Annotated in this window: 103 protein-coding genes and 3 pseudogenes; 47 read left to right on the top strand and 59 right to left on the bottom strand. The window is 46.4% G+C overall.

From position 1 onward, the window contains the following. Window positions 1-84: 84 nt before the first annotated feature. Complete coding sequence (locus NL644_RS21120) at window positions 85-633, top strand: gamma carbonic anhydrase family protein (RefSeq protein ID WP_005394003.1); 549 nt, start codon at window positions 85-87, stop codon at window positions 631-633. A 7-nt stretch (window positions 634-640) separates the two neighbouring features. Here NL644_RS21120 and NL644_RS21125 read toward each other — a convergent pair whose 3' ends face one another. The 4 genes from NL644_RS21125 to NL644_RS21140 all read right to left on the bottom strand — a co-directional run bounded on the left by NL644_RS21125 (window position 641) and on the right by NL644_RS21140 (window position 3,365). Next, complete coding sequence (locus tag NL644_RS21125) at window positions 641-904, bottom strand: DUF1488 domain-containing protein (RefSeq protein ID WP_012841273.1); 264 nt, start codon at window positions 902-904, stop codon at window positions 641-643. Between the two features lie 3 nt (window positions 905-907). Next, window positions 908-1,741: a shikimate dehydrogenase gene (gene aroE / locus NL644_RS21130; protein WP_182034678.1), complete on the bottom strand. Its 834-nt coding sequence runs from the start codon at window positions 1,739-1,741 to the stop codon at window positions 908-910. A gap of 101 nt (window positions 1,742-1,842) precedes the next feature. Further along, entirely contained in the window at window positions 1,843-2,760 is a 918-nt protein-coding gene (hemF, locus tag NL644_RS21135; protein ID WP_065645011.1) for an oxygen-dependent coproporphyrinogen oxidase, read from the bottom strand. Window positions 2,761-2,807: 47 nt separating this feature from the next. Beyond that, window positions 2,808-3,365: an L-threonylcarbamoyladenylate synthase gene (locus NL644_RS21140; protein WP_025611836.1), complete on the bottom strand. Its 558-nt coding sequence runs from the start codon at window positions 3,363-3,365 to the stop codon at window positions 2,808-2,810. A gap of 199 nt (window positions 3,366-3,564) precedes the next feature. Between NL644_RS21140 and purE the strand changes: the two genes are divergently transcribed. Both purE and NL644_RS21150 read left to right on the top strand, forming a co-directional pair. Beyond that, window positions 3,565-4,050: a 5-(carboxyamino)imidazole ribonucleotide mutase gene (purE, locus tag NL644_RS21145; RefSeq protein WP_005497410.1), complete on the top strand. Its 486-nt coding sequence runs from the start codon at window positions 3,565-3,567 to the stop codon at window positions 4,048-4,050. 4 nt (window positions 4,051-4,054) lie between these two features. Continuing rightward, window positions 4,055-5,188, top strand: coding sequence for a 5-(carboxyamino)imidazole ribonucleotide synthase (locus tag NL644_RS21150; RefSeq protein WP_078231004.1), 1,134 nt, complete (start codon window positions 4,055-4,057; stop codon window positions 5,186-5,188). A gap of 63 nt (window positions 5,189-5,251) precedes the next feature. On the opposite strand, the gene NL644_RS21155 is transcribed toward NL644_RS21150, so the two are convergent. The 4 genes from NL644_RS21155 to NL644_RS21170 all read right to left on the bottom strand — a co-directional run bounded on the left by NL644_RS21155 (window position 5,252) and on the right by NL644_RS21170 (window position 8,569). Then, window positions 5,252-5,821 carry a type I DNA topoisomerase gene (locus NL644_RS21155; RefSeq protein ID WP_063517813.1) on the bottom strand — a complete coding sequence of 190 codons (570 nt, stop codon included), beginning with the start codon at window positions 5,819-5,821 and terminating at the stop codon, window positions 5,252-5,254. A 78-nt stretch (window positions 5,822-5,899) separates the two neighbouring features. Then, window positions 5,900-6,379, bottom strand: coding sequence for a DUF494 family protein (locus NL644_RS21160; RefSeq protein WP_031823674.1), 480 nt, complete (start codon window positions 6,377-6,379; stop codon window positions 5,900-5,902). 2 nt (window positions 6,380-6,381) lie between these two features. Continuing rightward, window positions 6,382-7,491 carry a DNA-processing protein DprA gene (dprA, locus tag NL644_RS21165; RefSeq protein ID WP_253658760.1) on the bottom strand — a complete coding sequence of 370 codons (1,110 nt, stop codon included), beginning with the start codon at window positions 7,489-7,491 and terminating at the stop codon, window positions 6,382-6,384. Beyond that, the gene (locus tag NL644_RS21170; RefSeq protein ID WP_017635610.1) at window positions 7,475-8,569 is read right to left on the bottom strand and encodes a LysM peptidoglycan-binding domain-containing protein; all 1,095 of its coding nucleotides are present in this window, start codon (window positions 8,567-8,569) and stop codon (window positions 7,475-7,477) included. The genes dprA and NL644_RS21170 overlap by 17 nt, the downstream gene beginning before the upstream one ends. A 138-nt stretch (window positions 8,570-8,707) precedes the next feature. On the opposite strand from NL644_RS21170, the gene def reads away from it, so the two are divergent. The 6 genes from def to NL644_RS21200 all read left to right on the top strand — a co-directional run bounded on the left by def (window position 8,708) and on the right by NL644_RS21200 (window position 15,077). After that, complete coding sequence (gene def / locus NL644_RS21175; RefSeq protein ID WP_005379068.1) at window positions 8,708-9,226, top strand: peptide deformylase; 519 nt, start codon at window positions 8,708-8,710, stop codon at window positions 9,224-9,226. 33 nt (window positions 9,227-9,259) lie between these two features. After that, complete coding sequence (fmt, locus tag NL644_RS21180) at window positions 9,260-10,207, top strand: methionyl-tRNA formyltransferase (protein WP_253658761.1); 948 nt, start codon at window positions 9,260-9,262, stop codon at window positions 10,205-10,207. Window positions 10,208-10,287: 80 nt separating this feature from the next. Beyond that, entirely contained in the window at window positions 10,288-11,571 is a 1,284-nt protein-coding gene (gene rsmB, locus NL644_RS21185) for a 16S rRNA (cytosine(967)-C(5))-methyltransferase RsmB (RefSeq protein ID WP_253658762.1), read from the top strand. A 64-nt stretch (window positions 11,572-11,635) separates the two neighbouring features. Continuing rightward, entirely contained in the window at window positions 11,636-13,012 is a 1,377-nt protein-coding gene (gene trkA / locus NL644_RS21190; protein WP_005394041.1) for a Trk system potassium transporter TrkA, read from the top strand. 9 nt (window positions 13,013-13,021) lie between these two features. Further along, complete coding sequence (locus NL644_RS21195) at window positions 13,022-14,467, top strand: TrkH family potassium uptake protein (protein ID WP_006742925.1); 1,446 nt, start codon at window positions 13,022-13,024, stop codon at window positions 14,465-14,467. 25 nt (window positions 14,468-14,492) lie between these two features. After that, on the top strand, window positions 14,493-15,077 hold the full coding sequence (locus NL644_RS21200) for a DUF3157 family protein (RefSeq protein WP_248382021.1): 585 nt from the start codon (window positions 14,493-14,495) through the stop codon (window positions 15,075-15,077). Window positions 15,078-15,115: 38 nt separating this feature from the next. Here the strand turns inward: NL644_RS21200 and NL644_RS21205 are convergent, their stop codons facing one another. Continuing rightward, the gene (locus tag NL644_RS21205) at window positions 15,116-15,769 is read right to left on the bottom strand and encodes a hemolysin III family protein (protein ID WP_005394044.1); all 654 of its coding nucleotides are present in this window, start codon (window positions 15,767-15,769) and stop codon (window positions 15,116-15,118) included. 70 nt (window positions 15,770-15,839) lie between these two features. After that, entirely contained in the window at window positions 15,840-16,646 is an 807-nt protein-coding gene (locus NL644_RS21210) for a sporulation protein (RefSeq protein ID WP_253658763.1), read from the bottom strand. 296 nt (window positions 16,647-16,942) lie between these two features. Here NL644_RS21210 and NL644_RS21215 point away from each other — a divergent pair, with 296 nt between their 5' ends. The 5 genes from NL644_RS21215 to NL644_RS21235 all read left to right on the top strand — a co-directional run bounded on the left by NL644_RS21215 (window position 16,943) and on the right by NL644_RS21235 (window position 20,955). Then, a complete protein-coding gene (locus tag NL644_RS21215) occupies window positions 16,943-17,110 on the top strand; it encodes a hypothetical protein (RefSeq protein ID WP_005379043.1) in 168 nt (55 codons plus the stop codon). Window positions 17,111-17,276: 166 nt separating this feature from the next. After that, entirely contained in the window at window positions 17,277-17,543 is a 267-nt protein-coding gene (locus NL644_RS21220; protein ID WP_048625604.1) for a YihD family protein, read from the top strand. Between the two features lie 313 nt (window positions 17,544-17,856). Further along, entirely contained in the window at window positions 17,857-19,278 is a 1,422-nt protein-coding gene (gene ccoG / locus NL644_RS21225; RefSeq protein WP_085344705.1) for a cytochrome c oxidase accessory protein CcoG, read from the top strand. A gap of 53 nt (window positions 19,279-19,331) precedes the next feature. Next, a complete protein-coding gene (locus NL644_RS21230) occupies window positions 19,332-20,318 on the top strand; it encodes a serine/threonine protein kinase (protein ID WP_176319963.1) in 987 nt (328 codons plus the stop codon). Window positions 20,319-20,352: 34 nt separating this feature from the next. Next, the gene (locus tag NL644_RS21235) at window positions 20,353-20,955 is read left to right on the top strand and encodes a thiol:disulfide interchange protein DsbA/DsbL (protein WP_005379036.1); all 603 of its coding nucleotides are present in this window, start codon (window positions 20,353-20,355) and stop codon (window positions 20,953-20,955) included. A gap of 46 nt (window positions 20,956-21,001) precedes the next feature. Here NL644_RS21235 and NL644_RS21240 read toward each other — a convergent pair whose 3' ends face one another. Continuing rightward, on the bottom strand, window positions 21,002-21,880 hold the full coding sequence (locus NL644_RS21240; RefSeq protein ID WP_253658764.1) for an acyltransferase: 879 nt from the start codon (window positions 21,878-21,880) through the stop codon (window positions 21,002-21,004). 149 nt (window positions 21,881-22,029) lie between these two features. On the opposite strand from NL644_RS21240, the gene NL644_RS21245 reads away from it, so the two are divergent. Next, window positions 22,030-22,986: a DUF2860 domain-containing protein gene (locus NL644_RS21245; RefSeq protein WP_253658765.1), complete on the top strand. Its 957-nt coding sequence runs from the start codon at window positions 22,030-22,032 to the stop codon at window positions 22,984-22,986. A 55-nt stretch (window positions 22,987-23,041) separates the two neighbouring features. Here the strand turns inward: NL644_RS21245 and NL644_RS21250 are convergent, their stop codons facing one another. Next, entirely contained in the window at window positions 23,042-24,565 is a 1,524-nt protein-coding gene (locus NL644_RS21250; protein WP_238778195.1) for a YifB family Mg chelatase-like AAA ATPase, read from the bottom strand. Between the two features lie 465 nt (window positions 24,566-25,030). On the opposite strand from NL644_RS21250, the gene ilvG reads away from it, so the two are divergent. Genes ilvG through ilvA form a run of 5 tightly spaced genes read left to right on the top strand, consistent with a single transcriptional unit; the run spans window position 25,031 to window position 31,329 of the window. After that, window positions 25,031-26,677: an acetolactate synthase 2 catalytic subunit gene (gene ilvG / locus NL644_RS21255; protein WP_005378960.1), complete on the top strand. Its 1,647-nt coding sequence runs from the start codon at window positions 25,031-25,033 to the stop codon at window positions 26,675-26,677. Window positions 26,678-26,688: 11 nt separating this feature from the next. Further along, complete coding sequence (gene ilvM, locus NL644_RS21260; RefSeq protein ID WP_005378958.1) at window positions 26,689-26,973, top strand: acetolactate synthase 2 small subunit; 285 nt, start codon at window positions 26,689-26,691, stop codon at window positions 26,971-26,973. 12 nt (window positions 26,974-26,985) lie between these two features. Then, complete coding sequence (gene ilvE / locus NL644_RS21265) at window positions 26,986-27,924, top strand: branched-chain-amino-acid transaminase (protein WP_213874944.1); 939 nt, start codon at window positions 26,986-26,988, stop codon at window positions 27,922-27,924. Between the two features lie 13 nt (window positions 27,925-27,937). Continuing rightward, window positions 27,938-29,779: a dihydroxy-acid dehydratase gene (gene ilvD, locus NL644_RS21270; protein ID WP_005394064.1), complete on the top strand. Its 1,842-nt coding sequence runs from the start codon at window positions 27,938-27,940 to the stop codon at window positions 29,777-29,779. A gap of 2 nt (window positions 29,780-29,781) precedes the next feature. Continuing rightward, the gene (ilvA, locus tag NL644_RS21275) at window positions 29,782-31,329 is read left to right on the top strand and encodes a threonine ammonia-lyase, biosynthetic (RefSeq protein ID WP_253658766.1); all 1,548 of its coding nucleotides are present in this window, start codon (window positions 29,782-29,784) and stop codon (window positions 31,327-31,329) included. Window positions 31,330-31,384: 55 nt separating this feature from the next. Here ilvA and punR read toward each other — a convergent pair whose 3' ends face one another. Further along, the gene (gene punR / locus NL644_RS21280; RefSeq protein ID WP_005394068.1) at window positions 31,385-32,287 is read right to left on the bottom strand and encodes a DNA-binding transcriptional activator PunR; all 903 of its coding nucleotides are present in this window, start codon (window positions 32,285-32,287) and stop codon (window positions 31,385-31,387) included. A gap of 152 nt (window positions 32,288-32,439) precedes the next feature. On the opposite strand from punR, the gene punC reads away from it, so the two are divergent. Next, window positions 32,440-33,645: a purine nucleoside transporter PunC gene (punC, locus tag NL644_RS21285; RefSeq protein ID WP_031780373.1), complete on the top strand. Its 1,206-nt coding sequence runs from the start codon at window positions 32,440-32,442 to the stop codon at window positions 33,643-33,645. Window positions 33,646-33,690: 45 nt separating this feature from the next. Here punC and NL644_RS21290 read toward each other — a convergent pair whose 3' ends face one another. After that, the gene (locus NL644_RS21290; protein ID WP_005394073.1) at window positions 33,691-34,467 is read right to left on the bottom strand and encodes a transporter substrate-binding domain-containing protein; all 777 of its coding nucleotides are present in this window, start codon (window positions 34,465-34,467) and stop codon (window positions 33,691-33,693) included. Window positions 34,468-34,582: 115 nt separating this feature from the next. Here NL644_RS21290 and NL644_RS21295 point away from each other — a divergent pair, with 115 nt between their 5' ends. Beyond that, entirely contained in the window at window positions 34,583-35,323 is a 741-nt protein-coding gene (locus NL644_RS21295) for an amino acid ABC transporter permease (RefSeq protein ID WP_253658767.1), read from the top strand. An 81-nt stretch (window positions 35,324-35,404) separates the two neighbouring features. On the opposite strand, the gene glmU is transcribed toward NL644_RS21295, so the two are convergent. From glmU to NL644_RS21380, 17 genes are all read right to left on the bottom strand, one after another. Next, window positions 35,405-36,766, bottom strand: a complete 1,362-nt coding sequence (gene glmU / locus NL644_RS21300) for a bifunctional UDP-N-acetylglucosamine diphosphorylase/glucosamine-1-phosphate N-acetyltransferase GlmU (RefSeq protein WP_005394079.1) — start codon at window positions 36,764-36,766, stop codon at window positions 35,405-35,407. 149 nt (window positions 36,767-36,915) lie between these two features. Next, window positions 36,916-37,338 carry a F0F1 ATP synthase subunit epsilon gene (locus NL644_RS21305; RefSeq protein ID WP_005378937.1) on the bottom strand — a complete coding sequence of 141 codons (423 nt, stop codon included), beginning with the start codon at window positions 37,336-37,338 and terminating at the stop codon, window positions 36,916-36,918. A gap of 18 nt (window positions 37,339-37,356) precedes the next feature. Further along, entirely contained in the window at window positions 37,357-38,760 is a 1,404-nt protein-coding gene (gene atpD / locus NL644_RS21310) for a F0F1 ATP synthase subunit beta (protein WP_005383849.1), read from the bottom strand. A gap of 35 nt (window positions 38,761-38,795) precedes the next feature. Continuing rightward, window positions 38,796-39,662: a F0F1 ATP synthase subunit gamma gene (gene atpG / locus NL644_RS21315; RefSeq protein ID WP_005394082.1), complete on the bottom strand. Its 867-nt coding sequence runs from the start codon at window positions 39,660-39,662 to the stop codon at window positions 38,796-38,798. A 44-nt stretch (window positions 39,663-39,706) separates the two neighbouring features. Next, window positions 39,707-41,248, bottom strand: a complete 1,542-nt coding sequence (gene atpA / locus NL644_RS21320; RefSeq protein WP_005394084.1) for a F0F1 ATP synthase subunit alpha — start codon at window positions 41,246-41,248, stop codon at window positions 39,707-39,709. A gap of 13 nt (window positions 41,249-41,261) precedes the next feature. Continuing rightward, the gene (gene atpH / locus NL644_RS21325) at window positions 41,262-41,795 is read right to left on the bottom strand and encodes a F0F1 ATP synthase subunit delta (RefSeq protein WP_005394085.1); all 534 of its coding nucleotides are present in this window, start codon (window positions 41,793-41,795) and stop codon (window positions 41,262-41,264) included. Between the two features lie 14 nt (window positions 41,796-41,809). Further along, window positions 41,810-42,280, bottom strand: coding sequence for a F0F1 ATP synthase subunit B (gene atpF / locus NL644_RS21330; protein ID WP_031780375.1), 471 nt, complete (start codon window positions 42,278-42,280; stop codon window positions 41,810-41,812). Window positions 42,281-42,354: 74 nt separating this feature from the next. Next, complete coding sequence (gene atpE, locus NL644_RS21335) at window positions 42,355-42,609, bottom strand: F0F1 ATP synthase subunit C (protein ID WP_002540812.1); 255 nt, start codon at window positions 42,607-42,609, stop codon at window positions 42,355-42,357. A gap of 57 nt (window positions 42,610-42,666) precedes the next feature. Then, complete coding sequence (gene atpB / locus NL644_RS21340) at window positions 42,667-43,479, bottom strand: F0F1 ATP synthase subunit A (RefSeq protein WP_005378922.1); 813 nt, start codon at window positions 43,477-43,479, stop codon at window positions 42,667-42,669. 8 nt (window positions 43,480-43,487) lie between these two features. Then, entirely contained in the window at window positions 43,488-43,877 is a 390-nt protein-coding gene (locus tag NL644_RS21345; protein WP_005378921.1) for a F0F1 ATP synthase subunit I, read from the bottom strand. A gap of 189 nt (window positions 43,878-44,066) precedes the next feature. Further along, entirely contained in the window at window positions 44,067-44,948 is an 882-nt protein-coding gene (locus NL644_RS21350) for a ParB/RepB/Spo0J family partition protein (protein ID WP_164667034.1), read from the bottom strand. A gap of 24 nt (window positions 44,949-44,972) precedes the next feature. Then, the gene (locus NL644_RS21355) at window positions 44,973-45,746 is read right to left on the bottom strand and encodes a ParA family protein (RefSeq protein ID WP_005383838.1); all 774 of its coding nucleotides are present in this window, start codon (window positions 45,744-45,746) and stop codon (window positions 44,973-44,975) included. A gap of 10 nt (window positions 45,747-45,756) precedes the next feature. Continuing rightward, on the bottom strand, window positions 45,757-46,392 hold the full coding sequence (rsmG, locus tag NL644_RS21360) for a 16S rRNA (guanine(527)-N(7))-methyltransferase RsmG (protein WP_005378902.1): 636 nt from the start codon (window positions 46,390-46,392) through the stop codon (window positions 45,757-45,759). Between the two features lies 1 nt (window position 46,393). Continuing rightward, window positions 46,394-48,289: a tRNA uridine-5-carboxymethylaminomethyl(34) synthesis enzyme MnmG gene (gene mnmG, locus NL644_RS21365; protein ID WP_253658768.1), complete on the bottom strand. Its 1,896-nt coding sequence runs from the start codon at window positions 48,287-48,289 to the stop codon at window positions 46,394-46,396. A gap of 477 nt (window positions 48,290-48,766) precedes the next feature. After that, the gene (mioC, locus tag NL644_RS21370) at window positions 48,767-49,201 is read right to left on the bottom strand and encodes an FMN-binding protein MioC (protein ID WP_114324059.1); all 435 of its coding nucleotides are present in this window, start codon (window positions 49,199-49,201) and stop codon (window positions 48,767-48,769) included. 265 nt (window positions 49,202-49,466) lie between these two features. Further along, window positions 49,467-50,324 (bottom strand): hypothetical protein, encoded by an 858-nt coding sequence (locus tag NL644_RS21375; protein WP_213906211.1) that lies wholly within the window; start codon window positions 50,322-50,324, stop codon window positions 49,467-49,469. Window positions 50,325-50,526: 202 nt separating this feature from the next. Then, entirely contained in the window at window positions 50,527-50,910 is a 384-nt protein-coding gene (locus NL644_RS21380) for a hypothetical protein (protein WP_025533981.1), read from the bottom strand. A gap of 93 nt (window positions 50,911-51,003) precedes the next feature. On the opposite strand from NL644_RS21380, the gene NL644_RS21385 reads away from it, so the two are divergent. Continuing rightward, window positions 51,004-51,330, top strand: coding sequence for a helix-turn-helix domain-containing protein (locus NL644_RS21385; RefSeq protein ID WP_079852334.1), 327 nt, complete (start codon window positions 51,004-51,006; stop codon window positions 51,328-51,330). Between the two features lie 224 nt (window positions 51,331-51,554). Here NL644_RS21385 and NL644_RS21390 read toward each other — a convergent pair whose 3' ends face one another. Both NL644_RS21390 and mobI read right to left on the bottom strand, forming a co-directional pair. After that, window positions 51,555-52,058, bottom strand: a complete 504-nt coding sequence (locus NL644_RS21390) for a hypothetical protein (RefSeq protein WP_005491616.1) — start codon at window positions 52,056-52,058, stop codon at window positions 51,555-51,557. Continuing rightward, entirely contained in the window at window positions 52,051-52,584 is a 534-nt protein-coding gene (mobI, locus tag NL644_RS21395; protein WP_100069985.1) for a conjugative transfer protein MobI(A/C), read from the bottom strand. The genes NL644_RS21390 and mobI overlap by 8 nt, the downstream gene beginning before the upstream one ends. A gap of 649 nt (window positions 52,585-53,233) precedes the next feature. Between mobI and dptF the strand changes: the two genes are divergently transcribed. The 4 genes from dptF to NL644_RS21415 are packed head-to-tail and all read left to right on the top strand — an operon-like array spanning window position 53,234 to window position 62,094. Next, window positions 53,234-54,832 carry a DNA phosphorothioation-dependent restriction protein DptF gene (gene dptF, locus NL644_RS21400; protein WP_253658769.1) on the top strand — a complete coding sequence of 533 codons (1,599 nt, stop codon included), beginning with the start codon at window positions 53,234-53,236 and terminating at the stop codon, window positions 54,830-54,832. Further along, complete coding sequence (dptG, locus tag NL644_RS21405) at window positions 54,832-56,181, top strand: DNA phosphorothioation-dependent restriction protein DptG (RefSeq protein ID WP_021454597.1); 1,350 nt, start codon at window positions 54,832-54,834, stop codon at window positions 56,179-56,181. Before dptF ends, dptG begins: the two co-directional genes overlap by 1 nt. Then, complete coding sequence (gene dptH / locus NL644_RS21410; RefSeq protein ID WP_213906215.1) at window positions 56,162-61,210, top strand: DNA phosphorothioation-dependent restriction protein DptH; 5,049 nt, start codon at window positions 56,162-56,164, stop codon at window positions 61,208-61,210. The genes dptG and dptH overlap by 20 nt, the downstream gene beginning before the upstream one ends. A 14-nt stretch (window positions 61,211-61,224) precedes the next feature. Then, window positions 61,225-62,094, top strand: coding sequence for a phosphorothioated DNA-binding restriction endonuclease (locus NL644_RS21415; protein ID WP_005491618.1), 870 nt, complete (start codon window positions 61,225-61,227; stop codon window positions 62,092-62,094). A 48-nt stretch (window positions 62,095-62,142) separates the two neighbouring features. Here the strand turns inward: NL644_RS21415 and NL644_RS21420 are convergent. Beyond that, window positions 62,143-63,072 (bottom strand): annotated as a pseudogene (locus tag NL644_RS21420) (IS1634 family transposase); the annotation flags it as partial. A gap of 58 nt (window positions 63,073-63,130) precedes the next feature. On the opposite strand from NL644_RS21420, the pseudogene NL644_RS21425 reads away from it, so the two are divergent. Both NL644_RS21425 and NL644_RS21430 read left to right on the top strand, forming a co-directional pair. After that, window positions 63,131-63,604, top strand: a pseudogene (locus NL644_RS21425) (sodium:calcium antiporter); the annotation flags it as partial. Window positions 63,605-63,681: 77 nt separating this feature from the next. Continuing rightward, window positions 63,682-64,539 carry a mechanosensitive ion channel family protein gene (locus NL644_RS21430; RefSeq protein ID WP_004729635.1) on the top strand — a complete coding sequence of 286 codons (858 nt, stop codon included), beginning with the start codon at window positions 63,682-63,684 and terminating at the stop codon, window positions 64,537-64,539. A 195-nt stretch (window positions 64,540-64,734) separates the two neighbouring features. Here the strand turns inward: NL644_RS21430 and NL644_RS21435 are convergent, their stop codons facing one another. Continuing rightward, entirely contained in the window at window positions 64,735-66,378 is a 1,644-nt protein-coding gene (locus NL644_RS21435) for a BCCT family transporter (RefSeq protein ID WP_005491666.1), read from the bottom strand. Window positions 66,379-66,831: 453 nt separating this feature from the next. Between NL644_RS21435 and NL644_RS21440 the strand changes: the two are divergent. Both NL644_RS21440 and NL644_RS21445 read left to right on the top strand, forming a co-directional pair. Beyond that, a pseudogene (locus tag NL644_RS21440) lies at window positions 66,832-67,751 on the top strand (IS5 family transposase). A gap of 56 nt (window positions 67,752-67,807) precedes the next feature. Further along, window positions 67,808-68,047: a hypothetical protein gene (locus NL644_RS21445; protein WP_025533780.1), complete on the top strand. Its 240-nt coding sequence runs from the start codon at window positions 67,808-67,810 to the stop codon at window positions 68,045-68,047. A 72-nt stretch (window positions 68,048-68,119) separates the two neighbouring features. Here the strand turns inward: NL644_RS21445 and dndE are convergent, their stop codons facing one another. From dndE to NL644_RS21470, 5 genes are all read right to left on the bottom strand, one after another. Further along, complete coding sequence (dndE, locus tag NL644_RS21450) at window positions 68,120-68,467, bottom strand: DNA sulfur modification protein DndE (RefSeq protein ID WP_005491668.1); 348 nt, start codon at window positions 68,465-68,467, stop codon at window positions 68,120-68,122. Beyond that, window positions 68,467-70,476: a DNA sulfur modification protein DndD gene (gene dndD, locus NL644_RS21455; protein ID WP_213906216.1), complete on the bottom strand. Its 2,010-nt coding sequence runs from the start codon at window positions 70,474-70,476 to the stop codon at window positions 68,467-68,469. The genes dndE and dndD overlap by 1 nt, the downstream gene beginning before the upstream one ends. A gap of 8 nt (window positions 70,477-70,484) precedes the next feature. Then, a complete protein-coding gene (locus NL644_RS21460) occupies window positions 70,485-72,116 on the bottom strand; it encodes a DNA phosphorothioation system sulfurtransferase DndC (RefSeq protein ID WP_253658770.1) in 1,632 nt (543 codons plus the stop codon). Then, the gene (gene dndB / locus NL644_RS21465) at window positions 72,113-73,192 is read right to left on the bottom strand and encodes a DNA sulfur modification protein DndB (protein ID WP_022591085.1); all 1,080 of its coding nucleotides are present in this window, start codon (window positions 73,190-73,192) and stop codon (window positions 72,113-72,115) included. The genes NL644_RS21460 and dndB overlap by 4 nt, the downstream gene beginning before the upstream one ends. A gap of 197 nt (window positions 73,193-73,389) precedes the next feature. After that, window positions 73,390-75,426, bottom strand: coding sequence for a DNA phosphorothioation-associated putative methyltransferase (locus NL644_RS21470; RefSeq protein ID WP_253658771.1), 2,037 nt, complete (start codon window positions 75,424-75,426; stop codon window positions 73,390-73,392). Window positions 75,427-75,822: 396 nt separating this feature from the next. Here NL644_RS21470 and NL644_RS21475 point away from each other — a divergent pair, with 396 nt between their 5' ends. Genes NL644_RS21475 through NL644_RS21485 form a run of 3 tightly spaced genes read left to right on the top strand, consistent with a single transcriptional unit; the run spans window position 75,823 to window position 78,075 of the window. Then, window positions 75,823-76,014: an AlpA family transcriptional regulator gene (locus tag NL644_RS21475; protein WP_005491636.1), complete on the top strand. Its 192-nt coding sequence runs from the start codon at window positions 75,823-75,825 to the stop codon at window positions 76,012-76,014. A gap of 13 nt (window positions 76,015-76,027) precedes the next feature. Then, complete coding sequence (locus NL644_RS21480; protein WP_005491634.1) at window positions 76,028-77,686, top strand: DUF927 domain-containing protein; 1,659 nt, start codon at window positions 76,028-76,030, stop codon at window positions 77,684-77,686. Between the two features lie 53 nt (window positions 77,687-77,739). Beyond that, window positions 77,740-78,075: a helix-turn-helix domain-containing protein gene (locus NL644_RS21485; RefSeq protein WP_005491665.1), complete on the top strand. Its 336-nt coding sequence runs from the start codon at window positions 77,740-77,742 to the stop codon at window positions 78,073-78,075. Between the two features lie 19 nt (window positions 78,076-78,094). On the opposite strand, the gene NL644_RS21490 is transcribed toward NL644_RS21485, so the two are convergent. From NL644_RS21490 to NL644_RS21530, 9 genes are all read right to left on the bottom strand, one after another. Then, window positions 78,095-79,279, bottom strand: coding sequence for a site-specific integrase (locus tag NL644_RS21490; RefSeq protein ID WP_005491669.1), 1,185 nt, complete (start codon window positions 79,277-79,279; stop codon window positions 78,095-78,097). 171 nt (window positions 79,280-79,450) lie between these two features. After that, window positions 79,451-80,812, bottom strand: a complete 1,362-nt coding sequence (gene mnmE, locus NL644_RS21495) for a tRNA uridine-5-carboxymethylaminomethyl(34) synthesis GTPase MnmE (RefSeq protein ID WP_012841264.1) — start codon at window positions 80,810-80,812, stop codon at window positions 79,451-79,453. A 117-nt stretch (window positions 80,813-80,929) separates the two neighbouring features. Further along, window positions 80,930-82,552, bottom strand: a complete 1,623-nt coding sequence (gene yidC, locus NL644_RS21500; protein WP_005394100.1) for a membrane protein insertase YidC — start codon at window positions 82,550-82,552, stop codon at window positions 80,930-80,932. Between the two features lie 2 nt (window positions 82,553-82,554). Continuing rightward, window positions 82,555-82,812 carry a membrane protein insertion efficiency factor YidD gene (gene yidD / locus NL644_RS21505; protein WP_005378822.1) on the bottom strand — a complete coding sequence of 86 codons (258 nt, stop codon included), beginning with the start codon at window positions 82,810-82,812 and terminating at the stop codon, window positions 82,555-82,557. After that, a complete protein-coding gene (rnpA, locus tag NL644_RS21510; RefSeq protein ID WP_005394102.1) occupies window positions 82,779-83,102 on the bottom strand; it encodes a ribonuclease P protein component in 324 nt (107 codons plus the stop codon). Before rnpA ends, yidD begins: the two co-directional genes overlap by 34 nt. 46 nt (window positions 83,103-83,148) lie before the next feature. Further along, window positions 83,149-83,283, bottom strand: a complete 135-nt coding sequence (rpmH, locus tag NL644_RS21515) for a 50S ribosomal protein L34 (RefSeq protein ID WP_005378825.1) — start codon at window positions 83,281-83,283, stop codon at window positions 83,149-83,151. A 242-nt stretch (window positions 83,284-83,525) separates the two neighbouring features. Continuing rightward, window positions 83,526-84,263, bottom strand: coding sequence for an amino acid ABC transporter ATP-binding protein (locus NL644_RS21520; protein WP_114324060.1), 738 nt, complete (start codon window positions 84,261-84,263; stop codon window positions 83,526-83,528). Next, window positions 84,260-84,931, bottom strand: a complete 672-nt coding sequence (locus NL644_RS21525; protein WP_005378829.1) for an amino acid ABC transporter permease — start codon at window positions 84,929-84,931, stop codon at window positions 84,260-84,262. The genes NL644_RS21520 and NL644_RS21525 overlap by 4 nt, the downstream gene beginning before the upstream one ends. 114 nt (window positions 84,932-85,045) lie before the next feature. Then, entirely contained in the window at window positions 85,046-85,792 is a 747-nt protein-coding gene (locus NL644_RS21530) for an amino acid ABC transporter substrate-binding protein (protein WP_114324062.1), read from the bottom strand. Between the two features lie 412 nt (window positions 85,793-86,204). Between NL644_RS21530 and dnaA the strand changes: the two genes are divergently transcribed. The 4 genes from dnaA (at window position 86,205) to gyrB (ending at window position 92,295) form a co-directional block, all read left to right on the top strand. Continuing rightward, the gene (gene dnaA / locus NL644_RS21535) at window positions 86,205-87,611 is read left to right on the top strand and encodes a chromosomal replication initiator protein DnaA (protein WP_005378835.1); all 1,407 of its coding nucleotides are present in this window, start codon (window positions 86,205-86,207) and stop codon (window positions 87,609-87,611) included. Window positions 87,612-87,674: 63 nt separating this feature from the next. Continuing rightward, window positions 87,675-88,775: a DNA polymerase III subunit beta gene (gene dnaN, locus NL644_RS21540; protein ID WP_005394106.1), complete on the top strand. Its 1,101-nt coding sequence runs from the start codon at window positions 87,675-87,677 to the stop codon at window positions 88,773-88,775. A 9-nt stretch (window positions 88,776-88,784) separates the two neighbouring features. Then, window positions 88,785-89,864: a DNA replication/repair protein RecF gene (gene recF / locus NL644_RS21545; protein WP_005394107.1), complete on the top strand. Its 1,080-nt coding sequence runs from the start codon at window positions 88,785-88,787 to the stop codon at window positions 89,862-89,864. A gap of 13 nt (window positions 89,865-89,877) precedes the next feature. Beyond that, the gene (gyrB, locus tag NL644_RS21550) at window positions 89,878-92,295 is read left to right on the top strand and encodes a DNA topoisomerase (ATP-hydrolyzing) subunit B (protein WP_005394109.1); all 2,418 of its coding nucleotides are present in this window, start codon (window positions 89,878-89,880) and stop codon (window positions 92,293-92,295) included. Between the two features lie 12 nt (window positions 92,296-92,307). On the opposite strand, the gene NL644_RS21555 is transcribed toward gyrB, so the two are convergent. Further along, window positions 92,308-92,583, bottom strand: a complete 276-nt coding sequence (locus tag NL644_RS21555) for a hypothetical protein (RefSeq protein ID WP_253658772.1) — start codon at window positions 92,581-92,583, stop codon at window positions 92,308-92,310. 57 nt (window positions 92,584-92,640) lie between these two features. Here NL644_RS21555 and NL644_RS21560 point away from each other — a divergent pair, with 57 nt between their 5' ends. Continuing rightward, window positions 92,641-93,057 (top strand): GreA/GreB family elongation factor, encoded by a 417-nt coding sequence (locus NL644_RS21560; RefSeq protein WP_253658773.1) that lies wholly within the window; start codon window positions 92,641-92,643, stop codon window positions 93,055-93,057. Window positions 93,058-93,589: 532 nt separating this feature from the next. After that, a complete protein-coding gene (locus NL644_RS21565) occupies window positions 93,590-94,027 on the top strand; it encodes an Hsp20 family protein (protein ID WP_005458680.1) in 438 nt (145 codons plus the stop codon). 84 nt (window positions 94,028-94,111) lie between these two features. Here NL644_RS21565 and NL644_RS21570 read toward each other — a convergent pair whose 3' ends face one another. The 5 genes from NL644_RS21570 to NL644_RS21590 all read right to left on the bottom strand — a co-directional run bounded on the left by NL644_RS21570 (window position 94,112) and on the right by NL644_RS21590 (window position 101,208). Beyond that, window positions 94,112-95,365: a valine--pyruvate transaminase gene (locus NL644_RS21570; RefSeq protein ID WP_253658774.1), complete on the bottom strand. Its 1,254-nt coding sequence runs from the start codon at window positions 95,363-95,365 to the stop codon at window positions 94,112-94,114. 221 nt (window positions 95,366-95,586) lie between these two features. Further along, window positions 95,587-97,671 carry an alpha-amylase gene (locus NL644_RS21575; RefSeq protein ID WP_253658775.1) on the bottom strand — a complete coding sequence of 695 codons (2,085 nt, stop codon included), beginning with the start codon at window positions 97,669-97,671 and terminating at the stop codon, window positions 95,587-95,589. A gap of 218 nt (window positions 97,672-97,889) precedes the next feature. Then, window positions 97,890-99,956, bottom strand: coding sequence for a glycine--tRNA ligase subunit beta (glyS, locus tag NL644_RS21580; protein ID WP_114324066.1), 2,067 nt, complete (start codon window positions 99,954-99,956; stop codon window positions 97,890-97,892). A 12-nt stretch (window positions 99,957-99,968) separates the two neighbouring features. After that, window positions 99,969-100,886 (bottom strand): glycine--tRNA ligase subunit alpha, encoded by a 918-nt coding sequence (gene glyQ, locus NL644_RS21585; RefSeq protein WP_048625586.1) that lies wholly within the window; start codon window positions 100,884-100,886, stop codon window positions 99,969-99,971. Between the two features lie 178 nt (window positions 100,887-101,064). After that, window positions 101,065-101,208, bottom strand: a complete 144-nt coding sequence (locus tag NL644_RS21590) for a hypothetical protein (protein WP_012841258.1) — start codon at window positions 101,206-101,208, stop codon at window positions 101,065-101,067. Window positions 101,209-101,370: 162 nt separating this feature from the next. On the opposite strand from NL644_RS21590, the gene NL644_RS21595 reads away from it, so the two are divergent. Together NL644_RS21595 and NL644_RS21600 are read left to right on the top strand one after the other, a co-directional pair. Next, window positions 101,371-101,925: a TMEM165/GDT1 family protein gene (locus tag NL644_RS21595; protein ID WP_012841256.1), complete on the top strand. Its 555-nt coding sequence runs from the start codon at window positions 101,371-101,373 to the stop codon at window positions 101,923-101,925. Between the two features lie 206 nt (window positions 101,926-102,131). Next, window positions 102,132-102,392, top strand: coding sequence for a hypothetical protein (locus NL644_RS21600; protein WP_031780377.1), 261 nt, complete (start codon window positions 102,132-102,134; stop codon window positions 102,390-102,392). Window positions 102,393-102,434: 42 nt separating this feature from the next. Here the strand turns inward: NL644_RS21600 and tusA are convergent, their stop codons facing one another. Then, window positions 102,435-102,683, bottom strand: a complete 249-nt coding sequence (gene tusA, locus NL644_RS21605; RefSeq protein WP_005394130.1) for a sulfurtransferase TusA — start codon at window positions 102,681-102,683, stop codon at window positions 102,435-102,437. Window positions 102,684-102,816: 133 nt separating this feature from the next. Here tusA and NL644_RS21610 point away from each other — a divergent pair, with 133 nt between their 5' ends. Continuing rightward, complete coding sequence (locus tag NL644_RS21610; protein WP_114324067.1) at window positions 102,817-102,999, top strand: hypothetical protein; 183 nt, start codon at window positions 102,817-102,819, stop codon at window positions 102,997-102,999. Between the two features lie 166 nt (window positions 103,000-103,165). Next, window positions 103,166-104,110, top strand: a complete 945-nt coding sequence (locus NL644_RS21615) for a LysR family transcriptional regulator (protein ID WP_114324068.1) — start codon at window positions 103,166-103,168, stop codon at window positions 104,108-104,110. Between the two features lie 51 nt (window positions 104,111-104,161). On the opposite strand, the gene NL644_RS21620 is transcribed toward NL644_RS21615, so the two are convergent. The 3 genes from NL644_RS21620 to fadB form a co-directional block, all read right to left on the bottom strand. Next, on the bottom strand, window positions 104,162-105,142 hold the full coding sequence (locus NL644_RS21620) for an MDR family oxidoreductase (protein WP_114324069.1): 981 nt from the start codon (window positions 105,140-105,142) through the stop codon (window positions 104,162-104,164). Window positions 105,143-105,423: 281 nt separating this feature from the next. Further along, complete coding sequence (gene fadA, locus NL644_RS21625; protein ID WP_114324070.1) at window positions 105,424-106,599, bottom strand: acetyl-CoA C-acyltransferase FadA; 1,176 nt, start codon at window positions 106,597-106,599, stop codon at window positions 105,424-105,426. Between the two features lie 14 nt (window positions 106,600-106,613). Beyond that, complete coding sequence (gene fadB, locus NL644_RS21630) at window positions 106,614-108,785, bottom strand: fatty acid oxidation complex subunit alpha FadB (RefSeq protein WP_114324071.1); 2,172 nt, start codon at window positions 108,783-108,785, stop codon at window positions 106,614-106,616. Window positions 108,786-109,046: 261 nt separating this feature from the next. On the opposite strand from fadB, the gene NL644_RS21635 reads away from it, so the two are divergent. The 3 genes from NL644_RS21635 to hemG are packed head-to-tail and all read left to right on the top strand — an operon-like array spanning window position 109,047 to window position 111,711. Next, complete coding sequence (locus tag NL644_RS21635; protein WP_005378891.1) at window positions 109,047-109,670, top strand: YigZ family protein; 624 nt, start codon at window positions 109,047-109,049, stop codon at window positions 109,668-109,670. Between the two features lie 46 nt (window positions 109,671-109,716). Then, a complete protein-coding gene (locus NL644_RS21640; RefSeq protein ID WP_006743175.1) occupies window positions 109,717-111,174 on the top strand; it encodes a TrkH family potassium uptake protein in 1,458 nt (485 codons plus the stop codon). 9 nt (window positions 111,175-111,183) lie between these two features. Next, a complete protein-coding gene (hemG, locus tag NL644_RS21645; protein WP_085344395.1) occupies window positions 111,184-111,711 on the top strand; it encodes a menaquinone-dependent protoporphyrinogen IX dehydrogenase in 528 nt (175 codons plus the stop codon). The last annotated feature ends 43 nt before the right edge of the window (window positions 111,712-111,754 follow it).

Below are 111,754 nucleotides of genomic sequence, written 5' to 3' on the forward strand. Positions count from 1 at the left end.
TGGGTGTTTTTTATTCTAAAAGGCGAGTTTTCACTACTATTCTACCTCCATGTCCCCAGTAATCGCCCCTAATAAGGAGAAAAGATGAGCTCAATTAGAAGCTACAAAGGTATAAAGCCTCAACTTGGTGAGCGTGTTTACGTTGACTCAACCTCAGTGTTAGTCGGAGATATCCGTATTGGGGACGATTCTAGCATTTGGCCATTAGTAGCGGCACGAGGCGATGTGAACCACATTCACATTGGTGATCGAACTAATATTCAAGATGGCAGTGTTTTGCATGTCACCCATAAGAACGCCGAAAACCCAAACGGCTACCCACTTATCATTGGCAATGACGTTACGATTGGCCACAAAGTGATGCTGCACGGTTGTGAGATCCACGATCGTGTTTTGGTTGGTATGGGGGCGATTGTTTTAGATGCAGTCGTTATTGAATCAGAGGTGATGATTGGAGCGGGCAGTTTAGTGCCGCCAGGAAAGAGATTAGAAAGCGGCTATCTTTATGTCGGTAGCCCAGTAAAACAAGCTCGCCCTCTATCAGAGACAGAACGAGCTTTTTTGCAAAAGTCTGCCAATAACTATGTTCAAAACAAAAACGACTACTTACATGAAGTAGAGGACTTGAACTAAAGGTCTGTTAACCAATGATGATATGGCCTTCTTCATTGAAGGCTTCATCTTCTATTAACTCTTCTGCTATTTCTTCCAGATCAAATCGGTAGTCAATAAAAGCAGAGAGCACGGCCTGCTCCGTATCTAACTCTGAGCCAGATAACTTTTCTAACTTTTGTTTCGTCACAAAGCATTCTATTAGCGCGCCTGATTGTTGCGCCGCAAAGTTTACTGATTGTGATACTTCATCCCATGATTGCATGTCTGGGAATAAAATGGATTGATTCATCGCTTATTGACCTTCAAGGTTCTTTCTTAATTCACGCAAAATCTGTTTGGCGCCTGGACGAAGACCGCGCCATAACATAAAACTCTCAGCAGCTTGGCCAACTAACATACCTAAACCATCATAAGCATGTGCCGCACCGTGTTGCTTAGCCCATTGGTTAAATGTGGTATCACCTTTGCCATACATCATGTCGTAGCTTGTACTATTGGCGGCGAACACCGAGGAAGAGATCGCAGGTAACTCACCACTCAATGATGCAGACGTAGAGTTGATTATGACATCGAACTCTTCAGCAATGGTATTCATCTCTTTTGCTGTAACAGGGCCATACGCAGAAAACAATTCTGCCAATTCTTCGGCTTTGGAAAATGTACGATTAGTTATCGTTAGAGATGTTGGTTTTTGATCGAGCAATGGTTTAATCACTCCTCGAGCGGCACCACCAGCTCCTATGATCAGGATGCGTGCGCCTTCTAAAATGACTTGATGTTGCAACAAGTCCTGCACTAAGCCTGCACCATCAGTGTTATCACCAATGATTTCACCATCATCAAGCTTCTTAAGTGTATTCACTGCTCCAGCAAGCTGAGCACGCTCGGTCAAACGGCTGGCAAATTGATAGGCATCTTCTTTAAAAGGCAAGGTCACGTTACAGCCTTTGCCGCCGTCAGCAAAAAATGCTTTCGCCGCCTCGATAAATCCACCCACAGGCGCACATTCTGCGGTGTATGTTAGGGACTGATTAGTTTGGCGAGCAAAGAGTGTATGGATAAATGGCGACTTGCTGTGCCCGATAGGGTTACCAAACACGGCGTAACGATCGATTTGCAGGGTCATTTCCTTACCTTTATTCCTTACTTAGATATAGAGAAAACAGGGCCATCTGATTACAGATGACCCTATCACTATCTATCTATATAGAAAAGGAGATTCCGTGCTTACCATTCGCGTGGTTTCAGGTATCGATCGTAAAGTTCGGCTTCAGGCGTTCCTGCTTCTGGTTCGTAGCGGTACTCCCATCGCGCTAACGGCGGCATCGACATCAGAATCGACTCGGTACGCCCACCACTTTGTAAACCGAATAAAGTGCCACGGTCGTACACTAAGTTGAACTCAACATAACGACCACGACGGTAAAGTTGGAATTCACGCTCGCGCTCGCCATATTCGATGTCTTTACGACGAGACACGATCGGCAAGTAAGCTTGGCAATAGCCTTCACCCACCGCTTTGATGTAATCGAAACACTTATCAAACTCCCAGTGGTTCAAATCATCAAAGAACAAACCACCGACACCACGAGTTTCGTTTCGATGTGGCAAGAAGAAGTACTTATCACACCACGCTTTGTGTTCTGCATATACTTCTTCACCAAATGGGGCACAGATTGCCTTAGCTGTATCGTGCCATGACTGACAATCTTCTTCGAAAGGATAGAAAGGAGTCAGGTCAAAGCCGCCACCAAACCACCAAATTGGCTCTTCGCCCTCTTTCTCGGCGATAAAGAAACGCACATTCGCATGAGAAGTTGGGACGTAAGGGTTTTTGGGATGGATAACCAAAGAGACCCCCATCGCCTCAAAGCGGCGACCCGCTAGCTCCGGACGATGTGCCGTCGCAGATGCTGGCATTTCTTTCCCTTCCACATGCGAGAAGTTCACCCCACCTTGCTCGAAAACAAGGCCATCACGCATAACACGTGAGCGCCCACCGCCACCAAGACGTTCGCCCGGTTCACGATGCCATGCATCCTCGACAAAGACGGCCTCTCCATCTTCTTGTTCTAACTGCTGACAAATGGAGTCCTGAAGTGACATCAGGAACTGCTTTACGGCGTGCTTATCGATTGCTGACATACGTTATTACCTATTACGTGATACCGGTTGATGACTGGCAAGCAGGGTTAGCCCTGTCTTAATATTTGTGAAGTCTTGGCGTCACGAATCTCGCTGGGTTTATCACGACCGCTGGTTTCACCACGAAGAATGGCCACCAGCTTGTCACCCAATTGCTGCTCTACCTCTTCAGTGGTCATACACGGTGGCAAGCCGGAAAGATTCGCGCTGGTAGAGGTTAACGGCTTTCCGAATGCATTACACATCTTTTGAACCAAAGGATGATCAGTCACACGAACTGCAATTGAATCAAATTGTCCTGAAACCCAGTTGGAGACTTTATCGCTCGCTGGCATGATCCAAGTGTATGGACCTGGCCAAGTTGCATGAACGGTCGCTAGTTGTTCTGGAGTCAGTTGAGATTCATCTATATACGGCAAGAGCTGCTCATAACTTGCGGCGATCAGAATCAGCCCTTTTTCCACCGGACGCTGCTTGAGATCCAGTAGTTTTTGAATTGCTTTTGGGTTATCTGGATCGCATCCGACACCAAAAACCCCTTCTGTTGGGTAGGCAATCACTTCGCCTTGTTGTAGTGCGTTGAGCACTTGTTCAAAGTTATCCACCGATTACTTCCTGATTGTCTGACTGTATTATTTTCACTAAGTGTACAAATATTCATTCTCAGACACTAAAGCAATTTTTTTATAAAATGTATCAATAGCGTCAACAACAAGACGCAAACGTTTGCTTGAGATAAAAATCCCCGTATAATGCGCACAAATTTATCAGCTCACCTAATTTTGCAGCTTGAAGGAGTTTGAGATGAAAGTCGGTATCATCATGGGTTCTAAATCCGATTGGCCAACCATGAAACTAGCAGCAGACATGCTGGATCAATTTGGCGTGTCTTACGAAACAAAGGTGGTGTCAGCTCACCGTACTCCTCAACTATTAGCCGATTACGCTAGCAGCGCGAAAGAACGCGGCATCAAAGTGATCATCGCAGGTGCCGGTGGTGCAGCTCACCTACCGGGAATGGCGGCAGCCTTCACCAGTTTGCCTGTACTTGGCGTTCCGGTTCAATCTCGCGCTCTAAAAGGCATGGACTCTTTGCTATCTATTGTACAAATGCCAAAAGGCATTGCAGTCGGCACGTTAGCGATTGGCGAAGCGGGCGCTGCAAACGCGGGCATCTTAGCGGCACAAATCCTAGGCACTCATGACGAGAGCATCATGACTAAGGTAGAAGCGTTCCGCAATGAACAGACGGAAACCGTACTGGCTAACCCAAATCCAGCTGAGGATTAATCAGATGCATGTACTGGTTCTCGGATCAGGTCAGTTGGCTCGCATGATGTCTCTGGCTGGTGCACCACTGAATATCCAAATCTCGGCTTACGATGTCGGCAGCGGTAACGTTGTCCATCCTCTTACCCAACAGGTGCTTGGTCATGGTTTGGAAAATGCCATTGAACAAGTGGATGCGATCACCGCAGAATTCGAACATATTCCTCACGATGTACTCGACATCTGTGAATTAAGTGGCAAGTTCCTCCCTAGTACCGAAGCCATCAAAGCAGGCGGTGACCGCCGTGTTGAAAAAGCGCTACTCGATAATGCTGGTGTGCGTAATGCAAAGTACTACGTGATTGAGACACGTGAAGATTTTGAACGCGCAATTGAACATGTTGGCATGCCTATGGTGCTGAAAAGTGCATTGGGTGGTTACGATGGTAAAGGCCAGTGGCGCTTGAAAGAAGCGGCTCAGATAGAGACGATCTGGACAGAAATGGCGGAGTGCATTGCAGCAACACCTACACAAGCGATTGTGGCTGAAGAGTTTGTACCATTTAACCGTGAAGTATCGTTAGTCGGTGCCCGCGGCAAAGACGGCAGTGTTGAAGTTTACCCTCTAGCAGAAAACGTTCATACCAATGGTGTATTGAGCCTTTCTACTGCTATTGATGCACCAGAGTTGCAAGAGCAAGCAAAACAGATGTTCACTGCCGTTGCCAACAGCTTGAATTACGTTGGCGTGTTAGCGCTGGAGTTCTTTGATGTCGAGGGCACACTGTTAGTGAATGAGATTGCCCCACGCGTACACAACTCTGGCCACTGGACACAGCAAGGTGCAGAAACTTGTCAGTTTGAGAACCATCTGCGCGCCGTGTGCGGCTTGCCGTTAGGCAGCACCAAACTGATTCGCGAAACCTCAATGGTGAATATTCTTGGTGAAGATACGTTGCCAGAAACGCTGCTCGCCATGGATGGTTGTCACATCCATTGGTACGGCAAAGAGAAGCGCGAAGGGCGCAAAATGGGTCACATCAACGTATGCGGTGACTACCCAGGAGAATTGCACCGTAGGTTGTGCGCTCTCGCGAAGGTCTTAGATCCAATGACATTCCCAGCCGTGCACGAGTTTGCGAAACAAGCACAACGCTAAAATCTAGCCCCAAAAACCACAAAGGGTCGCACGATGCGACCCTTTTTAATTCCTTTGATGTATTTACCCTTGTTGAGTGTGCTGGCACTTACGGTTGGCACATTGCAATTTCACACCACTGGCGAGTTTCTTCTCCACCAACAACGTAAAACCACATTCTTCGCACCTCCCCTTTACCGGAGGGAGATTCACTGCAAATTTGCATTTAGGGTAGTTATCACATGCGTAGAAAGTTTTACCAAAACGCGTCTTACGTTCAACTAAATAACCTTTACCGCATTCAGGACACGCGTGGTGCTCTTGCGACTGCTTTTCTGGCTCAGGTTGATTAATCGACTCAATATGATGGCACTCCGGATAGTTACTGCAACCAACAAACATCCCATAACGCCCTTGGCGTAATACCAACTCGTTACCACAATCTGGACAAGGAACGCCAAGCTCTTTGACAATGTGGCCATCATTGTTATGCAGGGCTTTGATGTAATCACAGCTTGGGTAGTGGCTACAGCCAAGAAAGGGACCGTGTTTGCCATGTTTGAGGGTCAACTCGCTGCCACATTTAGGACACGGCTCGTGTTCCAATGCGTGTTCATGGGCAGAGAAAAGGGTGTTGTCGATTTTACTACTCATACTTACCGTTTCGTGAAAAACACACCAAAAGACAAGCTCGCGTTCTTGCTAGCTAAACTCGAACTTGCCTAGATTGGGTTAGTGAAGAATCCCTTGTTCCTTGGTGTACAACAGCTCTTCCATTAGCGTATAAGCGTTTTCATTACCAGGCACATTAAACAGCACCATCAAAATGATCCATTTGAGGTCTTCAAGCTCAAACTCGCTCGTTTCTAGCCCCATCACTCGGTCAATCACCATTTCACGAGTTTCTGTCGTCAATACATTGATTTGCTCAAGGAACAATAAAAAACCTCGGCACTCCAAATCCAAACGCTGTATCTCTTTCGCAGTGTAGATACGAGTCGATGATGACGCGATACAAGCCGAAATCGCAGAAGATGTATCACTTTGCTGCAGCGCTGCGAGCTCTTCTAACCAGACAAGGGCTTTATAGATATCTTTTTGTTGGAAGCCTGCACGGAGCAGCTCTTCTTCCAACTCGTCTTGTTCGACCTGTAACTCTGCATCGCTATGGATGTAGGTTTCGAATAGATACATCAGTATATCCATCATCATAGCTAGCCCCTCCCCTTTCGAATATAGCCACCTGAAACCGCAACAACATGCCCAGAGAGCTCAAGCTCTAAGAGCTGCATCATGACTTCTTGGACAGGTATATTGGTCCTGTTTGCAAGAATATCAACCGGTGTAGCTTCACTTCCTACGTTAGCTAACAGCTGAGGAAATGGCAATTCTTCTTCATCATTTAACGTAGAAAATAAATCAGTACTCTGATTAATAGACCAATCAAGCAAAGACTGTATTTCATCTAAGACATCTTTCGTCTTTTCTACGAGGCAAGCACCATGACGTATCAACTGGTTGCCACCGCTGGCATTAGGGGCATTTATCGAAGCTGGCAGCGCAAATACTTCTCGACCTTGCTCAAGCGCGTAACGAGCAGTAATTAACGAGCCACTCCTTTCCGCCGCTTCCACAACTAACACACCTAGCGATAATCCGCTAATAATGCGGTTTCGACGCGGGAAGTTTTCCGGGCGCGGCTTGGCATTGGGGCGAAACTCAGACACCAAAGCCCCGTGTTCAATAACACGTTGCGCTAAACTACGATGACGTGCTGGATAAATATTTGCTAAACCAGATCCTAGCACCGCAATCGTCTTACCACCCGCTTGCAACGCACCATCATGCGCATGACCATCAATGCCTAAAGCGAGACCACTGGTGACAATAAAATCGTGCTGAACAAACTCTGCAGCAAACTGACGTGCATGCTGTAATCCATCAATACTCGCATTTCGACTGCCAACCATCGCGATTTGTGGCTGAGAGAGACAAGTAGGGTTTCCTTGAACAAAAAGTAGAGGTGGCGGTGCAACGATTTGTTTGAGTTGAGGTGGATAACGCGGGTCAGTCAGTGTCAGGATATGATGATTTGTAGAAGCCTCAAGCCAGCTTAAACAAGCATCGACTTCTTTATCTGTTGAAGCCCAAGCTTGAATTTGCTTAGTTGTTAACCCAAGTTGTTGTAGCTGTTCAGGAGAGAAGTTTACGATGTTACGTGGCGTGTCTCTTGCCAGTAGCTTATTCATTTTGACGCCGCCAATGCCTGGTAAACAACTCAGTTTTAACCAGGCAGCGAGATCATCGTTATTTCGTCGATTCATCGATGGTTAATTCGTCCGCCAACGGTGACACCACCGAAATATCTTGGTTAATGGGTTTAGTACTGTTAGTGATCAGTGCCAAGCTAAAGTACTCATAAGGACGAATGACCAGCAACTCACCAACTTTGCTTTGAGGCAAAGTAATTTTCTTATCAAGCACGCCAAACTCTTTCTTGAACTCATCGCCGTCTTTGTAAACTGGGTGCGCGTCTTCTTTTAAATCAAACACACTGCCTTGCTTCAGATTGTCTGACGTGCCTTTATCAATCACCACGACTTGGTTAGTTGAACTAAAGCGAATACCTTCGATATTACCTAGCAACTTTGCCGAACTGCCTTGTGGCGACGGCAGCGGGTAGAACGTAGTCGTGAAGTCAGTATTCTCAACCGATTGATTTGGCAACGCGATATCGTTACGTAGAATTTCTTGCATCTGCGATGTAAGCTTCAAACCTGAATAATCACTCGAAGCTTCAACGAGCTCGCCTTTGGCAATCAAACGCAGCGCGGTAATCTCTTCGGACACATCGTCACGCGAAAAGGTAGCTACTGGTCGGTAAATAGCCCAACCTGTCGCGGTCTGATTACCATTGATATACAGCACATCTTCTGCAGTCAGATACTTACTGCCTTTGCTGCTACCCATCACTTTTGCTGCACTGTTCAACGCATCTTGATCCAGCAACCGATCCGATTTGAGGTACGGCATCACCAAACCTTCCGCGACCGTTGGTACCGCTTTCTTTTCCGTGATACGTGCTTTCGGGCTCAGCTTCTTAACCGGTTTTAGGCTCAATACGGGCTGACCGTTGATCCACACCAAAGACAGCTTGTCACCGGGATAAATTAAATGAGGGTTGTCGATTTCCGGGTTTACTTGCCATAAACGAGGCCACAACCACGGGCTATCCAAGTACATGGCCGAAATATCCCATAGCGTATCGCCCTTCACGACTACATATGTTTGTGGCGCATCATCTTTAACAGTCAGTGGGTTTGCATCCACATTTGCTACAGCGTTGAAAGAGAAAAGTAACGGCAACGTAACACTGGCAACGTTGCGGAAAATTCGATTCATGACCCTCGTCCTTGGTCTATTAAGCAGGAACCAGAATGGAAATTGGTGCAAGGATGCTGTCATTTAGGCTATAAAATGTCTAGAATTGAGCCAACAAGGTTTGTGCTGTTTCGGCACAGTTCAATATTTCGAGTGAATATGTCTGTATTACAAGTATTAACATTCCCGGATGATCGCCTGCGCACAGTCGCAAAGCCTGTTGAAGCGGTGACGCCTGAGATTCAAAAAATCGTCGATGACATGATTGAAACCATGTACGACGAAGAAGGTATTGGCCTTGCTGCAACGCAGGTTGATATCCACAAACGTATCGTAGTGATTGATATTTCAGAAACTCGCGATGAGCCGATGGTGCTAATCAACCCTGAGATTCTGGAAAAGCGTGGCGAAGATGGCATCGAAGAAGGCTGTCTGTCGGTACCAGGTGCACGCGCACTTGTGCCTCGCGCTGCAGAAGTTACCGTTAAAGCACTGGATCGTGATGGCAAAGAGTTCACCTTTGAAGCCGACGACCTGCTAGCGATTTGTGTTCAACACGAGCTTGATCACCTACAAGGTAAGCTATTCGTGGATTACCTATCGCCACTGAAACGCAAACGCATTCAGGACAAGCTAGCGAAAATCAAACGCTTTAACGAGAAGCAGCAAAACGCTTAATCTCGAACCATACCAATTAGAAGGAAGTCTACCTTGAGTCAGTCTTTACGTATTGTCTTTGCAGGTACTCCGGATTTCGCCGCCCGTCACTTGGCGGCGTTGTTGTCTTCGGAGCATGAAGTCATCGCGGTTTACACAAACCCAGATCGTCCAGCGGGTCGTGGCAAGAAATTGGCTGCGCCACCGGTAAAACAACTGGCGCTAGAACACAACATCCCGGTTTACCAACCTGAAAGCTTTAAGTCCGACGAAGCGAAACAAGAACTTACCGATCTGAACGCCGATCTCATGGTTGTCGTGGCATACGGTATGCTACTGCCACAAGCGGTTCTTGATACCCCTAAACTGGGTTGTATCAACGTACATGGTTCTATCCTACCTCGTTGGCGTGGTGCGGCTCCAATCCAACGCTCTATTTGGGCGGGCGATGCAGAAACTGGCGTGACCATCATGCAGATGGACATCGGTCTCGACACTGGTGATATGCTGAAGATTGCAACTCTGCCAATCGAAGCGACAGATACCAGCGCTTCAATGTACGAAAAATTGGCGGAGCTTGGTCCAGAAGCCCTGATTGACTGCCTAGCAGACATTGCTGCGGGTAAAGCAGTGCCAGTGAAGCAAGATGATGAGCTAGCGAACTATGCGAAAAAACTCAGCAAAGAAGAAGCACGCATCAACTGGAACGACGATGCGGCGCACATTGAGCGCTGCGTTCGTGCATTTAACCCATGGCCAATGAGCCACTTTGAGGCGGCAGAAAACAGCATCAAAGTATGGCAAAGCCGTGTGGCAGAGCAAACCAGTGACAAGCCAGCCGGCACCATCGTGCAAGCAGATAAAACCGGTATTTATGTTGCTACAGGCAACGGCGTACTGGTGCTAGAGCAACTGCAAGTTCCTGGCAAAAAAGCCATGTCAGTTCAGGATATTCTGAATTCGCGTGCGGCTTGGTTTGAAGTGGGCACTCTGCTGGTTTAAGCCATACTAGGGGTTATTATCCCCAATAATACGAACTTTTAGAGGGCAGAGATGCCCTCCTTTACTTTAAGGTACTCATCATGAATGTTCGCGCTGCGGCTGCTAACGTCCTGTATCTTGTCGTCGACAAGGGCCACTCACTTTCAAGCGCTCTTCCAGCGGCTCAACAAACGGTACGACCTCGTGACCACGCTCTGTTACAAGAGATCTGTTACGGTGCGCTACGTTACCTACCTCGCCTAGAAATGATCGCAAACCAATTGATGGATAAGCCGCTCAAAGGCAAACAACGTGTATTCCATCACCTAATTCTGGTTGGTATTTACCAACTGAGCTTCATGCGCATTCCTGCGCACGCAGCTGTCGGTGAAACGGTTGAAGGCACTAAAGAGCTGAAAGGTCCTCGTCTGCGTGGTTTGATTAACGCTGTATTGCGTAACTACCAACGCAACCAAGAAGAACTCGACCAAATGGCCGTCAGCAACAACGCTGGCAAGTACGGTCACCCAAGCTGGTTACTAAAACTGCTGCAAGAGGCCTACCCACAGCAATGGGAAAGCATTGTTGAAGCGAACAACCAAAAAGCACCAATGTGGCTGCGTGTGAACCACCAACATCACACTCGTGATGAATACCTTGCGCTACTCAAAAATGAAAACATTGATAGCACACCACACACAGAAGCAATGGACGCCATAAAATTGGCCGCGCCATGTGACGTGATGAAGCTACCTGGTTTTGAGAAAGGTTGGGTTTCAGTACAAGATGCGGCAGCGCAGCTCTCGATCAACTACCTAAAACCACAAGACGGCGAACTGATTTTAGATTGCTGTGCAGCGCCAGGTGGCAAGACGGCACACATTCTAGAGCGCACGTCGGGCAGTGAAGTGGTCGCGATTGACTGCGACGACACACGCTTGAAACGTGTGCATGAAAACCTGAAGCGTCTCAACCTTCAGGCAAAAGTGGTTTGCGGTGATGCGCGTAATCCACAAGAATGGTGGCAAGGCGAGCAATTTGATCGCATTTTGCTGGATGCCCCATGTTCTGCGACTGGCGTGATTCGTCGTCACCCAGACATAAAATGGCTACGTCGTGCAGACGACATCGCCGCATTAGCAGAGCTACAAAGTGAAATTTTTGATGCCATGTGGACGCAACTGAAACCCGGCGGCACAATGGTTTACGCGACTTGTTCAATCACACCGCAAGAAAACGTGGAGCAAGTAAAAGCGTTTTTAGCACGTACCGCGAATGCGCAACTGCTGGATTCTGATCCCGACCAGCCTGGTCGTCAAATTCTACCAGGCGAAGAAGACATGGATGGTTTCTACTACGCAGTGCTAACCAAAACACACGCGTAACAGCATGCTAAATAGGGCGATTGGAGTGATTTCAATCGCCTTTTTCAGATAACGAGAAAAGAGTATGAAGATCATTATTCTTGGTGCAGGTCAGGTTGGCGGCACACTGGCAGAAAACCTAGTGGGTGAAAACAACGACATCACCATCGTCGACAACAATGCCGACCGACTGCGCGAATTACAGGACAAATACGACCTGCGTGTGGTCAATGGCCATGCGAGCCACCCCGACGTGCTGCACGAAGCGGGCGCACAAGACGCCGATATGCTCGTCGCGGTGACCAACACTGATGAAACCAACATGGCCGCCTGTCAGGTCGCGTTCACTCTATTCAACACCCCAAACCGCGTTGCGCGTATTCGATCTCCAGAATATCTGGCCGAAAAAGAAGCCCTGTTTAAATCTGGCGCCATTCCTGTCGATCACCTTATCGCACCAGAAGAACTCGTTACGAGCTACATCGAACGTCTGATCCAATACCCGGGCGCGCTGCAAGTGGTGAGCTTTGCTGAACAGAAAGTCAGCCTAGTGGCGGTAAAAGCCTACTACGGTGGCCCACTGGTGGGTAATGCGCTGTCTGCTTTGCGTGAGCACATGCCGCACATCGATACCCGTGTGGCGGCGATTTTCCGTCAAGGTCGCCCGATTCGTCCTCAAGGCACCACCATCATTGAAGCCGATGATGAAGTGTTCTTCGTCGCCGCAAGCAACCATATTCGCTCAGTGATGAGTGAACTTCAGCGCCTAGAAAAACCGTACCGCCGCATCATGATTGTTGGCGGGGGTAACATTGGTGCCAGTCTCGCAAAGCGCTTAGAACAAAACTACAGCGTGAAGCTGATTGAACGTAACTACCAACGTGCAGAAAAACTGTCAGAAGAGCTAGAAAACACCATCGTGTTCTGCGGCGACGCGGCAGACCAAGAGCTTCTCTCGGAAGAGAACATCGACCAAGTCGACGTCTTCATCGCGCTGACCAACGAAGATGAAACCAACATCATGTCTGCGATGTTGGCAAAACGCATGGGTGCGAAAAAAGTAATGGTGCTGATCCAACGTGGCGCTTATGTAGATCTGGTACAAGGCGGCGTAATTGATGTGGCGATCTCACCTCAGCAAGCCACTATTTCAGCCTTGCTAACGCACGTTCGTCGCGCTGATATCGTGAACGTATCCTCACTTCGCCGCGGCGCTGCGGAAGCCATTGAAGCCGTCGCTCACGGTGATGAAAGTACATCCAAAGTGGTTGGACGTGCGATTGGAGATATTAAACTTCCACCTGGGACCACCATTGGTGCTATCGTTCGTGGCGAAGAAGTCCTTATTGCCCACGACCGTACGGTCATCGAGCAGGATGACCATGTGGTGATGTTCCTGGTCAACAAAAAATACGTATCAGACGTCGAAGCGCTATTCCAGCCGAGTCCATTCTTCCTCTAGGATTTTCCTATGGTCAACTTACGTCCCGTACTGTTTGTTATCGGGCTGGTTTTATCCAAACTGGCCCTGTTTATGTACGTGCCGACTTTGGTCGCTTTCTTCACTGGTACGGGGGGATTTCTCGATTTCGCCCAAGCCGTTGTGATCACGCACCTTGCCGCTTTCATTTGTTTGACGATCGGTCGAACCGCTAAGTTCAAACTCAGCGTACGCGATATGTTCCTCATCACCAGTTTGGTTTGGACCATCGCCAGTGCGTTTGCCGCCTTGCCGTTTGTGTTCATCAACCACATCAGCTTCACCGACGCCTACTTCGAAACGATGTCGGGTATCACCACGACGGGCTCAACGGTGCTCAGTGGCCTAGACAACATGGCGCCGAGCATCTTGCTGTGGCGCTCTATTTTGCAGTGGCTTGGGGGGATTGGTTTTATCGTAATGGCGGTGGCGGTGCTACCTATGCTCAATGTCGGTGGTATGAAGCTATTCCAAACCGAATCATCCGATTGGTCGGATAAAAGTAGCCCGAGAGCGAAAACGGTCGCCAAAAACATCGTAGCGGTTTATTTGATGCTTACTGGCTTATGCATTGTGGGCTACTTGGTCACCGGCATGAACCTGTTTGAAGCGATCAATCACGCCTTTACCACGCTATCAACGGGCGGATACTCTACATCTGACGGGTCGATGAACCACTTCTCTAATGGCGCACATTGGGTAGCAACCACCTTTATGTTCCTAGGTGGCTTGCCATTTTTGCTGTTCATCGCCGCGTTACGTAAACGCCGTATTGATGTATTGGTTAACGACGCTCAAGTTCGAGGATTCGCGTACCTGTTCGTTTTCTCAAGCTTAGTGATTTCAGCCTGGTTAGTGATTCGAGATGGATACACCATTCTGGATGCGCTGCGAGTGTCGATGTTTAATATCGTCTCTGTCGTAACCACAACGGGCTTTGGCTTAGAGGACTTCACCGCGTGGGGCGCATTACCCACAACTCTTTTTGCCTTCTTAATGATGGCGGGTGCATGTTCGGGGTCAACGTCTGGTGGGATCAAAATCTTCCGTTTCCAAATCGCAATGACACTGCTGAACAAACAGATGATGAAATTGATTCACCCTTCAGGTGTGTTTGTACAGCGCTACAACCAACGCCCAGTGAATGATGACATTGTTCGCTCAGTGGTCGCGTTTGGCTTGATGTTCTTTATCACCATCATCTTTATCGCGGGTTGCTTGAGTGCGCTGGGTTTAGACCCCATCACTAGCATCTCTGGTGCCATCACTGCGGTAGCCAACGTCGGCCCAGGTATGGGAAGCGTGATTGGACCGACGGGTAACTTCGCGCCTCTGCCAGATACCGCCAAGTGGCTTCTGAGCTTTGGCATGTTGATGGGCCGCTTGGAAATTCTGACTATTCTTGTACTGTTCTTCCCTGCGTTTTGGCGCCGTTAAGCAGACACAAATAAAAGGTATAACAATGAAAACATGGATCACTCTGGCGACCCTACTTGCCGCCTCATCCACATACGCCGCTGAAGTCATCACTTTAGCCGATGGTCGAGAAGTGAAGTTAAACGATGACTTTACTTGGGAATACGTCATGAAAAAACCTGCGCAGCAAGCAACAGAGACGCAAGCGACAATAGGCGCGGTTGAAACGATCGCAGCTCCCGCAATTGCGACAATTCCAGTTGTGACGAAAACTGTTGGCACTACTGTGGTGGTAAACGCCAAAAAGCCAACCATGCAGCTGTCTGACTCTGGTGTCGACGTACTGATTGGCTCCGCGAGCTATCAAGATGGTGAGCTCGTACTGCCAACGTCCATTACCAATCAAAGCTCACAATCGGTGATTCAAGTTGAAGTGGAAGTTCTGGTATTTGATATGTCTGGCCAGCAACTGGCGAAAGAAAAAGTCACAGTTTGGCAATCCATCAAGCGAATGGCGGATACTTACCTGCGACCAAAGCAAGCAGAACAGGGTAAAAGCATCAAACTGGCAGTGCCGCAGTCTCAGCAATACCAGTTTTCAGCCAAAGTGTTAGAAGTGAAAACTCGTTAATGTGATAACACATGTTTTGTCGAGTTCATATCTATCCGTTAGATAGGCTCGACAAAATAATAAATTGCGAAGAAGTGACACACACAACCCGCTAAAACGAAGCCGTGCCAAATCGCATGATTGAATGGAATACGCTTCGCAACGTAGAAAATCACCCCCAGTGAATACACTATCCCACCAGCTGCGAGTAATGTCAGTCCGCCAATATCCAAGTTGATCGCCAACTGATAAATCACAATCAACGACAGCCAGCCCATGACCAAATACGTCATCAAGGAAAGCTTTTTAAATCGGTAAACAAACGCGACTTTCATGATGATGCCGAGTAGAGCGATGGTCCAGATGACAATCATCAAACCAAACGCGAGCGGCGTACGTAAACTCACCAACAAAAAAGGCGTATAACTGCCAGCAATGAGTAGATAAATGGCGCAGTGATCGAAAGTTTTTAGCCATCGTTTAGCGTTGGGGTGCGGAATTGCGTGATACAGCGTCGAAGCCAAAAATAGCACGATAATACTCGCACCATAGACAGCCATACTGGCCAGCGTCAGCGTATCAGCTTGCTGGTCTATGGCTTTGATTAGCAGCAGTATCAGGCCAACAATACCAAAAATCATCCCAATGCCATGAGTGATGGTATTGGCCAGTTCTTCGCGTTGACTGTATTGAGGTTTCTGCAGTTCAGACATCAATGCGCCTATACTAGAGTTTGAAATTTGCTCTAGTATGGCACATTAGGCTTACACGTGTAAGCTTAAATTAAGACTCATGAACGGCCGTGGTTTGGTCGAGGTAATTAAGTACAAGTTCGCCCACTTGATCAAGCTTAGTTGTGGCTGGAATGGTCAACTCTCGTTTGAGTTTTCCGCTACCCAGTAAGCTTGCGAGCATGCCACCCTCGCCCTTGCGTGTGCGGTCAACTTCAAACCATAATTTGAGTTCTCGCTCGCTACGATGAGCGACAAATTCTAACTCACGCCACACGCCATGGTATGGCCCGTCAGTCGGCACCATCTCAAATTCTTGCACAAATGGCAGGTCGAACCCTTTTACTTCCTCACACTCCACTTGGCGAATACGCAAACCTTGCGCTTCAAATGCGGATAACACCGCATCCATTAGTGGATCAGGTCGAACGGTGAGGATGTCTTTATCGGTCGGGTCTAAAGCAGCAGCAACGTCCAAGCCGGTTTCGAGCCACACTTTGGCGTCACCAATGGTGACAGGCGTATTCCAAGGCACATCGAGCTGAACATCGAAGGTACGCTCTTCGCCGGAATGGATGGTAAACGCATAAGGGAGGCTCCACTTAGCAAGCACATGAGTCTGAGGTACTCGGCGCATGCTGTGTCCTTCTCGCGCACCACGGTCATCAGGAGCTTCCGCGATATAGCGACAACACAGTTTTAAATCGATGTTGTCGATCGCTTGTTCAGTGGCACCACCATAAACATGGATAGACACATCCACACTTTGACCAGGATATAGCACGTCTTGATTTAGGATTGAGTCGACCTTAGCGCTCCCAATCCCAAAACTGGCAAGTGTCTTCTTCAAAAATGACATAGGCACCTCCTTCGTCGAGATCTCATACTACTACTGCTGATCGAGGGATCAAACAAAAATTGCCTCGATCATCGCGACAAAATGACAAAATCTAAACAATTCAATTGCTCAACTATCGACCAATTATTACAAGGATGCTAATCTTATACGTGATATGCATGCATATCGGTATTCCTGATTCATTAACTGGATTGGCGAGAGCCAGAAGAGTGATTCTTCAATCTTGTTGGAGCCTAGCTCATAATGATTCAGGCCATTACATCGGCAATGGATATGCCTGACAGTTAGGTAAATTAATGCGCCCAACAACAGTCAGGTTCGCACACACTAATACTAGTGCAATGCGCCGCCGCAGTGGCTTTACTACTGCACCAAAGGCAAAGCAAGTTGCGCCAGCAATGACATTGGTTGAGAAGACAGCAATGATGTCGAGTGTTCCGGCCAAAGTTATCAAAGCAGCTTAATCAAAAGCGCGGCGCCAGCTGCGCTTTTTTCTTTGCACGCGACTCAAACCACCTCAACGACTTAGAACAAAACACAGTGAAATAGATAGTTTTTCCTATTTGGTCTTCGCAAAGCAATTTGGTACCTTTACAGCTAATTACACCTATAAATTCTGTGGAGAAAGAAATGAAGTGTCATCGCATTGAAGAGCTGCTTGAGCTACTAGAGCCTGAATGGCATAAAGACCAAGAAATGAACCTACTGCAGTTCATCGTGAAGCTAGCGAAAGAAGCAGGCTACGAAGGTAAGCTAGAAGATCTGACCGACGACGTGCTGATCTACCACCTTAAAATGCGTAACAGCAGCAAAGACGAAATGATCCCAGGTCTTAAGAAAGACCAAGAAGATGATTTTAAAACTGCGATTCTGCGCGCTCGTGGCATCATCAAATAACCGGCTCAACAACCCAGTATTCTTTAAGCGACTCCCTCAAATGAGTCGCTTTTTTATAACTAAAATTTTTAGTCCCACAGTTGGTTATAACTGTTCAGCCAATTATCAGGTTAACTGTACTGACTTTTGTTGTTAAACGTTGACTGCGTTAAAGAAAAGGAATTGTTATTGATTGTATAATCGCCGTTCATCAGTATTTACTAAAATAATTATGTCCGGTCATGATTTATGATAAGGACGAAGTAGCAATGTCATCGAGCGACATCAATAGAAATGACGCCGTACATTATAAAAGCCTAAGAAGGATGAGTGCATGAGTCAGGATAAGATCGATATCAAAGATGTGACTCCTAAAACCTACAACCCCAAGACTCATAAAGGGAATGGGGATCGGTTCAACCCAAGTAATCGCATCTATGTACGCGAAAGCAAAGGGACTTACCAGAAACTGCGTCGTTACGGTGGTTGGTTCTTACTGCTTCTCTTCGCTTTGATACCGTGGATCCCTTACGGTGAACGTCAAGCTATCTTGCTCGACATTGGCAACCAGCAGTTCAACTTTTTCGGTACCACGTTGTATCCGCAAGATCTTACCCTACTCGCCTTGCTATTTGTGATCGCGGCGTTTGGGTTGTTCTTTATTACCACCTTCTTAGGTCGAGTTTGGTGTGGCTATCTCTGCCCACAAACCGTCTGGACCTTCATGTATATCTGGTTTGAAGAGAAGCTAGAAGGCAGCGCCAATAAGCGTCGTAAGCAGGACTCCAATAAGCTGACGGCAAATTTAGCGATGCGCAAAACCGTCAAACATATAGCTTGGTTTGCCATTGCGCTCGCCACTGGTTTTACTTTTGTTGGCTACTTCGTTCCAATGAAGCAATTGGTTATCGACTTTTTCACTTTTAACGCCAACTTCTGGCCCGTCTTTTGGATAATGTTCTTTGCCATTTGTACTTATGGTAATGCTGGTTGGATGCGTTCCATCATGTGTATTCACATGTGTCCTTACGCGCGCTTCCAGTCTGCCATGTTTGATAAAGACACCTTCATCGTTGGCTATGATGCAAAACGTGGTGAAAAGCGTGGTCCACGTCCACGCAAAGCCGATCCAAAGCAACTTGGTTTGGGGGATTGTATTGATTGTGATTTGTGTGTGCAGGTGTGCCCAACAGGTATCGATATTCGTGACGGCTTACAATATGAATGTATTAACTGTGGCGCCTGTATTGATGCGTGTGACAACACCATGGACCGCATGGGTTACGAAAAAGGCCTAATCAGCTACACCACCGAGCATCGCTTATCGGGTAAGAGTACCAAAGTCATGCGTCCGAAGCTGCTGGGCTATGGAGCTGTGCTACTGGTCATGATTGGTCTGTTCTTTGCCCAAATCGCAGCGGTAGACCCAGCAGGCATGAGTGTTATTCGCGACCGTAACCAACTGTTCCGGGTAAATAGCTCAGGCGAAGTAGAAAACACCTACACCCTCAAAGTGATCAACAAAACCCAGCAAGTGCAAGAGTACTCGTTGGATGTTGAAGGGTTATCCGATGTAAGCTGGTATGGTAAGCAGACAATTCAGGTACAGCCAGGTGAGGTATTGAACTTACCAATGAGTCTTGGTGCGGATCCTGACAAGCTAAACTCTGCGATTACGACAATTCAGTTTATACTCACCGATAAGAGCAACGAATTCACCATTGAAGTAGAAAGCCGTTTTATTAAAAAACTATAGCGCTACTTCAGTGACTAACGGAAAAAGGCTCAGTAATGAGCCTTTTTGTTTATATGTCCCAAAGCATGTTTAACTTTGACGCCCTTACCCCAGACTTCATGTGGTACGCGTTAGAAAGCATCGGCGTTCGCGCAGAATCAGGCTTTCTTCCCCTCAATAGCTACGAAAACCGTGTTTATCAATTCACTGACGAAGAGCGTCGTCGTTATGTCGTCAAGTTCTACCGCCCTGAACGTTGGAGCAACGAACAGATCCAAGAGGAGCACGACTTCACTTTAGAACTAATTGGCAACGAAATCCCCGTCGCACCACCTGTTCGCATCAACGGTAAAACCCTGCATCACTATCAAGGCTATGCCTTTGCGCTGTTTGAGAGCGTGGGTGGTCGCCAGTACGAGGTTGACAACTTAGATCAGCTCGAAGGTGTAGGGCGTTTCCTTGGGCGCATCCACAAAGTGGGTAGCCGCCAAGCCTTCCAACATCGACCAACGATTGGCTTGCAAGAATACCTGTATCAACCAAGAGAGATTCTGCAAAACGCCAACATGATTCCAATGCACTTGGAGAACAGCTTCTTCAATGACTTGGATATGCTGATCAAATCGATTGAAAGCCACTGGCAAGAAGGCTTCAATACCATTCGGCTGCATGGCGATTGCCACCCAGGCAACATTTTGTGGCGAGATGGCCCTATGTTTGTTGATTTGGATGACGCTCGTAACGGCCCTGCTGTGCAGGACTTATGGATGCTGCTTAACGGTGAGCGCCAAGACAAACTGATGCAGCTGGATATTGTTTTAGAAGCTTATCAAGAGTTTTGCGACTTTAACCCCGCAGAATTGAAACTAATTGAGCCACTTCGCGGTCTACGAATGGTGCACTATATGGCATGGCTAGCAAAACGTTGGCATGACCCTGCGTTTCCTCTCGCTTTTCCATGGTTTAATGAGCCAAAATACTGGGAAGGTCAGGTCCTTGCATTTAAAGAGCAGATCGCCGCTTTAGAAGAAGCACCGCTGTCTTTAATGCCTCAATGGTAAGTCAGGCCACAAATTCAAAAATGGAGATATTTCGATGAAAAAACTGTTCGCACTGTTTTCTATGCTGATGCTAAGCCTGTCGGCACATGCAGCGCAATTCAAAGAAGGTGAACATTACAAAGTATTGGATCTTGAGGCATCAAAAAAACCTCTTGTGACGGAGTTTTTCTCTTTCTACTGCCCGCACTGTAATAGCTTTGAACCTGTTATCCAGCAACTGAAAAAGCAGTTGCCAGAAGGCACTAAACTACTAAAAAACCACGTTTCTTTCATGGGTGGCAACATGGGCCCATCAATGAGCAAAGCCTACGCGACCATGGTTGCACTAAAAGTGGAAGACAAAATGGTGCCAGTGATGTTTAACCGCATCCACAATCTAAAGAAGGCGCCACGTAACGATGAAGAGCTTCGCCAAATCTTCCTTGATGAAGGTGTAGACGCGAAGAAATTCGACTCTGCATTCAAAGGCTTTGCGGTTGATTCCATGGTTCGCCGTATGGACAAGCAATTTGAAAACAGCGGTCTAACCGGCGTTCCTGCGGTTATCGTTAACAACAAATACCTAGTTCAAGCACAAAGCATCAAGACAATGGATGAGTACTTCTCTCTGGTGAACTACTTGCTGACACTAAAATAAGCGCATCGATATCAATCAAAAGGGGAGCTCATCGCTCCCCTTTTGTTTATTTGTAAATCTCTTGTAGCAACCGATCTTTTTCTTGCCACACATCACCCAACCATTGCTGAAATTGTCGCTTATAGGGCTTATCGTTAAAGTAATCACCAAGCACTCGCTCATCGACGGGCAACACATTCACACGCACAACAACCTTGCCCATTCGGCCCATTAATAAATCCTTGAATGGCTTATTTGTATTTTCTGGGTACGCCAGCGTCACATCGATAATGTTCTCGAACTGCTCCCCCATTGCCGCTAACGTGTATGCGATCCCGCCCGATTTTGGTTGCAGCAAATATTGGTAGCTCGCCTTGCTCTTACGCTGTTTTTCTTCGGTAAATCGAGTGCCTTCGACATAATTAACCACTGTGGTTGGGGCATGTTTGAACTTGGCGCACGAGCGACGTGTCGTCTCTAAATCTTGACCTCGTTTGTGCGGGTTGCGGATCAGATACTCTCGCGAATAACGACGCATAAATGGCATGTCGAGCGCCCAACACGCCATCCCAATGAAAGGCACATACAACAGTTGTTGTTTGAGGAAAAACTTCGGCATAGGTATGCGGTCTTTAAACACGCAGCAAAGCACAACAATATCTGTCCAACTGAGATGGTTACTGATCAGCAGATACCACCCGTCTTTTTTAAGCGCTTCACCGCCCTGAACATCCCACTCAACACGGTTAGATACCGCCAGAATGCACGCATTAACGGTAGCCCATAACCACATCACCTTATTGGCACAAACGGTCGCTAGTGCTTTTAGCTTTACGCCAGGAAGCAATATTTTAAATACAGCGATAACACAAATTGCGAGTGAACAAACCGCAGAATTGAGAATCACAAAAGAAGCGTTAAAAAAAAATAACAAATATGCCAACATGATAGTCAAACAACAGTGATAATGTGTGAAGAATAAAACAGCGTGTAATTATACTGCGCCTTTGCCACATTGGAACATGCGTGGAAATGGTCAGATTTGTTACCGCAACCAATATGTGCACCATTCATTCGACAACAAGGAGATAACGAATGAAACCAAGGCTACTTCTCTTGCCTTTGGCCTTTGTCGTCAGTTCTGCTCAGGCTCAACTCGCTGAAACCGCAGGTTTTGGCGGTGAAATTTCGCTGAATGCCGGATTCATATCATCAGAATCCAATTTCAATACAGAAAATAGTAACACCATCGATTCTCTCGATAAGCGTGCCGATAGTGACAGTTCTGTTATCGCTGCACCGCTAGGGAGTGTGACATACACCTTTGGTAGCCGACTCAACCACCAAGTTTACGCCGGTACCACACGCTCAGATGTCGCGGTAGGTACACTCGCTTTTCAGTTGGGCTATCAACACGAGCTACAATCTGGCACCGTGCTCGATGTTTCCTATCTGCCGACGGTACTCAAAGGCGAAACTTGGCGCAACCCTTATCAAGTAGGAACCGCACGTAAAGAGACGGATGTTGACGGCAATGCATATCGCTTTCAGATCAAAGGGTTAATTGATAGGAACTTCAACCTTGATCTTGCTTATGCTGATAAAGACATCGAGCAGGAGGAAGTGACAGACCGCTCACTTGCTCGCGATGCTAACCTTTACTATGTCAAAGGCGACTATCGCATTCCACTCAACCAAACGTCTATGTTGCAACCCGCTTTCACCTACATCAATCAAGATGCCGACGGTAAGGCGGAATCATTTGATTCATACGGGTTTGACATCAGCTGGTTTAAATTTATCAATCGCCATCGATTGGCTCTCACCGCGGGTTATGCATGGAAAGACTATCAAGCCGCTAGCCAAACTTTTGCTAAAACACGAAATGACGACACCATCAGCCTATTTGCGGCCTACGAATATCAAAACGTATTTGACTGGCAAGACTGGTCGTTCATTTCTTTAGCCGGCTATAGCCAAACTGACTCGAATATCACGTTTTATGAGGAGAAAGAGTACCTATTGTCGCTTGGTCTCAACTACACCTTCTAACGCCCTTCATCGCAACAAGGGGCTTACAACACTTGTTGCGATGACACTTTGCTGTCTATACCGCTTGCGCCGTAAGCTGTTTCAGTAAACGGTCCATCGCTCGATACCCAAGTGCCTCGGCCAAGTGCGTTCGTTCAATTTGCTCCGCCCCATCCAGATCGGCGATTGTTCGCGCCACTTTGATAATACGATGATACGCACGAATCGAAAGCCCTAAACGATGCAAAGCGGTTTCAAGAAACTCAGCATCACTCTTATGCAAGGGACAAAATGCCTCAATTTCTCGACTACCTAGCAGTGCATTGACCTTACCACTGCGGTTTAGCATATTGTTACGCGCATGGCTCACACGCGCTTTTACGATAGCAGTCGGCTCACCGCGATCACCTCCTTCTGCTAATGTCCCTTTGGGCAAAGCTGGGATTTCTAAAGACATATCAAAGCGATCTAACAGTGGTCCAGATAATCGACCAAGGTAGCGCAAAATAGCTTGTGGATTGGTGCGAGCTTGATTGCCTTCGTAATATCCTGTCGGGCTTGGGTTCAATGCTCCAACTAATTGGAAACGAGCCGGAAAGCGTGTTTTACCTTGCGCTCGAGAGATAATGATCTCGCCAGATTCGAGCGGTTCGCGTAACGAGTCCAGAACTTTACGATCAAATTCGGGCATTTCATCGAGAAACAATAACCCGTTGTGGGCTAAAGAGATCTCCCCTGGTCTGGGTACCGAACCACCGCCGACTAATGCCGCCATTGAACTTGAATGATGCGGAGAACGAAACGGACGCGACTTCCAGTTATGCTCATTAATTTCACTCTGAGTCAACGATGCCACCGAAGCGGTTTCCATTGCTTCTTCGTCACTCATTTCCGGTAATAAGTCACACAAACGCGAAGCCAACATCGTTTTTCCAGTACCTGGCGGGCCAAGGAAAAGTAAGTTGTGGTTTCCAGCGGCAGCAATCTCCAGTGCTCGCTTACCTTGTTGTTGGCCAATAATATCTTGTAAGTCTCGACCATGTTTTTCGACTATTTTGCGCTTAGGCGTTTGAAAAAGATTCAGTCGATGTTGACCACAAAGCTCGGCACATACTTCCAGTAATGATTGGGCCGATTTATGTTGTTCCTTCCCCACTAGCGCCGCCTGATCGCCATTCACATGTGGGACGACCAAATGACGTTGAATCTTACTGGCTTCCAGCGCAGCAGGCAGCACACCTTTTACAGGTCTCAGACCACCAGATAGTGCTAACTCACCAACAAATTCGTAGTTTTTGAGCTTATCTGTCGCGATTTGCTCCGAAGCGGCCAAAATTCCCAATGCAATAGGAAGATCAAAACGCCCTCCCTCCTTGGGTAGATCTGCCGGAGCCAAGTTCACGGTGATCCGCTTAGCAGGAAATTGAAAGTTAGAATTAATGATCGCACTGCGTACGCGATCTTTGGACTCTTTTACCGTTGTCTCTGGCAAGCCTACTAAGGTAAACCCTGGCATGCCGTTGCTGATATGAACTTCTACACTAACCGATGGCGCTTGCACCCCGACGCTTGCTCGACTATGAATGATTGCCAGCCCCATACGTTCCTCAATTTTTTTGAACACTCTGTAAACAAATGTTTTATCTAGTTGGTTATGTTATATACCGCGTCCCAATTGAGAGTTAATGTGAAAAAAGAATGACTTTTTGCTTGTCATGCAGCGGAATTGTGTGATACCACTAATGACGCAAACAATTTCGTAGAACATTACACAACATTTTTTAACGAAAAAAGAACGACAGACAGATGAACCTTTTCGCTCATATCAACGCACTGCTAGCCCTGATTATCGTGGTCATTATTGGCACCGCGCGGGGTATTGTGGGCGAAAGGTAACCACAAATTACAAAAAACCCCCGCACTGAAAAGTCCGGGGGTTTTTTTACAACTACAAGTTGTCATCTGTCTAACCCTCGGACAGTTTAACGGGAAGAATGGGAGTGCACATGAAGTGCAATAAATATGGCAATCGCTACGAGCCACAACGTAGCAAAGGAGGTTTACGATGACTGGTGCACAACTTGTCGTAGCCGCTTTAAGACAGCAAGGCATCGAAACCGTTTTTGGCTACCCCGGCGGGGCCATCATGCCAATCTATGATGCTTTGTATGACGGTGGGGTGGAACACATCCTATGCCGTCACGAGCAAGGGGCCGCTATGGCTGCTATCGGGATGGCTCGTTCCACTCAAGACGTTGCTGTGTGCATGGCAACTTCCGGCCCAGGAGCCACTAACCTTGTTACCGGCCTTGCCGACGCTTTCCTTGACTCCGTACCTCTAGTTGCCATCACAGGCCAGGTAGCTAGCTCTCATATCGGTACCGATGCATTCCAAGAAATGGATGTGATCGGAATGTCCCTAGCCTGTACTAAGCACAGCTATCTCGTGACCGAAATTGAAGATCTAGCTCCGACACTTGCCGAAGCCTTTGAGGTCGCAAAAACCGGTCGTCCGGGTCCTGTCATTGTCGATATCGCCAAAGACGTTCAACTCGCTCAAGCACCTACAGACCTTCTTCCTCCATACATAGCACCAGCAATCGAAGATGTCAGCGCTGAAGATATCAAACGTGCGCAAGATGTGCTGGCAGCATCTACTCGCCCAGTGTTGTATGTTGGTGGTGGCGTGCAACTTGCGAAAGCAACCGATGCAGTACGCGAATTTCTTCGCTTAAACCCAATGCCTGCAGTTAGCACATTAAAAGGCCTCGGTACCATTGAACGCCATGATCCTCACTATCTTGGTATGTTGGGTATGCATGGCACCAAAGCCGCCAACCTAGTGGTTCAAGAAGCCGATCTATTGATCGTGGTTGGCGCGCGTTTTGATGACCGTGTGACGGGTAAGCTCGATACGTTTGCACCAAATGCGAAAGTGATTCACATCGACATTGATGCTGCGGAGATTCATAAACTGCGCCACGCCAACGCACCATTACGTGGCGACATCAACACCATTCTTCCTCAGCTAGAGCTGACTCAAGATATCTCACCGTGGGTTCATCACAGTGAAAGTCTGCGCAGCGGCTTTAAGTGGCGTTACGACCACCCAGGCGAGTTAATCTACGCACCGCTACTGCTTAAACAACTGTCTGACATGATGCCAGATAGCTCAATTGTCTCGACCGACGTCGGTCAGCATCAGATGTGGGCAGCGCAACATATCCAGCCACGCGAACCACAAAATTTTATCACTTCTGCTGGCCTTGGCACCATGGGCTTTGGCTTGCCAGCAGCGATGGGCGCTGCAGTCGCACGTCCTGATGATCAGTCTATCCTTATTACAGGTGACGGTTCATTTATGATGAACGTTCAGGAATTGGGCACGCTGAAGCGTCGGCAGATTCCAGTGAAGATTGTCCTTCTTAATAACCAACGTCTTGGCATGGTTCGCCAATGGCAGTCATTGTTCTTTGACGGTCGCCACAGTGAAACCATTCTTGATGACAACCCAGATTTCGTGATGTTAGCAAAAGCGTTCGATATCCCGGGCAAAACCATCACCAAGAAAGAAGAAGTCGAACCTGCTCTCAAAGAGATGCTAGCGAGTGAAACTTCTTACATGCTTCACGTTTTGATTGATGAAGAAGAAAACGTGTGGCCATTGGTGCCACCTGGCGCATCAAACAGTGATATGTTGGAAAATACATAGGAGACAATCGCATGGACAGATATTTACTCGACATCAAAGCCGATGACAAACCGGTACTGTTGGAGCGCGTTCTACGTGTGATTCGTCACCGAGGCTTCGTGATCAAACAAGTCGCTGCTACGCAAAACCACGAAAGCAAAGTAGCCAGCGTCGAGATCATCGTCGACAGCGATCGACCAATCTCGTTTTTGATCAATCAAATAGAGAAGTTGTGGGACGTTCGTAAGGTTGAGGTGCTAAAAATCCGCAACGATGAACTGCCAAATCACAACTTACAACAACACGTAAGTGCATAAGGAAGGCAACAAATGGCAACGAAAACTGCAGATTTCATTTGGTTTAATGGTGAGATGGTTCCATGGGCAGAGGCGAACGTTCACGTTCTGACTCACGCAATGCACTATGGCACATCCGTGTTTGAAGGCGTGCGCTGTTACAACACACCAAAAGGCCCAATTGTCTTCCGTCACCGTGAGCATGCACAACGTCTAAAAGATTCTGCCAAGATTTACCGCTTTCCGATTCCATACACAGTAGAAGAAATCATGGAAGCGACCCGCGAAACACTGCGCCAAAACAAACTCGACAGCGCTTACATTCGTCCATTGGGTTTTGTCGGTAATGTTGGCTTAGGCGTATGTCCACCAGTTGGCACTGAGATGGATCTAATCATTGCCGCATTTCCTTGGGGCTCTTACTTAGGCGAAGAAGCGCTAGAAAAAGGTGTCGATGCGATGATTTCAAGCTGGAACCGCGCTGCGCCAAACACCATCCCAACTGCGGCTAAAGCAGGCGGTAACTACCTATCTTCACTACTGGTTGGTGGTGAAGCGCGTCGTCACGGTTACGACGAAGGTATTGCGCTAAGCGTAGATGGTTACCTATCGGAAGGGGCTGGTGAAAACATCTTCGTTATCAAAGATGGCGTAATCACCACACCACCAGCAACTAGCGCGATTCTACCGGGCATCACTCGTGACTCGATCATGACAATTGCACGCGATAAAGGCTACAAAGTACGTGAGGCGAACATTGCTCGTGAAGCCCTTTACCTTGCCGATGAAGTCTTCATGACAGGTACTGCGGCTGAGATTGTACCAGTGGCAACCATCGACAAGATTGAAGTGGGCACTGGTAAGCGCGGCCCTATCACTAAAGAACTACAAGCAGCCTACTTTGGCCTATTTGACGGCACCACGGAAGATAAGTGGGGCTGGTTAGACTATGTGTACCCAGAACAGAAGTAAGAAGGATTAGGAAATGCCAAAATATAGATCAGCTACCACCACACATGGTCGTAACATGGCGGGTGCACGAGCACTGTGGCGTGCAACGGGTGTGAAAGAAGAAGACTTCGGTAAACCAATCATCGCCGTTGTAAACTCGTTTACTCAATTTGTTCCGGGTCACGTACACCTGAAAGACATGGGCCAGCTTGTAGCGCGTGAAATCGAAAAAGCTGGCGGTATTGCGAAAGAATTCAACACCATCGCGGTTGATGATGGTATCGCAATGGGTCACGGCGGCATGCTGTACTCACTGCCTTCACGCGAACTTATCGCAGACTCTGTAGAGTACATGGTCAATGCGCACTGTGCCGATGCCATGGTATGTATCTCTAACTGTGACAAAATCACTCCGGGAATGTTGATGGCATCCATGCGTCTCAACATCCCGGTTATCTTTGTTTCTGGTGGCCCAATGGAAGCGGGTAAAACCAAGCTTTCTGATCAGATCATCAAACTAGACCTTGTTGATGCAATGATCCAAGGTGCGGATCCAAAAGTATCTGATGAGCAAAGTGAGCAGATCGAACGCAGCGCATGTCCAACCTGTGGATCGTGTTCAGGCATGTTCACGGCAAACTCGATGAACTGCCTAACAGAAGCACTGGGTCTTTCTCAGCCGGGCAACGGTTCTATGTTGGCGACTCACGCTGATCGTGAACAGCTATTCCTTAACGCGGGCAGACGCATTGTTGAATTGACTCGTCGTTACTACGAGCAAGATGACGAATCCGCGTTGCCACGCAACATCGCAACTTATGATGCCTTCGAAAATGCAATGGCACTGGACATTGCCATGGGTGGTTCAACCAACACCATTTTGCACCTGTTAGCTGCAGCGCAAGAAGGTGAAGTGGATTTCGATATGGAAGATATCGATCGCCTGTCTCGCCAAGTGCCACACCTATGTAAAGTGGCACCATCCACTCAGAAATATCATATGGAAGACGTACACCGCGCTGGTGGCGTAATGGCGATTCTTGGTGAGCTTGACCGTGCAGGTCTACTGCACAATGATGCGCGCACCGTACTTGGCCTTTCGATGAAAGAGCAACTGGCAAAATACGACATTATCCAAACTGAAGACGAAGAGGTACTTAAGTTCTACCGCGCAGGCCCTGCGGGTATTCGTACCACCCAAGCGTTCTCGCAAGATTGTCGTTGGGATCGCCTTGATGACGACCGTGCAGAAGGTTGTATTCGCGCGAAAGACAACGCCTTCAGCCAAGAAGGTGGCCTAGCCGTTCTATCAGGCAACATCGCATTGGATGGCTGTATCGTTAAGACAGCCGGTGTTGATGAAAGCATTCTTAAGTTCACTGGTCCGGCTGTGGTATTTGAAAGCCAAGAAGATGCGGTGGAAGGCATCTTAGGAGGTAAAGTGAAAGCCGGTGATGTGGTTGTTATCCGTTATGAAGGTCCAAAAGGTGGCCCAGGCATGCAAGAAATGCTTTACCCAACCACTTACCTAAAATCGATGGGCCTTGGTAAAGAATGTGCACTGCTGACTGACGGTCGTTTCTCTGGTGGTACATCAGGACTCTCTATCGGCCATGCTTCTCCTGAAGCCGCTAACGGCGGTGCTATTGGACTGGTGAAACCGGGCGATATGATCGCGATTGATATTCCGAACCGTTCAATTTCACTCGAAGTGTCTGAACAAGAACTTGCAGAGCGCCGTGCAAAACAAGATGAACTTGGCTGGAAACCTGTTGATCGTCAAAGAGAAGTTTCCTTTGCACTTAAAGCGTACGCGAGCATGGCCACCAGTGCTGACAAGGGTGCAGTACGAGACAAGTCGAAGCTAGAGGGCTAGCAATGATGGAATCTCACCCCGAAAAGAAAGTAAATCAAACTGGCGCAGACTATCTGCGCCAAATCCTCCGCGCTCCGGTGTATGAAGTCGCAACAGTAACACCACTGCAAGAAATGCCACGATTGTCTGCACGTATTGGTAACAATGTGCAAATCAAGCGCGAAGATCGCCAACCCGTGCACTCATTTAAATTACGCGGTGCATACAACATGGTGGCAAGCCTAACTGAAGCACAGAAAGCCGCGGGGGTGATTGCAGCATCGGCAGGTAATCACGCTCAAGGCATGGCGCTGTCTGGCACTAAGCTGGGCATCAAAACCACCATCGTGATGCCAAAGACCACGCCGGATATCAAAGTCGACGCAGTACGCAGCTTTGGTGGCAATGTGGTACTACACGGCAGCAACTTTGATGAAGCAAAAGCAGAAGCCGAACGTTTGTCAGAGCAATATGGCTATACTTTTGTGCCCCCCTTTGATCACCCACTGGTGATCGCAGGTCAAGGCACCATCGGTATGGAAATGCTGCAACAAAATGGTCACCTTGATTACATCTTTGTTCCTGTCGGTGGCGGCGGTTTGGCCGCTGGTGTTGCGGTACTAGTGAAGCAGTTAATGCCAGAAATCAAAGTCATTGCCGTAGAGCCGGAAGACTCATCTTGTCTTAAAGCCGCGCTGGATGCTGGTGAACCAGTGGTACTAGACCAAGTCAGCATGTTTGCCGATGGCGTCGCAGTAAAACGCATTGGTGAAGAGACTTTCCGTCTGTGCCAGAAGTACATTGATGGCCATATTGCGGTCTCTAGTGATGAAATCTGCGCAGCCGTAAAAGACATCTTTGAAGATACCCGTGCGATTGCTGAGCCTTCGGGTGCGCTTGCTCTGGCGGGGCTGAAGAAATTTGCTGAACAGAACAAGCTGAAAGACAAAAACCTAGGCACGGTACTGTCTGGCGCAAACACCAACTTCCACGGGTTACGTTATGTGTCAGAACGTTGCGAGCTAGGTGAAAAACGTGAAGGTTTATTGGCAGTGACGATCCCTGAACGCCAAGGAGCGTTCTTTGAGTTCTGTAACTTGATTGGCGGTCGTGCCGTAACGGAGTTTAACTATCGTTACAACGATGACGAACTCGCTAATATCTTTGTCGGTGTTCGTCTGCAAGGCGGTCAAGAAGAGTTGGAAAACATCATTCACGATCTACGTGAAGGTGGCTATCCGGTGGTTGACCTTTCTGACGATGAAATGGCGAAGCTACACGTTCGCTACATGATCGGCGGGAAGCCATCGAAGCAACTCAAAGAGCGACTCTACAGCTTTGAATTTCCAGAGTACCCAGGTGCCTTGCTGAAATTCTTAAGCACTCTTGGTACCCATTGGAATATTAGCTTGTTCAACTACCGTAACCACGGCGCCGACTACGGACGCGTTTTATGTGGTTTCGAGTTAGATGAAGGGGATTTAGCTCAATTTTCGGCACATTTACGCGAACTTGGCTATCAATGCAAAGACGAAACAGACAACCCGTCTTACAAGTTCTTCTTGTCATAAAACGCCACACTCCAAACATATCAAATAAAACACCTCGCTATTGCGAGGTGTTTTTTTATGACTGTAACCAATCTTGATGTAGCTGATTAGGCGATCCTAGGTAATCCACCATCCATTGGATCAATTTATGATTATCATCTTTGCGCCAGACCAAGCAACAATGACTGAGCGGCTTATCATCTGGCATCACCTTCTCCACCAGCACACCATCATTGATCAGTGGCGTTGCAATATGACGTGGCATATAACCCACGCCAACTCCATTTTTCAAACATTCAATTGCACTGTACCAGTTGGGTAGTAACAATCGGCGTTGTTGAGGGTAATGGCCAGTATGGCGCTTTGGCAGCACGTTCGAAGTATCATCAAGGCAGATCGCCGGAAATTGACTCACAAACTCTTCAGTAAGCACTTGTTGTCGAACGCAAGGATGAGCGGGTGACATTACAAATGCCCAATCTAATACGCCCATATCTTTGACTTCAAAATCTCCACCAACGGGAACCGCAGATGTCGCGCCAACGACAATGTCGGCTCTACCTTGTGCTATGGCTTCCCAAGAGCCATTAAATACTTCCATATTGATCTGCAATTCAGCAAATTCAAACTCGCGATAAAAGTCTTCCACCAAAGGTTTGAGTTTTTCTAACTTCACCACGTTATCTAAGGTCAGCTTTAACGTGCTCTTCCATCCCTGAGCTGCTCGGCGTGTTTGTGCTTTCACCTCTTCCATTTGACGCAGCAAAGAGCGAGCCTCAGCCATAAAAAGTTCACCTGCTGGAGTTAACTCCACTTTCCTCGGTAAGCGTCGAAACAGCACCACATCTAAATCTTGCTCGACCTGCCTTACTCCATAACTGATGGCTGAAGGGACTTTATGCAGCACCTCAGCCGCAGCGGTGAAACTGCCTAAACGGGCAACCGTATCCAGCATTTCCAGAGACGCTTTAGAGAACATGATTTAACCTTTCAAAAAATTTGATTGATAACCAACAATTTTAGCGTTTTATTTTCTTAAAATCGAAAAATAGAATAATAAGGTAAATAAATCAGGGTTGGCGCCAACTGATGTTGATTAAAAAATGATTAAATAATTTGACTGGTTGAATCATGAAAATATCAAAACTACAGCTCATTTATCTGGCAGCATTATCGATGCTTGGCTTCGTTGCTACCGATATGTATCTGCCAGCATTCAAAGCGATGGAAATCGACTTTGCAACAGGCCCTGAGCAAATAGCGCTCTCTTTAACGGTATTCCTAGTTGGTATGGCAGTTGGCCAGCTAATGTGGGGATTGGCATCCGATAAATTTGGCCACCGCAATACACTCGCGGCCGGGTTAGTGCTGTTTACTATCGCATCATTCGGTTTGGCTTTCTGTGACCAAGTATGGCAACTACTGACACTGCGCTTTATCCAAGCTATCGGTGTATGTGCACCAGCAGTGATCTGGCAAGCCATGGTCATTAAACGCTACTCAAGCAGCAGTCAGCAAATTTTCGCAACGATCATGCCGTTAGTCGCGCTATCACCAGCGCTAGCACCTCAATTAGGGGTAGTGTTGGCAGATAACTTCGGCTGGCACAGTATCTTTATTACGCTAACACTAGTTGGTGTCTTCTTGGTCTTTGCGACAATGGCCCAAAAAGACGAGAAAGCAGAAATCAAACAAACCAGTATGTCTGCCGACATCAAAGCGCTGCTGAGTTCTAAAAAGTACCTTGGCAACGTGTTTATGTTTGCGACGGCTTCGGCTGCATTCTTTGCTTACCTAACAGGTATGCCAGAAATCATGGCGCAACTAGGCTATGAAGCAAAAGATATTGGTTTGAGCTTTATCCCACAAACTATCGCGTTTATGGCTGGTGGTTACTTGGGTAAAGTCGGCGTTCGTAAATTTGGTGATGAAAAAGTTCTACGTCAATTGATTGGACTATTTAGTGTCGCGGCAATAATGATATTCATTGCCTCACAATGGGAACTGTCTTCTATCTGGCCAATTCTAGCGCCTTTCTGTTTAATTGCGGTAGCCAATGGTGCGCTATACCCAATCGTAGTAAACCGCGCGTTGGCAAGTGCTAAGCAAAGCCCTGCAACAGCTGCAGGCCTGCAAAACAGCTTACAAATTACTGTGAGCAGTCTATCAAGCGCATTAGTTGCTGCAATGGCAAGCCAAGCTCAAATGGTAACGGGCGTTGCAATCATCATCTGTATGGGTGGTCTTTGGATGGGTTACATCTTATCTAACCGTGAATTGTCTCAGCACTTCACGACTCCAGACAATGCTCGTGTAGTGAGTGAAGACGAACTTTAATTGTTCAGACAATAAAAAAGAGCCGCGTAATGCGGCTCTTTTTGTTTATAAGCTTTTCAACCCCCACTTCTTGGCAGTCAGCTTGAAAAAGCCTTGGGTCTTTTTCAGCTCAACCCAATGGTTGATGTAATTAATCCATACTTGATCGTCTTGCGGCAATAGCATCGCAATTGGTGTCGGTTTACGCGGAGCGGTCACTGGTACTATCGCCAGTTGTTTAAACTTGTCCACCAACGTCGCTGCTTCCACATTGGACGTCACCGATACATCGGCCCTGCGAGCTAGTAATTCTTGGAAGTCGCGCGCTGGCGCTTCAATCACAATGTGTTGAGCCAGCGGGAAAAACTCTTTCACCATTTTTTCTTGCACCGTTCCTAGTGTCGCCGCGACTTTCACATCAGGCGTATTAAAATCTGCCCAATCAGAGAATTTGGCGAGATCTTTCTTTTGCACAACGGGTACAAAGGCAAGGTAGAAATACGGTTGGCTGTATCCAGCGACTTTCGCGCGCGACATATTCAGGGACGCGCTGCCAGTAATATCGTATTTGTTGGCGGTAATGCCATTGACTAGAGTCTTCCAATCCGTGGCTACATACTCTACTTTTACACCGAGATCTTTAGCAAGCTCGGTCGTTACGTCGATATCAAAGCCACGATAACTGTTGGTTGCAGGGTCTTTCATCGTCATCGGATTCCAATCTCCCGTCGTTCCAACACGGAGTACACCACTGTCTAAAATGGATTGAAGACGGCTTTCAGCATGAGCAATTTGAGTTGCAGCAAGTAAACACATTCCTAGCGCTAGTAAAATCTTTTTCATTTTTATTCCCTTAAAAATAATGACCTTATACGGTTTAATGATTAACCTTTATTAAAGCTCTATTGATAACATAGCAGCAACAATGGAAGTTTTTTAGTTAATTCAGGGAGTAAATGTGACCTTTCGAACTCTATGGCTGATTTCGCTGCTGTTGCTCTCAGGTTGCTCAGATTATCAATGGGGCTGGTATGTGCTCGATCCCTCTACGGAGCAAGGACTCACCAATCTGAAGTTTTTAATCGCCGGATTTAGTGACACCATCCAAGTATCACTCCTCAGTATGTTATTTGCGATGACATTAGGTTTAATCATCGCCCTACCGGCTCTGTCGAACTCTCCCTACTTGAAGTGGATCAACCGCATTTACGTCGAGGTAGTCCGTTCAGTGCCTGTTTTAGTCTTACTACTTTGGGTGTATTACGGCATGCCAACGCTGTTGGATGTCTCACTCAATCACTTTTGGGCGGGTGTTATTGCACTGACCATTGCTGAGAGTGCGTTTATGGCGGAGGTGTTTCGCGGTGGGATACAAGCGATCAGCCGTGGCCAGCATGAAGCGGCTGAATCTTTGGGCTTAAGCTATTGGCAAAAGATGCACTTGGTAATTCTTCCCCAAGCGTTTCGACAAATTCTCCCACCATTGGGCAATCAATTTGTCTACATCCTCAAGATGAGCTCTTTAGTCAGTGTGATTGGTTTAAGCGATCTCACTCGCCGTGCCAATGAGCTGGTGGTGAATGAGTACTTACCCCTAGAGATTTATACCTTCCTCGTTTTGGAGTACTTGTTGCTCATTCTATTCGTATCCCAAGCTGTTCGCTGGCTCGAAAAACGCATCGCCATTCCCAGTTACTAACGATGAAGCCTTTAGCTAGAAACAACAAAGCCGCTCTTGTTGAGCGGCTTTGACAATATAGCGACAGAGCGCAGGTACTGCTTATTTCTGTTTTACAGGGCGTTGCCAGCCATTAATTTTGCGCTCTTTGACGCGAGTAATCACTAACTCGCCTTCTTCAACATCTTTTGTCAGCGTCGTGCCTGCACCGATGGTTGCGCCATCAGCGATAGTGACAGGCGCCACCAGCTGGCTATCAGAACCAACAAATACATCATTACCGATGATGGTTTTAAACTTGTTCGCACCATCGTAGTTACAAGTAATCGTACCGGCACCGATGTTCGTACGTTGACCGATTTCAGCATCACCAAGGTAAGTTAGATGGTTCGCTTTTGAGCCTTCTCCGATACGCGCATTTTTCACTTCTACGAAGTTACCCACATGGGAATCGTTACGCATCTCAGCACCAGGACGAAGGCGAGTAAATGGACCAACGGTACATTCTTCACCAACCGTTGCACCTTCAATCACACTGTAAGGGCGAACGATGGTGTTGTCGTCGATTTCACAATCTTTCAGTACACAACCCGCACCGATAACCACGTTATCACCGAGTGATACTTTACCTTCGATGATAACATTCACGTCAATTTCACAGTCCATACCGCACTGCAACTCACCACGCAAATCAAAGCGTGCTGGATCGCGTAGCATCACACCTTGCTCTAGTAGCTTCTGAGCTTGCATTGATTGGAAAGCACGCTCTAGACGAGCAAGCTGCGCGCGGTCGTTGACCCCTTCCACCTCAATGGCATTGACTGGGTGTACAGCTTCAACGGCACGACCTTCATCGTGTGCGGCTGCAATAACGTCAGTTAGGTAGTATTCGCCTTGCGCGTTGTTGTTGTTTAAGCCAGACAACCAACGCTTGAGATCCCCACCAGTCGCAACCATGACACCCGTGTTGATCTCTTTAATTTGTTTTTGTTCTTCCGTTGCATCTTTTTGCTCAACGATCGCAACAACAGGACCATTTTTACGAATAATACGACCATAACCTGTTGGGTTATCAAGCATCACTGTAAGCAGTGCAATACCACCAGTTGGTTGAGCATCCAACAAGTTCTCGATGGTTTCAGCTGAGATTAATGGCACATCACCATAAAGCACGAGAATTTTCTCATCGTCTTCGAAGCGAGGAGATGCTTGGTCAACTGCATGGCCAGTTCCCAACTGATCCGCTTGCAGCACCCAGTTTACTGGCTCTTCAGCAAGAGTGGTTTGCATTTGATCACCACCGTGACCAAATACTAAGTGAATATTTTGTGCACCAAGACCAGTACATGTATCAATCACATGTTTTGCCATTGGCTTCCCTGCCAAAGTGTGAAGCACTTTAGGCATGTTCGAATGCATACGGGTACCTTTACCCGCAGCAAGAATCACTGCACTGAATTTCATTGAGAACCTATTGACGTTTTATGTTAATTGGCCGTTATTTTAAACAGCTCTTTTAAAATAGTTAATGGAGTAAGGTAAATTTCCAACTAAAATTAATCAAAAAGGCGACCATTTGGCCGCCTTTTGTCATGCAACGTTGCTAATTGAGCTTAGCGACGCTTTTTTGTCAGCTCGATAACTCGTAGCTGAGCAATGGCTTTAGCCAGTTCACTGGCCGCTTGTGCGAAGTCCATGTCACCATGCTGATTCTGGATTTGCTCCTCAGCGCGGCGCTTGGCTTCTTCTGCCTTCGCTGCGTCTAGCTCTTCACCACGGATAGCGGTATCAGCCAGTACAGTCGCTGTACCAGGCTGAATCTCTACCATACCACCAGAAACATAAATGATTTCTTCGTGGCCGTGCTGTTTCACAATACGCACCATACCAGGCTTGATAGCGGTCAGCAGCGGTGTGTGACCATGGAAAATACCAAGTTCACCTTCGCTACCGGTCACCTGAAACGTTTCAACACGACCAGAGAAGATTTTCTTCTCAGCGCTTACTACGTCTAGGTGAAAGGTTATTGCTGCCATATCGCCTCCTAGTTAGCCTTATAGCTTCTTCGCATTCTCAATAGCATCGTCGATGCTACCGCAGTACATGAATGCCTGCTCAGGAATGTCGTCGTATTCACCAGCTAGTAGACCTTTAAAGCCACGTAGAGTCTCTTTTAGAGGTACGTAAATACCAGGGTCACCTGTAAATACTTCTGCTACGTGGTAAGGCTGAGTTAGGAAACGCTCAATCTTACGTGCACGAGATACAACTTGCTTATCTTCTTCAGATAGCTCGTCCATACCTAGGATAGCAATGATGTCTTTCAGCTCTTTGTAGCGCTGAAGTGTCTGCTGAACGCCACGAGCAACTTCGTAATGATCTTGACCAACTACTAGTGGATCAAGCATACGAGATGTTGAATCTAGTGGGTCGATCGCAGGGTATAGACCCATTGCAGCGATGTTACGGTTAAGTACAACCGTTGCATCCAAGTGCGCGAACGTGGTTGCTGGAGACGGGTCAGTCAAGTCATCCGCAGGTACGTATACCGCCTGTACAGACGTGATAGAACCTGATTTCGTTGACGTGATACGCTCCTGAAGTACCCCCATCTCTTCTGCAAGAGTTGGCTGGTAACCTACCGCAGAAGGCATACGACCTAGCAGTGCCGATACCTCTGTACCTGCAAGTGTGTAACGGTAGATGTTATCAATGAACAGTAGTACGTCACGACCTTCGTCACGGAAACGTTCTGCCATTGTTAGACCAGTCAGTGCAACACGTAGACGGTTACCTGGTGGCTCGTTCATCTGACCGTAAACCATTGCTACTTTAGATTCTTCAGGCTTCTCAACGTTTACAACGCCCGCTTCCTGCATCTCGTAGTAGAAATCGTTACCTTCACGAGTACGCTCACCAACACCCGCAAATACGGATAGACCTGAGTGCTGTAGTGCGATGTTGTTGATAAGTTCCATCATGTTAACGGTCTTACCTACACCAGCACCACCGAATAGACCGATTTTACCACCCTTAGCGAATGGACAAATTAGGTCGATTACTTTAACGCCCGTTTCTAGAAGTGCGATCTCGTTTGATTGTTCTTCGTAGCTTGGTGCGCTGCGGTGGATAGAGTAAACCTCTTCCGCGCCCACTTCACCACGCTCATCAATCGCGTCACCTAGGACGTTCATGATACGACCTAGAGTTTTAGTACCGACTGGTACTGAAATTGGAGCGCCAGTGTTAACCACTTCAACTCCACGACGTAAACCATCAGAGCTACCCATTACGATACAACGAACTACGCCACCGCCTAGCTGTTGTTGAACTTCAAGAACTAGACGCTCTTTTGAGTCCGTTACGTTTAGAGCGTCATATACACTAGGTACATTGCTCTGTGGGAACTCTACGTCGACTACCGCACCGATGATCTGTACGATCTTACCTGTAGCCATCGTTAATCCTCTAAACTATTTCGTTTTACCTAAGCTTAAACCGCAGCTGCACCACCAACGATTTCCGATAGTTCTTGTGTGATCGCAGCCTGACGGGCTTTGTTGTACACAAGTTCCAAATCGTCAATCAAGTTGGTTGCGTTATCCGTTGCAGCCTTCATCGCAATCATTCGAGCCGCTTGTTCACAAGCAAGGTTCTCAACCACACCTTGGTATACCTGAGACTCTACGTAACGCACTAGTAGCGTATCCAGTAGAGGTTTTGGCTCAGGCTCATAGATGTAGTCCCATGAGTGCTCACGCTGCATCTCTTCGCTGTCCGATTTAGGCAAAGGTAGCAATTGATCGATCGTTGGTTGCTGAACCATAGTATTCACAAATTTGTTGAACACTACGTATAGACGGTCCAGTTCACCTTCATCGTATTTCTTCAGCATTACGCCAACAGAACCGATTAGGTCTTCTAAGCTTGGGTTATCACCCAGGCCAGAAACCTGTGCCGCAACTTTTGCGCCACCATGTTTAAAGAAAGCTGTTGCTTTTGAGCCAACAACGGCAAGCTCAATCTCAGCACCTTTCTCTCTCCATGCTTGCATGTCTGTAACGGCTTTTTTGAACACGTTAATGTTCAAACCACCACACAGACCACGGTCTGTCGAAACGATGATGTAACCAACACGTTTAGCTTCACGCTCTTCTAGGTACGGATGACGGTACTCTAGGTTTGCGTTAGCCACATGACCGATCACTTTACGCATTGTTTCAGCGTATGGACGAGAAGCTTCCATTGCATCTTGAGAACGACGCATTTTTGAAGCTGCTACCATTTCCATCGCTTTCGTAATTTTCTGCGTGCTTTTAACACTACCGATTTTATTACGTATCTCTTTTGCGCCGGCCATCGTTACTCTCCGTTAGTTGGTGGCAGAAACTGCCACCGACCTAATTACCAAGTTTGGGTTGCTTTGAAGTCGTCAGTCAGTTTCTTCAACTGAGCTTCGATTTCATCGTTGTAAGCGCCAGACTTGTCGATCTCAGCTGCTAGTTCAGCGTATTGACCGCGAGCGTACGATAGTAGAGCCGCCTCGAAATCTAGAACTTTGTTAAGTTCTACATCATCAAGGTAACCGCGCTCTGCCGCGAAGATAGTTAGAGCTTGGTCAAATACAGACATTGGAGCGTACTGCTTCTGCTTCATTAGTTCTGTTACTTTTTGACCATGGTCTAGCTGTTTCTTCGTTGCTTCATCAAGGTCAGAAGAGAACTGAGCAAATGCTGCTAGTTCGCGGTATGCAGCTAGTGCTGTACGGATACCACCTGATAGTTTCTTGATGATTTTCGTCTGAGCTGAACCACCTACACGAGATACTGAGATACCTGGGTCAACCGCTGGACGAACACCGGCGTTGAATAGCTCAGTTTGTAGGAAGATCTGACCATCGGTAATCGAGATTACGTTAGTCGGTACGAATGCTGAAACGTCACCTGCTTGAGTTTCGATGATAGGAAGAGCAGTCAATGAACCAGTCTTACCTTTCACTTCACCGTTAGTGAAACGTTCTACGTACTCTTCGTTTACACGAGCTGCACGCTCTAGTAGACGCGAGTGTAAGTAGAATACGTCACCTGGGAATGCCTCACGGCCTGGTGGACGTTTAAGTAGTAGAGAGATCTGACGGTAAGCTACCGCTTGCTTAGATAGGTCATCGTAAACAATCAGAGCGTCTTCACCGCGATCGCGGAAGTATTCACCCATCGCACAACCTGCGTATGGCGCTAGGTATTGCAGCGCTGCAGATTCAGAAGCTGATGCAACTACAACGATCGTGTTTTGTAGTGCGCCGTGCTCTTCTAGTTTGCGAACTACGTTAGCGATAGTCGATGCTTTCTGACCAATTGCTACGTAGATAGAGAAAATACCAGAGTCTTTCTGGTTGATAATCGCGTCGATCGCCAGTGCTGTTTTACCAATCTGACGGTCACCGATAATAAGCTCACGCTGACCACGACCGATTGGGATCATTGAGTCAACTGACTTATAACCAGTTTGCACAGGTTGGTCTACCGATTTACGGTCGATTACACCTGGTGCGATCACTTCTACAGGCGAAGTCATTTTCGCTTCGATTGGACCTTTACCATCGATAGGCTCACCCAGCGTGTTTACTACGCGGCCTAGTAGTTCTGGACCAACTGGCACTTCAAGAATGCGGCCAGTACCTGTAACTTTCATGCCTTCCTTAAGGTCAGCATATGGGCCCATTACAACCGCACCAACCGAGTCACGCTCAAGGTTAAGTGCCAGTGCATAACGGCCACCCGGTAATTCAATCATTTCACCTTGCATCACGTCCGCTAGGCCGTGGATGCGGATGATACCATCGCTTACCGATACGATAGTACCCTCGTTGCGAGCTTCACTAACAACTTCGAAAGATTCGATGCGTTGTTTGATTAGATCGCTAATTTCCGTGGAATTAAGTTGCATGCTCCAATCCCCATTAAGACTGCAATGCATCGCTCAGGCGGTTCAAACGACCACGCGCTGAGTCATCGATGACTAGGTCTCCGGCTCGAATAATAACCCCACCAAGTAGGGTCTCATCTACACTGCAATTCAGCTTCACTTTGCGTTCAAGACGCTTTTCAAGTTTGCTGCCAATGTTTGCAAGTTGCTCATCAGAAAGTTCTGTTGCTGAAATGACTTCAACATCGATTTCTTTCTCATGCTCTTTCTTCAGAGTGTAAAACTCTGTGCAAACATCAGGAAGGGCCGCTAAACGACCATTCTCAGCCATCACCTTCAAAAGGTTTTGACCGTGCGTATCAACTTGTTCGCCGCAAACTGCAACAAAAATCTCTGCCATTTTATCAGCAGAAACCGAACCGGTTAGAAGTTCGTTCATTTGTTCGTTTTTGGCCACTTCAGCAGCAAAAGATAACATTTGGCCCCATTGGTCCAACTGGTCTTTCTCTAAAGCAAAGTCGAAGGCTGCTTTAGCATAGGGGCGTGCGATAGTAGTCAAATCAGACATATGCGCCCCCAGACTTAAAGTTTTGCAGTAATGTTGTCGAGAATATCTTTTTGCGCATCTTTATCGATAGAACGCTCAAGGATTTTCTCAGCACCAGCTACAGCCAGAGTAGCAACTTGTTTGCGCAGGTCATCGCGCGCACGATTGCGTTCAGCTTCAAGTTCTGCTTCTGCTTGCGCTAGGATTTTCTGGCGTTCTGCCTGAGCTTCCTCGCGAGCTTCATCAAGAATTTGAGACTTGCGCTTGTTCGCTTGTTCGATGATCTCAGTTGCTGTGCGCTTCGCTTCTTTCAATTGATCAGAAGCGTTGGCTTGTGCTAGATCCAAGTCTTTCGCAGCACGTTCTGCTGCTTGAAGGCCATCAGCAATTTTCTTCTGACGCTCTTCGATCGCTTTCATCAATGGTGGCCATACATACTTCATGCAGAACCACACAAATAGTGCAAACGAGATTGCTTGACCTAGCAGAGTTGCGTTTATGTTCACAACAGCTACCCCTCTATTTGGACTTAGTGTTAATCAGTGACAAGCGCTAATCGCTCGTCCCGAGTTAAAGGTGATTAACCTAGTTGACCAACGAATGGGTTTGCGAAAGTGAATAGTAGCGCGATTACGATACCGATCATTGGAACCGCATCAAGTAGACCCGCGATGATGAACATCTTAACTTGTAGCATAGGAGCCATTTCTGGTTGACGTGCAGCACCTTCTAGGAATTTACCACCTAGCAGTGCGAAACCAATCGCTGTACCAAGAGAAGCAAGACCGACGATAATACCTACGGCGATTGCAGAAAAGCTCAGTAAAGTTTCCATTACTATCTCCAATTTATAGTTGTTGGCTTAGTGCCCAAATAAAAAGCTTTAAAAAAATTAATGATCAGGATCTTCGTGTGCCATTGACAGGTAAACAATTGTCAACATCATGAATACGAAGGCTTGAATCGTAATAACCAAGATATGGAAGATTGCCCACGGTAGTGAACCCATCCATTGTAAGTACCATGGTAGCATTGCCGCACAAAGAATGAATACAACCTCACCCGCGAACATGTTACCGAATAGACGCATACCAAGTGATAGAGGTTTCGCCAATAGCGATACCACTTCAATCAGTAGGTTAAACGGAATCATAAGTGGGTGATTGAATGGATGTAGTGCAAGTTCTTTTGCGAATCCACCTAGACCTTTCACTTTGATGCTGTAGTAAATCATCAATGCAAAAACGCCTAGAGCCATAGCCATGGTGATATTCACATCAGCAGACGGTACAACCTTAAGGTAAGGGATACCTAGCCAATGTTCTGCTGGGTACGGTAAGAAGTCGATAGGAACTAAGTCCATCACGTTCATCAAAAATACCCAACAAAAGATAGTCAGTGCTAAAGGCGCGATCAGTGGGTTGCGTCCATGGAACGTGTCTTTGACGTTATCGGCGACAAATTCAACGATCATTTCTACAGCACACTGAAGCTTACCCGGTACACCCGCTGTTGTTCTCTTCGCTACTTTGTAAAAAATTCCGAGGAAGATTAAACCAGTAAACCAAGAAAAAAACAGGCTATCGATATGTACGTTCCAGAAACTTGTCTCCGACCCTACTAAACCCAACTTATACAGCGATAGGTTAGAAAGGTGGTGGGCAATGTAACCGGACGATGTTAGCGCTTCACCTGGCGCAGCCATAACTCATCCTATTTTTTGTTGTTAATGAATAGCACTGGTGCACAGATATTAATACCTAGTACCAGCAAATAGGTTAGTTTGAGGGGAACAAGTTCCACCTGCATATACATGTAGGCAACATAGAACAGTGCAACCGTGATGAGAATTTTCAGTACTTCACCCGTATAGAAGGAAGCCGCGATGCGCTTGGCAGCGCGAGCCCCACTAAACATGAAAGCACACAGCGCGAATACTGCATTGGCAACAACAAAAATGCCTCCGCCAATCAGCGCTGAAAATCCCCAGTCAGGATTTATGGCTACCGCCATTCCTGCTGCCACAAAAATAACCGCGCCAGACTGGATCATTAACAATTGCCTTGCGAGCTCTCGTCCTGGTCTAGCTAACGCAGCTACCATGTATTCGTACCTCTAGTAATATCCACTTCGCACTAAACTCTCTGTGCTGGGAAATTGGCGAAAATTATACGTTCAGTTCAACGTAAAGCAATTCGATTGCATCAAAAACTTACAGTTTTGTTTACAAAACGACAACTTTCGCACAAAATTCGATTAATTAGATTAATTGACCTAAATCAATTATCTCATCTAGGCCTCAAGCTTGGCAATTAGTTGGTCCAATTTGTGAGGCTCATCAATACTTATCGTCAATTTCGCTTTTCCGTTTGCAGAACGGGTCAGAGAAACTTTTGCATCAAGCAGCTGACTCAATTTATGCGACATTTGCTCAGCTTCGGTATCTTCTTGTTGCCCTTTTTGCTCATTTTGTGGGGCTAAGCACTTTTTTACTAACTGTTCGGTTTGGCGAACAGTCATTTGCTTTTTCGCGACTTGTTGAGCAACCTCAACCTGCTGTTCACCCTGCAAGGCCAATAGCGCTCGCGCATGACCCATTTCTAGCAATTTATCCGCAACCAAGCTTTTCACATCGGACTCAAGCTGGTTTAAACGTAACAAGTTACTGACCGTCGTTCTCGACTTACCAATCACTTCTGCGACTTGTTGATGCGTAAGCGTAAATTCGTCTTGTAAGCGCTCAAGCGCTTGTGCTTCTTCAATCACATTCAAGTCTTCACGTTGAATGTTCTCAATCAACGCCATGGCAATCGCCGCGCGATCTTCGACTTTCTTCACCAAACACGGCACGCGTTTTAAACCAGCCTGCCTTGCCGCACGCCAGCGGCGCTCACCAGCGATGATCTCAAACTGGCCGCTTTCAACCTGACGAACCACGATTGGCTGAATAATGCCTTGTGACTGAATCGAAGCCGCTAATTCTTCTAGCGCTTCAGGCGCCATATCTTTACGCGGTTGGTATACGCCCGGTTGCAATTGACCAATCGCTAAGTCGGTTAACTCACCGTCTGCCGATAATTCTTGGCTATGCGATGCAATATGCTGTTTTTCACGAGCAAACGAACTGGTCGACAATAACGCATCCAGTCCTTTTCCGAGACCACGCTTAGACATGGGATTGAATTCCTTAGGTTAGAGTTAAACTGGGATTTCTTCGCGGCGGAGCATTTCGCCCGCTAGAGCAAGATACGCTTTGGCACCTGCAGAGTACTTATCGTAGTACATCGCTGGTTTACCGTGACTTGGCGCTTCGGCCAAACGCACATTACGCGGAATGACGGTACGGTAAACTTTATTGCCAAAGTGTTTTTTAAGTTGATCGGACACTTCATTCGATAGGCGGTTGCGCGGGTCGTACATAGTACGCAGTAAACCTTCGATTTTGAGGTTTTCATTAACCACAGCCGCTAACTTGCTGATTGTGTCCATAAGAGCAGTTAAACCTTCTAACGCAAAGTATTCACATTGCATCGGCACCAGCACAGAATCAGCTGCCGCCATCGCATTGATTGTAAGAAGGTTTAGAGAAGGAGGACAATCAATAAAGATGAAATCATAGTTATCGCGAACTGACGACAATGCATTTTTTAAACGCACTTCGCGAGCGAACACTTCCATCAATTTGATCTCTGCCGCGGTTACGTCACCGTTCGCCGCGATCAAATCATACTTCCCTGTGGTTTGGGTACATACCACTTGATCGAACGGTGTATCTTCGACCAAAAGATCGTATGCGGTGGCATCGACCATATACTTATCCACGCCACTGGCCATCGTAGCATTGCCTTGCGGGTCGAGATCGATCACCAAAACCTTGCGCTTTGTTGCCGCCATCGAAGCCGCTAAGTTAATGCACGTTGTTGTTTTGCCGACCCCACCTTTCTGGTTGGCGATTGCTACAATTTTACCCACGATTACCTCGCTAATTTTCCTTGCGCGATAAGATTACTAGATGACGATCACCTTCCAACTCAGGAACAGCTAAAGATATGATCTCTGTCACACTGCACCATTCAGGAAGCTGATCCATTTCATCTTTAGGGTGCTGTCCTTTCAGCGCTAGAAACACCCCATGCTCTTGTTTCGGCAAATGGTGGCACCATTCCACCATGTCTGTCATTGAAGCAAAAGCTCGACTCAAAACGCCATCAAATTTTTCTTCAGGTTGGAATTCTTCGACGCGACTTTGAATTGGTGTCACGTTTTTCAGCCCTAATGTGTGCACGACCTGCTTGATAAAACGGATGCGTTTGCCAAGACTGTCGAGCAAGAAGAAGGTCTTCTCAGGGTTCATGATTGCCAAAGGTATGCCCGGTAAGCCCGGACCAGTACCAACATCAATAAAGCGCTCACCGGGCAGGTGTGCGCTCACCACGATGCTATCAAGAATATGTTTCACTAACATATCAAGCGGATCGCGCACCGACGTTAAGTTGTACGCTTTGTTCCACTTGTCGAGCAGTTCGACGTAACCGACCAATTGCTCTCTTTGTTGCTCTGACACTTCTAAATCGGTTTTCGCGATCAGTGAGTCCAGTTTTGTTCGCAATGCGCTCATTTTATTCTTCCTCACCTTTCTTCAGCAAACCATGCTTTTTCAAGTGAACAAGAAGAATAGAGATTGCTGCAGGCGTAATACCAGAAATGCGCGATGCAATACCGATGCTCTCTGGTTTGGCCTCACTCAATTTAGCAACGACTTCGTTTGATAAACCTTTTACATCGCGGTAATCCAAATCAGCAGGTAACTTGGTATTTTCGTGACGCAATGATTTTTCGATTTCTTCCTGCTGACGCTTGATGTAACCATCGTATTTTACTTGAATTTCAACTTGCTCAGCCGCTTGCTGATCTTCAAGTGCAGGAGCAAACGCTTCAAGTTGCGTCAGTTGCGAATAAATGATCTCTGGACGACGCAGAAGATCCTCACCACTCGCTTCACGTGCCATTGGGGTTTTCAGCAGCTTGTTCAGCTCATCAACGCCTTCTGATTTCGGATTCATCCACGTTGATTTCAAACGCTGACGTTCCGTTTCCATGTTATTGAGTTTCTCGTTAAAGCGAGCCCAACGAACATCGTCAATCAAGCCTAACTCGCGTGCTTTTTCCGTTAAACGTAAATCGGCGTTATCTTCACGTAGCAACAAGCGATATTCCGCACGAGAAGTGAACATGCGGTACGGTTCTTTGGTACCCATGGTCGATAAATCATCAATCAATACGCCCATGTAAGCTTGGTCACGACGTGGGCTCCAACCTTCTTTGTCTTGGCTGTACAAGCTTGCGTTTAGACCGGCCATCAAGCCTTGCGCTGCGGCTTCTTCGTAGCCAGTCGTACCATTAATCTGACCGGCAAAGAACAGACCATGAATAAACTTGGTTTCGTACGTTTGCTTCAAATCACGTGGATCGAAGAAATCGTACTCAATCGCATAACCAGGACGAACGATATGCGCATTTTCAAAGCCTTTCATTGAGCGAACGATTTGTACTTGCACATCAAATGGCAAGCTAGTCGAGATACCGTTAGGGTATAGCTCGTGCGTCGTTAAACCTTCTGGCTCAATGAAGATTTGGTGGCTATTTTTATCCGCAAAACGCATCACTTTGTCTTCAATCGACGGGCAGTAACGCGGACCAATGCCTTCAATCACACCCGCGTACATCGGACTGCGATCCAAGTTGCTACGGATCACGTCGTGCGTTTGCTCATTGGTGTGCGTAATAAAACATGGGATCTGACGCGGGTGTTGTTCGCGTTTACCCATGAATGAAAATACAGGGGTAGGGTTATCACCGTGCTGAGCTTCAAGCACTGAAAAATCAACAGTGCGAGCATCAATGCGCGGTGGGGTACCCGTTTTTAAACGATCCACACGGAATGGCAGCTCACGTAATCGATCCGCTAATGCGATCGACGGTGGATCCCCTGCACGTCCGCCTGAAGAGCTCTCCATGCCAATGTGGATCTTACCACCAAGGAACGTACCTACCGTTAGTACGACGGCTTTCGCATGGAAGCGAAGTCCCATTTGAGTCACCACGCCAACCGCGCGGTCTTGCTCAACAATCAGATCATCCACTGACTGCTGGAACAGCGTTAAGTTAGGTGCATTTTCTAATGCGTTACGGACGTACGCTTTGTACAGAGCACGATCCGCTTGAGCTCGAGTCGCTCGAACTGCAGGACCTTTGGAGGCATTTAGTGTACGGAATTGAATACCTGCATGGTCGATGGCTTCAGCCATCAAACCGCCCATAGCATCCACTTCTTTTACTAAGTGACCTTTACCAATACCACCAATCGCCGGGTTACAAGACATCTGGCCTAATGTATCGATGTTATGGGTAAGGAGAAGCGTTTTTTGTCCTGTGCGTGCAGATGCGAGCGCGGCTTCCGTTCCTGCGTGTCCGCCACCGACAACAATGACGTCAAAGTTTTCGTGATAAAGCATGAACTGACCTCAGGTATTCAAAGGGATTTAATGGACAGATAAAGGAGCAGTATTTTACCTGCTTTATGCCACAGAGAAAAACGTTTTCTCGTTTTATCCGTTTTAAGCTTCAAGATAAATATATATAAGATCTATATATATGATCTTTTATTAGATCTACTATTAGGATCGACCGTTTCTGTGGATAACCTAAAAATGATCAACAAGATCATGGATCTTCTTTGGATCATATCTTGTGATCATGATTGGATCAGATCGAGGATTACCTGGGATCAAAAGTGGTAGTTATACACAGGGGGTAAAATTGATCAAAGTTGTTATTGGGATAACTAAAGGAAAATCACTGGATCTTATCGTAGTTATCCACAGTTCGTTTGGTTGGTTTTTGAGCAGTTAAACAAAATAATTTGACGGGAGTTATTCACATTGGGGAAAACAGAGCCGAATTTCGACTCTGTTGAAGGGAAAGCGGGGAGCTTAAAAGCGTTCGATATTCTCTTTTAACCATGCCTCTGCGGCGTCTTCGGGTACAGCATGGCTCAGTACATCAATCTTGAGACAATCAGCGAGCGGTGTGGCACCAATGTCCTCTAGTAAATCATAAGCGTGTTGACCAGCGGCGCAGAACGTATCATAGCTTGAATCACCAATCGCAATCACTGCGAACTTTACGTCGGTCATTTTCGGCGGGGTATTTTGTAATGCCGCGATAAAAGGTTGAATATTATCAGGGTACTCACCAGCCCCATGGGTTGAGGTGATCACCAACCACGTTCCTTGATTTTCGATCTCATCAAGAGATGGCTGATTGTGGATCGTTGTTTCAAATCCATTCTCGTAGAGTAGATCACTCAGGTGATCCCCTACGTATTCTGCGCCACCTAGCGTGCTGCCTGTAATAATGTGGATCATACTTCTTCCTTATTGAATGCGACGGCTAAAGCTCATGGATGGCTTGCCGTACAAAAAGAAACGCGGTGTGAGTTAAGCTCAGCACCGCGCGTTCGATTATTTACTTACCGATACAGAAAGTGAAGTTTCCCATAATAGCTGGCCTCGCGCGACGTCTTGGGGACCGATTGGGGACCAAATTGCAATTTATGGTCAAATTCTTACTTCCCAAGATGACTTCCATCATAGATCAGGATGGGAAAAGTGGGAATGGTGGGAAACCGGATCAGCTTTCACTATCTTTCTCTTCAGAAACGACAAACAAGAGAGGTTTTCCACTCTCTAGCAGGTAAGGTGCGATGATCATTTCCTTACCAAAGTGAATCTTCCCTTTTGCTATATAAATGAAGATCCAATCGGGCAACTTATTACTAATAGCAGCATAAAGTGCATCAGAAGGGATGTCACTATTCTTGCCTGGCGAAATTCTAAATCTCTGGTAGTAGACGTGATGGTTGGATTCAAATGCAAAACTTTCCTGTCCATCGTTGACGAAAGATGGTGACATCGTTCTTCTCGGTTCGAAAACTTCTGCGGTGATATAGCATAGGTCCTGGTTTGTCATACCAGCTTGGTATTTTGGACATTGGTAGTCTGCACTATGGAAGTAGAACTCTATCTTTTGTTCTGAATTGCCATTCGTGCGCTCATAGTTAATAGATTGTTCTTGAAGCACGGTTTCGATGGCTGCGTTGAAGTGGTAGAGCAATTTTTGCTGTGCGTCTCGAGCGGATGTCGCTTCTTGTATAGGCATCCAAGCAATAATGCTGTTTCGTGAAGCGGTATCAGGTTGTTCCAGCAATGACGTTAGCAAACCAAGGCTTAGTCCTTCACTTAACTCAAGTCCCGCGCCTACTGAAGGCGTGAGCAACAATGTATTTCCTACGGCAGCTTTCGCGAGCTTAAATGCCTCAAAATCTTTTATTGGAATGACTTTGTCTTCTGTTTGGTAGAGCCCACCTGCATGAGCAATGTTATGAGCACGGCTATGGCTGTTGTCATATTGGATCGGAGTTGATGTAGAGGCGCATCCAGTGAGCAAAATGAGTAACGATAATAGAGTGGACCTAGCCTTCGGTTTCATGAGAAATTTCCTTTTCAAAACAATTTGATTTTGCAGTTATTTATCGGGTGATCACCAAATAGACACATTGTGGATAAGCAGGAGATATCTTTTGATCTTTAAACTCACCAGTTGTTGATCGGAGGCTTTGCTATGGATCGTGGATCATTTTGTTATTACGATCCTTCCCAGTGGGAGCGAAAGTGATCATCACCTACCCGTATCAATCAATCTTCCAGCCATAAGCTTCACCTGTCATGTCAAAGTGCCTGTTCTTCATCAACAAACCAGTGCTTGGGTTGATGCGTCGAGGCGCTCGCTTAACGTAAGACGAGTCATTGAGCGGAATGTTCTGTTGGTGCAAATGCCAGACATGAATGAAGAAATAGGTGAGGGCGGCGGCACTAGCGAATAGCCAGTTTATATAAAAGAGTACAAACCAAAATAACAACGCGATGTACTTATTTTTGTGGATAACATCCAGAGGCTTATGTAGCCAAATAACGCTTGGGAATACCATCAACATCACACCCCAGCTTTGATATACAGTCACTAACGCACCAAGACAAAAAACGCAAAATAGTGCGAACTTTTTTAGTGTTTTCATCTTAGTCTCCATCTTGTGCTTAGTTTTCCTAAGTATACAGGTATAATTAAAACTTAGAAAATCTAAGCATCGTAGGTTGATGATGATTCTCACTTGTCTAAAACAAACCCATTTCCACAGCGCCTTAAACAGGCAAGAAATCGCGTTGGTATCAGCCAGAGGGAGCTTGGTATCCGTTTGGGTATGGACCCAGGTTCAGCGAGTGGCCGTATGAATCATTATGAAAAAGGGCGTCATATGCCCGATATCGGTACGCTACAAAAGCTTGCTCAGGAGCTCGGTGTGCCTGTTGCGTATTTCTTTTCAGATTCCGACAGCTCAGCAGAACTGGCATGTTTGATTGAAAAGCTCAGTGAAACTAAAAAGCAGGCGCTTATTGAGCAGCTCAGGCTGGAGCTCGATAACATCGACCAGCAATAAAGTTATCGCTCTCGTCCGGAATACCAAAATACTCCACCGACTGCGGCGACTGTCAGTAATAAACCACCCAGCCAAATCCAAAGTTCCATAAAACCTCCATTATTTTTGTTTCTCTTTAGCTTAGTATTCCTAAGCCTCTACTTCCTTAATTTTACCATCTATTTTGAAAATGCAAGCCCAAGCGACAAAGCTCCACACCAAGCGATGTGGAGCAAGCAAATACATTAAGTGTTGTATTTCTTGGTGGCTTTAGTGAGTTCTTTAATGGCTTCGGTCAGTGTGCTTATACGGATGACACGTTGATCCAGCTTTTCTAACTCATCGAGCAAATGCAAATACAGCGGGATCTCCCAGGGCATTGCGTATGAAAAACGTCTCAATACACCGTTCGATACTTCTTTTTCTTCGAGCTCTTCGTCTGGGTAGCGATGAAGAATAAGGCGATACCATGTGATCTTTGGTAAGCCTTTTGATTTTTTGACTTTGAATTTGTAGCGTATTGGATATTTCACTTTGTACTCAGCTGTCAGAGCTTTGCACAGCTTTTCCAATCGAGCTTCAAGGTCTTTGGCCGCAACCATTAGTATCTTCGATTCATCGGCGACAAATAGAGGTAAATCTTTTATTAATTCTGGCTGTGGTGATTGTTCTGGCAGTGCAATATCAAAGTCTGACAGGTCTAGCTCTCCGTAATAGTTTGTGATGCCAACGGCAGGTTTTTTAGTCATGTTGCATCTCCATTTTTTTGAAGTGTTTATGTAGCTTGTGAAGTCGTTTTGTACAGGTTTGGGCCTTCTTCTTGATGGATAGGATTTCATGCCGCACTTCTCGTATAAGGGCGAAGGCATCTTCGGTGTACTCTATAAGGTCGGATTCCCATTCAGCGTTAGCTTTTGAAAAGCGGCTTGGTGGGTAGCGAAAGCCTTTTCCTTTGCGGATATGTGTCGAGCGAACACGGTGCTTTTTATTGTGTCGCTGCGCCATTTGATTCTCACTCATGTACCAGTTATGGTGCCATGCGGCCTCGAACGCGTTGTCACGGTTGCGGACTCGACAGGCGAAATGACCGGGGTTTGTGTCTTTATAAGAACGGTGGATTCGCCAGAAGTTGTTGGCGTAGCAACTTGCTAAAAACTCCAGCAAATAAGGCTCTTGATCAGTAAAATGCTCGACTTGTGCCAGAGCATTGAGTGATTGTGAAAGTGCTAGCTCGAAAGCTTGCTTCTCTTCGGTTGGTTTGCACTGCTGTGCCATTTTATGCCAGCGATAAGCTGCGCTGTTCTCATCTAACATCGTTACGTTACTCCTTGGTTTTGCTTGTTCGTCACCAATTACCGTAACCCAGACGTCCTTTAGCTATAACACGCGAAGTTGCCCATTTTGGGCGTTAGATATTTGCCCCATATCCCAGCAGCTAAAGCAGCAATAGAAGAGATTCCTTTCCTGGGAGCTGACCTGTTGCTTTCCAAATCTCTATCTTTGTGGGAGGTCGAAGCTAATAATCCATGACTGGTTAATGATGGTTGTTGGGATGCTGATACTCACAGTCCGGTATTTGTGGGATATGGCTTAAGATTTTTGTTTGTTCTGGGATTTGAGGAGTAGTAATCCAATTATTGTGGGATGTTGGAAGGATTTATTGTTGATGCTCCTGGCAACTTTCACATGTGAAAGCCCATGGGGCTGCACGTGGAGTGCTGTGAGCAAGAGTGCTTTTGGGTTGCTTTTCGGTAAGTAAAGATAAGTGGTACATGAAAAAATAGATTGAAAAGCTATCCTTAGATAGCATTTCATCGGCTTTTGTCCATTATCATGGCACTCTATATTCGTATTGAAATCACAGTAATACAGTGCATTTTTTAGTAATATGTAACCTATTGATTATTTGAAGGAATAATGACCGTTGAAATTTGCACAAGCTCTCAGCATTCTCTCAAAGTCTTCACCGTATGCGGTCAGTACTGAGAGAGAGCAGAATCAAGACCACCTTGCTGAATACAAGCGCTACATCTACATCAAGACAGATATAGAAGCGGATTTTAAGAAAGCTCTCTTATCGGCCAAGCCCAATCAAATCATCTTCCTATGCGGAAGTAGTGGTGATGGCAAATCCGAGATCTTGACGCAGTACAGCCAAAGAAACAAAGTGACTCATGACTTCCATTTGGATGCAACGCACAGCTTTAATCCGAGTCAGACTGCCATTCAAGCTCTCGATCAGCGTTTCTCCGAGTTCAAGAAAAGCAACAAACCACTCGTTGTGGGTATCAATGTGGGTATGTTGGGTAACTACGCAGAAGAAGGCTCTGAAGAACATAGCGACATCAAAAAGGTGGTTAGATACTTTCTCTCCCGCAAGCTTTCGAAAATTCCAGAGCAGTACGTGTTCTTGGATTTTGAAGACTATCCAAAATTCACCTTCGATGCAGAGGGTAGTGCATCAGACTTTGCTGAGCAGTTTCTGAAAAGACTGACTGCGCAGACGCTTGATAACCCGTTTTATGTGCTTTACGACAATGAGCGTAAATCTGGAGGACATAATCGCCTGACCGCTAATTATGCGCTGCTGAGTCGGCCAGCAGTTCAGGAATCCCTGATTGGATTACTACTCAAAGCTCGCCTTATCAAAGATCAGTTCCTCACGGCTCGAGCGTTACTGGATTTCACTTTCCAGTTGCTTGCAGCTGATGGCTACTTGTTCGACAACTTGTTTTCAGGCAGCGATAACGAGCTGCTATCCCGCATTCAGGGTTTTGACCCAAGTAATCTGCACACGCGTAAAGTCGATGAGTTTGTGCTTCAGCATGGGCTGGGCATTGAAGATGAGCGGTTCAGTGCATTTAGGTCAAAAATTAACGAGCTTGGTTTTTACGAGTTAACCGAAGCAACGTCTTTCCTTCGCCTTTTCTATTTGCTTCGGGGTGACAACGAGCTAAGCAATGAGTTTGTAACGCCTATCCAAAACGAGTTTACAAACAATCTGGTAGAAACCTATGCATCTGTTTGGATGTTACATCGTGATTTCGATGGTTCAGGAAAGATGCGTAAAGAGCTTGGTAGTTTCTATAAGGAAACCCTGATCTCAGCGCTTCACCGCTATTGCAACCGACATGCACCAACACTCGATAAAGACGAGTATTTAGTCTCTGAGCTTAATGGCTACAAAACGGCGGTGTCTCTTGAAGTTAAGCCAGATTTTTCAGCAATACAAAACAACGTACTCGAAAAAATAGGCACCTTCAATGCGTATTTGAAAGTCGGTGATAAGTCGCTTAAGCCAATGCCGATTAGTGTCAGGCTGCTAGAGCTGCTCGTGAAAATTGGTCAAGGGTACCGCCCTAACAAGCATGACAAAAATGCAGTGCTTTTACTTGATGAAGCACTGGAGCAGATGCTGACAGTCGCTAAGCAAAAAGAGACCTTGTTTATCCTGAAGGGTGATAAGCGCTACAAAATCGTGAAAGAAGAAAGTGACTATTTTGAAGTGAGTGGTATGCGCTAATGACGACCGATAATTTTACATTACCGATAAAGACTGGTTTGCCACAAACTGCTGCCGACAAGTTCCAAAACAAGAACATCTTGAACAGTTACATCCCCATTCGAACCAAAGGCAACGACTTTGATTGGTCTTCTGTTGTGGGGTTGGTGCTTCGCGGATTACTTCGTAAAAAAATCGAAAAGTATACCTACCTAGATTTCGCAGCGGATTGTAAAGCCAACTTACAAAGCAAACTGGGCGAGGAAGATTTTTGGGAAGTACTGGAAGATATGTATTTTGCCAACCGAGACATCTTCTCGGTAAGCCCAGAATTTTTGTTGTTTAAGAGTCAGAAAAGTGAGTGCAAAGCAGGCGATCTACGTGTGGCATCTCTCTTTATCAACCTGTTAAATGGTCGACAAATTGAGCAGTTTGATGCCAACTTGAACTTCATCGAACAAGAGCTGTTAGAAACCCTGCGTTCCAAAACCAAACCAGATACCGACAAATCACTACGTGCTTCGGAAGCGCCCTATTTGCCATACATGGCCGAGGCATTTAAACGTGATCTCGAATTTTTAACCACGTATCCCAAATACCTGCTGGATGAGTTTGAACAATTCTTGGCATTTTACGGGTTTGCTTACACGGCTCAGCTCAGTCTATCGCTATCTGATTGGAAAACCGGTGAAGCCCCCAAAGCAAAACCGCTCTATTTCATCATGGATCATGAACGCGCCAGCGGTGAGCGAATTCATGTGAAAAAGCACGGCTACAAGCTCTTTAGTGAGTCTTCTTTCAAGCTGTTTCCTGTCCTTTCTATGTTGGAAAACATCCAGCCCAATCCGGACGAAACGAAGAAGCCTTTATGGCAGCTGGCGAGAGATATCGAAAACTCGCAAAGAAGCGACCTGGCTGATCAAATTAAAAACTATGCGCTGATGTTCCGAGCCAACCGCAAACTGGACACTGATATTCCCAGGGACGCAGTAACGGCCATTGATTGGCTGGAATACGCGTTAAAGCTAGCAGAAGAGCAGTTCCGGGACCCGAAAACAGACCGACCAGCCATTATCAAAAAGTACATGACTGAGGTTGAGAAGAATATGGCCGCTGACTTTGTGCAAGCCCGCGGTCGCTCAGGCCGAGTGCTTGTCCTTACGCAGGACCATATTATTTTGCTGACCAACCTGGTGGTGGGCAAAGAAGAGAAGCTCCGCTTCCATGAGCTAGTTCTCGGCTTTCAGGATAGGGGAATATTTGTTGATAAGCAGACAGAGCAAGAGCTTATCAAGTTCTATGAACGAATTGGTAACGTTGAACGCATGAGTGATAGTGGAGATGCAGTGTATGTGCGCAAAACAATTTGAATCGTTTCTGGTTGAGCAGTTTTTACTGCATGCGGAAGGAAACATACGCGCAGGCTATCGCTACCAGTTTAACTCACCTGATCACGGTAACAGCCAGCGTTTGTTTGATGCGTTACTCCGTCGTAAGGACGGTGAGATTATAGTTAGTAACAAGGTGGCGTTGAGCTACGTGAGCGTCCAAGGCTGCAAAGTGGTTCCTGTGCTTCATGGCGAAGAAGACGGAGAAAGCGGGTTTACCGAGAACTATATTTCTCACCTGCGTGATGAAATCGCAAGCCAAGAAGGTGCTCTGAAGGGCTGTGCGCTGGTGGTCATTCACAACAGCCGCCTTGATACCCTTATCAACTCAGCGGAAGACTTGGGGCAGCCTGGGCAAGTTTGGAGCCCTGAGAACATCAAAGTCGCACTTAGCGGTTTTATTGAACAAACTGACAAATCCCGAGATGTATCACTTTGCCTGCTGGATGACCAGTTTGACGCGATCCTAGAAGATGGCGCTACCATGTTTGGCTTCGAATCGCTGTACAAAGCGGTCGAAGATGGCGAGCTTTGTTTTAGCGAACTCGGGATGTTCGATGATCCTTTTGTCGCGGAGCTATCTGGTAATCGAAAGCAGATCAAACAACGGCTGGAAGAGAACCGCGCGCTTTACCAAGAGTTGTCGTTTGAAGTCGAGCACTTTGGTCAGCAACTCGAAGAAAGACTGAAAGGCTTTAGCAGCAAGTTTATCAAAGAACATTTTTCTGACGATGGTTGGAAAGATGTGGAGTTTGAAACTTATCGAGAAGAGATCAAAAAGAACAAGATTCAGCACCTTAAGCATGAAGGTGAAGAAGAGACCAATGATGCGCAAGTAATTGGTCGCTACCCAAAAGAAACCAAAGCGGGCTTGCGTGACCGTCACCTGATCATTGCCCTCGAGGAAGGACAAAGTGAGTTTGAACTTAAACTGAGCTTTTCTGGCACCAGTGATTTAAGCAAAGAGCAGTTTAAAGTCTCGCCAGCGAATGCACTAGGCAAGCAAGAGATCATCAGTACGCGCCTAACCAGTAAAGGAGCAAACGCCACTCTAGCGGCCAGTTATGCCAATGAGCCTCTGTTTTTCACGCTAGCATTGAAGCGTGACAATACCTCTGAAAATCATAACTTCCGTTGCTTGGTCGTCAGAAAAGGCGAGTTTGACTTCGAGGCATTTAAAAACATTTTCGTCGTTGAGCCTTCGAAAAAACGCCTTACCTTGAAAACAGAAGATAACAGCCTGGTTATCAACCCTGCGCTAACTGTAAGCCGAAGCCTAGATGATGTTGGTGAAGTGGTTGACCGCGAAGAATTTGGTGTTGTCGATTTTGAATCTTTGGCTAACGAGTCAGAAGATATCGGTTTTGTGGTGAAATCAGGTGATAACACACTGGCATTTCGCATAGAGGGTGAGACGGTAGAAAGCAGCTTGTCCTTCCCACTGCTGCTTAACCAATCGCGCTTCCATAAGTTGTTTGATGATGACGTGTTTGGCGAGCTTTACCCGAGTAAAGATGTTGTCGCGATTGATAATAGCGAATTTCGCGTTATGGAGCCGCGCATTAGCTTACTTCGTTGGGAAGAACGTTTCGTTCAGCAAAAGCAAGTCTATCTGGCTGAATCCAACAGCATATCGTTGGAAGAGTTAAGGTCTATTGATGACAATCTCCACTCTGCATACCAAGCACTGTTTGACTATCTAGCAAGCCGAAGGACAACGATTTCGCTAGTGTCGTGGGGGCCTCAATTTACCGCACTCGTGAAAGCGACCGTGGATGCATTCCTTGATTATTTTAATGCGATCAAAGTTGGCGGTATGCTAACCAAAGAGCAAAAGTTTGTGATGCAAATCGGTTTGGTTCGCGAGAATGGCGAAGAATACTACTCGCCTTTTCACCCGCTGGTGCTGGCGTACTACTTAAACCTTTGCAATGAAATGCAAAAAGATGACAGCTTTGCTGACTTGCCAACAGTTACGTTCAATCGCTTGGGGCCAAGTGGATTGCTTCCGTATGTTTATCATCCAAAGCATGAGTTTGCCTACAACCAGCAAGTGACTGAAAACGGGTTTTGGGTAAAAAGCGTCCCTCACCAGAAAAGCTGTCTGAAGTTCGTTCGCAAGCTAGTTAAAGAGAAGATCAACGAGTTCCAGAAAGCGTTTCGCCACTTGTTTACCGGCTCAGAGAAGAGTGTGCTGGTGAATGCAGTCAATCAAGAGAGTGCAGAAGAGCTATTCCTCGGTTTGGTCGACTATGTAAAAGACAACCTGGATAAAGCGGCGTCAATCCATATCAACCTGTACGATGATGCCTTGGTTTTCAACGCCTTTGATCAGTTTGCAGAAACGTCGAACTACGAAGAGTTAAAGTCTTGGCTGGAGCTGGACCGCGGAAAAGTGCGTGAAAACGCCGACACCATTATCGACATTCTTCGTACCCGCCTTACTTACAGCAAGTTCACCAATGCCCATAGCGAACGCGAAGGGCAAGCTTACTCGCACCTGTCATTTTTCAGAAACAACGACAACGTGAAGTTAACGACCTTGAGCGTTGACGACATGCCGAGCGGTATTGCGTGTGATGGCCTGCTAACGGGCGACGCCTCCAAAAGTGATGAAGGATCGTACTTCACTGCATTTGGTTTGCAAAACGTTCAATACCGTAACCAACCGCACCTGGAAATGGCGAAGTATGTTGGTTCGTTAATGGAGCCAGCATTAAAGCCAAGCACGCAATACACGGGTGCCAATGCTCCCGCGCTTGCGGTCAATGAAGACTTTAAATCGCTGCTAGATCGCTCTTATGACAGCTCGATTTGGACCACCATCATCGACCCTAAGGTGACGCTGGACTTCTTCCACGCCAATCAAGATGTTGTGCTTATCCATTATTCCGATCAGTACACCAGCTCTGCCAGTTACGATGCCATTACGGTAACCGCACAGCGCGGATTGTTCGAAAGGGTGGTGGCGCAAAGTGGTGGTGGTCAAATCAACGAGTTCAATGCCTTTAACGGTGATTGGCTGCTGAAGATGATGACCTGCAACGACACCATTCGCAAAGAGCGCACTGGCATTATCGGTGCCTATAAGTTTGCGACCTGTCTTGTGCATAAATCTGATATCACCTGGGTGCCGCTATCTGTCGGTGAGATGATCCGCGTATCAGGCAACATCGGCCTGAAAATGACGGACAGTGATTTCTCACGCAATGTGCAGGGATATAAAAAAGGCGCGATTTCAGATGATGTATTGCTGGTGGGCTTTAAAGAGGGCAACCTTTATCTGCTTCCTGTCGAAGTGAAAGCTGGCTCCACGCCAGACTACAAAAAAGCAGTACAGCAAGCGAATGAGCTTCGCCGCTATCTAACAGAGCTTTTGAGCGACGAGACACTGGCGTCGAAGCTATACCGAGGCTTGTTTATCCGCCAGGTGTTGATGCAAATCGACAAATACCGTCTCTACAACGTATTCAGCAATGACTATTTCGAAGCCCTGCTTGCAGAGAAAGAAGAGTGGCTGCGCGGCAACTACACAATCGCAGAGCTTGAGAACTACCCGGCAGGTCTAGTGGTTAGCCATCTTGAAAGCGGAAGCTGCTTCGAGCCTGGCTACAACATGCAAGATGGCGTGTTGAAGGTTGACCTTCCGATATCTTTGCTGCCTTCACTGGTGCAACACCCGCTTCAAGTGCTAATGAATGAAAAGGACATCGCGCAGATCTGCCATGTGCCAGCGGAGTATATGTTGGTGGAGCAGACAGCGTTGAAAAAAGAAGAGTCACTCGTCCCATTAGACGTTATGGTCGACAAGCCAGAGAATTTAAAACCGAACCTCCAAACTGAGGTTCCGTCAAAGTTAGCTGCAGAGTCAACCCCAGATTATGCGAGCGAATGCCGAGTGGAGATTGGTCAGAATACACTTACCGGCGAAAAAGTGTTCTGGGAGTACGGGCATAAAGATCTAGCAAACCGCCACCTGATCATTTTTGGTAGCTCAGGGCAGGGTAAAACCTACTGTATCCAAGGTTTGTTAATGAGCTTGGCCGATGCTCAAATTCGATCGCTGGTGATTGATTATACAAACGGCTTCTTGCCGAATCACCTTGAGCCGGAGTTCATTGAAAGATTGAACCCTAAGTCTAACATCCTCTGTAATGAGCCATTCGGCATGTCGCCATTCAGAGCTCAAACTCAGGATTTTGGCGGGATTTTAATCGAAGAAAAGCCTCATACAGTAGCGGGACGCGTCGCCTCTGTGTTCAACAAGGTTTATTCAACAATTGGCGAGCGACAGATCGCAGTGCTTAATGAAGTGATTGAGTTTGGTGTCCAGCGGTATGGCAGTGCTTACAGCTTGCAGAACATGCTGGATGATTTAAACGAAGAAGAAACCGCAGGTCCCGCGCTAGCCAGTAAACTTGCACCTCTCGTTAAGTCCAATCTCTTCTCATCTGACAGTGATAAAAGTTGGAGTGAGGTGTTTGAGAGTAAAGAACATAGTTCAACAATCATGCAGCTCGCGTCGCTTAACCACGATATTTCAATGCTTTGTACTGAGTTTTTGCTTTGGGATCTATACTCCTACGCATGTAGTTACGGTAGTAAGGAAAACCCGCTACCTATCGTGTTAGATGAAGTGCAAAACCTTGATCATCGTCTTGAGAGCCCGTTAGGAAAAATGCTCACGGAAGGGCGCAAGTTTGGGGTATCTCTGATTCTGGCGACTCAAACGCTAAGTATGCTACGCAAAGATGAGCAAGATCGCTTGTTCCAAGCGTCTCACAAGCTGTTTTTTGCTCCAGCTAAAACAGAGACAAAGACGTACGCGAAAATTCTTGAACTGAGCATGCCAGGAACAAAGCAGGCTGAGTGGGAAAAGCAACTCGGGGACCTATCAAAAGGGCAATGTTTATCAGTTGGTTACCATTTGGACAAAGGGCAGCTGAAGATGAGTGTGAAGAAAGTGAAGGTTTCTTCCATGTCATCCCGCCAGAACCGCCCTGAAGCTTGAAACGAGGTAAGTCGATGGAGCTTTCTGAAAAAATTCAGTTAATTTCGCGCTGGCGGCGAGGGGACCAAAGGGCCCCTCATAAGCCTTTGATGTTGTTATATGCACTGTCTGAGTACAAGCAGGGGCATCAGCGTCTCTTTCGGTTTGAGGATGAGGTAGACCAGCAAGTCAGAGACTTGCTGGTGCAATACGGCCCAACCAGGAAGGCCTATCATCCTGAGTACCCATTTTGGCGTTTAGCCAATGAAAAAGAGCCCTTCTGGGAGCTCATCAACGGTGAAGAGTGCATTCCAAGGAAGAGTAACACTGACCCCAAGAAATCTGAGCTGATTAAATACAATGTGATGGCAGGGTTTGATGAAGAGTCATTTCGGACAATTCTCGCAAACCCAAAGCTTATTGATGATATTGCATCAAAGATCATTCAGGATAATTTCCCTGAGACTCTGCAAGAAGAGCTGTTTGTGCGATTTGGCTTTGAGGTGAACACCTCGACCAAGTCGAGAGACCCAGAGTTTCGTAGGAAAGTGCTTCGCGCATACAACTATAAGTGTGCAGTATGTGGTTTTGATTTAGCGATGGATAACGTCACTGTTGGTGTTGAAGCTGCTCACATAAAATGGAAGCAGTATTTTGGTCCCTGTGATATTTCAAATGGTATTGCGCTTTGCAGCATTCACCATAAAGCATTTGATCGTGGAGCTATAACCTTAGATAGCCATTTCAAAGTCAACGTTTCTCCTGCTGTTACAGGTGGAGAGTTGGTGGAAAGGTTAATTTGGGATTTTGATGGTAAGGCTATTCGTTTACCTAGAGAGTCATATCATTATCCAGCTGACAGCATGGTTGAATGGCATGTGAGTGAAGTGTTTAAAGGTGAATAATTGATGAGTCGATTTTGTTTTGTCTATAACCGAGATTCCGCAGCCAATTTAGGAATAAACTGCTTCATACAGAACACCAAGAAGCTTAAGCAGCCGAGTCTGATGCTCTTGAACACCCCTTATGAAGCTTTGGCCGCCAAATTCGAGTGTGTCGATACCTTCGAATTTTAAGAATACCCAACGTGCCGTCGGTTTAGTTGTCGTCTTGTTCTTTACCATGCTAGGAAAGAATTCCTCGGTCTTAGTGAGACTCTCTCGGATTTTGTGCTCTAAGCTTGCGTAGACGAGTAGGCTCAGCGTCATGATCATCAGTAGTGCCTCGATTCGCTGAGGTTTCTTCAGGAAAATTGATGATGTTAAGAACTCAGGGCTTTTCAAAAAGCGAAAGCCGCGTTCGACCTTTTGCTGAGACTTGTAATGTTCAAGCAATGCAACCATTGTTAGGTCGGTGTTGTCAGTATCGTTGGTGGCGAGAATAAACATACCTACTTTAAGCTTGGCCAGTTTCACCTTTTCTAGATCGGTATAAGGCGTAGCATCTATCAAATAGTGGTATCCCGTCGGCTTTTCATCTTTCTTCGGCCGACCACGACCTGAATAAATTGGCTCTTTAACGATGGTTGATTGCGCGAAGCCAAGCAAATGACACTGGTTGGCGAAGTCGCTCATTGCTTGCTCGGCATCCACTGCGCAAGCAAACTGCTTTTTCTTTAGTTGTCCCAGCGCTTTCAGCTCTTTGGTGATATTTTTGTCTAAGTTCTTATAAAACGTTACCTGTTCTCGCTTGGTTGCTTGTTCACTATGAATCAACAGCCACTTCTGAGATACCGAGCCATAATCAGCGTCAACCCAACAACCCGAGTAGCCATTGCCGATATGGCTCAGCTGCTCTGGCTCAAGGTTCATTAAGGCCTCTTTGGCTGATTTAATGGTCATTGGAACACGCGTAATAAACTTCTGTTGTTGCTCATCCAGTGAACGAATGCCACGGAAAAGCCAGCTACCGCCTGAAGTCGAACAACAGGTGATGCCGCAATCTATGACCTTATCCCGCGCTATTTTCTGGCTCGTTACCGGTTTGGTGTTGCTGGTCGCGAGCTCTCGCATTTTAGTGTGGGGAGCGGTCAATATTGCTCAGGAACTGGGTGTCAGTGAACTGACGATTGGTCTGACGATTGTCGCTCTGGGGACTTCATTGCCGGAACTGGCGGCATCGCTTGCGGCAGCGCGTAAAGGTGAGCATGACTTGGCTGTCGGTAACGTGGTAGGCTCAAACATGTTTAATTCGCTGGCCGTGGTCGGTATTGCCGGTGCCATTGAGCCGATTTCCGATGTTGGAGCGGAAATTTTCTGGCGTGACTGGTCATCGGTCCTGTTCTGTACGGCCTTGCTGCTCTTCACTGCGGTAAAAATTGGTAAAGCAAAAACTATTTCCCGCCTGGAAGGGGGAGTGTTCGTTCTGTGTTATTTAAGTTATAACATTTACTTGATTCAAGGCAGTGTTGGTTAGCGCTGCTTAATGCTGGTGCCTGGTTGAGATATCCGGGTACCGTTTTACAACATCCATAACCCGTTACGGAGATAAAAATGGAGTTACTCGTCAGCTTTTACGAGACACATCAGGCGTTGATTCTGGATATCATCCAGAACTCAATTTTAACCCTGCTTATTTTAGTGATTGCTTCTATCGCATCAAAACTGATGCGTGCCGGTATTCAGAAAGCCATTATGAAAGTGAGCAATGGTGATGAGATTGTCGCGTCTCTGATGTCTAAAGTCGGTGGTTATATTGTCTACATTCTCGCTCTGGTCATTATTCTCGACCTGTTTGGTGTCAATACCACCAGTTTGGTTGCCTTAGTCGGTGCGGCCGGTTTGGCGATTGGCCTGGCATTAAAAGATACCCTGAGCAATATTGCTGCGGGGATTATGATTTTGTTCCTGAAACCGATAAAAAAAGGTGAATTCGTTGAGTTTGCCGGTTACAGCGGTACGGTAAAAGATATTGGTTTGTTCACCTCAGTATTTGAAACCGGTGACGGCCTGTATATTTCCAGCCCGAATCGCACCGTCTGGAACGCAACCATTCGTAACTTCAGCCGTAACGGCCGTCGTCGTATGGAAATCGTGGTAGGTATCTCTTACGAGGATTCAATTGAAACCGGCCTGAAAGTGCTTCAGGATTTAGCGCTCAGCCATGAAGCAGTCATGCTGGATCCGAAACCGCAGGTGATGGTTCAGATGCTGGCGGACAGCTCAGTGAATCTGCAACTACGCGCCTGGTGTACCACGGATAAATACTGGGAAACCTACTGGAGCATTCAGCGTCAGGTGAAAGGTAAGATTGAGGAAGCGGGTATGACCATTCCGTTCCCGCAACGTGATCTGCACATTACGATGACTCAGCCTCAAGCGCAGGAATTGCTGGGTCAGAACAAGGCCTGATGCTCAGCCATTAGCGTTTAATGCTACATAAAAAAGCCTCGCAGTTATCACTGCGAGGCTTTTTCGTATCAGTGTCTCGTCCTGAAATGTGTTTACATATTGATGACGAGAGACTGAATAGTCACTTTGTCAATGAGTGGCTCCGTTACACAAACTCGGACACGGAGCCTGCCCATTGTCTTTTAAAGTAAACCGTTATTTGGCTTTCTTAACCCGCGGTTCACTCATCAGGCCTTTAATCAGCGATATTGTCGCTATCAACAAGACGATAGTGAACGGGAAGCCGGTTGTTACCGCCATCGCCTGCGCCGCAGCCAAACCACCACCCAGCAGCAATGCTATCGCTACTAAGCCTTCGAAGGTACACCAGAACACGCGCTGTGGTGTCGGTGCATCCACTTTACCGCCGGCAGCAATGGTATCGATAACCAGCGAACCTGAATCCGATGATGTGATAAAGAACACAACGACCAGTACGATACCGATGAATGATGTAATTTCATGCAGAGGCATAACTTCAAGCATTTCGAACAGTTTCAATGGCAGGTCTGCGTCCATCACGGCTTTATAACCATCGTTGACGTATTGACTGATCGCGGTACCACCGAACGCCGTCATCCAGAACACACACACGGTTGACGGAACAATCAGCACACAGACGATAAACTCGCGTACGGTTCGGCCACGTGATACACGAGCAATGAACATACCGACGAATGGTGACCATGAAATCCACCACGCCCAGTAGAACGATGTCCAGCCTTGAGAATAGTTCACATCTTCACGGCCAAATGGCATCGACAGTGCAGGGAAGTTGGTCAGATAAGCACCGATATTATCGAAAAATCCGAGCAGAATCGCGGCTGTCGGACCGATGACTACCACGAAAAACAGCAGCAGTGCAGCCAGCAGCATGTTCATTTCTGACAGGCGTTTTACGCCGCCATCAAGGCCAGCCAGTACAGACAGCAGTGCAAATGCAGTGATCACAATGATCAGAATAATTTGCGTGGTGTCAGTCAATGGGATATCAAACAGGAAGTTTAACCCGGTCGCAGCCTGAGACGCGCCGTAGCCCAGAGATGTCGCCAGACCGAAGACCGTCGCCACAATTGCCAGAATATCGATGATATGACCAGTCCAGCCCCAGACTCGTTCGCCAAACAGCGGATAGAACACTGAACGCATAGTCAGTGGTAACCCTTTGTTGAACGAGAAAATAGCCAGTCCCAGAGCCAGCAATGCGTATATTGCCCAAGGGTGAAGTGCCCAATGGTAAATCGTCGCTGCCATACCGAGCGAACGTGCGGCTTCGGTATCACCCATCGCACCACCCAGTGGTGCCCAGTCGGTACGCACACCATTTTCCAGTGTGGTGCCGCCCAGCGCGGTAGTGAAATGGGTCATGGGTTCAGAAACGCCAAAGAAGACCAGGCCAATCCCCATGCCGGCCGCAAATAACATCGCCAGCCATCCTGAATAGGAATAATCCGGAGTGGCATCGGTACCGCCGATTCTGACCCGGCCTAACGGTGATATGGCCAGTCCGAGACAGACGACAACAAAAATGTTACCTGATAACAAGAAGAACCAATCAAGACTTGAGGTGAGCCAAGATCTTAAGTGAAGAAACAGGGGTTCGACTTGTTCGCGAAAGATTAGGGTTGCAAATACAAAGATGACAATCGCTAAGCCTGAGACGGCGAAAACCCGGTTATGAATGTCCAGGCCAAACGGACCGGCGGAAAGAACGACGTTGTCCTGACCAACGGTATAATCTGTATCGATTGGGTTTGCTTTGCCACTAGGGTGGGGAACACCACCGTTATCGCTACTCATTTTCTCTCCATTGTTGGTTATAAAAATTCACTAGATGTCGTGAGAAGCTAAGCACTCAGATAATGTGAGTGCTTCTCTTTTTCCAAGAAAATGATTTAGGTCATTTCCATTGGATATAAAACTCTCCTAATATAAAAAATACCCAGTTAGTACTGCCATAAATCACCATCTGAGATGGAAAAAATAATGAAAAACATGGCATTAAAAGGACCTTATTATTGTCCGTTATCTTACTGGTTGCAATCTCCGTTGCATTGGCCAATTTCGCCTCTTACTACGAGCAAAAACCTCTTTGACTAAGAGTATTATGGCTCAAAGTAACAGTTTTGTATTGGAGCAAGCGGAAATGATCAGCTCCTACATCGATGAGAAAGGGCTTTGTTGCGTAATTCGATGGAACTAAATCAAGAAACTACGATCTGAGCGGCTACGCCCATCAATCGTCGTAGCCTCATGCCTAAACCTCGTTACAAAACAACTAACTGGAAGCAGTACAATAAATCCTTAATCAACCGTGTTCTCTGACCTTTTGGATTGATGAGGAAGCGATAGCTGAGTGGAAGCAAAACAAACAAGGCAAGCGTGGTAGACCTCGCCGATTCAGCGACTTAGCCATTACTACTGCACTGATGGTGAAACGCGTTTTCTCTATGCCCTTGAGAGCGCTGCAAGGTTTTCTAGACTCCGTATTTAAGCTGGCTAACATCCCGCTTGTTTGCCCGCACTACACCTGTATAAGCCGCCGAGCTAAGGAAGTTGAAGTTTCATTTAAAACCAAAACCAGAGGAGCAATACAACATCTGGCCATTGATGCCACTGGCCTCAAGGTTTATGGCGAAGGTGAATGGAAGGTCAAGAAGCATGGAACTGATGGGAAGCGAAGAGTCTGGCGTAAGCTGCATATCGCGGTAGATACAAGCACCCACGAAATAGTCGCAGCAGAGCTGAGCTTATCTAACGTCACTGATGCCGAAGTGCTCCCCAACTTACTCAAGCAAACACGTCGTAAAATCATTGAGATATCAGGCGATGGCGCTTATGACACAAGGAATTGCCATGATGCCATACGGATCAAGCGAGCTGTTCCGCTCATCCCGCCAAGAGAAGGAGCAGCCTTCTGGGAACAAGGGCACCCTCGTAACTTAGCGGTAGGTTGCCAGAAGCTCTACGGCTCCAACAAGAAGTGGAAAAAGCGGTATGGCTATCATAAGCGCTCTCTGTCAGAGACCGCAATGTACCGAGTAAAACAGTTGCTAGGTGGGAAATTAAGTCTAAGAAATTACAACGCTCAGGTTGGCGAGACTTACGCCATGATCAAAGCACTGAACAAACTTACAGGGCTTGGTATGCCTGAAACTCAGTATATTGTATAAAAGTCGCTCAACTTTAGGAGGTTTGGTTTCTCGTCTGAATTACGCAACAAAGCCGTGTGGCGGCGCAGTTTTCACTATTAAAAGAGTTATTACTTAAGGGAAAGGTCACGCTTAACTCAGAGTTGGATTTTGATGAATTATTGGCTTGCTTTCAAGATATAAATCTTGACTCTGAATACTTTAGTCCAAGAACAGCGACTAAAAAAAGGTTGCTGGATGTGTTTAGACTCAGGTTAGCTCTAATTAAACCTGAAGGTTTGGATGAAGAGATAATTAGGGCGGCTGCTTTTAAATAAAGCATAATCTCTATTTACAACCCCTGTAAGTGTCTTAAATGACACTTTCAGGGGATAATTTAGGGTGTATATCTAAATGGCTCTTGATATCTCGCTGCAAGATTTAAAGTTTCTAATACTAGCTATTCCATCTTCAATATGCGCAGCCCAAGCTTGTTGATACTCTTTACTATCAAGCCCTGGGTAGTACATTTTCAGTATAAGTTCCGTCACATCACCAGTTTCACCTAGCCACGTGTACTTATCTAGTACAAGTGAGCCATCCAATTTAGCTTCTTGGCCTTGGTATCTAAAGTCACTTTCAATAGAACGGAAGAAAGCGATGCGAGCTGATACGTTTGGAGTGATGCCAGTATATCCCTTCAACTTTTTAAGCTGCTCTTCAGTAGTACGAGTCAGGTTCATACGATTAGGTAGCATTACACAGCCTCCTTAGTTGTTTCTCTCCAGAAGTAACCTTCCTTCAAGGTTGAAGACTTAGTTGTACCGTCGAAACAGATCTCATAAGTACGAGCAATATCGTCTTGGATAAGGCTGGTGTAGTTTCTATCGATCTCTGTATCGGTAGATAAAATCACAACTTGATGGCTAGCGGTAGGGAAGTAGTTCTCTACCAGTTTGTCACGGTGATGTGAGTCTAATCTGCCTAGCGGAGTGTCAATGATGATGGGCAGTTTACGACCAGATGTACGGCCAAGAGCCTCTAGAATCGAGATCGCGTAGATTTGCTTCTCACCAGCAGACATCGCCTTACGGTTGATCTTAATACCGTGTTCATCAACTAACTCAACATCGAATGTTGCTGGGTTGATTGAAGCTGTGAGCTGTAAATCTTCCTTACGAGCAAGCTTTTTGTAGGACTGAACGAACTCGTTTTCTAACTGATTGACGCGAGCTTTAGTTAACTGTTCGCCAAATTTCTCTAGCAGTAAGATTGAGCTTTGGGCATTGCTAATACTCTGATCTTTATTGGATTGATCTTTATTCTTATCGTGTAGCTTCTGAATTTGACGGGCTGTTTCTAGTGCTTGGCGCAATTCGCGTTTTGCTTCTTCAAGCAAAGCATGGTATTCGATAATCAGCTTTTCTTTTTTCTTATCTAATGCGCGCACGTCCGCAAAAAGCTCTTGCACCTGCTCTTGCTCAGGAGCTCGCGCGATATTGTTTGAAGCGTTGTCGATCTCTTCTTCGACTTTTTGAAGACGCACTCGTGCTTCATCGAAACGTGAAAAAGATTCTCGAGCCAGATTTGAGAGTTGATAGTCAATCGTATTCGCTTGACGGTCGGAGATATCTAAAAGCAGCTCAGCAGAATCAAATTCACCCACGTGTGCTTTAAAGCTATCAGCAATCGCACTTTGAGCCATCTCGGTATCAAAACTTGGGTACTTTGAACGTAGTGTTTCTAAGAATGAGTCCAGTTCATTGCCAAAGTTCTGTTTCTTCTTAATCTGTTGTTCTTGCTTGATCTGAGTTTGAAGGCGCTGCATTGCATTAGGTGCTAGTGCGAATGGAAGACTTGTCTCCATCTCCATGCGGATTTGCTTTTCAAGCTCTACTTTCTCTTTAAGTAAGCTATCTACTTTTTGTTGCTCATCTTCTCGAGTTTTAGCCCAAGCGCCGCCGTTTTGAGATAACTTATTCTCTAGACTAAGAATATCGCGTGATACGAGCTCAATTTGTGCATCAACGATGTCCGCTTCACCGCGAAGTTTCTCTGCATTGCGCTCGTGGCTGATACGTTGCTCATCAAGAGAATCCATTTCCTCTTTTAAAGATTGGCTTAGTGCGCTAGAACCTTGTTTCTTCAAGAATATATTTAAGTCACTCTTGAGCTTTGCGATAACATCTAGGCCCAATAGTCGACGGACTGCGGTCTTTAGCACCGTGCCTGACTCATCTTCCGCAAGCTCTGCGATTTTCTCGCCGTCGAAGAAGAACAGGTCAGCAATGCCTGTTGGGATCAGTTCATTAAGGAAGCCCTGACACTGCTCGTAGTTGAGCTCTGGTATTTGGATGCCATCTTTCTCAAGACACAGGCTATCTTTCTTACCGCGTTTCCAGCCGCGAATCACTTTATAAGTGTTTTCTTCGCCGTTTTGGCTGTATTTAAACTCAAGCTCAATCGATGCGTTATCTTGCACACCACCATGACCTACACCCTTGTGAATAAGCTCAGATAGAGCTTCAACATATTCGCCATTGGAAAGGACTTGGCTAAATGATTGACGGCCAAAAAGAGCGAGTCGTACTGCTGTCAGAATCGATGTTTTACCAGCACCGTTAAGGCCACCAAACAGAATGATTGGTCGTTCGGTTCCTTCAATAGGGCCATTTTTACTCAGGCGAGCAGGAGCAGGGCGCAAGTCGATTTCATGTACGCCACGGAACACTCGAAAGTTATTGAGAGTTAGTTTTGTAATTAACATTTCAGTATTTAAAACTCTTTTTGAAGCTGCTTATCTAGCTCTGCAAGTTGGTCGTTGTAGCGCTCGATCTCTTTTTGGTGAATATCAAACTCAGCTTTACTCTGTAGTGAAGCATGTTTTTGTTTGATTTCTTCTAAGCTTCCCCAATCCCTTTTTAATAGCGATGCGATTTTATTTGAAATACCGCTACGACGGCTTAAACCTTCCATTGAGACTTCTAGCTCGATAAGCTTCATGATCATCTCTGGTTCAATATCAAAGTTGTCACAAAGCTCATGAATGAGTTGTGCGTCATCTTTACCAAAACTTGCGTTATCGTCATATACCCAATCAAGGTCGTAACCATAAACATCTCTGAAAATGGTAGGTAGAGAGTCGTCCCAGTCTGGCTCATTTGGATCGTGAATCCACTCTTGGCGAATAGCATGAAGTTCAGGTACTGTGATCAGCTCAATCTCTCTTCCTTCAGCTTTAAACTTCTTATCCAGCTCAAGTAACTCGCGCAACCACTGTCGACGATACTTGAGCCAGTAAGGTCCGGGGACGTGCTTACGCTCTGTTGCAATGTCTTCGCCTTCTTTTGCGTATTGGTAGCTAACTTTACCTGTGCGACGTTTATGGTTTCGGTACTCTTCTTTGTTCGCTGGGTCGGTTGTCATGGATAACTTATTGCGGAACTCAAGAAGAGGAGCCATCCACTCTTCACCGTTTTGGATAAGGCTTTCCATTGCACGGTCTTTGGTTACGACAGTACATGTCCAGCAACCAAAGCGAGAGTTACCACAAGACGGTGTTGTCTCATCAATGACCATTGGACATTCGCCTTGACCAGAGGAGTCTTTGTAGAGGTTCCACAGCACAAGATTTTTGCCGCCCCATGGGTTTTCCCATTCAAGATCATATTTATCGATCCAAATGTTTTTAGGCCCGTAAGGTGTTTGTTTCGTTTCTAAATGACAAAGACGCAGTAATTTCCATACATCGTCAACACCCCATGTATCGATGGGAGTAAAAATGAACGCATTCGCAAGTGTTGTATGGCGGGCTAATCGTGAGCCGTCAATTTTGTGTTTCGCGATGACCTGCGCGCGTGATGCACTCTCTTGACTACGAGAGCCAAGTACAACAATCACTTCGTCAAACTGTGAGACTTTAGACTTGATAAAGTCACTCACAGGGTCAATCTTCATTCGCTCTGTACACCAACGGAAAGAGCGTGTTGGCGCTGGGTAGCCTTTACCAAGCAAGTTGGCCCAAAACGTTTGATTGTCTTTAGGGACGACTTTATGGCAAGTGATTGGTAGGTTATCGCGCTTTGCGCCTTTCTCTATAGCGGCTAACGAGTCTTTGATGTGGTTAACGACGACGGGTGTTTCAACTAGTGTGTCTGAAGATACAACAAAGACAGGCTTGTGGCGGTCTTTGGGTTCCAAACCAAGCAGTGCCAAGTAAACCAACGACATAACTGCTGATGAGTCTTTACCACCACTGTAACCAATTACCCATGGACGTTTATCCGCACAGTAAACACGCTGAACGTCAGCAATATAGTGGCTTAATTTGTTATTAGCGAAGTCTTCTGCATTGATAAAGTCTTCGTACTCGGCTAGGTCTTCTGCCAATTGTAGCTCGTGTATCATGATAACTGCTTCTCTAGAGCCTTTTCTTCAGGGGTTAGCGGTAACCCAAGTTCAATTTTTAATGCGTTGGCGGTAAGTTGGATATTCGTCGTCGACTTACTCAATTTTCCGTGGTTCATGCTTCGTTTAATCCACTCTGGGTTGGTTTTTAACCAGTTTACGTTTGCCAACTGTTGTAGTTTCTGTTTCCAATTGTTTGGCTCCTGGCAGAGGAGGTGCTTACCCAAAACACCAATGGCATGTAAGCCAACACCATGTGCATGAATGTACTCTTGTCTTAGTTGTGCAGGTGATACTTCTTTGTCTATTACCATCTGCCAATCTTTTATATGGCGAGTAACTTCAGCCCAAAACTCAGCAGCAAGTTTTTTTTCGTCTTCGTTGAAGCCGTCTTTTGGCCCTTTACTCAACAGTGCTCGGGTAGATTGTTTGATGCTACTTAATGTGAAAAGTTTATTTGATTTTGGGCTGATGCTGGATTTCTCCATTTCAGTCAGACCTACGAATGGTTTTACTTTGGTCGCTAATTCACGAGCGAGTTCTGAACTTTCATCTCTGTGGTCGTAAAGCGTACCCAGAGATGGACTTGGTTTGACGGCATACTTGTTTAGATCAGCAAACATTTGTTGGCTTCTATCTAGCCCTTCATCGATAAAGAACAAGACAGGAATATTGTCTTGGCCCAGATCGGGATTTTCTTTTAGAGCTTCTTCGATTGCTTTACGCCTATGCTGACCATCATTGATCAGAATTTGAGCGTCCATAGGGATTTGAAGTGTTCCCAAATTCGGAGCACCTTGATGATCGTGAAAAGAAATATTGACACCAACTGAAGCCGTTAATGCCGAAAATACATACTCTTTCGGGTTGTCGAGCAAGTACTTCACCATTTCAGGGATCCGAGTTTTGTTAAGCGTTCTTTGAGCTCGCAACTCTGGAGGGACATCATCTTCGTTGTAGCTGAATATCTTAGGGATAATCCGAAGAGGGCATGTCGCAATGTAAAACGGACGACCTGCTTGAATACCTCTGACAGCGGGAAAAGAGTAGCAATAGCCGGAATCTTGATTTTGCATAGTTGGCTCGAAGGTTATGTTATTTGTCCATGACATTTAATATAGATGGTGTGTCATTTTTTGACAAAGTTAATCTTTGAGTTTGTGATATTGTGTGTTTGTTATGTTTTATTGTTGGTAGATATGACAAACCAAGTCGTGCATTCTACAGGTATCAGGATCAGATTTCTATGGGGTGCTTGGTTTTTAAACTCTTTTTACGAAAGCGAGTGTGCCCTTAAGGTAAAGCCTTTGATTTCCTTGCTATGCTTTTCAAGCAAGACCTCAAATTCAGCGCGAACCATGTGGCTTTCTTCGGTTGGTTCAAAATCTAATAAGGTGGCTAAGCGTTTATCAAAGCTCAGTTGCTTTTTGTAGTTCTCGTGTTCGGGGGGCATGTAAAGATGCTTGTTTAACAGAGGCGGTCTACGCTTTTCATTCACATAATCAAAGAAGTCGATATCTTGTTCTGCCATTTTTATTTTTATGCGCTCAACTAAAAACGGTACGGAATGCTCGAAGTTATCATAAGCGGTTAAGGTGAGTTTACCTGACGTGATATGGATTTTGACAAGATCTATTTCTTCATCCAGTTCCCCGTACATTTGTAAACCTGCCCCCACGTATACACGTAGCAGCAAAGGTAAATCATCAATATAGTCTCGGTGTAGGATGATGGAATGCCCTTCATTCAATAAACTTGCGGGTAGTTGTTGGTGGGCCTTTTCACATTGCGTATTGATTAAGCTTGTATCGGCTATCGCAAACAGTAACTCCGCAGCTAGGTTAAGTGCGGTTTTATAATCATCAAATAGAGCTTTGATATCGCGTTTGAGTGACTCTGGTTGCTGCGTGTAAGGCTTTCTCTTTTCAAATAGCCCCATAGCAAAGTAAAGCAAAAGGTCTTCTTTGCGACGCTTTTCTGCGTTTTCGAACTCTTTGGTATCGAACATTTCTTGCAGTAAACCAAACACTTTTTTATGAGAACCAATTAGACTTCTCACTTCTTCAGAACGGTTAAATTCGTCATTCGCCGGTACCCGGCCAAGTTCCAGACATACGTTCCAAAAATCATCAAACAGAGTGCTGTTTTGGCTAATGGCCAACTTGGCTTTATCTTTACTCTCTATAGGCTGAGGCGATGTCAGTTGATGCCAAGTATGGTGCCGCTGGTACTTACTTTGGAGGTAACGTTGTTCTTCTAGCTTATCTTTGAATATGTAGAAGATGCCCGGTGCAACGGCAATCGCGTCTTCTTGCAAAGAACGTTCTAGGTACCCTTTGAATTCTGATTGTGCGTAGTATTTTTGGAATGTATTTCTTGTCGTAATCACCCCATCTTTATAGGGCTGAAACTGCGCAATGTGCGAATCATTAGCCAGCATGACAGAGACGACCAGAATTTTGTTGGCGAGCTCCCAAGCGCTCAATAGTGCTTCAAGACGTTCATCTTGGTCTTCGATAACATTTAGGACAAACCCCAAGTTCACAATGTCCGAATTGACTTTATCGTTATCAGGCGAAAAAACCGGGTCCCAGCCCAATACATCGAGCCCGTGTGCTTCAAGTTCTCTCAGGTCGTCCCCTCGGCCGCATCCGTAATCGAAAATAGAAAACCGTCCATCTAAGTAACCTTGCTTCGCCAATGTCTTCATTGGGCCTGATAGCTCATGGCGTACAATGGCGGTTTTGTGACGATCTATTCCAGGCTCTTGTTGAGCATCATTCAATGCATCTGGTTCGTCTTTCAGTATCCTCCCATCGACTAACCGGTATCCCTTTTTTTGGATCAAATTTAACCACGACTGTTTGAAGCCAATAGTGCGGGTGTTCTCGTATAGGCCTGCCTCCACCCCTTCTTTAGTCAGCGCTGTGAAGAGCTCATAATGGTCACTGCTCGGCAGAATCATCGTCTCTTTTCTATGCAGGATCGGTGGGTTTTCTGAAGAGCGATAACAAGTCACTTTATGACTAAGTTTGCTCAAATCTACATTCAGGCTTTGCTCTAACGCTGGGTAGGAGTCGGTATAAAAGGTTGGGTAGTTCAACAACGATAAACGGAATTCCTTTTTAAACAGCTTGATGAGGTTCCATTGATTATCCGGCAAGTTCACTGCCTGAGCTACAGCTGGTATGAACTTTCTCAGTTCAGGTGGAATCTCACTCATAGCATCTCTGTGCAGGTATACCGCATCTGGGAGTTGTTTTCCGATATGAATTTGTTTTACAAGTTGCTTAAATGATTGAAAGTCCATTTTTTAGTAGCGATTCCAGTTTGTAGAGCCAAATAGATATTTTAGCTTTATTGTTAATGGGTTCGCCCAACCAATCAGACATGTTTGACAGTAATTATAAAAAAAACACTTTCACATGTGAAAGTGAGTCTCTAATCACTATGCGTTAAACATGGTGAGCAGCTTAACGCATTAGCGGGTGACTTAACGCATAGCGATTTGTGGCTTGATGATTAACGGTGAAGCAGCGCCGAATCGCATTACTGCATCATTATCTGATCTTAATTTCCCTCTAGGGGCGCTCTGGCTTCAAGTTATCTGCTCTAGTTGCCCAAAATGGGCCTGAGCACCGCGCGCCTTTGCGTTACTCACCCTGCAAACTATTCCTTGATTATTCATTAACTGTCAGGAGTAGTTATGACCGAACAAAAACAATCAAATCAGCTATTAAGCTATCAAGAAGTTTGTCAGTTAACTCAGTTGTCTCAGGCAACCATTCGCCGTTATGTGAGAAATGGCTCCTTTCCTTCTCCAGTGAACTTATCACCAGGTGCACGAAGTGTGAGGTTTCGTCTTGAAGATGTGCAGAAGTGGCTTTTGAGCCTGTGACGGTGAGGTGTGTATGTATAGAAACAAAAATAACGCACTGGAATACTGTGACAAGGAAGAAGGTTGGGTGGCTATTAGCTCTGAGCTTTCTGTCGTAGCACGAGTTAGAGCGCAAGATAAAAAGTCAGGTTACGGTGCCTGTATTGAGTTTGTGAATATGGATCTTGTTCCTGTCCGGTTGGTTGTACCTGCAAATCGAATTTTAGGTAGCGCAAGTAACACACTTCGTGAGGAGCTATTTGATCGTGGCTTTTGGCTAGAAGATGAGAAGTACAACTGGAGCCTTGTACTACGCTACGTACGTCAACAGATAAAACAAGCGCCATCTGGCATCAGTGCATTTAATACAGGCTGGCATGACGATGTATTCGTGACGACGGAAACCACTTTTGGTGCATCCGAGGAGCCATATTTTTATGCGGGAGCAATTGTTGATAGTAATTTTCAAGTCAAAGGTAGTCTAGCTAATTGGCAACAGGAGATAGGTTGTCTTTTGAGTGGAAACCCAACCTTGATATTTGCTGTTGGAGTCGCACTTGCCGCACCGCTACTAGCACCATCGGGAGGAGAAAGCTCAGTCTTTCATTTAATGGGTTCATCAAGCCAAGGTAAGTCTGGTGCTATTTACGTTGGATCGTCTGTTTATGGTTCCCACTCTTACAAGAAGACTTGGTATAGCACGAACAATGGTATCGAATCTGTATCAGTCAATTACAACGATGTCATGTTGCCGCTCGATGAGATTGGCATGGCGAGAAGTGAGAATTTGGATACAGCGGCTTACCAGATTGTGAATGGCGATGGAAAGTTAAGAATGTTAATTACAGGGGCTTTGGGTAAACAAGCAAAGTGGCGAACCCTTGTACTTAGCACTGGTGAGGTTGGTTTGATTGATTTGCTGGAAGAGATCGGCAAAAAACCCGCCGCAGGCCAATTGGTCAGAATAGTTGAGATACCGCTGACGGAAAAATATGGCTGTTTTTCTAGCATTCACCGATTTAATGACTCTCACGAATTTGCCAAACATTTGGAAGAGGCAACGAAAAAGCACTATGGTTCGTTATTTCCAGCTTGGATGTGCTTGATAGTAAAGCAGCCAGATCTGGAACTGTTGTTAAGATCGGAAACGGATAGGTTGATGCAGCGCTGGAAAGAAAGCTGTATGTCAGCTCAAGTTCTTAGGGTGCTGCATCGCTTTTGCTTGGTTGCCGTTGCGCTCTCACTGGCCTCTCGACACAAACTCGTACCGTGGAGCGAAGAAGAGTCTTTATTCTCTGTGTACAGTATTTTTCAGCGCTGGATTGCAGCCAGAGGGCACACTCAAAATCACGAAGAGTTTGAAGTGCTTTTAGCATTGAAGCGGGCTCTCGCCAAATGGGAAAAGCAGTTAAGTGAGATATCCAGCGGAAGATCATCAAACACGGGGTACTTCCGACGTGATGGAGATGAGATCCAGTGGCTGATTCATAAAAATGTGTTTATTCGTGATCTCCAGCTGCGCAAGCAATACATCAGCCAGCTGACTCCTTTGGTTCAACGGCGCTGGTTTGAATCAAACGAGGGAGCCAGGGGGACACTACGAGTAAAAGTGAACGGTAAGTTGGAAAGGTTTTTTGCTTTTACTCCAGCTCAAATTATCCAAGAACTAGAGGAGCTGACCGCCGATGCGTAATCCGTTTCCCAGTTTTCCCACATTTCCCAGAGCAGTGGCATGGAGGGGGAGTTATGACAAGCAATGAACAAGTCCTTCTCCAGTCCATTTTAGCAAAAATCGATCATGTAGAACGGGTTGTGTTAGAGCAGCGTTTGCAGCAACAAAAGGTGGAGCTGCTTGGAAAGGACATTCTAACCGTTGATGAATGTGCAGCCTTGTTGGGTTTATCAACCAACCAGCTTTATAAGTTAACGAGCTCGGCAGAGATCCCTTATTTTAAGCTTGGCAAACACCTCAGATTTGAGCGTCAAGCAATCATGGATTGGGTAGAGAAAATGCGAGTTTCATCTCGCTATGAGATCGAAAAAAGGGCAGCAAACTATGTCGCCACCACTTCTCGTAAGTAATACTTTCATAGCAGCGGCCTTAGGCCGCTGAATCTTTTCCAGAAGAAGCAAAAATATCGGGGAATGTGAGCATGGCTTCCATCCTACGTTGCTCTATGATGTCAGCGTAGATCTCGGTTGTCTTGAGTTCGCTGTGGCCGAGCAGTTTCGATACAGCGTATATATCGATTCCTCGGCTCAGCTGAATTACAGCAAAGGTATGACGACCAGCATGGAATGTAACGTGCTTACTTATTCCAGCAGCCAGAGCCCATCTAAGCAGTTCTACATTTATATAAGAAGAGTATTTCAATCCCTTGAATACGCGCTCGTGAGAGGCTTTGGGGCTACCCAAAAGTGATTCTGCTGACTTTGGGATGTCTAAATACTGAAGGCTCTTAGCATCGCCGTGAGAGAGTTTTACCTGGTCGAAGATAATTCGTTTGTGATTATTGAATGTCTCTATTTCTGACCAAGTAAGTCTGTGGATATCGCACCAACGCATCCCCGTTGCACATGAGAACAAAAACGCACTTTTAAGGACAGGGTAGCGACATTCTGTGTGAGCTAACGCGTTGACCTCATCCAGTGTTAAATAAACCCGCTTAGTCGTTTTCGCTTTAATACTGGTCACTTGTGCAAGCGGGTTATCACGAATAATACCTTCTCGATGTGCTTCGTTGATCGCCGCTCGAACTTTATTGAAGTAGGAGCTTTGTGTGTTGCGAGATAACGCGGTATCACTCTTGGTTTTCGCTTCATTGGTCAGGTAATACTTAAACCCATCTAACCAGTCTTTATCCAGCTCATCAAAGCTAAGATCATGTTTCCCGCAGTAGAACAGCAGGTGTTTACGAGCTGACAGCCATATCGAGTGGTTGGAAGTTGAGGTGGTTTGTTCTTTGATATCAACTTGCCGTTGAAAGTAATCAATGAAGCTAGCTGAACGCTTGGTTCGATCCTCAAAACCGTGCTTTTGGGATTGCCACTCAACCAGTCGTTTACTCTTAATGGTTTCGGCGAGAAGCATATGTTCTTTGTTGTGTTGGCGCTGGGTGGGTGTTTTAGGTTTGTCGTGAACGTACAGGTCTAAGGTTTCGTAGCTGCGCTTACGTTTATTTTGGCGTCCACCTTGCGTATTTGTGGTGTAGCCATAGTCATAAACTAAGCGTAGTGAGCGTGTGCCATCGGTTCTAAGTGTTCGTTTTTCAATGGAAATTTTCATTTTAGCCCCCAATTGGTCCCCAATACGGCATTTATCATGTCATTGGGGGCCAACTGGGGACTAGAATTGGCAATTAACGGCAATAGATGGAAACAAATGGCAAATGACGATCTAATAAAATCAGTGTGTTATCTACCGTTGCTTGCTGTTGTTTTCCGTTATTTGCCCACTTTACTTCCCGATACAGAATGAAGAGAAGATTCGGCCCAGTAAGTCGTCAGAACTGAACTCGCCGGTAATCTCGTTGAGATGCTGTTGGGTGATGCGCAGCTCTTCTGCCAATATCTCACCAGCCATATAGCCTTCAAGCTGTTCTTGGCCTATTTGAAGGTGCTGTGCGGCGCGTTCCAACGCATCGAGGTGACGGCGACGAGCCATAAAGCCACCCTCACTGTTGCCAGAGAAGCCCATGCATTCTTTGAGGTGTTCACGCAGAGCTTCAACTCCTGCACCAGTTTTCGCTGACAAGCGGATGAGGGTAGGGTTATTGACGTGGCAGATCCCCATTTCTTCACCCGTTTGATCCGCTTTGTTTCGGATCACGGTTATGCCGATATTGTCGGGTAGGCGATCTACAAAGTCTGGCCAGATATCTTTTGGATCGGTGGCATCGGTTGTGGTGCCATCTACCATGAACAAGACGCGGTCTGCTTGAGCGATTTCATCCCACGCGCGTTCGATACCGATTTTCTCGACTTCGTCGGAGGCATCACGCAGACCTGCTGTATCAATGATGTGCAGTGGCATACCATCAATGTGGATATGCTCACGCAGTACGTCACGTGTCGTACCTGCGATGTCGGTTACGATTGCAGACTCTTTGCCTGATAGTGCGTTCAGTAGGCTTGATTTGCCCGCATTTGGACGACCAGCAATCACGACTTTCATCCCTTCACGCATGATTGCGCCTTGGTTGGCTTCTTTGCGCACCGCATCTAGGTTATCGATGATGGCTTGTAGGTCACCAGCCACTTTGCCGTCGGCCAGAAAGTCGATCTCTTCTTCTGGGAAGTCGATGGCTGCCTCAACATAGATACGCAAATGAATCAGCGACTCAACTAAGGTATTAATGCGCCCTGAAAAGGCGCCCTGTAAGGATTGCAGCGCCGATTTTGCTGCTTCTTCAGAACTTGCATCAATGAGGTCTGCAATTGCTTCTGCTTGAGCGAGGTCGAGTTTATCGTTCAGGAACGCGCGTTCAGAGAACTCACCAGGGCGAGCTGCTCGAATACCATCAATACCTAGAATGCGTTTTATCAGCATATCCATCACGACGGGGCCGCCATGGCCTTGCAGCTCAAGTACGTCTTCACCTGTAAATGAGTGCGGGTTAGGGAAGTACAGAGCGATGCCCTGATCAAGCACAGTGCCATCTTCTGACTTAAACGGCAGGTACTCTGCATAGCGGGGCTTTAGTGTCTTACCCGTGACTTCTAACGCCACTTGGTTGGCTTTAGGGCCTGATACTCGAATAATACCGACACCGCCACGACCAGGCGCGGTCGCTTGAGCGACAATCGTATCTGTAGTCATAATTTTGCCTTTTGAGCTGGGCTCAAATTGAGCCATAACTTTAGTTAGCTGAATTGTAATCAGCCAAAAACAAAAAGGCGACCTTTTGGCCGCCTTTCTCAATCATTTCCTAAAAGGTTACTTGCTGTGTAAGCCTTTTTTCTCTAACCCTTTGTAGATCAGAGTTTGCTGGATAAGCGTTACGATGTTCGACACCAACCAGTACAGAACGAGACCTGATGGGAAGAACAAGAAGAAGAAGGTAAACATAACCGGCATAAAGGTCATGATCTTCTGCTGCATTGGATCCGTTACCGTTGTCGGGCTCATCTTCTGGATTAGGAACATAGACGCACCCATCAATAGCGGCAGGATGTAGTAAGGGTCCTGCGCTGACAAGTCGTGAATCCAACCAAAGAATGGTGAGTGACGAAGCTCTACCGATTCCATTAGTGCCCAGTAAAGCGCGATGAAGATAGGCATCTGTAGGATAAGAGGTAAACAGCCACCTAGTGGGTTCACTTTCTCTTTCTTGTACAGTTCCATCATTTCTTGGCTCATGCGCTGACGGTCATCACCGATACGCTCACGCATTGCTTGCAGCTTAGGCTGTAGCATACGCATTTTCGCCATAGACGTGTATTGCGCTTTTGTTAGTGGGTACATTGCACCACGAACGATGAAGGTCAGACAGATGATTGCCACACCCCAGTTACCAACAAAGCTCTGGATGAATGAAAGCAACATATGAAGAGGCTTCGCAATGAACCATAACCAGCCGTAGTCCACTACTAGGTCTAGGTTAGGTGCCACTTCTGCCATTTCATCTTGCAGTTTTGGACCAACCCAAAGTGTTGCTTCAAACTTAGCCTGATCGCCTGTTGCGATAGTTTTGTTCGGCATACGAACGCCGATGTCACCTAGGTTGCCAATTACACGAGTGTATAGGTTAGTACCTGGTTCGTTACGTGGGATCCAAGCTGCGGCAAAGTAGTGCTGAATCATTGCTGCCCAACCTTGGCCATCTGCTAGGTTAAGAGACAGGTTGCGATCCTGCATATCATCAAAGCTGTACTTCTTGTAACGCGTATCTTCTGTTGAGTATGCGCCACCACGGTAAGTAGGCATTGTGATGCTACCACCATCGTCCATTAGGTTTTGACGTAGGTGAGCGTACATACCAAATGTTGCGTTATTGCCTGAGTTGTTCACTACATCGTATTCAACATTAAGCGCGTAGCTGCCGCGTTTAAAGATGTAAGTTTTGGTGTATTCGATGCCGTTTGCAGTGAATGTCATCGGAACACGAAGTTCATCTTGACCGTCAGCTAGAGTGAAGCTGTCTGCACTTACGTTGTAGTGAGGGCGATTTGTGCTGCTCAAGTCGATACCTTGAGGACCCACTAGACCGCTTTGAGCGATAAATTGGTGACCTTGAGCGTCTTTAAGCAGAACAAAAGAATCTGATGAATCTAACTCAGCAGAGTATTCGTTAAGGTTGGCATGTACCACATCGCCACCAACGGTGTCGATCGACAGAGTTAAAACATCAGTCGTTACTGTGATAGTTTTTGCAGAAGCTTGCTGTTGGCCAGGAACTGGGTCAAGTTCATCAGCAAAAGATGGTGCAGGTAGAGTGCTGCTTGATTGAGCCTGTTCAACTGCTTGAGGTTCTGGATTCTTTGCAACTTGCCATTGTTGAAACAGCAAAAAAGAAACCAGGGCCAAACCGATGAGCAGGATATTACGTTGAGAATCCATCGTTAGTTATCTCTGTCTTGTTTTTGGACTGGTGGAACGGGGTCATACCCCCCTTCATTCAAAGGGTGGCATTTTAATAGACGTTTGCCTGATAACCAACATCCTTTTACAAAACCGTGAGCTCTCAAAGCTTCTAGCGCGTAAGTGGAACAGGTTGGTGTGAACCGGCAACGAGGACCAATCAAAGGGCTGATAAACCAGCGATACAGATAAACGAGCCCAATGGCTATCCACGTGAAGGGCGAGACAGGCGTTGCCATAGCTTATCAAACAACTTAAAAATTTCCTCATTGCTTAAATCTTGCGCGCTTTTCTTCGCAATCACAACAAAATCTTTGTTTGGAAGCTGATGTTGATTGTTACGAAAGCTTTCACGAGCCAAACGCTTAAATCGGTTACGACCGACAGCCGTTTTGATTTGCTTTTTTGGAACCGCTAAACCTAATCGTGGATGAGAAAGTTTGTTATTGCGAGCAATGATGGTGAAATGAGGCGAGCCAGCTCGATGAGCTTGCTGGAAGACGTTTTGATAATGCTCGGGAGTTAACAAACGTAACTCCCGATTAAACGCGTACGTGTTCAAAATAAACTAGCGATTATTTTGATAGGCGCGCACGGCCTTTTGCACGACGTGCGTTGATAACTTTACGACCGTTCTTAGTTGCCATGCGAGCACGGAAGCCGTGAGTACGCTTGCGCTTTAGAACTGTAGGTTGAAAAGTGCGTTTCATGATAATTACCTTTACTGATCAGTAGTTTTAGGTTCTTGTTAAACCCGGCGTGGGTATTTGCTTTCTTATATAAAGAAGCTCTTTATATAGAGAAGGACAACCGACGCCTCTCAACAAAGAGGCGGAATTGTAATCACACTCACATAATGTGTCAATGACTCAATGAGTACGAAATTCCGGCCGGGCGATTATACGTAGTGTGAGTAAAATCTCAAGGATCAATCGATCCTGATGCTTGATCGTTACTCTATTCCTACTTGGTTAAGGAATTTTTTCAAACGAGGATCTTGTGGATTATCGAAGATATCCTGTGGAGAACCTTGCTCAACGATATTGCCTTCCGCCATGAAGATCACTCTATCAGCGACTTCTTTCGCGAATTGCATCTCGTGCGTCACCACCAGCATGGTTTGATGCTGATTAGCTAACTTCTTCATTAATGAGAGAACTTCACCGACCCATTCAGGATCCAACGCAGAAGTTGGTTCGTCAAATAACAGCAGTTCTGGTTGCAGCGCCATCGCTCGGCCGATACCCACACGTTGTTGTTGGCCGCCAGACAATGCCGCTGGATAACTATCGCCTTTATCCCCAAGGCCAATGTCATCCAGAATTTGTTGCGCTCGTTTGAGAGCATCGGCTTTTTTCCAACCTCGAACGGTCACTAGACCTTCGGCAATGTTCTGGCGCGCATTCATATGGGCAAACAGGGCATAGTTTTGGAACACAAAGCCAGTTCGACGACGCAGCGCTAATACTTCGGCTTTTGTGTGTTTTTGAGTATCAACAGAGACGTCATCTATCGTGATACGACCTTCATCTGCCTGTTCTAGAAAGTTCACCGTACGCAGCAAGGTTGATTTACCCGTGCCACTTGAACCGATAATCACAATGATCTCACCTTGCTGAATATCGAGATCAATGCCTTTCAGCACTTCAGTCTCACCAAAACGTTTGTGAATATTTTCTAATTTGATCATCGTACGTACGCCTTATTCAGTTTTGCTTCTGCCCAGATTTGTACGCGAGTCAGAATCACCACCACGCCCCAGTAGATAAGAGCAACCGCAAGGAAAGCTTCAAAGAAACGGAAACTTGATGAGGCTTCCATCTGTGCTTTGGCCATGATTTCAGCCACACCAAGCGTAAAGGCGAGAGACGTTGACTTGATCATATCGATGAAATAGTTCATCAGTGAAGGCAGCGCTACACGGGTTGCTTGAGGCAAAATGACGCGGCGCATCGCTTGGGATGTTGTCATGCCCACCGATAAGCTCGCTTCCATTTGACTACGATCAATACCAATAATGGCGGCACGAATGCTTTCCGCCATATAAGCGGCAAAGTGCAGCGTTAAACCGATCACCGCTGCTGAGAAGGCATCAATACCAACCATCAATGGGAAAATTTGTGGTAAGCCGTAATAAAGCAGGAAAAGCTGAACTAGGAGAGGGGTGCCACGGAAGAAGCTGATGTACAGTTGGCTTAATTGATCCAGAACTGGCAGTTTAAATACGCGAATATTGGCTAAAATGACGGATAAAATCAGTGAAAACACCAATCCCCACGTCGCCATTTCCATGGTAGTGCCAAGATATTTCAGCAATATCGGCAGCAGTTCCAACATGTAATTAAAGTCAAATCCCATACGGCTTACCTAAAGGCTAGAGAAAAGAAAAGGTGGAAAACAAGTTCCACCTTTACGTAAGTTTATTTTAGTCCGAGAGTGATACCACTTTGCGGCCTAAAGTACAAAGAGTTCTTATTTCGTGATGTCAGCGCCAAACCACTTCACGGAAATTTTCTCTACTGTACCATCTGCGCGCATCTCAGCCAGTGCTTTGTTTACTTCTTCTTGCAGCTTACGACCTTTCTCGTTGTCCACGAAAGGCCATGCGTTTTGAATGGTTTCAAACGGTTCGCCCGCCAATTCCAGAGGAAGACCGGTTTTCTTAATCAGTTCTAGCGCAGAAAGACGATCCATTACAAATGCATCTGCACGACCGAGCGCCACGTCATGTTCGATACCAGTGTCGTATGTTTTGATGTTGATCTTGCCATCTTTGTCGTACTGACGAAGCAGTTGCTCAAAGTTAGAGCCTAGGTTCACCGCAACGGTTTTGCCCGCAAGATCGTCAACACCTTTGATGCTTTCGTTGCCTTTACGCACGGTAATTTGTGCGCCATCTACAACGTAAGGGTCAGCAAATAGGTATTTGGCTTTACGCTCATCAGTCATGGTGATTTGGTTGGAGATCGTATCGATGCGACCGGTTTCTAGCAGACCAAATAAACCAGAGAAGTTGGCTGTTACGTATTCGATTTTATAATCGTTGCGTTTGCCGATTTCATCCCACATGTCGACTTCAAAGCCTTGTAGCTTATCTTGCTTTACAAAAGTAAACGGGAAGTAGCGACCTGACATACCAACTTTGACTTCAGTAGCGGCTTGTACGGTTGCTGCCGACAGTGCAATGGCTGCAACGGCAACCTTAATCCAGTTTTTCATAATACATCTCCATAATTTTATGGTTGGAAATACTACTGTTAGTTAGCTCAATTAAATAAATAACCAAGAGCAATAACCTAGACCTGTGAGTTATTAGATAATAGAAGAAGAATGTTAAATGTGACGAAAATGCGAACTGAACCAGGGGAAATGATCGACAAAATCAGCATTGGGAATAAAATAATACACAGACTTATCACCAATCACTCGATCTTGTGAATTTTGCCCAATTGTGGATCGTTGTGTGGGCAAATTTGGGGCAAGGTGTGTTGATCTCATCAAGTTTGCAGAAATAATTGTGAATAACTTGGATCTTATTCACTGGATCGTCGATCAATCGCTGGCGATCTTGGTTATCAACAGGTAAAATTGCCAGTCTTTTCCGATAATTCAATTACTCAGTGGGGGCACCGTGTCATCTTCGCTTTGGCTGCAATGTTTGCAGCAGCTTCAAGAAGAGCTACCAGCTACAGAATTCAGCATGTGGGTTCGTCCGCTACAAGCGGAGCTCAATGACAATACTCTCACTCTATTCGCGCCAAACCGCTTTGTGTTGGACTGGGTGCGTGATAAGTATCTGAACAATATTACTCGTTTACTACAGGAATACTGTGGTGGCGACATTCCTAACTTACGCTTTGAAGTGGGGAGTCGACCTGTCTCTGCTCCAAAACCAGCGCCGACACGTACGCCTGCAGATGTGGCTGCGGAGTCATCTGCACCTGCGCAATTACAGGCACGTAAGCCAGTACACAAAACCTGGGATGACGACGCTCAAGCGATTGCGGCGATCAATCACCGCTCAAACATGAACCCAAAACACAAGTTCGACAACTTTGTTGAAGGTAAGTCGAACCAACTGGGTTTGGCTGCGGCGCGTCAGGTATCAGATAACCCAGGTGCAGCTTACAACCCACTATTCCTATACGGCGGCACGGGTTTGGGTAAAACCCACTTATTGCATGCGGTGGGTAACGCGATTGTGGATAACAACCCGAACGCGAAAGTGGTCTACATGCACTCAGAGCGTTTTGTGCAAGACATGGTGAAAGCGCTGCAAAACAATGCGATTGAAGAATTCAAACGCTACTACCGCAGTGTGGATGCACTCCTTATCGATGACATCCAATTCTTTGCTAATAAAGAACGTTCGCAAGAAGAATTCTTCCATACCTTCAACGCACTATTGGAAGGTAACCAGCAGATCATCTTAACGTCTGACCGTTATCCTAAAGAGATTAATGGCGTTGAAGATCGTCTTAAATCTCGCTTTGGTTGGGGTCTTACTGTTGCGATCGAGCCGCCTGAGCTTGAAACGCGTGTGGCGATCTTGATGAAAAAAGCCGAAGATCACCAAATCCACCTTGCTGATGAAGTGGCATTCTTCATTGCCAAGCGTCTGCGTTCGAACGTCCGTGAGCTAGAAGGTGCACTGAACCGCGTTATCGCTAACGCGAACTTTACTGGCCGCCCAATTACGATTGATTTTGTTCGTGAAGCGCTGCGCGATCTGCTTGCTCTACAAGAGAAGCTGGTGACGATCGATAACATTCAAAAGACTGTGGCGGAATACTACAAGATTAAAGTGGCGGACTTGCTGTCTAAACGTCGCTCTCGTTCTGTAGCGCGTCCTCGTCAGCTGGCCATGGCGTTAGCAAAAGAGTTAACCAACCACAGCTTGCCAGAAATCGGTGATGCATTTGGTGGTCGCGATCATACGACCGTACTTCATGCGTGTCGCAAGATTGAGCAGCTGCGTGAAGAGAGCCACGATATTAAAGAAGATTACTCTAACTTGATTCGCACCCTGTCCTCGTAATCGGTTAGAATAACGGTATTCTAAGCAAATCATTTATTGAGCTGACAGCGTAAAGAGCCAAGCATGAAATTTACCATTGAACGTAGTCATTTAATCAAACCGCTACAGCAGGTTTCGGGCGCTTTAGGTGGCCGACCAACTCTGCCAATCCTGGGTAACCTACTTCTTAAAGTAGAAGAGAACGTATTGTCGATGACGGCAACCGATCTTGAAGTAGAGTTAGTAAGCAAAGTGACGCTAGAAGGTGATTTTGAAGCGGGCAGCATTACCGTTCCTTCGCGTAAGTTTCTCGATATCTGCCGTGGTTTACCGGACGATGCGATCATCACATTTGTATTAGAAGGTGATCGCGTACAAGTTCGCTCTGGTCGCAGCCGTTTCTCATTGGCAACGCTTCCTGCGAACGATTTCCCTAATATTGAAGATTGGCAAAGTGAAGTGGAAGTATCACTGAGCCAAGCCGATCTACGTACGCTGATCGACAAAACTCAGTTCTCGATGGCGAATCAAGACGTTCGTTACTACCTCAACGGCATGTTGTTTGAAATTGACGGTACCACGCTACGCAGCGTGGCGACGGACGGCCACCGTATGGCGGTATCGCAAACTCAGCTGGGTGCGGATTTTGCGCAGAAGCAAATCATCGTGCCACGCAAAGGTGTGCAAGAATTAGTGAAGTTGATGGACGCGCCAGAGCAACCTGTAGTACTTCAGATCGGTAGCTCCAATGTTCGTGCTGAGGTGAATAACTTTACTTTTACCTCTAAGTTGGTTGATGGTCGTTTCCCTGACTACCGCCGCGTATTGCCTCAGAGCACCAATAAGACCCTAATAGCAAGTTGTGACGAGTTGCGCCAAGCCTTCTCTCGTGCTGCGATTCTTTCCAACGAAAAATTCCGTGGCGTGCGTGTGAATCTGGCTGATACTGAAATGCGCATAACCGCGAATAACCCAGAACAAGAAGAAGCGGAAGAGATGCTTGATGTGACCTTTGAAGGTGACGCCATCGAAATCGGCTTTAACGTAAGCTATGTGCTTGATGTTCTGAACACGTTGCGTTGTGAAAATGTACGTGTGTCGATGTCGGATGCTAACGCTAGCGCATTGATTGAAAATGCCGACGATGACAGTGCCATGTACGTGGTGATGCCAATTCGTCTATAAGCCAACTGAATGCCTCTTTCTCGTCTCATCATTCAGCAGTTTCGAAACATTAAAGCCTGTGATATTGAGTTATCAGCAGGCTTTAACTTTCTTATCGGGCCGAACGGCAGCGGTAAAACCAGTGTCTTAGAAGCGGTTTACCTGCTCGGGCATGGCCGCTCATTCAAGAGTTCTCTCACCGGACGAGTGATACAAAATGAGTGTGACGAACTGTTTGTTCATGGTCGTTTTTTGAACTCGGATCAATTTGAGCTACCTATCGGCATTAATAAGCAGCGTGATGGCTCAACAGAGGTTAAAATAGGCGGTCAATCTGGACAAAAATTAGCGCAGTTGGCACAAGTTCTGCCTCTGCAGTTGATACACCCAGAAGGGTTTGATTTACTGACAGATGGCCCTAAACATCGTCGCGCGTTTATTGATTGGGGCGTATTTCATACCGAGCCCGCTTTTTATCAAGCATGGGGAAGGTTCAAGCGCCTGAACAAGCAGCGCAACGCGTTGTTGAAAACCGCCAATAGTTATCGTGAACTCAGTTATTGGGATCAGGAAATGGCAGGGTTGGCTGAAAACATCAGCCAATGGCGAGCAAGTTACATCGAGCAGATGAAAACCGTCGCCGAAACTATCTGTCAGACATTTTTGCCAGAATTTGAGATCCAATTGAAGTATTATCGTGGCTGGGATAAAGACACCCCATACCACGAGATACTAGAAAAGAATTTTGAGCGTGATCAGGCATTGGGATACACCTTTAGTGGCCCAAACAAAGCTGATTTGCGCATTAAAGTGAACGGAACGCCCGTTGAAGATGTTCTGTCACGCGGTCAGTTAAAACTCATGGTGTGTGCATTGCGTGTCGCGCAAGGGCAACACCTGACAGAGATGACCGGTAAACAATGCATTTACCTAATTGATGACTTCGCGTCGGAATTAGATAGCCAACGTCGCAAGCGTCTTGCTGACTGCTTAAAAGAGACGGGCGCACAAGTATTTGTAAGCTCTATCACTGAAAGCCAAATCGCCGATATGTTGGACGATAACGGTAAATTGTTTCATGTGGAACATGGCAGGATAGAGTCAAACTAGAAGAGAGAAACTCATGTCTGAAAATTACGATTCATCGAGTATTAAGGTACTGAAGGGTCTGGATGCGGTACGTAAGCGTCCAGGAATGTACATCGGCGATACGGACGACGGCACCGGCCTTCACCACATGGTTTTCGAGGTGGTGGATAACTCAATTGATGAAGCGTTGGCAGGTCACTGTAAAGACATCGTTGTGACAATTCATGAGGATAACTCGGTTTCCGTTAGCGATGATGGTCGTGGCATTCCAACAGAAATCCACTCAGAGGAAAATGTCTCTGCAGCAGAAGTAATCATGACGGTTCTTCACGCGGGTGGTAAGTTCGACGATAACTCATACAAAGTATCGGGTGGTCTTCACGGGGTAGGTGTTTCAGTGGTAAACGCGCTATCTGAGAAAGTTGAGCTGACGATTCATCGTGGTGGCCATATCCATACGCAAACCTACCGCCATGGTGAGCCTCAAGCGCCACTAGCTGTTGTGGGTGATACGGATAAAACCGGTACGCAAATTCGTTTCTGGCCAAGTGCCGAGACCTTCTCTAACACTGAGTTCCACTATGACATTCTGGCGAAACGCCTGCGTGAACTGTCATTCCTGAACTCTGGTGTATCGATCAAATTGGTTGATGAGCGTGAAGCGGACAAACATGATCACTTCATGTATGAAGGTGGTATTCAAGCGTTCGTTGATCACCTAAACACCAACAAAACGCCAATCATCGAAAAAATCTTCCACTTTAACTCAGAGCGTGAAGACGGCATTTCAGTTGAAGTGGCGATGCAATGGAACGATGGTTTCCAAGAGAACATCTTCTGTTTTACCAACAATATCCCACAGCGTGATGGTGGTACTCACCTTGCTGGTTTCCGTGCTGCGTTAACACGTACATTGAACAGCTTTATGGATAAAGAAGGTTTCTCTAAGAAAGCAAAAACAGCGACTTCAGGCGACGATGCGCGTGAAGGTCTAACTGCGGTTGTTTCGGTGAAAGTGCCTGATCCTAAGTTCTCAAGCCAAACTAAAGACAAACTGGTTTCTTCTGAAGTGAAATCAGCTGTTGAGTCTGCAATGGGTGAAAAACTGTCTGAGTTCCTGATTGAGAACCCGACAGAAGCGAAGATGGTTTGTTCGAAAATCATCGATGCAGCACGTGCACGTGAAGCAGCGCGTAAAGCTCGTGAAATGACGCGCCGTAAAGGTGCACTAGACCTGGCTGGCCTTCCAGGTAAACTTGCAGACTGTCAGGAAAAAGATCCGGCACTCTCTGAACTATACATAGTGGAGGGTGATTCGGCAGGCGGCTCCGCAAAACAAGGCCGTAACCGTAAGAACCAAGCAATCCTACCGCTAAAAGGTAAGATTCTTAACGTAGAAAAAGCACGTTTCGACAAGATGCTGTCTTCGCAAGAAGTGGCCACTCTGATCACTGCACTTGGTTGTGGTATCGGTCGTGACGAGTACAACCCGGACAAGCTGCGTTACCACAACATCATCATCATGACCGATGCCGATGTCGATGGTTCGCACATTCGTACGCTACTATTGACCTTCTTCTACCGTCAAATGCCAGAGCTTATCGAGCGTGGTTACGTGTACATCGCTCAGCCACCACTTTACAAAGTGAAAAAAGGCAAACAAGAGCAGTACATCAAAGACGAAGAAGCGATGAACCAATACCAAGTATCATTGGCTCTGGATAATGCATCGCTACACGTAAACGCAGAAGCACCAGCATTGGCAGGTGAAGCACTAGAGAAGCTTGTTCAACAGTACAATGCGGGTATTAAACTGGCGGAACGTATGAGCCGTCGTTACCCAAGTGCTTTGGTAAACGAGCTGATTTACACTCCTCGTCTAACTCCTGAGCAATGCCATGACGCATCAGTTGTTGAAGCGTGGACGAAGCAGCTTATTGAGCAGCTGAATGCGAAAGAAGTGGGTGCGAGCCAATACAGCTACGAAGTTGAACAGCACGAAGAACTAGGCTTAAACTTGCCTAAGATCGTGGTTCGTACTCACGGCGTGACGCACGAACATGCAATTAGCATCGACTTCCTAAACTCGAAAGAGTACGGCAAGTTGGCTGATCTATCAGAAGCACTGGATGGGCTTCTGGAAGAAGGTGCGTACATCAAACGTGGCGAGCGTACGATGCCAGTAGCAAGCTTTGCAGAAGCGCTTGATTGGTTGGTTAAAGAGTCAATGCGTGGTCTGAGCCGTCAGCGTTACAAAGGTCTAGGTGAGATGAACCCAGATCAGCTGTGGGAAACGACTATGGACCCAGAAACGCGTCGCATGATGCAAGTAACGATTGAGGATGCGGTAGGCGCAGACCAATTGTTCACAACACTGATGGGTGACCAAGTAGAACCTCGTCGTAACTTCATCGAAGAAAACGCGCTGAAAGTAGCGAACTTAGACGTGTAACGACAACTTGTCTTAATAGGAAAAAGCAGCGAGAAATCGCTGCTTTTTTTGTTTTAACCACCAGTGAAAATCGCCACTTTCTGCCAAGACTTTGGTTTTTCTGGTGCTAACTGCCAATAACCTGATCAAGCTTGCCATTTTATTTCTGTTTTCTTTTTTTCTCGCCATTTTGTTCGCTTGGGCGCTTTTGCTTTCTTTTTTCTGCTCGCTATAGTGCTGAAGAGCTGATGAATAAGGAGGTTGAGAAAATGGTGATGACTTTCCTGAACTAAGCCGGAGGTGATGCACTTCCGGTTCAATGTACTGAATTTATTTGTAAGACAAGGCATTAAGAAGGAAATAATCATGTTTGAACGCTGGTTCTCGGCGTACTGTTTGGCGCTGCGAACTTGGTGGTTAACCAGTCGCTTTTTAACCTATCAATCACCACTAAGGTTGTTGTCACTCTTTGAAACTTACGAGCAACAAGCCCATTGCCGTAACCGAGCTCGTATTGCGGTTGGGGATACGGTTCGCTTAGTGGATGTTGAGCGTGCTTATCAATATCGCATGACGTTAGTCAACTCGCACAAGAACCAACCGATGACAGGTATGCTCGCGGTCGATTCTTATTTGGGGTCTCGATTGTTAGGTCGAGCTAAAAATGATGCGTTCGAAATAGAAATTTTTAATCAGCGACGCTGCTTTGTGATTACTGAAATTGTTCATCAATCGCAGCCACCAGCGCAGAAAATGCTGTGTGGCTGTCTGTTGTGTCAATAAATAGAGGTGAAGTCATGAGTAAGAAAGACAAGAAACAACCACAGTTGAGTCTGAAAGAAAAGCGTAAGTTAAAACAGGAAAAAGCGGCAGAAAAGAGGGTTGTAAAAGCGCGTAAATCCTCCCGCAAGTAGAGTGCAGATTGAGCCCACCAGAAAGGTGGGCTTTTTAATACCGATTGCAAAGCGAGGGTAAACTGACCTTTCTGGGGAGATAGCGAGCGCACTTAAAATTTTTTATTTTTTCCCTTGAAAGTCATTTTTGACGACCTTATATCTAGTTGTGAAGAGGATGACTGGCTTGCTAGAGACTAGAAGACAGCCCTCTGGAATCGCTAAAACGAGATCGCTCAAAAGAGGATATGGTGTTTTAGCACACAACTTAAACCTTTAGATTCAATATCATGTCTCCGAGCCAAACCAAGGCCAGTGGAATGATAAGAATCTCTTAGTTCGGCGTCGGTTTTTGCATAAACACGCCAGTAGGATGAAGTTCATCCGAACTAAGACTATTGCTTAATTAAGAGGATAGATTTATGCGTAACGTAGATTTCTCACCACTATACCGTAATGCAATTGGCTTTGATCGTCTGCTAAACCTGATGGAAGCGAATACAGCGAAAAATACTTCTGGCGGTTACCCTCCGTACAACATTGAGCAAAAAGACGAGCATAACTACCGTATTACTATGGCAGTTGCTGGCTTCTCTGAAGACCAACTCGATCTGACTCAAAACGAAAACATGTTGATCGTGAAGGGCGAACGCAAAGCAGAAGAAGGCAAAAACTACGTGTACCAAGGCATTGCTGAGCGCGACTTTGAACGTAAATTCCAGCTAGCGGATTACGTCAAAGTGACTGGCGCATCAATGGAAAACGGCTTATTACATATTGATTTGGTTCGTGAAATCCCAGAAGCAATGCAACCACGTAAAATTGCTATCGGTGGCAACAACCTGCTAGAAAGCAACTAATCAGCAAGTTATTTGCCTTATAGAGTGAGAAAGAGCGCCAGTTGGCGCTCTTTTTAATTTGTGTCTTTGATGTGGGAGTTTGCTTTACTGACCTTGCTGGTAAGCCTTTTCAACTTCTTCCGCGATAATCGCAATCCCTTTCTGCATCATCTCATCGTCTTGAACGTAGTTCATGCGTAAGCACTGATGAGCATGGTCCCACTCGTCTTTCTGACCAATAAAGAAGTACTCACCCGGAACAATCAATACGCCACGCGCTTTCAAGCGTTGGTACAACTCCATTGTTGTAATTGGCAGCTCATCAAACCATAACCACAAGAAGATCGCCCCTTCAGGTTTGTGAATACGGAAGCGCTCATCGGTAATCGCTTCTTGCAGCAGTTCAACCGCACGTTGCGACTTCTGCTTGTAAAACGGCTTAATCACCTCTGAACTCAGTTTAAGCAGGTCGCCTTTAGCTATGATGTGGTTTGCCAGCGCTGGACCCACACTGCCTGGTGCTAGGCTGATGATGCCGTTCATATTGGTTAACGCTTGAGTGATTTCTTCACTCGCAATCACAATCCCGCAACGCACGCCAGGCAAGCCAAGTTTGGATAGGCTCATGCACAAGATGGTGTTTTCATTCCAGAACGGTTCGACATCTTCAAAGATGATGTTCGGGAACGGCAAGCCGTAGGCGTTATCGATGATCAGTGGGATGTTGTTTTCACGTGCGAGTTTGTCCAGTTTACGCACTTCTTCGTCTGTCAGTACGTTACCCGTTGGGTTGGTTGGGCGAGATGCGCAGATTGCCGCAACAGAATCGTCGACGGTTAGCTGTTCAAAATCGATGTGGTATTTAAACAATCCGTTATCTAACAGCTCGATTTCTGGGTGGTAAGAGACAAAAATATCTTCATCAATGCCAGCATCACCATAGCCGATGTACTCAGGCGCGATAGGCAGTAGCACCTTCTTATGCGAACCGTCAGGCTGTTTACCTGCGAGTAAGTTGAACAAGTAGAAGAAGCCACTTTGGCTGCCGTTAGTTAGGCTGATGTTCTTCTCTGAAATCTCCCAACCGTAAGTTTCACGGAATAACTGAGCCAGCGCTTTCACGAACGCGTCTTTACCCTGCGGCCCATCGTAGTTGGCGAGTGCGGCGACGAGTTCGCCACTGGCGAGCATTTCCTCACTGGCTTGGTGAAAGTAATCGAGCATGGCAGGAATGGCGGCTGGGTTACCTCCACCGAGCATGATGGCACCTGGTGTGCGTAGACCATCATTCAAATCGTCCATTAACTGCGTAATACCTGAATACTGATTAAATTTTTCACCAAACTTTGAGAACTGCATGCTGACTGATACCTAATTCATTGTGATTGCTTATGTGTATTGAATGCTGATGAAACATCAGCTTATAGAGTAATACTTGACCTTACCCTAATGTTATTACGACGCAAAGTGTGAATTTACTCGAAGAAGAAAAAAGTTTGTCATCAGACCAGATGATGGGGATATGAGCAGTGAATAAAAAAGGGAAGCGAAATGCTTCCCTTGCTGGTGGAGTGAATCGGCTATTCGCCAGTGTAGACGATCAGCACTTTGTCGTCGTGGTATTGGCGCTCGAACGCGTAATACCCTTCTTGATTGCGAGTGATGTGTTTGCCTTGCGCAACCGCTGGGTGGCGTTGACGGAACTCGCCGAGTTTTTGCCAATGTTGCAGCAAGTCTTCACGTTCGCCATGAATCTTATCCCATGGCATATCAGAGCGAGTACCTTGAGTAGGATCGGAGCCAGTCACGCCAAAGTCACGAGCAATCTCATCGCCGTAGTAGATTTGCACTGCACCCGGAGCCAACATCAGTGCATTTGCGGCACGTGCTTGGTCATCGAAGCTGCGGCTGCGTGCCGACCAAAACAGCTGTGTATCGTGTGAAGATAGGTAGCTCAACACGTTGAACTCAGGATCGGAGTTAATACGTTCCGCGTAGCGGCGATAATCGCTATCGAGTTGAGCAAAGCATTTCAGCGCTTTTGGTGCTACATCAGATTGGAACTCGAAGTTGATGATGGAATCGAAGCCGTTATCGAAATACGGGCTTTTCACCACGCTGTGCGCCCATACTTCACCCGTCATCCAGAAAGGTAGATCATCCAAGGCTTTGTCTGGGTTGTTTTGCTTCCACTGGGCAAGCGCTTGAGTGGTGCTGGCTTTCAGCTCTGCCCACGCTTCCATTTCAACGTGCTTAGCAGTGTCGACGCGGAAGCCATCAATGCCGTAGTCGCGTACCCAGTCGGATAACCACGTAATCAGATGCTCACGCGGGGTTTGCAGCTCATCTTGCGCATTGGTGTCTTTATTGCGGAAGAAGTTTGGTAATCCGGTTTTCTGAGTCGATTCGGTTTTGAGATCCGGTAGGTAGTTCAAAGACATGGTGATGTCATTGTAGCCTGGTGCATCGTAGTCGCCGATGTCGGTACGAATCCAATCTTTGCCCCACCATTTGTCCCACGCTTCGCTATCACCGTATTTGATGTAATCGTTGAAGCTGTGCCAGCTTTGTCCTGATTTTGGCTGCCAGTCGGTCCATTTTTCACCAAGGACTTCTTTGGCTTCTTGGTCATCAAGGTAAAGCTGACCAAATCCGAATTCCTGCATGTCTGCTAATGTCGCATAACCTGTGTGGTTCATGACTACATCCCAAATCACGCGGATGCCTTTCTTGTGGGCGGTATCGACGAAGGTTCTGAGCTCATCTTCGGTACCCATGTTGGCATCAAGCTTAGTCCAATCTTGGTGGTAGTAGCCGTGGTAGCCGTAGTGCTTAAAGTCGCCTTTATCGCCGCCGCCAACCCAGCCATGGATTTGTTCCAGTGGTGAGGTTATCCAGATAGCATTCACACCAAGCGATTCGATGTAATCGAGTTTTTTCGTCAGACCCGCTAAGTCACCACCATGGAAGGTACCAATCTCGTATTTCCCGTCTTTGCTGCGACCGTAGCTGTTGTCGTTGTCTGGGTTGCCGTTATAGAAGCGGTCAGTCATGACGAAGTACACCGTCGCGTTGTCCCAACTGAAAGGTTTTTCTGCTTGTTGCTCAACCTCTTCTAGTAACAACAGACCTTGGCTCATAGGGCCCGGCTGCATGGTTACGCTGCCATCTGTAACTATAGTTTCTTGTCCGGTTAAGGCATCGCGAACGACAGTGCCATCATTAAAGGTTTGCTCAACGTTGATGGTTTTTGGCGTATTGGTTGCGACAGGGCAAGAGTAGGTGATGTCTTGATTCTTTTTGGGTTTGAGCCTAACAGTTAGCTCGTTAGTGGTTGGGTTGAGCGTAAATTGATAGGTGTTGGCTTTGAAGATGCGCAGCGGCATTTGGGCATCTGTGGCGCAATTATCCATTTTTAATGGACGATTGAATTTGATGCGGCTTTCTTCTGCCAAAGCAAAACTACTTCCACAGCTTTGATTACTGTCGGCAATGGTAAAGGTGTAGCTGCCTTTTTCGAGTTTTTGCTCGGCGACAAGTAAGCCGTTAGAGTTTGGTTCGAAGACGGCTGTATCGTCTCCAACGCTCAGTACGATAGCATTTTCTGGAATCTGGCTGCAGGCGCTCAATAGTCCAATAGAGAGTGCGAGAATTGTTTTTTTCATTGTGTCCTTCCCCCGAATAAACAGTCCAGTTATAGCAAAACTGAGCCTCTACAATCCGAGCTCTGCACCAACAAGTTAAACGTGTCTCACCCTACAAATTTTTGCCTTGTTCACAAAATGAATAATAAGAACCGATTATCTCCGTTTAAAGACAACAAAAAAGGGAAGCCGACGCTTCCCTTTACTTATCTCTTAATCACTTCTGAATCAGTAATGAATTACTTTTGAAGGACAGAGATATCTGCGACCTGTAAGAACAGGTTACGCAGGTTGTTCAGCAATGTCAGACGGTTCTTCTTAAGTGCTTCGTCGTCTGCCATTACCATTACGTTATCGAAGAACGCATCCACTGGCTCACGTAGATCTGCTAGCTTGCTTAGGGCTTCTTGGTAGTTACCGGTCGCAAATGCAGGCTCTAGTGCTTCAGTCATGACTTCAACGCTTTCTGCTAGTGCTTTCTCTGCGTCTTCTTGTAGCAATGCTAGGTCGATGTCTGCTGCTAGTTCGCCGTCGAATTTCGCTAGGATATTACCAACACGTTTGTTCGCTGCTGCTAGAGACTCTGCCGCTTCCAGTTCACGGAAGTGAGAAACCGCTTTAACTCGTTGGTCGAAGTCTGCTGGTTTCGTCGGACGACGCGCTAGAACTGCTTGAATGATGTCTACGCTGAAGCCTTCGTCTTGGTACCAAGCGCGGAAACGACCAAGCATGAACTCGATAACGTCTTGTTCAACGTTGTCGTTGGTTAGGCGGTCGCCAAACAGTGACTTCGCTTTCGCTACTAGGTCAACAAGATCTAGGTTGTAGCCGTATTCAACGATGATACGTAGTACACCTAGAGATGCGCGGCGTAGTGCGAATGGGTCGCTGCCTTTAGGCGCTTGACCAATACCGAAGATACCTACGATAGTGTCTAGCTTGTCTGCCATTGCAACTGCTGTTGAAACGCCGTTTGATGGCAGTTCATCACCTGCGAAACGAGGCATGTATTGCTCGTTCAGTGCGACTGCAACTTCTTCTGCTTCACCGTCGTGGCGAGCGTAGTGCATACCCATAACACCTTGAGTATCCGTGAATTCGAATACCATTGAGGTCATTAGGTCACATTTTGCTAGTAGACCAGCACGCTTTGATTTCTCAACGTCAGCACCGATTTGCTCTGCAATGTAGCCAGCAAGTTCTGTGATGCGGTCTGTTTTGTCTTTGATCGTACCCAGTTGCTTTTGGAAGATCGCTTGCTCTAGTTCAGGCAGACGGTCGATAAGCGGACGCTTACGGTCTGTGTTGAAGAAGAACTCTGCGTCAGCAAGACGAGGACGAACCACTTTCTCGTTACCTTCGATTACGTAACGAGGTTCTTTTGATTCGATGTTCGATACGAAGATGAAGTTAGGTAGTAGCTTCTTGTTTTCGTCATAAACAGGGAAGTACTTCTGGTCACCTTTCATGGTGTAAACCAACGCTTCAGAAGGCACTTTTAGGAACTCTTCTTCGAACTTCGCTGTAAGTACTACTGGCCATTCAACCAGAGACGTGACTTCTTCTACTAGGTCATCTTCTAGATCAGCGATACCGCCAACTTCTGCTGCCGCTTTTTGTGCGTCAGCTAGGATGATGGCTTTACGTGCTTCGTAATCTGCCATAACTTTACCGCGCTCTTCTAGGATTGCAGGGTATTGCTCAGCAGAATCGATAGTGAACTCTTGTTCACCCATGAAGCGGTGACCACGGATAGTGCGGTCAGAAGCGACACCAAGGATCTCGCCTTCGATTAGGTCGCTGCCCATCAGCATGGTTAGCGTTTTCACTGGGCGGATAAATTGAGTCGTTTTGTTACCCCAGCGCATTGGTTTTGCGATAGGTAGGTTTGCTAGTGCTTTCGCTGCAAGTTCAACAACGATCTCAGACGTTGGCTGACCTTTCACTTCTTGTTTGAACAGTAGCCATTCGCCTTTATCTGTAACCATGCGCTCTGCTTGGTCAACAGAAATACCACAACCGCGTGCCCAGCCTTGAGCCGCTTTGGTTGGGTTGCCTTCCGCGTCAAACGCTGCAGAAACCGCAGGGCCACGTTTTTCAACGATTTTGTCTGATTGGCTTTCTGCTAGTGCCGCGACTTTAAGTGCAAGACGACGAGGAGCCGCAAACCATTTTACGCCTTCGTGAGCTAGCTCAGCGCCTTTTAGTTCTGCTTCGAAGTTTGCTGCGAATGCTTCAGCTAGCGTACGAAGTTGCGTTGGTGGTAGCTCTTCTGTACCTAGCTCGATTAGAAATTCTTTTGCCATGTTCTCTACCCCTTACGCTTGTTCTTTCTTACACATTGGGAAGCCAAGAGCTTCACGCGATGCGTAGTATGCTTCTGCTACTGACTTAGTCAGATCGCGGATGCGCAGGATGTAACGCTGACGCTCAGTTACTGAGATCGCTTTACGCGCGTCTAGTAGGTTGAATGCGTGACCTGCTTTTAGGATGCGCTCGTAAGCAGGTAATGGCAGTGGCTTTTCAAGCTCAAGCAACTCTTTACACTCTTTCTCACACTGCTCGAAGAAACCAAATAGGAATTCAACATCTGCGTGCTCGAAGTTGTAAGTCGATTGCTCTACTTCGTTTTGGTGGAAGATATCACCGTAAGTCACCTTGCTGCCGTCTGGCGCGATGTTCCAAACTAGGTCGTAAACCGAGTCTACTTCTTGGATGTACATTGCTAGACGTTCGATACCGTAAGTGATCTCACCAGTGACTGGTTTACACTCAAGGCCGCCAACTTGTTGGAAGTAAGTAAACTGAGTCACTTCCATGCCGTTTAGCCAAACTTCCCAGCCTAGACCCCATGCGCCTAGTGTTGGGTTTTCCCAGTTGTCTTCTACGAAACGGATGTCGTGTACAAGAGGGTCAATACCAAGAACTTCAAGGGAGCCAAGGTACAACTCTTGAATATTGTCAGGCGATGGTTTTAGCGCTACTTGGAATTGGTAGTAGTGCTGAAGACGGTTAGGGTTTTCACCGTAACGGCCATCAGTAGGACGACGTGAAGGTTGTACGTAAGCTGTCGACATTGGCTCTGGGCCAAGCGCTCGTAGACAGGTCATTGGGTGAGAGGTACCCGCACCCACTTCCATATCTAGCGGTTGAACAATGGTACAACCATTTTGAGCCCAATAATCCTGCAGCGCGAGGATCATTCCCTGGAAGGTTTTGATATCGTATTTTTGCATAAGTCAGGTTCGCGCGATTCTCTTGTTACTCGTTAATTCGTCATCTATGCCGAGTTTTTCAACTCTAACAACGGCGATAAAGAGTAATTACGGTTGAATAAATTAACAATCTAGTATAACCAGATATTGAGCATGGGAGTAGAGCTAATCTTGATTAATTCGTGGGCGATTTTCTTCTTTAATGAATTTTTACCGCGTTATCTGCTGTATTTTTCTTAAAAGGTAGTTTTTGCCTGCTTTGGCTCTTGAGAAGCGCAACAAAGGTGGCTAGAATTGCGCCTGTCTTTGGGGAGTAGCTTACCTGATGAAGTTTCTGTTTCATCTGGTTCGTCCGTCAACATAATTGGTGCAAAATCACCATGGCGTTCGAGACTTGAAGCCTTTCAAGTTTAGCAAGACCTTAGACAAATCATCACGAACCGGGGTAGGGGCGTGAGGTTTGTCTTAGGTTAAAAATAATAATCCCTGCCCCAATGAGCATGTCGTGAGCGTTTTAGCTATTTCAATTACTACTGTAGCGTTAGCAGAAATTGGCGATAAGACCCAATTGCTATCTCTATTACTCGCAAGTCGTTACCGCAAACCAATACCAATTATTGCAGCAATCTTTTTGGCAACCATTGCCAACCACGCTTTGGCTGCATGGTTAGGTGTGGTTGTCGCTGACTATTTATCACCTGATATTTTAAAGTGGGTGCTGGTGGTCAGTTTTGTCGCGATGGCGGCTTGGGTGTTGATTCCTGATAAGTTGGATGATGACGAACAGATTTCAAACCGAGGTCCTTTCATTGCCAGCTTTATTGCTTTCTTTGTGGCTGAGATTGGTGATAAAACTCAGATCGCCACTTCTATCCTAGGCGCGCAATACGCGGATGCGCTGAGTTGGGTCATACTTGGCACGACCATTGGTATGTTGTTGGCTAACGTGCCTGTGGTGTTAATTGGTAAGCTTTCAGCAGACAAGATGCCCCTGGGGTTGATTCGTAAAGTCACCGCTATTTTGTTCGTGTTGTTGGCGATTGGTGCGGCCTTCTTTTAATATTTTTAGGCGGATAACGCAGCCTGAAAATGGAAAATGTTATCCGCGAACAATCGTTAAAATGATGCAAATAATCAATAACTAGCGAATTAGTGGCGTAGCTCAAACTCTGACTTAAAATCGCTCCGTAGCGTGACGGATGACATATTAGTGTCATACTTGTCATGGTAGTTTAATGGTGTGAATGATAGCGAGAGGGCAAGTTTATGCTTACACGTTACATGGGGATGACCCCAAAGAGTCAGAGTTATTTATTCACCTTTGGTTTGGCGCTGTGCTTGTTAGCGATGGTACTGACTGATATGTGGTTGCCGATTGTGGCAGGATCGTTCGTTCTTACTGGATTAACAGTAGAGGCGTGGATTCGCGTAGCCCACATCATTCCTATGCATGAAGAGATGCGGGCAATGAAAAAACAACTCAACAAGCTCCAATCAGAAGTTCGCACACTCGAATACGATGAATAAACAAACGGCAGCCAATCGGCTGCCGTTTTTAATTCGACCAGATTATTCCAATCCTTTCTTGATCAGGTACTGATACGGAACTTGCTCCGTTTGTGCTGCAATTAATTGGTGATCCATAAAACGGCAGAAACTCGGAATGTCTCGAGTCGTGGATGGGTCATCTGCTTTGACCAGCAAAATCTCACCATCTTGCATGTTGCGAATTGTCTTCCTGACCATCATCACTGGCTCTGGGCAGCGCAGTCCTTCCGCCTCTAATGTCTTTGTTGCCAGTTCAGGATTAAAGCTCATAGTGTGATTCTCGTAACTAACTTAGCGGTGAATTCTACGTTCGTTGAAAAAATATTCAATAACCACTTGGCAAACGGAATTTTTTGTTTTACCTTAAATTAACAATTTGGTAACAACTGGCAAGGGAGAGGCAATGTTAACAGCGTTAGACAGACTTACGATTTACTCCGTACTTTGTTTTATCTCGTTTTGTGCTTTGGTACTCAGAACGACAGCTGACACCTCTTTGATGCCTCTTGTAGGCATGGTTGCCACTATTATTGGGATTTGGATCGAGATGCGCAAATGGTCAGGTGCATCTGAGCAAGAAAATTAGCGCTTTTTGCTTCGATCAGAATACTTTAATAACGCTCACCTATTTTTACCGACACTTCATTCCGACACTATCCCCATTTTTCTTGGGCTTCCCCGCTGAAAGGCGGGATTTTTTTTGCCTGAAGAGTACAATTTACCTAAACACATACAAAATAAGTGGCTAATTCGTGGAACTGGAAGACATCTATCGCCGAGATTTAAATTTACTGGTTGCGTTGCGAGTACTGATAGAAGAAAACAGTGTCAGTAAGGCGGCAACACGTCTGAATTTGAGTCAATCGGCAATGAGTCGTGTGCTTGGTCGTCTGCGTGACTTATTGGGAGACCCGCTGTTTACTCGTCAGGGGCAGCATTTGATCCCAACTCAGAAAGCGTTAGAGATCGATCGCTCATTAGGCGAGCCATTAGAGTCTTTACGTCAGTTGTTATCTCCGGTTGAGTTTGATCCATTGCAATGCGTACAGACTTTCAACATCGTGACCACCGACTATGCCATGCAAACCATTCTGCCGTTTGCTTTGCCGAGAATTTACCAAGAAGCGCCAAACGTGTCTTTTAACTTCTTACCACTGCAACACGACCGTTTATCAGATCAGCTCACTTATGAAGGTGCAGACTTAGCGATTTGTCGCCCAACTGGCCCGGTGGAGCCGCTACGCAGTGAAGTGTTGGGGCGAGTGGGGGTGCTGTGTATGCTTTCAAAACAGCATCCATTAGCGGATAAAGAAATGAGCTTGGATGATTATCTGAGCCATCCACATGCCATGATCGCCATCAGTGATGGTGTTAAGGCACTGATCGAACAAGCTTTAATTGAGAAGCCTAAGCGTAAAATGGTTCTGCGTGCTTACCATTTAGAAGCTGCATTGGCGATCATGGATACCTTGCCAATTATCATCACAGTGCCAGCGGACTTGGCGTATCTGGTTGCCGAGCGTTATGACTTGGTGGTGAAACCATTACCCTTCCAATTTACTCCATTTGAATACTCGATGATTTGGCATGCGCGTTGCGAGCATTCTCCTGCTCAAGAATGGTTAAGAACGATTGTGCGTGAAGAATGTAGCCGTCTAATAGCTAAGCGTATCGAAGATATGGGATTAAACTGCTAACAAAAAGAGCCAGCAATGCCGGCTCTTCGTCTGTTTATGCTGAGTCAGTGTTTATAGCTTGATAACCACACGACCTGTTACTTGACCGTTGGTGATGTCTTCTGCGTATTTTGGTGCTTCTGCTAGTTCTACTTCAGTACATGCTTGCTCGAAATAGCTGTCTGGTAGTAGTTCAACCAGTTTTTCCCATGCTGCGATGCGTTTCTCTGTTGGACACATTACTGAGTCCACACCTTGCAGACGAACGTTACGTAGGATGAACGGCATCACTGTAGTTGGTAGATCAAAACCACCTGCAAGACCACAAGCGGCGACTGCACTGTTGTAATCCATTTGCGCCAGTACTTTTGCTAGTACTTTGCTGCCGACGGTATCTACCGCACCTGCCCATACTTGCTTTTCAAGTGGACGTGCTGGTTCCTCAAATTCAGTACGGTCGATGATGCGGCTAGCACCTAGTTTTTCAAGTAGCGGGCCGTTTGTCTCTACACGTCCTGTCACTGCAGCAACTTTGTAGCCAAGCTGTGCTAGGAGCGTTACTGCAACCGAGCCTACGCCGCCACTTGCGCCCGTTACTAGGATTTCACCAGCTTCAGGTTTGATGCCTGCATCAAGCAGTGCTTGAACACATAGCATACCAGTGAAGCCAGCAGTACCAACCATCATTGCTTTCTTGCTGTCTAGACCTTTTGGTAGTGGTACTAGCCAATCCGCTTTTAGACGAGCACGTTGAGCCATGCCACCCCAATGGTTTTCACCCACGCCCCAGCCAGTTAAGACCACTTTATCACCAGCTCGGTAACGCGAATCTTCAGAACTTACAACCGTACCTGCTAGATCAATGCCAGGTACCATCGGGAAGTTACGGATGATTTTACCTTTACCTGTGATCGCCAAACCATCTTTGTAATTCAACGATGAGTAATCGACTTCAACCAGAACGTCACCTTCCGGCAGTTGTGTTTCATCGATTTGCTCGATACTAGCGATAGTGCGTTTGTCTTCTTGGTTTAGAACTAGAGCATTAAACATAAGGTTCTCCGAAATTGCGTTAGCGTGACTCAGTTGCCACATACAGCAAGATATTAACTGTCTATAAGTCTATGTCTTCTCTATCTATGAATAAAATGAAAGTTACTCATTTCATGTATGCTTTGTATGCATATTTACTGTGTTTGGCGTAAAACAAAGGGCGACATCTGATGTCGCCCTTAAGTGTAATACTAAATTATTTTAGTATTTATTCATTTCATGCTGGTTGTTGAGTAGATCACTACGACCATCGTCGTTTTGAGCCTACTTCACCCCAAGCGTTAAGGCCTCTCAAATACGGTCGCTATACCCTGACCCAAACCGATACACATAGTGGCTAGACCATATTTCGCATCTTTCGCTTCCATTAGGTTGATCAACGTTGTTGAGATGCGTGAACCAGAACAGCCTAGTGGATGACCCAATGCTATCGCACCACCGTTAAGATTGACCTTCTCATCCATCACATCAAGCAGACCTAAGTCTTTAGCACACGGCAGAGACTGCGCTGCAAATGCTTCGTTTAGCTCAACCACATCCATGTCTTCAATTGAAAGACCGGCACGCTTGAGCGCTTTTTGCGTCGCCGGTACCGGACCGTAACCCATAATAGAAGGATCGCAACCTGCGATCGCCATGCCCTTAATACGTGCGCGAATTTTCAAGCCAAGCTCATTGGCTTTCTCTTCGCTCATGATCAGCATCGCTGATGCGCCATCAGACAGCGCTGATGATGTACCGGCTGTTACTGTGCCGTTTGCTGGGTCAAACACAGGACGAAGCTGAGACAGACCTTTAACTGTTGTCTCTGGACGAATCACTTCATCATAGTCGAGAGTAAACAGTGTACCGTCAGCCGCATGGCCTTCAATTGGTAGGATTTCGTTTTTAAAGCGACCCTCTACGGTTGCTGCGTGCGCACGAGCGTGAGAGCGCGCGGCAAACTCGTCTTGTTGCTCACGGCTAATGCCATGTAATTTACCAAGCATTTCAGCCGTTAAGCCCATCATGCCCGCAGCTTTTGCTACGTTCTTTGACATACCAGGGTGAAAGTCTACCCCGTGGTTCATCGGCACATGCCCCATGTGCTCAACGCCACCAATTAGGCAGATTTCAGCATCGCCAGTCATGATGGCACGTGTACCGTCATGCAGCGCTTGCATGGATGAGCCACACAAACGGTTAACCGTCACAGCGCCAATTTCAATCGGCAGGCCCGCGAGTAGCGCGGCATTACGTGCAACGTTAAAGCCTTGCTCTAGTGTTTGCTGTACACAACCCCAGTAGATGTCTTCAATCTCGCTTGGGTTCACTTGTGGGTTACGTGCAAGAATGCCTTTCATTAGACGCGCAGATAGATCTTCTGCTCGTGTATGACGGAAAGCACCACCTTTAGAGCGACCCATTGGAGTACGTAGACAATCGACTACGACAACATTTCTTGTTTGATTAGTCATTTTAGAATCCCTCCTTAGATAGAACCTTGCTGTTGTGCACCGTAAAAGCTTTCACCTTTCGCCGCCATATCAATCAGCATTTGCGGTACTTGGTACATCGCACCTAGCTCGGTGTGTTGTTTTGCCATTTCAACGTATTCAGCAATACCCACGCTGTCTAGATAGCGGAATACGCCACCGCGGAATGGAGGGAAACCAAGACCATAAACCAATGCCATGTCTGCTTCCTGCGGAGTAGCGATGATGCCTTCTTGAAGGCACAGCACAACTTCGTTGATCATTGGAATCATCATACGTTGAATGATGGTCTCATCGTCAAAGTCCTGCTTATCGGCACAAACGTCAGCGAGCACCGGCAAGATCTCTTCAGAGAAGGTTTTCTTCGGCTTACCTTTTTTATCTATGGTATAGCTGTAGAAGCCATTACCATTCTTCTGACCATATTTGTCTGCTTCGAATAGTGCATCAATAGCATCACGACCTTGTTTACCCATACGCTCAGGGAAACCCTCAGCCATCACAGCTTGTGCGTGGTACGCGGTATCAATGCCGACTACGTCAAGCAAGTACGCCGGTCCCATCGGCCAGCCAAACTTACGCTCCATGACTTTGTCGATTTTCGTAAAGTCAGCACCATCACGAAGTAGCATGCTGAAGCCGCCAAAGTATGGGAACAATACGCGGTTAACGAAGAATCCTGGGCAGTCATTAACGACAATTGGTGATTTGCCCATTTTCGCAGCATACGCCACAACACGATTGATGGTTTCATCAGAGGTGTGCTCACCACGGATGATCTCAACAAGAGGCATACGATGCACTGGGTTGAAGAAGTGCATACCACAGAAGTTTTCTGGGCGTTTTAGTGATTTTGCCAATAGGTTGATAGGAATCGTCGAGGTGTTTGAGGTGATAACCGTGTCGTCACCGACATGGGATTCAACTTCACTCAAAACTGCTGCTTTTACTTTAGGGTTTTCAACGACAGCTTCAACAATCACATCAGAGTTTTCAATACCTGCGTAATGTAGGCTCGGTGTGATTGACGCTAAAATACCCGCCATCTTAAAGCCGTCAATGCGACCGCGAGATAAGCGTTTATTCAGCAGCTTAGATGCTTCAGTCATGCCTAGGTCGAGCGACGCTTGCGCGATGTCTTTCATTAAGACAGGCACACCTTTTAGCGCTGATTGGTAAGCAATGCCGCCACCCATGATACCAGCACCTAACACGGCTGCACGTTGCGTGTCTTTACTTGCTGACTTCGCTGCTTTTTTCGCAATGCCTTTGATGTATTGATCATTAAGGAATAGGCCAACGAGTGATTTTGCTTCTTCCGATTTAGCCAATTTCACGAAGTGCTTACGTTCAATGTCTAACGCTTCATTACGTGCAAAGCGAGCACCTTCTTCAATCGTGATAACGGCTGTCATTGGGGCAGGGTAATGAGGACCTGCTTTTTGTGCCACCAGACCCTTCGCCATGGTGAAGCTCATCATTGATTCAAGCTTACTCAGCGTTAGCGGAGATGTTTTCTGTGCTCGGCGTGCTTGCCAGTCAAGTTTCTCGTTAATTGCAGAGTTAAGAGTTTGTAGTGCTGATTCGTATAAAGCATCAGTCTCTACAACAGCATCGAGTAAGCCAATTTTCAATGCTTCATCAGCTCGGCATGCTTTGCCTTGGGTGATGATTTCCATTGCGCTGTCTGCGCCAATAACGCGAGGTAAGCGTACACAACCACCAAAGCCTGGCATGATTCCCAGTTTCGTTTCTGGTAGGCCGATGCTGGTGGTTTTGTCACCAATACGCATGTCTGTTGCTAGTACACATTCACAACCGCCACCAAGAGCGTGGCCTTTGATCACTGAGATGGTCGGAACGGGTAAGTCTTCTAATTTGTTAAAGATGCTATTAGCAAATTGCAGCCATTGGTCGAGCTCGGCATCCGTTTTAGCAAACAGACCTAAAAACTCGGTAATGTCTGCGCCTACAATGAATGCGTCTTTATCTGAAGTGAGCAACAACCCCTTGAGGCCTTGATGGGCAATGAGCGCATCAAGAGCTTTATCTAGCGATTCCAATGTCGCTAGGTCGAGTTTGTTGACGGATTTTGGAGAGCAGAAGCTTAGCTCTGCAATACCATCTTGTATTTCCTTTACCTGTAGGGTTTCGGCTTGGTAAATCATTGTCTATCTCCATGACATACAATCGTGGATTGTCTGTATACCTATTTCAACGACGCCGTGTACCTCGGCAAATAGGTATCGAGGAAGTCGTTTTATTTTTGTTCTGGTTTGACCAGTAAAGTTAGTTTGGATCGTGGGTTGTCTAATTTCAATACATTTTTTAAACAAGTGTTTAACATTGTGCGCTGTGGCAGATCTTATGCGACGGGTAAATCACACTCGTGATAGACTTCAGGCAAATAGACCTGAATCCATAATCCTATGAATGACAAGCCTTATCTGATTCCAGCAGAGCCTGCTCAATTTGAAGAAGAAATTAAAAAGAGCGTCTTCATTACTTATTTGGCACACACGCCAAGTATCGAAGCTGCAAAAGCATTTGTTGATCAAATCAAAGCTAAACACGCTGATGCCAGACATAACTGTTGGGGCTTTGTTGCTGGCCGCCCGGAAGATTCAATGAAATGGGGCTTTAGTGATGATGGGGAGCCATCCGGAACTGCAGGCAAACCGATCCTGGCGCAGCTGTCTGGATCTGGTGTGGGAGAGATCACGGCAGTGGTCACGCGATACTCTGGTGGAATCAAGTTAGGTACAGGCGGCTTGGTTAAAGCGTATGGGGGTGGGGTACAACAAGCGCTCAAGCTGCTTCAAACTATTGAGAAAAAAATAACCACAAAGCTCAGACTAACGTTAGACTATGGGTTTATGCCGATCGCACAGTCAATCATGCCGCAATTTGGTGCGATAGAAGTCGAGGCTGAATACAGCGATCAGGTGGTATTAGTGGTGGAAATTGAGCTTCGAGAAGTGAGCGCGTTTACCCAAGCAATCATCAATAAAAGCGGGGCAAAGGCAATTGTCACTCCGCTAGACGGACAATAATGAAAAACAGGAAGCAACAGGGACAGCTTCGCTAGTCAATTTATCCATGCAATTTCGTTCAATTATTCGAATCGTCGGGCTACTGCTCGCACTCTTTAGTGTCACTATGCTTGCGCCAGCACTCGTTGCGCTGATCTATCGAGATGGTGCAGGTGTGCCTTTTGTCACGACATTTTTTGTTCTGCTGTTTTGTGGGGCCGTTTGTTGGTACCCAAACCGCAGGTATAAGCACGAGCTTAAAGCTCGAGATGGCTTTCTTATTGTCGTTCTGTTCTGGACAGTACTTGGCAGCGCAGGCTCGATCCCCTTTCTAATAGCTGACAACCCGAACGTCTCAGTGACAGATGCGTTTTTTGAATCGTTTTCTGCTCTCACTACGACCGGGGCGACCGTTATTGTTGGTTTGGATGAGTTACCTAAAGCGATTCTATTCTATCGACAGTTACTGCAGTGGTTCGGCGGTATGGGAATCATCGTATTAGCGGTGGCGATTTTGCCAGTACTTGGCATTGGTGGTATGCAGCTTTACCGCGCCGAGATCCCTGGTCCAGTCAAGGACACTAAAGTGACGCCGCGCATAGCAGAAACTGCTAAGGCGCTTTGGTACATCTATTTGAGCCTGACTATCGCCTGTGCATCGGCTTTTTGGTTAGCTGGTATGACGCCATTTGACGCCATCAGTCACAGCTTTTCCACCATTGCCATTGGTGGCTTTTCTACCCACGATGCCAGCATCGGATACTTTGATAGTTACGCGATTAACCTGATTACGGTGGTTTTTCTGCTTATATCTGCATGTAACTACACGCTGCACTTTGCTGCATTTGCATCAGGTGGCGTACATCCCAAGTATTACTGGAAAGATCCTGAGTTTCGCGCCTTCTTGTTTATTCAAGTGCTGCTATTTGTCATTTGCTTTCTATTATTACTGAAACATCACTCTTACACATCGACATACGATGCTTTCGATCAGGCACTTTTCCAAACCGTGTCAATTTCGACAACTGCGGGCTTTACGACGACGGGTTTTGCGGATTGGCCGCTCTTCTTACCTGTACTGCTATTGTTCTCCTCTTTTATAGGTGGTTGTGCTGGTTCAACAGGCGGCGGCATGAAAGTGATCCGTATCCTGCTTCTTACCTTACAAGGTGCGCGTGAACTAAAACGTTTAGTCCATCCACGCGCGGTTTACACCATCAAAGTAGGTGGCAGTGCCCTACCGCAACGTGTTGTCGATGCGGTTTGGGGTTTCTTCTCCGCATACGCATTGGTATTTGTGGTTTGTATGTTGGGGTTAATTGCAACAGGAATGGATGAGCTCAGTGCGTTCTCGGCGGTGGCTGCGACTCTGAACAACCTCGGTCCTGGCTTGGGAGAAGTGGCGCTTCACTTTGGTGATGTTAACGACAAAGCAAAATGGGTATTGATAGTTTCTATGCTGTTTGGTCGTTTGGAAATCTTTACCTTACTTATTCTACTTACGCCGACGTTTTGGCGTAGCTAAGGGGAAATCGTGGCAAAAGCATTATTTCTATACTCTTCCCGCGAAGGGCAGACTAAAAAAATTCTCCACTATATAGATGAACAACTTCCAGACTTCGATTGTGAGCTGGTGGATTTACATAATGTCGAGACGATTGACTTCAGTCAATACGACAGAGTGTTGATAGGCGCCTCTATTCGTTATGGTCATCTTAATAAAAAGCTATACCAGTTTATTGAGAAAAACCTAACTCAACTAGAGCAAAATAAAGTGGCATTTTTCTGCGTAAACCTAACCGCTCGTAAAGAGGACCAAGGAAAGGATACACCTGAAGGTAGTGCTTACATTCGCAAGTTTCTAATTAAGTCGCCTTGGAAACCAACGCTAATCGGTGTTTTTGCTGGTGCACTTTATTACCCACGTTACAGCTGGTTCGACAGAACTATGATTAGGTTCATTATGTCGATGACAGGTGGCGAAACCGATACGACCAAAGAAGTGGAATACACCAATTGGGAAAAAGTGGCTCTTTTCGCAGATAAATTCAGAGAACTGTAGAAATAACGTTCCCTTTTGACCGCTTTTGATGCAAATTTATCCG

This window comes from Vibrio sp. Y10_XG_PY6 (assembly GCF_024181795.1).
Classification (GTDB): Bacteria; Pseudomonadota; Gammaproteobacteria; order Enterobacterales; family Vibrionaceae; genus Vibrio; species Vibrio diabolicus.

Bases quoted from the DNA above. Each gene is read 5' to 3' on its own strand.
- dndD (WP_213906216.1), bottom strand. From the start codon at position 70,476: ATGTTAATTACAAAACTAACTCTCAATAACTTTCGAGTGTTCCGTGGC.
- NL644_RS21620 (WP_114324069.1), bottom strand. From the start codon at position 105,142: ATGTTTAATGCTCTAGTTCTAAACCAAGAAGACAAACGCACTATCGCT.
- ilvE (WP_213874944.1), top strand. From the start codon at position 26,986: ATGGCAACGAAAACTGCAGATTTCATTTGGTTTAATGGTGAGATGGTT.
- NL644_RS21380 (WP_025533981.1), bottom strand. From the start codon at position 50,910: ATGAAAACACTAAAAAAGTTCGCACTATTTTGCGTTTTTTGTCTTGGT.
- dndE (WP_005491668.1), bottom strand. From the start codon at position 68,467: ATGCTACCTAATCGTATGAACCTGACTCGTACTACTGAAGAGCAGCTT.
- ilvM (WP_005378958.1), top strand. From the start codon at position 26,689: ATGGACAGATATTTACTCGACATCAAAGCCGATGACAAACCGGTACTG.
- atpH (WP_005394085.1), bottom strand. From the start codon at position 41,795: ATGTCTGATTTGACTACTATCGCACGCCCCTATGCTAAAGCAGCCTTC.
- rsmB (WP_253658762.1), top strand. From the start codon at position 10,288: ATGAATGTTCGCGCTGCGGCTGCTAACGTCCTGTATCTTGTCGTCGAC.
- aroE (WP_182034678.1), bottom strand. From the start codon at position 1,741: ATGACCCTGCAAATCGATCGTTACGCCGTGTTTGGTAACCCTATCGGG.
- yidC (WP_005394100.1), bottom strand. From the start codon at position 82,552: ATGGATTCTCAACGTAATATCCTGCTCATCGGTTTGGCCCTGGTTTCT.
- NL644_RS21560 (WP_253658773.1), top strand. From the start codon at position 92,641: ATGTTTGAACGCTGGTTCTCGGCGTACTGTTTGGCGCTGCGAACTTGG.
- NL644_RS21245 (WP_253658765.1), top strand. From the start codon at position 22,030: ATGAAACCAAGGCTACTTCTCTTGCCTTTGGCCTTTGTCGTCAGTTCT.
- NL644_RS21565 (WP_005458680.1), top strand. From the start codon at position 93,590: ATGCGTAACGTAGATTTCTCACCACTATACCGTAATGCAATTGGCTTT.
- ccoG (WP_085344705.1), top strand. From the start codon at position 17,857: ATGAGTCAGGATAAGATCGATATCAAAGATGTGACTCCTAAAACCTAC.
- NL644_RS21415 (WP_005491618.1), top strand. From the start codon at position 61,225: ATGGAGCTTTCTGAAAAAATTCAGTTAATTTCGCGCTGGCGGCGAGGG.
- NL644_RS21215 (WP_005379043.1), top strand. From the start codon at position 16,943: ATGCGCCCAACAACAGTCAGGTTCGCACACACTAATACTAGTGCAATG.
- mobI (WP_100069985.1), bottom strand. From the start codon at position 52,584: ATGGCACAGCAGTGCAAACCAACCGAAGAGAAGCAAGCTTTCGAGCTA.
- NL644_RS21305 (WP_005378937.1), bottom strand. From the start codon at position 37,338: ATGGCAGCAATAACCTTTCACCTAGACGTAGTAAGCGCTGAGAAGAAA.
- NL644_RS21480 (WP_005491634.1), top strand. From the start codon at position 76,028: ATGTATAGAAACAAAAATAACGCACTGGAATACTGTGACAAGGAAGAA.
- NL644_RS21235 (WP_005379036.1), top strand. From the start codon at position 20,353: ATGAAAAAACTGTTCGCACTGTTTTCTATGCTGATGCTAAGCCTGTCG.
- glyQ (WP_048625586.1), bottom strand. From the start codon at position 100,886: ATGCAAAAATACGATATCAAAACCTTCCAGGGAATGATCCTCGCGCTG.
- glyS (WP_114324066.1), bottom strand. From the start codon at position 99,956: ATGGCAAAAGAATTTCTAATCGAGCTAGGTACAGAAGAGCTACCACCA.
- NL644_RS21160 (WP_031823674.1), bottom strand. From the start codon at position 6,379: ATGATGATGGATATACTGATGTATCTATTCGAAACCTACATCCATAGC.
- dptG (WP_021454597.1), top strand. From the start codon at position 54,832: ATGACGACCGATAATTTTACATTACCGATAAAGACTGGTTTGCCACAA.
- atpA (WP_005394084.1), bottom strand. From the start codon at position 41,248: ATGCAACTTAATTCCACGGAAATTAGCGATCTAATCAAACAACGCATC.
- NL644_RS21520 (WP_114324060.1), bottom strand. From the start codon at position 84,263: ATGATCAAATTAGAAAATATTCACAAACGTTTTGGTGAGACTGAAGTG.
- NL644_RS21350 (WP_164667034.1), bottom strand. From the start codon at position 44,948: ATGTCTAAGCGTGGTCTCGGAAAAGGACTGGATGCGTTATTGTCGACC.
- NL644_RS21155 (WP_063517813.1), bottom strand. From the start codon at position 5,821: ATGAGTAGTAAAATCGACAACACCCTTTTCTCTGCCCATGAACACGCA.
- NL644_RS21475 (WP_005491636.1), top strand. From the start codon at position 75,823: ATGACCGAACAAAAACAATCAAATCAGCTATTAAGCTATCAAGAAGTT.
- ilvG (WP_005378960.1), top strand. From the start codon at position 25,031: ATGACTGGTGCACAACTTGTCGTAGCCGCTTTAAGACAGCAAGGCATC.
- glmU (WP_005394079.1), bottom strand. From the start codon at position 36,766: ATGAAATTCAGTGCAGTGATTCTTGCTGCGGGTAAAGGTACCCGTATG.
- NL644_RS21610 (WP_114324067.1), top strand. From the start codon at position 102,817: ATGTTAACAGCGTTAGACAGACTTACGATTTACTCCGTACTTTGTTTT.
- NL644_RS21200 (WP_248382021.1), top strand. From the start codon at position 14,493: ATGAAAACATGGATCACTCTGGCGACCCTACTTGCCGCCTCATCCACA.
- rsmG (WP_005378902.1), bottom strand. From the start codon at position 46,392: ATGAGCGCATTGCGAACAAAACTGGACTCACTGATCGCGAAAACCGAT.
- NL644_RS21430 (WP_004729635.1), top strand. From the start codon at position 63,682: ATGGAGTTACTCGTCAGCTTTTACGAGACACATCAGGCGTTGATTCTG.
- NL644_RS21435 (WP_005491666.1), bottom strand. From the start codon at position 66,378: ATGAGTAGCGATAACGGTGGTGTTCCCCACCCTAGTGGCAAAGCAAAC.
- purE (WP_005497410.1), top strand. From the start codon at position 3,565: ATGAAAGTCGGTATCATCATGGGTTCTAAATCCGATTGGCCAACCATG.
- NL644_RS21250 (WP_238778195.1), bottom strand. From the start codon at position 24,565: ATGGGGCTGGCAATCATTCATAGTCGAGCAAGCGTCGGGGTGCAAGCG.
- NL644_RS21205 (WP_005394044.1), bottom strand. From the start codon at position 15,769: ATGTCTGAACTGCAGAAACCTCAATACAGTCAACGCGAAGAACTGGCC.
- NL644_RS21600 (WP_031780377.1), top strand. From the start codon at position 102,132: ATGCTTACACGTTACATGGGGATGACCCCAAAGAGTCAGAGTTATTTA.
- fadB (WP_114324071.1), bottom strand. From the start codon at position 108,785: ATGATTTACCAAGCCGAAACCCTACAGGTAAAGGAAATACAAGATGGT.
- NL644_RS21490 (WP_005491669.1), bottom strand. From the start codon at position 79,279: ATGAAAATTTCCATTGAAAAACGAACACTTAGAACCGATGGCACACGC.
- ilvD (WP_005394064.1), top strand. From the start codon at position 27,938: ATGCCAAAATATAGATCAGCTACCACCACACATGGTCGTAACATGGCG.
- NL644_RS21590 (WP_012841258.1), bottom strand. From the start codon at position 101,208: ATGAAACAGAAACTTCATCAGGTAAGCTACTCCCCAAAGACAGGCGCA.
- NL644_RS21470 (WP_253658771.1), bottom strand. From the start codon at position 75,426: ATGGACTTTCAATCATTTAAGCAACTTGTAAAACAAATTCATATCGGA.
- atpB (WP_005378922.1), bottom strand. From the start codon at position 43,479: ATGGCTGCGCCAGGTGAAGCGCTAACATCGTCCGGTTACATTGCCCAC.
- def (WP_005379068.1), top strand. From the start codon at position 8,708: ATGTCTGTATTACAAGTATTAACATTCCCGGATGATCGCCTGCGCACA.
- punC (WP_031780373.1), top strand. From the start codon at position 32,440: ATGAAAATATCAAAACTACAGCTCATTTATCTGGCAGCATTATCGATG.
- atpG (WP_005394082.1), bottom strand. From the start codon at position 39,662: ATGGCCGGCGCAAAAGAGATACGTAATAAAATCGGTAGTGTTAAAAGC.
- mioC (WP_114324059.1), bottom strand. From the start codon at position 49,201: ATGATCCACATTATTACAGGCAGCACGCTAGGTGGCGCAGAATACGTA.
- NL644_RS21575 (WP_253658775.1), bottom strand. From the start codon at position 97,671: ATGAAAAAAACAATTCTCGCACTCTCTATTGGACTATTGAGCGCCTGC.
- rpmH (WP_005378825.1), bottom strand. From the start codon at position 83,283: ATGAAACGCACTTTTCAACCTACAGTTCTAAAGCGCAAGCGTACTCAC.
- NL644_RS21240 (WP_253658764.1), bottom strand. From the start codon at position 21,880: ATGTTGGCATATTTGTTATTTTTTTTTAACGCTTCTTTTGTGATTCTC.
- atpE (WP_002540812.1), bottom strand. From the start codon at position 42,609: ATGGAAACTTTACTGAGCTTTTCTGCAATCGCCGTAGGTATTATCGTC.
- NL644_RS21290 (WP_005394073.1), bottom strand. From the start codon at position 34,467: ATGAAAAAGATTTTACTAGCGCTAGGAATGTGTTTACTTGCTGCAACT.
- NL644_RS21195 (WP_006742925.1), top strand. From the start codon at position 13,022: ATGGTCAACTTACGTCCCGTACTGTTTGTTATCGGGCTGGTTTTATCC.
- atpD (WP_005383849.1), bottom strand. From the start codon at position 38,760: ATGGCTACAGGTAAGATCGTACAGATCATCGGTGCGGTAGTCGACGTA.
- NL644_RS21345 (WP_005378921.1), bottom strand. From the start codon at position 43,877: ATGGTAGCTGCGTTAGCTAGACCAGGACGAGAGCTCGCAAGGCAATTG.
- NL644_RS21460 (WP_253658770.1), bottom strand. From the start codon at position 72,116: ATGATACACGAGCTACAATTGGCAGAAGACCTAGCCGAGTACGAAGAC.
- NL644_RS21635 (WP_005378891.1), top strand. From the start codon at position 109,047: ATGAATGACAAGCCTTATCTGATTCCAGCAGAGCCTGCTCAATTTGAA.
- fadA (WP_114324070.1), bottom strand. From the start codon at position 106,599: ATGACTAATCAAACAAGAAATGTTGTCGTAGTCGATTGTCTACGTACT.
- NL644_RS21375 (WP_213906211.1), bottom strand. From the start codon at position 50,324: ATGAAACCGAAGGCTAGGTCCACTCTATTATCGTTACTCATTTTGCTC.
- gyrB (WP_005394109.1), top strand. From the start codon at position 89,878: ATGTCTGAAAATTACGATTCATCGAGTATTAAGGTACTGAAGGGTCTG.
- NL644_RS21485 (WP_005491665.1), top strand. From the start codon at position 77,740: ATGACAAGCAATGAACAAGTCCTTCTCCAGTCCATTTTAGCAAAAATC.
- ilvA (WP_253658766.1), top strand. From the start codon at position 29,782: ATGATGGAATCTCACCCCGAAAAGAAAGTAAATCAAACTGGCGCAGAC.
- dptH (WP_213906215.1), top strand. From the start codon at position 56,162: ATGTGCGCAAAACAATTTGAATCGTTTCTGGTTGAGCAGTTTTTACTG.
- recF (WP_005394107.1), top strand. From the start codon at position 88,785: ATGCCTCTTTCTCGTCTCATCATTCAGCAGTTTCGAAACATTAAAGCC.
- NL644_RS21525 (WP_005378829.1), bottom strand. From the start codon at position 84,931: ATGGGATTTGACTTTAATTACATGTTGGAACTGCTGCCGATATTGCTG.
- mnmE (WP_012841264.1), bottom strand. From the start codon at position 80,812: ATGACTACAGATACGATTGTCGCTCAAGCGACCGCGCCTGGTCGTGGC.
- NL644_RS21170 (WP_017635610.1), bottom strand. From the start codon at position 8,569: ATGAATCGAATTTTCCGCAACGTTGCCAGTGTTACGTTGCCGTTACTT.
- dnaN (WP_005394106.1), top strand. From the start codon at position 87,675: ATGAAATTTACCATTGAACGTAGTCATTTAATCAAACCGCTACAGCAG.
- NL644_RS21220 (WP_048625604.1), top strand. From the start codon at position 17,277: ATGAAGTGTCATCGCATTGAAGAGCTGCTTGAGCTACTAGAGCCTGAA.
- trkA (WP_005394041.1), top strand. From the start codon at position 11,636: ATGAAGATCATTATTCTTGGTGCAGGTCAGGTTGGCGGCACACTGGCA.
- NL644_RS21120 (WP_005394003.1), top strand. From the start codon at position 85: ATGAGCTCAATTAGAAGCTACAAAGGTATAAAGCCTCAACTTGGTGAG.
- dprA (WP_253658760.1), bottom strand. From the start codon at position 7,491: ATGAATCGACGAAATAACGATGATCTCGCTGCCTGGTTAAAACTGAGT.
- NL644_RS21230 (WP_176319963.1), top strand. From the start codon at position 19,332: ATGTCCCAAAGCATGTTTAACTTTGACGCCCTTACCCCAGACTTCATG.
- yidD (WP_005378822.1), bottom strand. From the start codon at position 82,812: ATGGCAACGCCTGTCTCGCCCTTCACGTGGATAGCCATTGGGCTCGTT.
- NL644_RS21640 (WP_006743175.1), top strand. From the start codon at position 109,717: ATGCAATTTCGTTCAATTATTCGAATCGTCGGGCTACTGCTCGCACTC.
- NL644_RS21390 (WP_005491616.1), bottom strand. From the start codon at position 52,058: ATGACTAAAAAACCTGCCGTTGGCATCACAAACTATTACGGAGAGCTA.
- NL644_RS21125 (WP_012841273.1), bottom strand. From the start codon at position 904: ATGAATCAATCCATTTTATTCCCAGACATGCAATCATGGGATGAAGTA.
- punR (WP_005394068.1), bottom strand. From the start codon at position 32,287: ATGTTCTCTAAAGCGTCTCTGGAAATGCTGGATACGGTTGCCCGTTTA.
- dndB (WP_022591085.1), bottom strand. From the start codon at position 73,192: ATGCAAAATCAAGATTCCGGCTATTGCTACTCTTTTCCCGCTGTCAGA.
- hemF (WP_065645011.1), bottom strand. From the start codon at position 2,760: ATGTCAGCAATCGATAAGCACGCCGTAAAGCAGTTCCTGATGTCACTT.
- NL644_RS21570 (WP_253658774.1), bottom strand. From the start codon at position 95,365: ATGCAGTTCTCAAAGTTTGGTGAAAAATTTAATCAGTATTCAGGTATT.
- NL644_RS21150 (WP_078231004.1), top strand. From the start codon at position 4,055: ATGCATGTACTGGTTCTCGGATCAGGTCAGTTGGCTCGCATGATGTCT.
- NL644_RS21530 (WP_114324062.1), bottom strand. From the start codon at position 85,792: ATGAAAAACTGGATTAAGGTTGCCGTTGCAGCCATTGCACTGTCGGCA.
- tusA (WP_005394130.1), bottom strand. From the start codon at position 102,683: ATGAGCTTTAATCCTGAACTGGCAACAAAGACATTAGAGGCGGAAGGA.
- NL644_RS21210 (WP_253658763.1), bottom strand. From the start codon at position 16,646: ATGTCATTTTTGAAGAAGACACTTGCCAGTTTTGGGATTGGGAGCGCT.
- mnmG (WP_253658768.1), bottom strand. From the start codon at position 48,289: ATGCTTTATCACGAAAACTTTGACGTCATTGTTGTCGGTGGCGGACAC.